Raw genomic sequence first — 113,017 nt, 5'->3', positions numbered from 1 at the left:
TGCGCCTCGCGCGCCTGAGCCGCGGCGAGCGCGTCCTCGTCCACTCGGCGGCGGGCGGGGTCGGCCTCGCCGCCGTGCGCATCGCGATGTCCCTGGGCGCCGAGGTGTACGCCACGGCCGGCACCGAGGAGCGGCGGGAGTTCCTGCTCCGCGAGGGGGTGCGGCAGGTGGCCGACTCCCGGACCACGGCCTTCGCCGACGACGTGCTGCGCTGGAGCGACGGCGCGGGGGTCGACGTCGTCCTGAACTCGCTGCCGGGCGACATGCTCCGCAAGAGCCTGCGCCTGCTCCGCCCCTTCGGCCGGTTCGTCGAGCTGGGCAAGACCGACGTCGCCGCGGACCACAGACTCGGCCTGGCGCCCTTCCACCGCGCGCTGTCGTTCCACGCGTTCGACTACGACCAGATGATGCGGCTCGACCCCGCACTCGTCCGCCGCTGCATGCTCGACGCCGTCGAGCTGTGCGAAGGGGGTACGTTCACACCGCTGCCCGTGGCCGAGGTGCCGGCCCGCGAGGTGGACGCCGCGTTCCGGGCCGTGACGCGCCGCGAGCACATCGGGAAGGTCGTGGTCAAGGTCGCCCGCGAGCCCGTGACGGTACCGGCGTCCTCGCTGCCGCGGCCCCCCGTCAGGCCGGACGGCACCTACCTGATCACCGGCGGGCTCGGCGGCCTCGGCCTCGTCGTGGCGCGGTGGCTCGCCGCACGCGGCGCCGACCACCTGGTGCTCGTCGGCCGCAGCGCGGGCACCACGGCCGAGGCCGAGCGGGTGATCGGCGAGCTGACCGCCCGCGGCGTCAAGGTACGCGTCGAACGGGCCGACGTCGCGGACCACGACCTGGTCCGTGACCTGTTCGCACGGGTGCGCCGCGAACTGCCGCCGCTGCGCGGCATCGTCCACGCCGCGGCCGACTTCGACGACGCACCGCTGTCGGACACCGACCCCCGGCGTCTGATCGCGGCGACCGCCCCGAAGGCCGACGGGGCCTGGCACCTGCACCAGGAGAGCCGGCGGGACGACCTCGACTTCTTCGTGCTCTTCTCCTCGCTCGCGGCGCAGCTCGGCGCCGCCGCCGCGGGCGCGTACACGACGGCCAACGAGTTCCTCAACGCCCTGGCCCGCCACCGCCGCGCGCTGGGACTGCCCGCCACCAGCGTGGGCTGGGGACTGATCGACGGCGTCGGGGTGACGGTCCGGCAGGGCGGCGCCGTCGGCGACGTCCTGCGCCGCAACGGCCACGTCGGCATGGCACCCGACCGCCTCCTGGCCGAGCTGGAGACACTGCTGCACACCCGGCCCGTGGAGGCGTCGGTGGCCGACCTCGACTGGCGCCGCTGGGCACGGGCCAACTCCCGCCTCGCGAGCCTGCCGCGCTACGAGGCGGTCGTACCGTCCGCCACCCTGGACGGCCCCGCGGAGACGTCCGTCCTGCGCCGCCTGCGCGAAGCCGCCCCCGAGGAACGCCTCCGCCTTCTCCCCGACGTCGTCGCGCCCCTGCTGCGCCAGGTGACCGGCCTGACCGACACCCAGCTGGCCGGTGACCAGGCCGTGGACATCGACTCCCTGTCGGGGGTCGAACTGCGCGTCCTGCTCCAGAACACGCTCGGCGTATCGGTCCCGGCCGTGCGGTTGCAGCGCAACCTGACCCTGACCGGCCTGGTCGGCCTGCTCGCGGACGAACTTGACCGGTGCCCGGCCGACGGTCTCCGCACCCTCGACACGATCGCGGTGCGCGAGTTCGCCTCGTCCGACGGGCTCACCGTGTACGGCCACCTCAGCCTGCCCCAGGGGCCCGGGCCGCACCCCGCCGTTGTGGTGTGCACGTCGGGGCCGGGCGGGGCCCTGGCCGACGACGGTTCGTACGCGCAGACCGGCGAACACGCGCCGTTGACCGCGGCCGGGTTCGCCGTGCTCACGGTCGACCAGCGCGGCGCTCCCGGACACGGACAGGACTTCGCCGCCCGCGCCGACATGGGCGGGGCCGACATCGACGACGTCGTGGCGGCGGCCCGGTACCTCGCGGCGCTCCCCGAGATCGACGCCACGCGCCTGAGCCTCGTGGGCACCAGCCGCGGCGCGTACGCGGCCCTCCTGGCCCTCGCCCGCGAACCGTCCCTGTGGCACCGCGCGGCCCTCCTGGTGGGCCTGTACGACCCGGCCCCTTTCGCCGCCGAGCATGCGGCCCGTGGCACGCTGCTGCCGGGGCGCCCGGGCATCGGCCCCGCCGAGATCCGGGCCCGCTTCGCCGACCCGCGCCGGCAGCCACTGCGCGTGCTCGACGCGGTCACCGCCCCGCTGCTCCTCGTCCACGGGGACGCCGACAAGGTCGTGCCCCTGACCCAGGCACGCGCCGTGGCGGACGCGGCGCGCGGCCTCGGTCTGCCCGCCCGCCTCGTCACCGTCGAGGGCATGGGCCACGACAACCACTACGCCGACGAGGCCTGGACGGACCTGTGGCCCCAGGTCGTCGGCTTCTTGGAGGAGGACAGCCCCTAGCCGCCGCGCGGCCCGGGACCGGTCCTCGGCGCGTCGACGGATCAGTACGATGTGGCCCGCCGCGGGGAGTTGCGCGTACACGTACGGGTACGGGTCCCGGGGCCGAAGGGAGCTGAGCATGGCGGACGGCGGACGTGGTCAACCCGCGTCGCGACACCGGCGGCGCGGGCAGGGCGAACTGGAACTGCTCGTCCTGACCTCGCTGCGCGAGGCCGGCGAGGCGGTGAGCGCCGCCTGGGTCAAGGACCGCCTCGGCGGCGACCTCGCGTACACGACCGTGATCACGATCCTCACCCGGCTGCTCGCCAAGGGTGCGGTGACCAGGGAGCGCGCGGGCCGCTCGTTCGTGTGGACCCCGGCCGCGGACGAGGCCGGGCTCGCCGCGCACAAGATGCGCAAGGTGCTCGACGGGGAGCAGGACCGCGAAGCGGTCCTCGCCAGCTTCGTCACGACCCTGTCGGCCGAGGACGAACGGGTGTTGCGGGACCTGCTGCGCGAGGCCGAGACGGGGCGGGAAGACTGACGCCTGATGGGGCTCTTCATTTTTCTGCCGCTGGTGCTGCCCCTGACGGCCTGGCCGGTGGCGCGCCTCGCCGAGCAGCGGCTGCACCCGCGCCTCGCCACGCGCCTGCTCACCGGCGTGGCCGTGGTGATGGCGACGTGCAGCACGGTCAGCCTGGGCCTGCTGATGGTGGTGGGCACGGCACAGCTGCCCGGCAACCCGCTGCCCGACGGCTGGTCGGATCCCGAGGTGCGCGAGGCCGTCCCGGGTGAGGAGGTCGTCGGCAAGGTGGCCATCCCCGTTCTCCTCGTGGTGGCCACGGGGTGCGGACGCACGCTGTGGCGGCACCGCCGGGTGCGACGGCGGGCCCACCGGGCACTGACCGGCGCCCCGGACACGACCGTCGTGGTCCTGGACGACGGCGTTCCGTACGCGTACGCGCTGCCCGGCGGGAGGGCCCGCGACCGGATCGTGGTGTCGCAGGGGCTGCTGTCCTGCCTCCAGGCGCCCCAGCGCCGGGCCCTGTTCGCCCACGAACGGGCCCACCTCGCCGCCCGGCACCACCGGCATCTGCTCGCCGTACAGCTGGCGGCCCGCGCGAACCCCTTCCTGCGCCCGCTGCGGACAGCCGTGTCCTACACCACCGAGCGGTGGGCCGACGAGGAGGCCGCCCAAGCGGTCGGCGACCGCAGGGCCGTGGCGCTCGCGATCGGCAAGGCCGCGCTGGTCTCCAGGGGCGCCCCGGCCCCGACCCTCGCCGGGCTGGCCGCCCCGGGGCCGGTCCCGCGCCGGGTCGCCGCCCTGCTGCGCCCGGCGCCCGCCGCCCGCAGCTGGCCCTCGGTCTTCACCTCCGTGGGGCTCGCCGCGTGGACGGCGGCGGTGGGGACGGTGGCCTCGGCCATGTCATCGGCGAACTCGACGGTGACGATGGTGCTGATCCTGCATGCGGCCACGCCCTTGTGAGGGGCGCGCGACCGGGGGAGGGCTGCGGCGCGCCGTGGCCGTAGCCGTGGGAGGCGTGGGCGTCATGGAAGGAGTGACTTCCGTACGACGCCCGGTGCTCGAGGAGGTGCCGCACCCAGCCTCCAGGTCACCCTTGTCCTCGCCGCCGGCCACGGCTGGCTCGGCCGGCACACCGAGCCCTGGTGGCTGCGCCGGACCGTTTCAGCGCCTGAGTTTCGGTGGTCCGGGGCGCGGTACCCCGTGCAGACGTCCGCCAGGGCGTACAAAGGTGCCGAGTCGAAGAAGGAGTACGTCGTGACCGATCGCAGGGACGAAACGCCAGGGGAGAGCCCGCACCCCGTGCCGAGGGACCTTCCCGACCAGCAGGCCGGAGGCGGGGACGAGCTGTCGGCGCCGGGGGACGAGCAGGAGCAGGAGGACAGCGAGGACGCGCCGAGTCCGGATGAGTCCGGGGCTCGGCGTCGAGGTGAGGAGGACTCCTCCACCGTGCATCCGGAGCACCCCGAGCCCGTGGAGCCGACGGACTGATCGCAGGGCCTGGTCGGCGGTGGCGCTGCCGGAGCACCGATCGCCGGGGGGCCGCGGAATGTCAGGTCCGCCGCCATGGTCGGCGCATCTGGCGCCACAGGCGGGCGCAGCGGCCCATGAGGTGCGGGCACGGCGGGGTCCGGGAGGTGAGGGGCACGCCCGTCTCCGCGGCCATGGCGCGGAAGAAGGCGCGTCCCTGCCGGGACTGCATCGTGGTGTGCCAGCGGTAGCCGGGCCCTTGCGTGAGGGCGGTGTGCAGGGCCTGCCGTCCAAGTCCCTGGCGTTGCCACCCCTCGTTGATCCAGATCTGCTGGATGCGGCCGGTGCGGCAGGCGTGGCAGAGGCGGAAGTCGACCTGGCCGACGAGGAGGCCCCGCTCGAGGTGCAGGGTGACGGTGGAGGGCGCGTGCGGGGTCGCGGGCGCGAGGGCCGTCACCCGGACCGCCTCGCCGTCCTGCGCGGGAGCGCCGTGGCCGAGGGCGAGCCACGCGCTCAGCGGGTTGGCACGCACGAACCATCCCTCCCAGGCTCCCCTTGGGCTACTGAGCCTCGGTATCGTGGCACACCTGCCCACACGCGGGCGGCGGAATCCCGGGAGCTGTCCCCCTTACGAGGAGCCGGGTCGCGCCTTGGGGCGCTACTCGATCTCGCGCATCATCTTCTCCATCGAGCCGACCGAGTGGCGGGTCCTGGCCAGCTCCTCGCGGGTCTCCTGGAGTTCGTCGAGCGAGCGCTTGTGCAACTCCACATTGTCCTCCAGCAACTGCGCGTACCGGTGCGTCAGTTGCTTGTATTCCTCCTCGCGGGCCGCGAGCGACCGTGCCCGCCAGGTGACGGCGAGCTGCCAGACGATCACGATCGCCAGGAGGAAGAACCCGGCGGCGCCCACGCCCCCGACCCACTCCGCCTCGGCGAGCGTCACCTGTCGTCCGTCCACGTCACGTCCTCCTTCACGAGGCGACCCGCCCTTCCGCCGCCGAGACGGCAGTCGTGCGCGCCGAGCGGGCCTTCACCCCTGTCGGCCCCTGTCAGCAACGCTGGCAGCGGGCCCGACGGGTGTCAAAGGCCGCTGACACTTCTCAGGGAAGGATCCGGGTCGTCTCAGGGGCGCGTAGGGGGCGGCCATCGCGAGAGGGGCGCCGTCAGGCCGGCTTCGGCTGCAAGTAGCGGGCCAGCAGGTCGTCGAGGGTGACGAGGCCGGTCAGGCGGCCGGAGTCGTCGCAGACCACGGCGAGTGAGGCACGCCGCTGGCGGAGCTGTTCGATCGCATGGGCGAGCGGGGTGTCCGCCGACAGCTCCGGCAGTGGACGGGCCAGCTCCCGCGCGCTGGTGCCGCGCCCCCGGGCCCGGGCGACCAGGGCGTCGCGCGCGTGCACGGAGCCGAGCGCCCGGGCGCCGTCGCGCACGAGCAGACGGGTGCGGTCGTGTTCCGCCGCGACGCGCAGCACGTCATCCGGTGTCGCCGTGCCGTCGACGGAGGTGATGGCGGCGGCCGGGGTCTGGAGGTCGCCCACCGGGGTCAGGGGCTCGGTGAGGGAGCGGGTGATCAGCTCGGAGTCGTCGCGGCTGATCAGGCCGAGGCGCTGGGACTCGGCGACGAGGTGGGTGAGCTGCTCGCGGTTGTGCACGGAGGTCAGCTCGTCGCGCGGCTCGACCCGGCACAGCCGCACCAGGGCGTTGCTCACCTTGTTCAGGACCCACAGGAGCGGGCGTACGGCCTTCACCGTCGTACGGAAGGCCGGGGTGAGCAGCATCGCGGAGCGCTCGGGGTGGGCGATCGCCCAGGACTTGGGCGCCATCTCGCCGATCACCATGTGCAGGAACACCACGACGACCATCGCGAGGGCGAAGGAGACGCCGTAGCTGACGCCGCTGGGCAGGCCGACGCGGTGCAGCAGCGGGTCGAGTTCATGGGAGATGGCCGGTTTGGACACGGAGCCGAGGCCCAGGGTGCACACGGTGATACCGAGCTGCGCGCCCGCCAGCATCAGGGACAGCTCGCGCATGCCGGCGAGCACGGCCTGCGCCCCGCGCCGGCCCTCGGCGGCGGCCTTCTCCACGCGGTGGCGGCGGGCGGCGACGAGCGCGAACTCGGCGGCGACGAAGAAGCCGCTGCCGATCAGCAGCAGGACGGTGACGAACAGCGCCATGGGGAAGCTCATGAGCGGGTCTCCTCGGGGCGCGTCCGCTCATCGGTCCCCGCGTCGGGGGCGGGCCGCAGCTCCAGGCGGACGCGCTCGGGGACGTGCCGGTCCAGGGCGCGGACGTCGACGGCCACGCGGGCGCCGTCCGGCAGTGCCACGGTGAGGCGGTCGCCGATGGCGGGGAAGCGTCCGAGCCGGTCGACGACGAGGCCGGCCACGGTGTCGTAGTCGTCCTCCTCGGGCAGGTGGATGCCGGTGGCCTCGGCGACCTCGTCGAGCCGCCGGCCCGCGTCCACGAGCCAGCCGTGGCCGTCGCGGACCGCCACCCGCACCACCTGGTCGCTCTCGTCGGCGATGTCACCGACGAGTTCCTCGGCGATGTCCTCGTACGTGACGATGCCCGCCACGCCGCCGTGCTCGTCGAGGACGACGGCGAACTCGTCGTCGCGCTCGCGCATCTGCCGTACGGCGTCGGGCAGTTCGAGGGTTTCCGGGAGCAGCAGGGCGGGGCGGGCGAGGGCGGCGGCGGTCGCGTCCGGAAGGTGGTCGGCGGAGGCCCGTGTCAGCTCGCGCACGCCCAGGACGCCGGTGACGTCGTCGGGGTGGTCGCCGAGCACCGGGTAGTTGGAGTGGCCGTGCCGGGCGATGAGCCGGACGGCTTCGGCCGTGCCGGCGTCTTTGCGGACGAAGACGGCGTCGACGCGCGGCACCAGGACCTCGCCGAGGGTGCGCTCGGAGAACTCCAGGGCGCGGTCGAGGAGCGCGGCGGTGTCCTCGGGCAGCTCGCCCCGCTCGTGGGACTCGCCGATGAGGTGGCCCAGCTCTTCGAGCGTGGCGCCGTGGTGCAGCTCCTCGACGGGCTCGATGCCCACGCGGCGCAGCAGCCGGTTCGCGGCTCCGTCGAAGATCCGCACCACGGGGCCGACGACCTTCAGATAGGCGAGCGTGGAGGCGGCGAGGGACTTGGCGAGGCGCTCGGGGACGGCGAGGGCGAGGTTCTTCGGCGCGAGTTCGCCGAGGACCATCTGCACGACCGTGGCGAGAACGAAGGCCAGGGCGACCGAGACGCCGGTGACGGCGCCTTCGGGGATGCCGATGCCGGTCAGGAGCGGCCTGAGCAGCGCGGACACCGACGGCTCGGCGAGGAAGCCGACCACCAGGCCGGTCACGGTGATGCCGAGTTGCGCGCCCGACAGCATGAAGGAGAGCCGCTCGAGCACCTTCAGGGCGCGGGCTGCGCGGCGGTCGCCCGCTTCGGCCTCACGGGCGAGCGCGAGCCGGTCCGCGGAGACGTACGCGAATTCCTGGGCGACGAAATACCCGGTGCCCGCCGTCAGGACGAGGACGGCGAGCAGACCGAGCGCGGCACTCATCGAGCACCATCCCGCCGGGTGCCGCGAGGGGCCGGGTCAGCCGGTGCGGACGCGCCGGCCGACGGGGGGCGGGATGGTCCGGGACTGTGCCCCGGGGGGTCCGTCGGTCTGGCGGACAAAGGGTGGCTCCTCGTGCTGGGTGTGTGCCGATGCAACGATTGTCATCGGGCACGAGTTCCCTCGCCACCGCCACCGCCCTGGCCGGCGTACGGGAACATGCGGGGACCGGCCCACGAGTGCCGCGCGCGGGCCGGTCCCGGTGGTGCGGGTCGGACCAGGGTCAGACGTTGACGCCGAAGTCCGACGCGATGCCGCGCAGGCCGCTGGCGTAGCCCTGGCCGACGGCGCGGAACTTCCACTCGGCGCCGTGGCGGTACAGCTCGCCGAAGACCATGGCGGTCTCGGTGGAGGCGTCCTCGGAGAGGTCGTAGCGGGCGATCTCCTGGTTGTCGGCCTGGTTCACGACGCGGATGAACGCGTTGCGGACCTGGCCGAAGCTCTGGCCGCGGTTCTCGGCGTCGTGGATGGAGACCGGGAACACGATCTTGGTGATCTCGGCCGGGACGCCGGCGAGGTTGACCTTGACGGCCTCGTCGTCGCCCTCGCCCTCGCCGGTGAGGTTGTCACCGGTGTGCTCGACCGAGCCGTCGGGGCTCGTGAGGTTGTTGTAGAAGATGAAGTGCTGGTCGGAGACCACCTTGCCGGAGTCGTCGCACAGCAGAGCCGATGCGTCGAGGTCGTAGTCGGTACCCGTCGTGGTCCGCACGTCCCAGCCGAGGCCGACCAGTACGGCGGTCAGGCCGGGTGCCTCCTTGCTCAGCGAAACGTTGCCACCCTTGGACAGGGAAACACCCACTGCTCATCCTCCATCGCTCGTCGCGGCGCGCTGGTGTGCGTCGTCCTCCGGCAAGGACGCTGGGAGGTCCCCTCGGGTTGCGTCGATCCACCACGGATCCGACTTCGTACGGTTACCCCGTGTCCTCGGGTCTGACCTCGGTCAGGCAGCCGAGGAGGAAGGGCATGACGCCGCGCTCGAGCAGGGCCATGTGCCAGGCGGCACGGGCCTGTTCGATGGTGCGGTCCGGGGTGAGGTGTCGACGTGGTGCGCGCCCTCGGGGCCGGGCGAGGTCGGGGAGGGCCGACCCCACCGCCACGGTCGCCGCGATCAGGCCCACGGTCATGAGCGCCTCCGGCAGGTACCGCTGGTCGGTGCAGGTGGCCAGGGCAAGGCCGGTGAGGAGGAGCACCTCGGCGGTGACGGCCGAGAGCACCGGTACGAGCGTGGAGAGAGCGGCGGCGCCCCTGTCCGTCCGGCACGCCGTACCGCCGACGGGTCCCGGCGTCCCGCGCCTGCGGGCCCTGTACCGGTCGGCCGCGGCCCGCGCGCGCAGATAGCGGGAGTACTCCTCGTCCGCCTTCGCCAGGATCGCGCGGCGAGCCGTGCGTGCTCGCGTACGGAGCTGCACGGCGGTGGGGACGTTGTCGCTGCGCCCGGCCGCGGCCCTGAACTCGCGGGACCGCAGGGCCTGTTCGAGGGTGCGCTCAAGGGCGGCGGAACTCTCCGACATGTCGGCGTGAGGCAATGGCTTCTTCCTTCGACGGTGCCCGCGTCCGGCCTGCGGCCCAGTCGCGCGCCGCAGCTTCTTCCGGAGGGAAATCGCAAAGGAATCTACATCAGTGTAGAAGTGGTGAAGGGGTGGATCGCCGGTAATTCACCGTGATGAAGGGTCTGTTGGCGAGGCGAACACGCCACCGCCAGAGCGGTGGCGGCCGCCCGTGCGCGCATCAGGCCCACGACACCTGCGCGGTGGCCGGTGTCGAGCGGGTGCCGTCCGGGGCCACGGCCACCAGGGCCAGGGTGGTGGCCGCCTCATCGCCCTCGCGGGTCAGGGACTTGACGTAGTGGACGTCGTCGTAGACCCGGCCGAGCGGCTCCGGAGTGCCGTCGCCGCGCAGCCGCCACACGTCGTAGTACCAGACACCCGTGTCCGCGAGGTCCCAGGCGAGGAAGGCCTCGGCCGTGGTGCGCGCCGCGTCCGGGTGGGCCTTCTCCACGGTGAAGCCGGTCGGCCGGGCGGGGGGCCGGGTACGGCCCGCGGGCAGCAGGGCCAGCTCTCCGAGGTTGAGCTGGTAGGCGTCCGTGGACGGCGGCGACACCCGCAGGTGCAGCGCGGCGACGGTCCGCCCCCGGAAGGCGTCGAGCGGCAGGGTGGCCGTGGTCCAGCCGGAGGCGGTCGCGGGACCGGCCGCGAGCCACGCCGTGCGGTCCGGCGCGTCCTCGAAGACGAGCCCCAGTTCGAGGCCGCTGTCCTGGCCGGGCCGCGCGGTGCGGAACACCAGGCGCGCGCTCTCGCCGCCCTCGACGCGCAGACTCGTCTTGAAGAGCCGCACGGTGGTGGCGCGGGCGGACCCGCGCGCCGCGGAGACAAGGAGTGAACTCCCGCCGTCGTACGCCGTCGACGGGTCGTAGTCGACGGTGGCCGGCGCGCCGTCGCCATCGCCGCGCGCCCACCACTGCCAGGTGGGCAGCACGTCCTGCGCCCCGGCGTTGTTCCACTCCCGGTCGGAGCGGCGTACGCCGTCGAGGAAGAACGCCCGGCCGTGGCCGGTGTTGAAGCGGGTGACGAACGGGAAGGAGCCGATCACCGACCGCTCCGCGATGTAGTGCGCGACGCCGTCCCACTTGCGGTGGTTGTCGGGGTCGCGGGGCCTGCCGTCGTCGGGCCAGGGGACGTACTCGGTCCTGCCGGTGCGGGTGGGGTCCTCGTTGGGGCCCGACCAGTAGCGGCGCTCGCGCACAAAGGTGTCCCGTTGCTTGTCCGGGTCGGTGCGGTCGGGGTTGTTCGCCCAGGCCATGTGCGTGCCGAAGAGGGCCCAACTGGTCTGCGCGCGACCGCCTTCGGGGAAGACGAGGCGGGTGTCGTAGGGCGGGTTGAAGCCGTACTTCTCGTTCTCGGTGCCGAGGTACACCACGTCGTGGACCTTCAGGCCGAGGCGCTTCGCGGTGGCGACGGACGCGGCCACCCGGGAGGCGTTCCAGGCGTAGTTGACGAAGACGCTGTGGTTGACGGGGGTGCCCTGGTGGCGCACCCAGGGGGCGTTGGCGTCGTTGAACTGGTTCTGGTAGGCGAGCTGGCCGCTGGTGGTGAGCGAGTCGTACCACTGGAGGTGGAACCCCGCCGGGGCCTTGGCCCGCAGATACTTCAGGAACGCCATCAGCCGCGTCGCGTCCGCGCGGGATATGGACGCCTCCTGGTTGATGAAGTAGCCGTCGAAGCCGAAGTAGCCGGCCATCTCCAGGAGCTTGTCGGCGACGGGGAACGAACCGTCGGACCGCTGCTCCAGATAGGCGGAGAACGATCCGTTGCGGGGCCAGAACCACCCGGCGAGCGACTTGACCCCGTTGCGGTGCGCGGCGTCGGTGTACGCCGGGTTGGGCAGGTTGATGAGCCCGTGCTCGGGATCGGTCGTGGACGAGCCCGCCACCGGCATGCCGTGCCAGGAGCTGTACAGGTCGCTGTACTGCCAGAACCTCAACAGCCTGCGCGCGTACTGGTCGTTGTGGCGGTAGGCCGTGAAGAAGGCGTTGTCGTAGTCGTAGGACATGTTCATGACCTGGGCCTCGGTGGCCAGGGCGGGGCGCGCCTGGGTCGCGGCGAAGGGCGCGATGCGGGAGGCGAGCGGCACCCGCGAGCGGAAGTACCGTGCGTACGGGTCCGACGCGGGCGACCAGGACTTGAGCCCGGCCGCGTTGTACCCGTGCATGTACGGCTGATGAGGGGCCCGGGCCCGGCCCTCCTCGGCGGCGGACGCGACTCCGGCGGCCCCGGCGAGCGACACCGCCCCGGCCAGGCCCACCGTCACCCCCGCGGCGCCGAGCATCTTCAGGAACGCGCGCCGCTCGACGGGGCTCGCCGCCGGTCTTGCTTCCATGGCTGTCTCTCCTCACGCCGCGGTGCTGACAACGCTGTCAAATGGGTGTGGCGTTCCTATCGCAGGTGGGCACGGCCGTCAATCAGGCGGTACGGAGGGACGGTTGGGGCGCAAGTCACGACGAGCCCCGGGGGCGACGCGAGGGCAGGCTCAGGGCGTCGGCGGCCAGTCCCACGGCTCGCTCGCGGATCCGTCGGCGGCGAGGCCGAACCGCAGAGAGGCCTCCTCCGGTGTGTCCCGCAGCCGCGCCAGGGCCATCAGGGGCGAGGCCGCGTCGTGGAGGCCGGTGTCGGCCGCCATGAGGTACAGCCGCTCGGCCCGTGGACGGTCGCCCGCCGCCTCGCGGATCTTGGCGAGGGACACCAGGTCCTCCCCGTCGGCCTCGGCGTCGACCGCCTGCCAGTACAGTTCCTCGGCGCCGGAGGTGTCCCCGGCCGCCTCCCGCATGCGGGCGAGGCTGCGCAGCGCGAAGACGTCCCCCGACTCCACGGCCCTGCGGAAGGACGACTCGGCCTTCTCGCGGTCGCCGGCCTGCTCCCACATGCACGCGCGCAGGAACCACACCTGGTCGTCACCCGCCGAAGCGGCCCGCAGGAAGAGCTGCTCCGCGCGGCGCGGCCGGCCCGAGCGGCCCAGCATGATGGCCACACTGGTCAGGGCCCAGGTGTCCCCGGCCTCGGCGAACCGGTCGAGCTGCCGGTCCGCCTCCTCCTGCTGTCCGGTCTCCTCCCACAGGCACACCAGTTGGTGGAGCGCTTCCGTGTGCCCGGCGTCGGCCGCGCGCCGGTAGAGGTCGGCGGCCCGGCGCGGCGAGCCCTCGCGGCACCGCGACTGCGCCATGAAGATCAGCACGTCGGTCCGCCCCGCCTGAAGGGCCCGCTCGTAGGAGGCCCAGGCCTTCTCGGGCTCGCCCGCCTCGTCCCACATGATCCCGGCGTAGGCGAGGGCGTCGGGGTCCCCCGCGGCCGCGGCCAGCAGGTAGAGCTTCTCGGCCTCCTCCCAGAACCAGGCCTCCTCCCACAGCGCCGCCAGGTGGAGGAGGCCGTCGGTGTTCCCGGCGTCGGCGGCGCGCTGGTAGAGCTTCTCGGCCGCCTCCATGTCGAGGTCGCCCTCCCGCATCTGCCCGACGCGGATCAGGGCGTACGACTCCCCGGCGTCGGCGGCGGCCTCGTACAGCCGCACGGCGTGGCCGTACCGGGCCCTGCGCCGTGCCGCGTCACCGAGGCGGAGCAGCCCTTCGGGGTGGGTGAGGTGCTCGCGTGCCGCGTGCCAGAAGGAGTCGGGCGGGCAGCGGAACCGGCGGGCGTGGCAGCCGTGGTGCTGGAGGTAGTCCGCGAGGCGGACCGTGCCGGGCAGCCTTCCCATGCCGGTCGGGTGGGGAACGTCCTGGAGGGGTCTTGTGGTGTGCCTGACCAGGGTGCGGGCACGGGCCAGGGCGTGGCCGAACCAGTCGGGGCGGGCGGCGGCGCGTTCGGCGTCGCTGAGGTAGCCGACGGCCGCCGCTTCGAGGAAGGCCAGGGGGAGGGGGCCGAGCCCGCCGAGCCGGTGAGCGTCCATCGCCGCGCTGAGCAGGGCGCTGCCGTACGGGCCGTGGGGGCCGGCGGCCTGTTCGTAGTGGCGGACCAGGTCCGGCCCCGCGGCGAGCACCTGGGTCAGTTCGGCGGCACCGGCCGCCACGGCCTCGGCGAGGGAGGCGTCGGCTGCCGCGGCGGCTCGGGCCGCGTCCAGGTCGTCCGCGAACGTGCGCGGCAGGTCCACCCGGTGGGCTTGGGCGAGCAGGGTCCGCGCGTGCCGGTGGGTGTCCCCGGAGTGCGACGCCGGGCGGGTGAGCGCCTCCGCGTGCTCGGGCCACAGCGTGGCGATGACGACGAGCGGCCCCTCGCCGTCGAGCCTGCGGAGCAGCGCGGCCGCCGCGGCCTCGCCTTGGGCGTCCATGAGGTAGTGCTGCGCCTCGTTGAGCCACAGGACGGTCCTCGGGGGCAGCGCGTCCGCCGCCAGGACAGCCAGCAGGCTGTCGGTGTCGGCGGGGAAGAGCAGGCCGAAGCCCTCCGGGACGACCTCGTGGAGGGCTTCGTAGGCGCTGCGGGTCTTGCCCGTGCAGGACGGCCCCTGCACCACCACCAGGGCCGGGCGGGCCTCGTCGGTGACGGCGGCGGAAAGCAGGCGCCGCAGCCGTACGTCGTGCTGCCGGGGGACGTAGCGAGGCAGGACGAAGCTGCTGTCGCCCGTGCCCCGGCCCGCGCCCGCATGACCGCCGGGCGGGACGGCCGGGTGGACGCCAGGGAGGGCCGGGTGGACGCCGGGGACGGCTGGGTGGGTGCCGGGGATGGCCGGGTGGACGCCCAGTCGGCCCGCCGGCCAGGCGCGCACGGGGCGGGGCCGGTCCGCCAGAGCCGCCTGGCGGGCCCGCAGCCCGTCACGCTCCAGCGCGGCCCGCGCGCGCTGACGCTCCGCTTCGAGGCGGGACCGCTCGTTCCGCTGCCCGCGCTCGGCCTCGAAGAGGGCGCGCCAGCGCTGCTCGTCGAGCAACTCGCCCACGGAGTCCGGGCCCTGGGCGTCGGCCCGAGTCGCGAGGAGCCCCCTGCGGGCCGCCTCCGCGCGGATCTCACCGAGGAGCGCGAGGAGCGGATCGACGCGCTGCGGGAGCTGCCGGCCGCCGAGCCACGCGCCCGGCGTCCCGTGCGACACCCCGGCGACCCGGGCGAGGCGGCGGTCCGACGGCTCGCCGCCCAGCCGGTGCCGTTTCAGCGCGCCGACGCGGCGCAACCGTGCGAACACGTCCTCCAAACCGGCCCGCCCCCGCCCGCCGTTCCCGTCGCATTCCGGCCGGACCGTCGCGAACAGTCAGCACCGGATGCCCGCAGCCTAGGCTCCCCGCCGGCGAGAGCGCAGCCCGGCCGGCCGATTTCGCGCGAAGGGCGGCCGGACACGCCTGCCGACGCGCAGTGTGCCTCCCGACCGAGCCCCGCGAGAGGGGCACCTACGGAAGGACCACCCGATGACGGCCACCCGACTCCTCGCGCTGCTGCTGGCCTTCTCCGCCGCGCTCCACCTCGGCGGCGCGGCGGCCTTCACCGCCTGGCGCGGCGGCACCCCTGTGGCGGACGCCCTGCTCATCGGCGGCGGCGTCACCGGCGGCGCCTGCGCGCTCTACGTCACGGCGGTGGCCGCGTACCGCTGACCGGGCGCGGGCGGTACGCGGCTCACTCGGCGACGGTGAACCGCAGTTCCGGCCGCTCCCAGGCGATCTTCGGCAGCAGCGGGGCGACGGTTCCCACGCGCTCCGCTCCCAGGCGGCGGTAGAACCTCTCGGCCGGGGGATGGGAGACGACCCGCACGCCGCTCACCCCGGCCGCCGCGGCCCGGCCCTTCATGTGCTCCACCAGGAGGCGCCCCACGCCCGACCCTTGCGCGGCGTCCGCCACGAACATCAGGTCCAGCTCCGGCGGGTCGAGGACCAGGGCGTAGAAGCCCAGCAGGTGCCCGGCCGGGTCGACGGCCGCGAAGACCTCGTGCCGGGCGAGGTAGTCAGCGGTGACCCGGTAGTCCGAGACCATCGGGGCGTACTGCCCTTGGTAGGCGCTGGAGTTCCGGACCAGGGCGGTCAGGGGCTCCGCGTCCTGCCCGACCGCGCGTCTGATTGTCGTCGCCTGCATGCCCGCAGTATAGGAGTGAAGGTGCGGGTTGAGTATTACAGGCGAGGTGTCGTCGGGCGATCTCTAGGCGCTGACCACCTCTCGTACCGCCGCGAGGAACTCCTCCGTGCGGGGGTGCGTGGGGTGGGCCGGGTGGGCGAGGTAGACCGTGGCGGCGGGCGCGTCGTCGACCGGGACGAAGCGCACCCCCGGATGGCTGTGGCTCTCCGCCGTGCCCGCGGCGCCGACGCCGAACGCGCCGCCCGTGGCGATGAGGTTCAGCCACTCGTCCACATTGCGCACCTCGACCGTGCGGTGCGGGCGCTGCGCCGGGGGCCAGAGGTCCACCGACGCGGTGCCGGTGTCCGGCCACAGGGCCAGCGGGAGGGCCGGCCCCGCGGTCAGCTCCGCCAGGCGCACCCGGTCACGGGCCGCGAGGGGGTGGTCGTCGGGCAGGGCGGCGACCCGGTCCTCGGTGTAGAGGGCCTCGGTGCGGATGCGCGGGTCGGCGGGGACGGTCCGCAGCACCGCCACATCGGTGTCGCCGGTGGCCAGGCCCGCGGTGCTGTTGTCCTGCCGGACGACTTCCAGCGGGGCGTGCGGCTGCCCGCGCCGCCACGAGCGCAGCAGCGGAACGGTCTGCTGCCCGAGGACCGCGCACGTGTAGCCGAGCCGCAGCGGCCGGTCGACGGCCCGGGTGTCGGCGAGGGCCGCGTCGAGGTGGGCGAGGATGGCGCGCCCGTGCCCGAGGAGGGTCGCCCCGGCCGGGGTGAGGTCGAGGCGCCGGGAGGAGCGGTCGACGAGGCGGACCCCCACGCGCGCCTCCAGCTGGGCGAGCGTGCGGGACAGGGCGGGCTGCGTCATGTGCAGCCGGGCGGCCGCCGCGGTGACGGTGCCCGCTTCCGCGATGGCGGCCAAGGCCTTGAGGTGACGCAGCTCCACATCCATGCCTGGGAAGCATAGTCGCTGCCCAGACGGCATTTCCGGGCGCGTGGCGGGATCCGTAGCGTCGGATGCGCCGGGTGGTTCACCCGGCTCCCCTCCTGGGGCACTCCCAGGGCCTCCCGGTGTCCGCCGGGGGGTTCGTCTTCGACACACCGGACGGTGAGCTGTGAGGATTCTTCTGGTCGGCGCGGGCGGCACGCTGGGCTCCGCGGTACACAAGGCGCTCGCGGAGCGCGGCCACGAGGTGATCGGCGTCGGCCGCACGAGCGGAGACCTGATCTGCGACGTCACCGACCCGATGGCCGTGGCCGGGCTGTACGCGCAGGCCGGCCCGCTGGACGCGGTGGCCGTCGCGGCGGGCGACGCCGTGTTCAAGCCGCTGGCCGAGCTGACCGCGGACGACTTCGCGGCGACGTTCCGCGGCAAGGCCGTCGGACAGCTGGAACTGGTCCGCCAGGGCGCCCGGCACGTGGCGCCGACCGGCTCGTTCACGCTGGTCAGCGGCGTCCTCACGGAGGAGCCGATCGTGGCGGGAGCCGCCGCGTCCGCGGCCAACGGCGCGGTCGAGGCGTTCGTACGGGCCGCGGCGATCGAGCTTCCGCCCCAGCGGATCAACGCGGTGAGCCCCACGGTGGCCGAGGAGTCCCTGCCCGCCTACGGCCCGTTCTTCGCGGGCATGGAGCCCGTCCCCGCGGCACGCGTCGCGACGGCGTACGTCCGCGCGGTCGAGGGCGCGCAGACCGGGCAGGTGTACCGGGTCCGCTAGGCCAGGGCGGGGCGTCCGTGAGGCGCCAGGAGTAGCGGACACGACCTGACCGCTACTCCTGGCACTGTGGGCACCGACCGAACGACGCGCCACCCCGAAGCGAGGACCGAGCAGTGACGTCACATGCGCACGGCCGTACCGGAGACCAGCGGCCGGAGGTGGCCCGGTGACCGTCCTCGACGCCCGCGCCCTGGGTCGCGCGACGCTCGCCCGGCAACTGCTCCTGGACCGCGCCGACCTGCCGGTCCTCGACGCCGTCGCGCACCTCGGCGGCCTCCAGGCGCAGGAGCCGCAGGAGCCGTTCATCGGGCTCTGGTCACGGCTTCGGGCCTTCGAGCCGGGGGCGCTCTCGGAACTGCTCGTCGAGCGGCGCGTGGTGCGCACGCACCTCATGCGCCGTACGGTTCACCTCGTCACCGCCGACGACGTCCTGGCCTGGCGGTCTCGGCACGACGCGATGCTGCGCCAGAAGGTGCTCGGGGTCTACCGCGCCGAGCTGGCCGGGGTGGACCTCGACGAACTCGCCGCGGCGGGCCGGGAGGTGATGGCCGACGGCACGCCCCGCACCATGGCCGAGCTGTCGCGGGCGGTCGCCGGCCGCTGGCCCGGCACACCGCCGCGCGCGCTCGGGGAGATGCTGATCGCCGCCCTCGTGCCGATGGCCCAACTGCCGCCGCGCGGGCTGTGGCGCACCCGGGCGGGCGTGCGCAACCTGCCCCTCGCCACCTGGCTGGGGCGCGAGATCGCCCCGCGACCCCCAGGGGCTTCCGATCCGGTCGGTCAGGCCCTGGTACGCCGCTACCTGGCCGCCTTCGGCCCGGCGGCCACGGCCGACCTGCGCGCCTGGAGCGGCCTCGCGGGGCTCCCGTCGGCCGTCACCGCCGTCCGCGACGAACTGGTCGCCTTCCGCGACGAGCGGGGCCGTGAGCTGCTGGACCTTCCCGACGCGCCGCGCCCGGACCCCGACACGCCCGCGCCGGTGCGGTTCCTGCCCGCGTTCGACAACGCGATCCTCGGCTATCAGGACCGCGGTCGGATCATCGACGACGAGCACCGCGGCCTGTCGGTCGCGGGGGCCCGCGTCGTCCTGCTCGACGGCCGGGTCGCGGCGACGTGGACCGTGGCGGACGACACCGTGACGGTCACCCCGCTGCGCCGCGTCTCGCGCGCCGAGCGCACCGCCGTCGCAGAGGAGGGGCGGGCCCTGTCGGCCTTCCTCTCGGACGGGGCGAGCGAGCGCGTGCGGATCGCGACGCCCTGAGCGTTCCTGGCCGTCGGCCCCCTGACGCGGGCGATCCCGGCGACGGGTCAGTACGCGCCGGCCGCGCCGGCCGGGCGGAAATCATGGTGCGGGCGCGGAGGCGGCTTGCTACCGTCCCCCGCATGAAGCGCGCTGAGATGACGACGACGCCGGAGAGTGTCCCGGCGCGCTGACAGACGTTTCGATCCGAAGCCCCGGGGTGAGTGCCCCGGGGCTTCGTCCTGTGGTCACCCGCCTCCCGTCCGCGAGGAGACCGCCATGCCCGACCACCGCCGACTCGGCCGCGAACTCGGCCTGTTCGACACCGACCCGCTCATCGGCGCGGGACTCCCGTACTGGCTTCCCGACGGCGCGGTCCTCCGGCACACCTTGGAGGAGTACATCCGCGACGCCGAGGCCCGCGCGGGCTACCGGCACGTGTACTCACCCGTGCTCGGCAAACGCGAGCTGTACGAGATCTCCGGACACTGGGCGCACTACAGCGACGACATGTTCCCGCCCATGGACCTCGGCGGCGAGCAGGTCGTGCTGCGGCCGAGCCTGTGCCCGCACCACGCGGTGATCTACCGGTCCCGCTCCCACAGCTACCGCGAACTGCCGCTGCGCCTGGCGGAACTCGGCGGCATGTACCGCTCCGAACTCTCCGGCGTGCTCGGCGGACTGACCCGGGTGCGCGCCATCCAGCTCAACGACGCGCACGTCTTCTGCACCCTGGACCAGGTCGCCGATGAGGCGCATGCGGCCCTGGGCATGATCCGCCGGGCGTACGAGGCACTCGGGATCACCCCGGCCCGCTTCCGCCTGTCCCTCCCGGGCGCCGGAGGCAAGTACGTGGCCGCTCCCGAGAAGCGGGAGCGTTCCACCGCCCTGCTGACCGACGTCCTCGACCGCTCCGGGCTCCGCTACGAGGCCGTGGAAGGGGAGGCCGCGTTCTACGGCCCCAAGATCGACGTCCAGGTCGCCGACAGCGCGGGCCGCGAGTCCACCCTGTCCACCGTGCAGGTCGACTTCCACCAGCCCGAGCGCTTCGACCTGCACTACGTCGGCGCGGACGGCGCCAAGCACCGCCCGGTCATGGTCCACCGCAGCATCATCGGCAGCGTGGAGCGGGCCGTCGCCCACCTCGTCGAGCAGCACGGCGGCGCCTTCCCCGCCTGGCTCGCCCCCACCCAGCTGGCGATCCTGCCGCTCACCGACGCCGAGGCGCCGAACGCCCGCGCGTTCGCCGGGCGTTGTGCCGCTCAGGGCCTGCGTGCCGAGGTCGCGGGGCCTGAGCAGGGCAGCCTCGGCGCCCGCGTCCGCCGTGCCCGCCTCGTCCCCTACCAGGCCGTCATCGGCCCCAGGGAAGCCGCCGACGGCCGCGTCGCCCTGCGCCTGCGCGACGGACGGCGGTTCGACCCGCTGCGGGAGAGCGACGTCCTCGCCCGTGTCGGCGCTGTCGTCCGGGCCCGCGGCACCGGCCTGTGGGACGAGGAAACCTCATGAGGCCGGGCGCGCGTCCCCGAGGGGCGCGGGAGGCGGGCTGTCGCCCGCCGCCCGGGCTCCCCTACAGTGCGTGCAGCCCGCACCCGCCCGTGCCGGCGCGCCACCACTGAACACAGGAGCAGCCCCGTGGCCACCCACGCCCGCCCCGGTCCGCCCCCGACGGGCCGCAGGATCCCCGAACTCGATCCCGGCGCCGTCCGGGAGTGGCGGGCCGGAGGAGGGGAACTCATCGACCTCTTCACCCGGGCGCGTGAACAGCTGGGCGGTGTCTGCGCGTTCAGGCTCGGCCCGCGTCCCACCGTCCTGGTCACCGAGCCCCAGGTCGTGCAGCACGTGCTCGCGCTCCACCCCGACCGGTACGTGAAGCGCTCGCACCGCGCCCGGCTCCTGATCGGCGACGGCGTCCTGGCCGCGACGGGCGAGGCGTGGCAGCGGCAACGGCGGCTGTTGCAGGCGCAGTTCACCGGCCGGGGCATGCGCCGTTACGAGGAGCGGATCGCCGGGGCCGCGCGGACCACCGCGGCCCGCTGGGCCGAATACGCCCGCACCGGTGAGGTCTTCGACGTCGCCGACGAGATGCGCCGCTTCGCCCTGGACACCATCTGGCGGTCCCTGACCGGGCATCCGCTCGATCCCGGCACGGAGCGTGAACTGGCCTCCGTGGCCACGGTGGTGGCCGCGCTGCCGAGCCTGCCCGCCGACGTGGCCGCCGCGCAGGGGGCCGTCGCCGCCGACCTCGCCCGCATCGACGCCGTGGCGAGCCGCGCCGTCGCCGCCGTCCGGGACGCCGGGCCGGGGCCCGAAGGGCCCGGCCTGCTGCACGTCCTGGTCGAAGCGTCCGCGACGCGCCCGGAGTACAGCGACCGGCTGATCCGCGACGAGCTGGTCACCCTCCTCGTCGCCGGTCACGAGACCACCGCCTCCACCCTGACCTGGCTCCACCTCCTGCTGGACCGCAACCCGCAGGCACGGGAGCAGGCCCTCGCCGCGGGCGCGCAGGGCTCTCCCCGGCGACGGGAGGCCGTCCAGGCACTGGTCCACGAGACGCTGCGCCTCTACCCGTCCGCCTGGATCCTGCCGCGCCACGCCACCCGGGACGACGTCCTCGCCGGGTACGAGGTGGAGGCCGGCACCGACCTCGTCGTCTGCCCCTACCTCACCCACCGGGACCCGGGGCTCTGGGAGAGCCCCGAGCGCTTCGATCCCGGGCGCTTCACGACTCCCGGACGGCGCCCCGCCCACCCGGGCGGCTACTACCCCTTCGGCCTGGGGGCCCGGGCCTGCCTCGGCCTCCAGTTCGCCCTCCGGGAGTCGACCGCCCTCCTCGAACACCTGCTGCCCGCGCACACCCCGCGCTTCCACTCCGTCCCGGACCGCGCCGCCTACAGCATCACCGTCCGCCCCGACGGGCCGACACCCGCGTCGCTGGGCGGACAGCACACGGCGGGCCCGCCGGGCTAATGGACCTGGCGCACCGCCACCGCGTTGTACTCGGTCGTCGGTGTGGGGGGTTCGGTGAAGCGCGAGTTGGGCAGATAGAGCCGTTTGCCGAAGGCGGCGACGGTGGTGGGGATGCGGAAACGGGGGTCGGTGATCCGCGCGAACGCCCGGCCGCGCAGGCCCGTGGCGTCCAGGTGGAACACGTCCACGGCGTTCTGGATCTGCTGGACGACGTAGAGCGTACGGCCGAGGAGGAGCGCGCCGTCGCCGTCGGGGAGCTTGCTGCCGCCGAGGTCGACGCGCCGGGCGTCGCCGCTGCGCACGTCGACGCGGTACAAACTGCCGCCGTGCGCGTGGACGTTGATGACGAGCAGCCCGCGCCCGTCCGGCGTGCGCTCCAGGCCGTTGGTGGTGAAGCCCTGGGCCGGGGCCTGGATCCACTCGCCCGCCAGCGGCAGCGTCACCACGTCACGGGCGGGCGGCAACTCGCCCTTGGGGCCGAGGGGCAGGCCGTACAGCTGCTGCTGGGTGGAGTCGGTGAACCAGGCGGCCCTCGGCGTGAGGACGACGTCGTTGACGACCGTGGCGGGTCTGCCGACCTCGTACGTGGCGAGAACACGGCCGCTGCGGCCCTCGACGACGCGCAGCTGGCGTGAGGCTCCGCCGGCGATGAAGAGGCGGCCGCGCCGGTCGCTCTTGAGGCCTACGCTCGCCGCGTCCGTACCCGTGCCGATGGTCTCGCCGCGCCCGGTGGCGAGGCTCGCGCGGTACAGGGACCCGCCGCCGAGCGAGCCGAACCAGGCGTACGGCCCCGGCCCGATGGCGATGCCCTCGGGCCGGAAGCCGTCCGGGAGCGGGAACTCCGTGGGCCAGGGGGCCCCTGCGGGCCGGGCGCCGGCCGCCGTCGCGAGCGGCCCGAGCGCGGTGAGCGTGCCCAGGGCGGCGCCGGCGCCGATGACCCTGCGACGTGAGATACCGGAGACGTGATCTGCCATGGCGTACGTCCTTCCGCGGTGGGGGTCGGCCGGCTGCGCGCGGCCGACGGTTTCACGGAACCACACCCGGCGCCGCGGCGGTCGGCGAAGGCGGGGCGGTCCCGCAGAATTCCGCCAGGAGCACATACCCGGCCGCGTCGCTGTCGCCTGCCCAGTCGGTGTTGAAGTTGGCCACCAGGCGGTGCCGGCCGTCCCGGGTGGTGTAGGCAAGGCTCTGCGAACCGGGCATGAAGCCGGTGTGGCCCCAGATCTCCTTGCCGCAGGGCAGCTCGGCGCGGAAGATCCCCAGGCCGTCGTCCTGGCCGTCGCCGAAGCCGGGGGAGGGCACGGTGGTCGTCATCTTCCTCAGCTGGGCCGCCGGGAGCAGCTTTCCGCGCATCAGGGCGGCGAGGAAGCGGTCGAGGTCCGCGGTGCTGGTGATGATTTCACCGGCGGACCAGCCCCAGGAGGGATTGAACTCGGTGATGTCGTGGACCTTGTGCTCGGGGTCGTCGGCGAACGTGGTGTACATGCGCCCGCTCGGCGCGGGAAGGGCAGAGCGCGTGCCGGGCAGGGTGGTGGCGCGCAGGCCGAGCGGTCTGAAGATCCGCCGCTCGGCCTCCGCCGCGTAGGGGTGGCCCGTGACGCGTTCGACGACCATCGCGGCGATGACGTACTCGGTGGTGGTGTAGCCCCAGCTCGTCCCGGGAGCGAACCTCGGCTCGTGCTTCATGGCGAGCGCCACGAGCTGCTCGGGCCTCCAGGTGTCGTAGCGGTGGGCCAGGTACTGCTTGCCCTGGAGGTGCAGGCCGGGGTCCTCGGTGTAGTCGTAGACGCCGCTGGTGTGGTTGAGGAGCTGCCGGAGGCTGATCGCGCGGCCGTCGTGCCCGTGGCCGCGGACCACGCCCGGCAGCCACCGCTCCACGGTGTCGGACAGGTCCAGCCTGCGCTCGGCCTCCAGTTGGAGCAGGACCGTCGCGATGAACGTCTTGGAGATGCTGCCCGCCCGGAACCGGTCGCCCGGCAGGGGGGTGCGCCGCGTGGTGAGGTCGGCGAGCCCCGCGGTGCCGTGCCATGTCCCGTGCGCGTCGTGCGCCTGCGCCAGGACGCCCGGGACTCCGCCCGCGACGGCGGCGTCCACGGCGGCACGCGTCTGTACGTGCCCCTCTTTTGGGACAGCGGGTGCCGCTCCCGCGGACGGGGCGGCGAGCCCGGTCGCCGCGACCATCGATGCCGCCGCCACCATCGCGGCCGACGTGATCCGTACCGTACGCATCGCCATGAGGACCTCCCTCTCGCCAGGAAGACTCATCCTTTCCGGGCGAGGGTTGGCTCCCCGGCGCGGCGCGGGTGGAGCAACCCGGCCGGGTGGAGGCCGACCGGCGCACAGGAAGAGGGCGCACGCGCCGGGCGCGGAGTGGAGACCGGGCCCGGCGGAAGGTGGTGACCTCAGCGGCCGGTCAGGTCTGCCGCTCCCGCGCCGGAGTTCCCGTCGCGGTGTTGCCCTCCGGCGAGACGGGGTGGGCCGAGGTGTCCAGCAGTCGCAGCGCGTCCGTGGCGGCCGGGGACAGGGCGGACGGGTGGAGGTCCGCCAGGGGGATCCATCGCGCGGCGTCGGTCGAGCCGTCGGTTTCCGTGGCCGTCCCGGCTCCCGGCTTCAGGGTGACGGCGTAGAACAGTCCCACGAGATGCCAGTCGACGCCCCCGCGGCGCACCGCGTACGAGCGGGCGTCGAGCAGCCGGGCGTCGAGGAGTTCACGCCCGGTCTCCTCCCGCAGCTCGCGCTCCAGTGCCCGCGCGGGCTGCTCGCCCGGGTCGATGCCGCCCCCGGGCACGTGCCAGAGCCCCGGGGCGAAGACCGGTGAGGTGTCGGAGAGGCGGGCCAGCAGTATGCGGCTGTCCTCGACCACGACGGCGTAGGCGGAAACCCGGGTCTGTACTTGAGAGTTCATAATGCGGAAACTCTAGTCCGGCCCGGATCGCACCCCGTGGCGGGCCCCGGCCCTGTGCGCGGGCAGCCGTCTCAGGGGCCGCGGCGCCGCTCCGCCGCCACGAGCGCGGCGGCAGCGTGGCGGCCAGTTCGCCGCGCGGCGGTGGCACCGCGGGCGTCGCCATCGGGCCATCCTCGCGCGATCCCTCCGCGCCGCACCCTGGACGCCGGCGCGTCCCCGCTGGCAGGAGCGGCGCGGAGGATGGCGCAAAGCGCCCCGGCGGCGGTGTGGTCCGCCGTGGTCTGTGCTTCGCTCGGCCCGGACGACCCGGCGACGACGGCGGGTCTTTGACGTACGGGCCCGCCGCACGGGCCCGGCCGGAGCCCGGACCCCACAGGGGAGGGACCTCCCGTGACCGCCGACCCCCCTTCGACGCCGTCGTCCCTGCCGTCCGCTGCCGCCGCCCGCCTGACGGCGTGGGCCGACGGACGCTCGGGCCGCCGCGCCCTGGCGGCCGCGTCGTGGCTGACCAGCCCGCTCGCCCTGGACGACTACCTGGGCCTGCTCGACCCGCTCTGGTCGGCGCGGCACCCGGCGGGCCGTGTCACCGCGGTGCTCCGCGAAGGCCCCGCGGCGGCCACCCTGGCGATCCGCCCGGGCCGGGGCTGGAACGGCCATCGGGCCGGGCAGTACCTGCCGGTCGGCGTCGAGATCGACGGCGTACGGCACTGGCGTACGTACTCGATCACCTCACCGCCCACCGACACGGTCACCCTCACGGTGAAGGCGCGCCCGGGCGGCCGGGTGTCCCCGCACCTGGTCCACCGGGCCGGGCCCGGCACCGTGCTGCGACTCGGCCCGGCCCAGGGGCAGTTCGTGATACCCCGGACACTGCCCGAGCGGATGCTGTTCGTGACGGCCGGCAGCGGCATCACGCCCGTCATGGGCATGCTGCGCACCCTCGCCCGCAGCCCCGGCCCCGCTCCCCGCACCGTGCTCCTGCACAGCGCACCCTGGCCGGAGGAGTGCCTCTTCCGGGCCGAACTCGCCGTCATGGAAGCCCAGGAGGCGTGGCTGACCACCCACCTGACCTTCACGCGCACCGACGGCCGGCTCACCCCGGACCGCATCGCCGACCTCTGCCCGGACTGGCGCGCGCGGGACGCCTGGGTGTGCGGCCCTCCCGGGCTGATCGAGGCGGCCGAGGGGAGCTGGGCGGCCGCGGGCGTACGGGAGCGGCTGCGGGTGGAGCGCTTCCGGCTCGCGCCGCTCCTGCCCCGGGGCGGTGACGCCGTCACCGCGCCGGTCCTGTTCGGCCGCAGCGGCGTACAGGCGGACGCGGGAGTCCGCGTGCCCCTCCTCGAAGTCGGGGAGGCGGCAGGCGTGGCGATGCCGTACGGGTGCCGTCGCGGCATCTGCTTCGGCTGCCTGGCCCCGCTCGCCGAGGGCCGGGTGCGCGACCTGAGGTCCGGCGACGTGCACGGCGAGCCGGGCGAGCCGATACAGACCTGCGTCAACGCGGCTGCGGGCCCCCTCGTCCTCGACCTCTGACACGTCGGGCTCGCCGAGGAGATCCGACCGGGGCGCGGCCCGAGCGGCCGCCCGACCAACGGAGACAACATGCCCACGACGGCCGCCCCCTTCAGCGGGCCCGCGGCGACGGACGCCGACCGCACCGAACAGCTGGGCCGCGAACTCGACCGGCTCCGCGCCGAGGTCGTCGCGACCCGCGGCGCGGACGACGCCCGGTACGTCCGTACGGTGATCGCCGTGCAGCGTGCCTGCGAGGCAGGTGGCAGGGCCGCGCTCGCCGTGTCCCTCTTCCCGCCCGCCTGGATCGCGGGCACGGCCCTGCTCGCGGTCGCGAAGACACTGGAGAACATGGAGCTGGGCCACAACATCCTGCACGGCCAGTGGGACTGGCTCGCGGACCCGGCGATCCACTCGACGACGTGGGAGTGGGACTTCGCCAGCCCCGCCGAGGCCTGGAAGCGCACCCACAACCACCTGCACCACACGTACACCAACGTCGTCGGCCGCGACCGCGACCTCGGGTACACGATCCTGCGCATGAGCCCCGACCAGCCCTGGCGACCGCACCACGTGCTTCAGCCGCTGTACGTCCTGCTGCTCGCGCCCGTCTTCGAGTGGGGGATCGCCCTGTACGACCTGGAGGCCGACGGCCTGGCGCGGGGACGCAAGAGCCCGCGCGCCTTCCTCCGCGACGCGGCGGGCCTGGCCCGCAAGGCGGTGCGCCAAGCGGCCAAGGACTACGTCCTGTTCCCGCTCCTCGCGGGCCCCTCCGCGCTGCCCTGCCTCCTGGGCACCCTCACCGCCAACACCACCCGCAACATCTGGGCGCACACCGTCATCTTCTGCGGGCACTTCCCCGGCGAGGTGCGGACCTTCACCGAGGAGCGACTGGACGGCGAGACCCGCGGCGCGTGGTACCTGCGGCAGATCCAGGGCTCCGCGAACATCGAGGGCGGCCCGCTCCTGCACGTCCTCACCGGCAACCTCAGCCACCAGATCGAGCACCACCTCTACCCGGACCTGCCCAGCAACCGCTACGCCGAACTCGCCCCGCGCGTACGCGAGATCTGCGCCCGCCACGGACTGCCGTACGTCACCGGGCCGCTGTGGCGCCAGTACGCGTCGATGTGGGGCCGCGTGCTGCGCCACGCCCTGCCGTCGTTTCGGGGGCCGGGGTGACGGGGGTGTTCAACCGGGTGCCGCCGGTCTCGTCACTGCGCGTCGAAGGCGGTGGCCATCAAGCGCAGCCCTTCCGCCTCGGCGGTGAGGTGCGGGACGACCAGCAGGTCCCAGCGTCCTGCGCCGGGGGCGAGCAGGCAGACGGTGGCCGGGGCGTGGGCGGCGGTGTGGCCGTGGAGGTGCAGCACCTGGCCCGCGCAGAGCATCCGGCCCGGGAAGGCGGACCACGTATCGGCGCGTACGGTGACGTGGACGATCCGCGCCCAGCTGTTCGGCAGCGCGCGCAGCAGGTGGGGCAGCTCGGCGACCAGGTCGTCGGTGTGGGGCCACCAGACCCCGTCGATGCTGCGGGGGCCGCCCCCGGCGGGGGCCAGGCGCAGCCGGGCGGCGGGGCGGGGGTCGGCGAGGGGCGCGGTCATGGTGATCTCCCTTGGGGGGACGGCGAGATGGGCTCTGCCCGCGGGCGTGCGCGGTGGGGCGCGGCAGGGGCGAGGACCGCTCGGCACGCGGGTGGGGGCGTGGCCGGGGCAGGGGCCGGGCGCGGTGGGGCGGGTGGCTCAGGTGTGGGCCGTCTCGTCGGCGTGGGTGCGTCGCGCCTGTGACCTGCTGTCGGTCAGCCAGGTGTGCGCGGCCGGGCCGGTCAGGCGCGTGCGCAGGGTGTCGACCGTCAGATGGAGGCGGATGCCCTCGCCGTCGTCGCCGGTGGGGTAGCTGCGGGGCTCGTCGCAGACGAGGCGCTCGCGCAGGACCCGCACCACCCGCAGGGCCGCTTCGGGGTCGTCGGAGACGATGCGGATCTGGACGCTGCCGTCGGCCATCGGGCGTCCGCCGTCGCCGCTCATGGTGTCCGCCCTTCGGTGGCGCCGGTGTGCCTCGGGCGCGGCTGCTCACGGTCTGTCACTGCGGGGTGCGAGGGCATCGGAGGTCGTGCGGTGATCACCGTCATGGTGCGACCCGTCCCCGAACCCGAAGCCGCCGAGCCCGGTGCTATGGACCGAGAGAGCGACCGGCAGGGGAGGCGGTCGAGAAACGCTCTCAGTTCCTTCGAGCCTACTCCCGCACAGGCCCCCTCCACGACTGCGGACCGGTGAGCTGGGGCGCTCATACGCACAGTGACCAGGAGTACGCTGGAACAACCGAGGTGTCCTCGGCGCTCAGCGGCCCCGCGCGGGCCCGCCCGGCGGACGGTGGCCACTGCTCCTGGGAGGTGTGCCATGAGTGACGACCCGGCCGCTCCGCCCGCACTGCCGACGGACGCCGGAGCCCCCTGGGGGCGTGGTGGCCGAGGTCGAGGAACCTCGCGGCTCAACTGCCAGGCGTGGTCCGCGCGTTGACGGACAAGCTCGGCACGGTCACCCGCATCGGCCTGGACACCGGGGCGTGGGACGGGCACCTCCACTCGGTGGCCGTGGACGGGCAGTTGGTCCGTATCGACCGGTCGGATGTCGACGACCACACCGTGCTCGTCACCCGCGGTCACCAGGACATCTTCTCCTCCCTGATGCTCCTGCCGCGGGCTGAGGAGCCGTCGACTACAGCTCGTCGAGGCGCCAGTGCTGGCCGGGGTCGCCGGTGTCGTCCTGCTGGACGATCTTCGCTCCGTCCGCGGTGGAGCCGGCCGCGACCGCCAGGACCTTGCCGCTGTGGACGCTGACGAGTTTCACGAAGCCCTCGCCGGCGTCGGTGACGCGCCACTGCTGGTTGGCGCCGCGGGTGGCGGGCCACTGGATGACGGGTGCGCCGGAGGCCGTGGATTCGCCGTGGACGTCGATGTGGTGCCCCGACAGGGAGTTGGCGAAGGTGGAGAGCCCGGGGGAGAGGGCGGCGAGACGCCACTGCTGGTTGGCCTTGCCGTGGCGCGGCCACTGGATGAGCTGCACACCTGGGGCGGTTGACTCGTCGGGCACGTCGAGGGCCTTGCCGCTGCGCCGGTTGACGACGAGGTACGTGCTTTGCAGGACGTCGGCGAAGCCGATGGGCCGCGGTGTCGTCCGGTGCAGGTCGAAGACGACGATCTCGTTGCGGCCGGCCTTCAGCCAGGGGGCCGGGCAGTACAGGCGCTGCTGCGGGCCGACGGACCAGTAGCGTCCCAGGTGGTGGCCGTTGACGAAGACCACGCCCTTGGTCCAGGCGGACAGGTCCAGGTAGGTGTCGCCGGTCTTGTCCAGGGTGAGGGTGGCGCGGAAGAAGAGCCCGCTTCTGTCGCGGTCGCTGATGGTGGGGCGCAGGGCGGCCACGAACTCCTCGTCGACGGGCAGGGAGTGGGTCTGCCACCGGGTGAGCGGGCCGTCGAGCGCACCGGCGCCGGACAGCGACACCTGGCCGGTGATGCCCTTGCGGTCGACGTAGTGCCCGAAGTTCACCCGGCCGAGGCCCTCCACGAGCACGTCGAGTGTCGGCGTCGCGCCGGCGTCGCCGAGCGCGAGGCCGCTGCCACTGGTGACCTTCAGCGGTTCGGCGTACGCGGGCCGGAGCGCGACGCGGCTGAAGCCGCCCTGGTAGGCGCCGTCGAGGAAGACCGTGGCGTAGTCGTGCACACCGGTGATGTGCAGGGTGGCTCCGCTGTACCCGGGCAGCGGGCGGCGGTAGAGGATGAAGCCGGAGTTCTGGCCGTAGGTCTCCATCGGCTGGGCGGTGACCGTCCGGGACGGGGGCAGCGCCGGGGGCAGGTTGTCCCACAGCGACGCGTACGCCTCGGGTGTGACCGGGCTCGGGGTGATGGTGGCGACGGGCTCCGGAAGCGGGGGCAGCGGTGCGTCCACGTAGCCGCCGATGAGGGTGCGGTACGCGGTGTAGCTCGCGGTCGGACGGCCCTGCTCGGTGATCGCCGCGCTGTAGTCGTAGCTGGTGATGTCCGGTGTGTAACCGCTGCCGTCGTCCGCGGAGTTGGCTCCCGACCAGTAGCCGAAGCTGGTGCCGCCGTGGATCATGTAGATGTTGAACGACAGCTTGGCCCGCATGAGGCCGTGCAGGACCGGGGACTTGTCCTTGCCGATGCCGCCGAAGCCGCTGTCGCCCCAGGCCGTGAACCACCCGGCCCACGACTCGCCGATGAACGCCGGCACCGCGGGGAAGGCGCGGCGGCAGTCGGCGACGGCCGCGGCGTCCCCGTCGGACAGGCCGATGGCACCGCCGGGCACGTGGGTGCGGTTGGCCTTGACCTGGGCCAGGCCGTCCTGGGTGTAGAACGGCCCGGGAACGCCCGCGTCCAGCCAGGCCCGACGGATCTCGTCGAGGTAGACGGCGTCGTCGCCGAACGAGCCGTACTCGTTCTCGATCTGCACCATGAGGACGGGGCCGCCGTTGTCGACGAGGAGGGGCCTGACGACCGGTGCGATCTTGTCGATGTAGCGACGGACCGCCGCCATGTAGTGCGGGTCGGCCGCCGCCCGTACGCGGATCCTGGCCTCGGGCTCCTTGAGCAGCCAGGCGGGCAGACCGCCGAGGTCCCACTCGGCGCACACGTAGGGCCCCGGGCGTAACAGCACCCACATGCCCTCGGCCTGGCACAGCCGGACGAAGGCGGCGAAGTCGCGCCGGTCGGTGGTGAGGTCGAAGACGCCGGGGCGCTCCTCCAGGTAGTTCCACATCAGGTACACGCCGATGGTGTTCAGGCCCATCGCCTTGGCCATCCGGATGCGGTGGCGCCAGTACGGCACGGGGATGCGGCACGGGTGCAGCTCGCCGCTGCGGATCTGGAAGGGCTCCTTGTCGAGCAGGAACTGGCTGCCGTCCGCGGAGAAGCCGAACGTGTGGCCCGCGGCGGCCGCGTGGCCGTCGGTGGCCCAGGTGGCGGCGAGGGGGGTGAGGGCGCTGATGATCAGGAAGTCGCGTCGATCCATGGGGCGCTCCAGGGTGTGAGGAGAAGTCTCTGGCCCGGCGAACGTGGAGTGACGTCAGCTGCCTGTCGGCAGTGTGGGATTACGGTAGAGCGTGTTCGAGTGTGTTGGAAGGGGTGCGGTAATGGTCGTTGCGGCGCCCCATCGGGTCCGTCAGCACCCGACGGTGCCCGCCAGTGCCCGTCAGTGTTCGTCAGCGTTCGTCAGCGTTCGTCAGATCCCGTCAGGGCGAGGTGAGTTGCTGGAGCCCGGGTCCTCCGGGTCGCGCTGCCGGGTCAGGACCACGTCGACTCCCGTGATGTGAAGCACGCGTTGGACCGACTGCGACGCCTTGATCACAGTGATGCGGCCGCCTGCGAGGCGGCAGTGCCGGTGGTGCCCGGTCAAGGCGTTGATCCCGGACGAGTCGATGAAGGCCACATCGGTCAGGTCCAGCTCCACGCGGCGGTGCAGCAGGGGCGCCAGGGCCGCCCGCAACGAGGGGGCGCTGGCGATGTCCAGATCTCCGTGTACGCGCACCAAGGCGGGGTCGAACCCCGAAACGATGTCCACGCGCAGGGACGAGGGAGAAGCGGCGGCCATGAGGGTGCCTTCCGGAGATGCACGGCTGTGGCGGTCACGGGCCATGCATACGGTAGTGATACCCGCCAGGCCCGAGCGTTTCCTTGCCGCATACGTACCGGAAAGGCGCAAGAGGAGGGGCTGGGCGGACGCGTGACCGCCCTGTGGTCGAACGGCCTTCCGGCCCTCCGAAGGGCGAGCGACGGGCAGTTGAGGCCGTCGGCAGGGGGAGCGGGCCCTTCGGCGCCCCTGTCGGTGTCCCCGCCGGTGCCTCTGCCGGCGCGCCGAAGTGCGGCCCGTGGCCGCGGGCGCCGCTCGGGGTTTCCCCCCGGGAAGCGCGCCCGCGGCCCTGCGTCAGATCCCGTCGTCCGGGCGCTTGTTGACCTTCAGATTCTTGGGGATGGCGGGCAGCAGCCGCTGCTTCGACGACACCTCGCGGATGGCGCGGGGGTCGGTGAACGTCTCCGGGCGGGCCGGGCGGAAGGTGAGGGCCGGGCCGCCCTCGCGCAGGTTGCCGCCCTTGGGGGCGAGCCCCTTGAGGGCGGGGAGGCGGTAGGAGGAGGCCTTGCGCAGGGCCTGCTCCAGGAACACCGCGGTCAGCTGCGCGGCCTGGGCGCGGGCGGCGGCCGGGGACGCGACATCGGCGGCCTGGCAGGGGCCGATCCCGCCGCCCTTGTCGGTGGGGGCCAGGTTGGTGTTGATCATCCGGTGGCCGGTCCCCGCGAGCAGGACGTCCGCCGCGACCCTGGTCGAGCCCGACTTCGCGAGCGCCTTCATCGTCGCCCGCCCGGCCTGCGCCTCGACGTCCTCGTCGCAGGCGCCACGGATGTTGAGGACGGGCACCTTGTGCGGCGCGGGCTCGGCGTTCTCGGCGGGCTCGACGGCGACGGCGCCGAAGAGCCCGGCGCGCTCGGCCGCCTTCGGGGACAGGACGTAGCCGCCGCCCCGGCTGTGTCCGACCAGGCCCACGCGCGAGGTGTCGATGCGCCCCTTGACCCCGGGGAGCTTCAGGCCGTGGCTCACGCCCTTGTTGAGGTCGGAGAGGAGCCGCAGATGAGCGCTGACCAGATCGGTGTAGCCCTTGGTGGGGTTCGTCTCGCCGCCCCACCAGATCTCCGGCGACACGACGTCGATGGACACGGCGACGAACCCCTTGCGGGTGAGCGCCTGCACGACGTGCGACAGGCCCACGTCCTGGCGCAGGTAGTCCGGCCCCAGGCCGCGCTCCGGCTTCCCGGGCTTGGCGCAGACCAGCGGCCAGTTGGTCTTCACCGGATTGCGGGCGACGACGTCGGACGCGTCCTTCGTGGTCACGCAGTTGTGGTGCGTGCCGTGCAGGACGACGACGACCGGGTGGGGCCCCTTGCCCTTGGGCATCCCGAGCACGCCGTGGACCTGGGACGGATTGCCCGCCGTCCTGCCGCCGGTGATCTTGAGGAGCCCCGGGGCGAGCCGGTAGCTGGTCAGGCTCGCCGCGCTGCTGGTGGTTCCCGCGGCGGTGGCTCGCTGCGGCGTCGCGGGCTTGCCGGGGGTCGCGGCCCGGGCGGCGGCGGTGCCGCAGGTGAGCGTCAGGGCGAAGGCGGCGGTGGCGGCCGTGAGGTGCGCTGTCCGTCGGATTGCGGTGGTCATGGCTGAGAGGACGGCGGAAAGGAGGGGCGCGTTCCCTTTGTGGCAGCTTGTAGCGGCTCGTGGCAGCGCCGCGCCGCCGCGTGGGGCGCCGCGGCGGCGCGGGCTCCCGCTTGACCATGAATAGAGGCAACTCTAAATTTAACTACCTCTCTAAGTACTCCATGAAGGAGCGTGCTCGGATGCGGCCGACCGAAGGCGGACTCCGTGAGCGGCACAAGGCGCAGCGGCGGAGCCGGATCCTCGAAGCCACGCGCGAACTCCTCCGGGACGGCCCGGAAGCGGTGATCAGCACCGAGCGGATCGCGGAGCGGGCGGAGGTCGCCCCGGCCACCGTGTACAACCTGATCGGACCGCGCGACAAGATCTGGGAGGCGCTCGCCGACGGCTTCACGGCCGAACTGGAGCACCGTCTGGCGGCGTTGGGCAGCGGCGGCCCGAGGGAGGTCGTCAGGGCGACCGTCGAGCTGTTCGTGGGCGACCCGGTCGTGTCGCGGCGCATGGTGCGCGAGTGGGAGACGAGCGGCCTCGTGTTCGCCCGCAGTCCGCTCGACCAGCTCCGCCGGGCGCTGGCGGACGCGCGGGACCAGGGCGTCCTGCGTGCCGACGTGGACACCGACGCGCTGGCCGCCGCCGTCGGCGCCTCGTGCGTGGGCGCGCTGCACCAGTGGGTCGCCGCCCTGATCGACGACGACCGGTTCCTCGCCCGCGCCCTGTTCGCCCTTGACGTCGTGCTCGCCGCGGCGGCCGCCGACCCCCATCGCGACCGGCTCCTCGCGCCGCTGCGGACCCGGGGTGCGGCATGACGGCCGGCGCCCTGCCGCGGCCCCTGAGCTTCACGGGCCACGGCGGGATCCGGCTCGCGGCCGGCGTGTGGGGCGAGGCGTCCGCGCCGCCCCTCGTCCTGCTGCACGGCGGCGGTCAGACGCGGCACGCCTGGGACAGGACCGGCCCCCGCCTCGCCGCGCTGGGGTGGCGGGTCATCGCCCCCGACCTGCGCGGGCACGGCACGAGCGACTGGTCGGCCGACGGCGCCTACGACCTCGACCTGTTCGCCGACGACGTCCGGGCACTCCTCGCCCAGATCGGCGGGCGGCCGGCGCTCGTCGGCGCCTCGCTCGGCGGCCTGAGCGCGCTGCTCGCCGCCGGAGAGGCCCCGAGGGCGGCGGTGCGCGCGCTGGTGCTCGTGGACGTCGCCCATCGGCCCGATCTCCGCGGGGCGCGCCGGATCGTGGAGTTCATGCGCGGCAGGCCGGACGGGTTCGCGAGCCTCGGCGATGCGGCCGACGCGGTGTCCGCCCACCTTCCGAACCGCCCGCGTCCGGACGACCCCGAAAGGCTGCGCAAGAACCTGCGGCGCCGCGGCGACCGCTGGGTCTGGCACTGGGACCCCCGGATACTCGACAGCTTCGAGGGCCGGATGGACCCGCCCGGCAGGGCCGAGCGGGTCCTCGCCGCCGCGCGCCGCGCCGCGGTGCCGATCCTGCTCGTGCGCGGCGGCGTCAGCGACGTGGTGCGCGAGGACATCGCCGAGGAGTTCCGCGTCGGGGTTCCGCTCGCCCGGCGCGTCGACGTGGCCGAGGCGGGGCACATGGTCGCCGGCGACCGGAACGAGCACTTCATCGACGCGATCATCCCGTTCCTGGAGGGACTGGAGGGACTGGAGGGACTGGAGGGACTGGAGGGACTTGAGGGACTTGAGGGCTTGGATGGGCCGGGGACGGCCCAGGGCATCCAGTGAGCCCGAGGAGGCCGCCACCTCCTCGGGATCAGGATCCGTCTACCGTGGAACCCGACCACCATCCTTGATCGACGACCCCCGTCCCGGACCGGTGCACCGTATGGAACCTCTGGCTGAACTGGACGCCCGCGTCACCGAGTGCGCGGCCTGCCCGCGCCTGGTCGCCTGGCGCGAGGAGATCGGGCGGGTGAAGCGGGCCGCGTTCCAGGACTGGACGTACTGGGCACGGCCGGTGCCCGGATTCGGGCCGCCGGACGCCTCACTGCTCGTCATCGGGCTCGCGCCCGCGGCGCACGGCGGCAACCGCACGGGCCGCATGTTCACCGGCGACCGCTCCGGGGACGTCCTGTACGGGGCGCTGTACGACCTGGGGCTCGCGTCGAGCCCCCTGGCGGTCTCCCTGGACGACGGGCTGACACTGCGCGGCGTACGCGTGACCTCACCGGTGCACTGCGCGCCGCCGGAGAACAAGCCGACGCCCGGGGAGCGCGACACCTGTCGGCCCTGGCTCGCGCAGGAGCTGCGGCTGCTCGCGCCACGGCTGCGGGCGGCGGTGATCCTCGGGGCGTTCGGATGGCAGGCGGCCCTGCCCGCCTTCGCGGAGGCGGGGTGGCAGGTGCCGAAGCCGCGCCCGCGGTTCGCGCACGGCGCCCGCGTCACCCTGGAGCGCGCCGCGCCGCTCGCGGACGGCCCGGGTCCGGTCACCCTGTACGGCTGCTTCCACGTCAGCCAGCGCAACACGTTCACCGGCCGGCTGACCCCGCAGATGCTCCGGGACGTCCTGCGGGCCGCGGCGGGCGAGGCGTGCGTGCCGCCGTACGCCCCGCCCGCCGCGCCCGGGCCGCAGGCGCCCAGCTGACCGGGGGTCAGGCGCCGACGTACGCCGCCAAGTGCTCCCCGGTGAGGGTGGAGCGGTCGGCGATCAGGTCGGCGGGCGTGCCCTCGAAGACGATCCGGCCGCCGTCGTGCCCGGCCCCGGGGCCGAGGTCGATGATCCAGTCGGCGTGCGCCATGACCGCCTGGTGGTGCTCGACGACGATGACGGTCTTGCCGGAGTCCACGAGCCGGTCGAGCAGGCCGAGCAACTGCTCGACGTCGGCGAGGTGCAGGCCCGCGGTCGGCTCGTCGAGGACGTACACGCCGCCCTTCTCCGCCATGTGCGTGGCGAGCTTGAGCCGCTGCCGCTCGCCGCCCGACAGCGTCGTGAGGGGCTGGCCGAGGCTGACGTAGCCGAGTCCGACGTCGACGAGCCGCTGGAGGACCTTGTGCGCGGCCGGGGTGCGGGCCTCGCCCGAGCCGAAGAATTCCTCGGCCTCGGTCACCGACATCGCGAGCACCTCGCTGATGTCACGGCCACCGAGGCGGTACTCCAGGACCGAGGCGTCGAACCGCCGCCCCTCGCACTCCTCGCAGGTCGTGGAGACGCCGGACATCATCGCCAGGTCGGTGTAGATCACCCCGGCGCCGTTGCAGTGCGGGCAGGCGCCCTCGGAGTTGGCGCTGAAGAGGCCCGGCTTCACGTCGTTGGCCTTGGCGAACGCCTTGCGGATCGGGTCGAGCAGGCCCGTGTACGTCGCCGGGTTGCTCCGCCGCGAGCCGCGGATCGGGCTCTGGTCGACCGACACCACGCCCTCGCCCGCGGGGATCGAGCCGTGCACGAGCGAACTCTTGCCGGACCCGGCGACGCCGGTGACGACGGTGAGCACCCCGAGCGGAATGTCGACATCAACGTCCCGCAGGTTGTGCGTGCTCGCGCCGCGGATCTCAAGGGCCCCGGTGGCCTTGCGCACCGACTCCTTGACGGCGGCCCGGTCGTCCAGATGGCGGCCTGTGACGGTGCCGCTGGCGCGCAGGCCCTCGACCGTGCCCTCGAAGCAGACGGTGCCGCCCTCCGTGCCGGCGCCCGGGCCGAGGTCCACGACGTGGTCGGCGATCGCGATCGTCTCCGGCTTGTGCTCCACGACGAGCACCGTGTTGCCCTTGTCCCGCAGCCGCAGGAGCAGCTTGTTCATCCGCTCGATGTCGTGCGGGTGCAGACCGATGGTCGGTTCGTCGAAGACGTACGTGGTGTCGGTGAGCGAGGACCCGAGGTGGCGGATCATCTTGACGCGCTGCGCCTCGCCGCCCGAGAGGGTGCCCGACGGCCGGTCGAGCGCGAGGTAGCCGAGGCCGATCTCCACGAACGAGTCGAGGCTCTGCTGCAACGCCGTGAGCAAGGGGGCCACGGACGGCTCCTTGAGGCCGCGGACCCAGGTCGCCAGGTCGCGGATCTCCATCGCGCACGCGTCGGCGATGGAGATCTTCTTGATCTTCGACGACCTGGCCCCCTCGCTCAGCCGGGTGCCGTCGCACTCGGGGCACGTGGTGAAGGTGACGGCCCGCTCCACGAAGGCGCGGATGTGGGGCTGCATCGCCTCCTTGTCCTTGGAGAGGAACGACTTCTGGACCTTCGGGATGAGCCCCTCGTAGGTGAGGTTGACCCCGTTGACCTTGACCTTCGTCGGCTCGCCGTAGAGGAAGTCCCGCATCTCCTTCTTGGTGAAGCTGCGGATCGGTTTGTGCGGGTCGAGGAAGCCCGACTGGGCGTAGAGCCCGACGGTCCACTGGCTGTCCGACTTCCAGCCGGGGATGGTGAACGCGCCCTCGGCGAGCGACTTGGAGTCGTCGTACAGCTGCGTGAGGTCGATGTCGGACACCGAGCCGCGGCCCTCGCAGCGCGTGCACATGCCGCCGGTGCGGTTGAAGGTGGCCTTCACGGTCTTCGTCTTGGCGGCGCCGCGGTCGACGGTGATGCCGCCGCTCGCCCGGACCGAGGCGACGTTGAAAGAGTAGGCGCTGGGCGGGCCGATGTGGGGCTTGCCCAGTCTGCTGAAGAGGATGCGCAGCATCGCGTGGGCGTCGGTGGCGGTGCCCACCGTGGAGCGGGGGTCGGAGCCCATCCGCTGCTGGTCCACGATGATCGCGGTGGTCAGGCCGTCCAGTACGTCGACCTCGGGCCGGGCGAGGGTCGGCATGAAGCCCTGCACGAAGGTGCTGTAGGTCTCGTTGATCATCCGCTGCGATTCGGCGGCGACCGTGTCGAACACCAGCGAACTCTTGCCGGAGCCGGAGACCCCGGTGAACACCGTGAGCCGCCGCTTCGGCAGCTCGACGCTGACGTCCTTGAGGTTGTTCTCGCGCGCGCCGTGCACGCGGATCAGGTCGTGGCTGTCGGCGACGTGCGGTGCGGGCGGCTGTGCGTGCGTCCTCGTGACCTTGCTCATTGTCTCTCCATCTGTCTCCCCGGGGCCGCCTGTGCGGCCCCGGGCCATGCCGCCCGGCTCGATCTGATCAGCGAAAACCCCCGCGGCGCTGGGCCGGGACCCTACCGCAGGGGCTTCAGGGGGCCTACTGCTTGCGGGGCTGGTTGAAGCGGAGCATGTTGCCCGCCGGGTCGCGGAAGGCGCAGTCGCGGACGCCGTACGGCTGGTCCATGGGCTCCTGGAGGACGTCGGCGCCCGCGGCCTGGACGCGTTCGAAGGTGGCGTCGACGTCATCGGTCGTGAAGATCACGCCGCGCAGCAGGCCCTTGGCGAGCAGCTCCGCCATGGTCTGCCGGTCGGCCGGGGCGGCGGTGGGGTCGGCGAGCGGCGGCTCCAGGACGATCTCCACGTCCTGGCCGGGGGACCCGACGGTCACCCACCGCATCCCCTCGAACCCCACGTCGTTGCGGACCTCCATGCCGAGGACGTCGCGGTAGAAGGCGAGCGCCTTGTCGTGGTCGTCGACTGCGATGAAGCACTGCGAGAGCTTGATGTCCATGCCTCGACGCTACGAGGCGCCGCTCGAATCCGCTTCTCTGATCCTGACCGGTTTCTGCACGGCCCGCGCACCGCTGTCCTCGCCTGCGTCTTGCGTGTGTGTTTGGTCGGCTTACGGCGCGTGCGTGCGGTCCGCGTCGTGCGTGTGTGTCAGGCCCGCGCCCCGCGTGCGTGCGGCTCGCTGGTCTTCTGGGCGGGTGCCTCGGTCGCGTCCTGTCGGCGGGCCTTGTCCGCTGCCTGGTCGCGTGGCGGCTCATCCGGTGTCCGGCCCCCGGCCGGCCCCCCGTTCCTCACCGGCCGTGTGTGGACCTTGGCGACGCACGCCGGGATCGTGGCGCTCGCCTCGTGGTCCCGGGCCCGGTACGCGCTCGGGGACTCCCCGACCAGCTCGGTGAAGCGTGAGCTGAACGACCCCAGCGACGTACAGCCGACGGCGAAGCACACCTCGGTGACGCTCATGTCGCCGCGCCGCAGCAAGGCCTTCGCCCGCTCGATGCGGCGGGTCATCAGGTAGTTGTACGGCGTCTCCCCGAAGGCGGCACGGAAGCTGCGCGAGAAGTGACCGGACGACATGAGGGCGACCTTCGCGAGCGCGGGGACGTCCAGCGGCCGCGCGTAGAAGCGGTCCATCACGTCCTTGGCGCGACGCAGCCGCACCAGGTCCTCCAGGTTCATGGCCACAGCATCGCACGGGGCCGCTGACCCACCGCCCTGACCTGCGCCTCCCCCGACGCACAGCGCTTCATCGCGGGGCGGATTCCCTACGCGCGCCTGCACGTCTTCCCCGCCGACGTGGCGAATTCGCACTTCCCCTTCCTGGAGAACCCGGCGGTCTTCAACGCGGTGGTGGAGACGTTCCTGTCCGAGGACCCGTGCGCCCGGACCTGACCCGCCCGCCGCGATCCGCGCGCCCGCGCCCACCACGAAGAACCGTACGGTCCGGAGTTTCCATGCCTCAGCCAGTCCCCATGCCTCAGCCCGTCACGGCCCCCGCGCCCGAGCCGCACGCCGCCGCGGAGTGGGTCGTCCCCATGGTCTCCGACATGCCCGGAGAGCCGGAGGGCACGTTCCTCTACCTCGGCATGCACGTCGGCGGGACGGTCACCAGCCTCCGCGAGGGAGCCAGAAGGCCCCTGGAGCCGAACGACCTGGTCTTCTGCGATCCGGCCCGGCGCCACCTGCTGCGGTTCGGCGACGACAGCCAGATGGTCTTCTTCCGGATACCCCGGTGCTACCTGGGCATCACCGAATCGGAACTGAACCAGGTGGTGGGAGTCCCCGTGCGCGGCAGCGAGGGGCTGGGGGCGCTGGTGTCGGACTTCCTGTCGGCGCTCGCCGCCGGGGCGGAGTTCCGCCGGTCCGCGATCGGGGACCGGCTCGCCCGCACGGCCGTCCACCTGCTCTCCGTCCTGGTCGTGGAACTCCTGGAGACGGACACGGCGGGCGACGCCGCCCCCACGTCCAAGGGCGGTCACGAGACGCTGGCCCGGATCCGCGTCTTCATCGAGGAGCACCTGACGGACCCGGACCTTTCCCCGGAGTCGATCGCTCGCGCCCACCACATCTCCGTCCGGTACCTGCACAAGCTCTTCCAGAACGACGGCACAACGGTGAGTCAGTGGGTGCGCCGCCGCAGACTCGAGTCCTGCCGGATCGAACTGGGCCGGTCCCACCGGAGGTTCACCATGGCCGCGGTGGCCCACCGCTGGGGCTTCAGCAGCCCCTCCCACTTCAGCCGCGCGTTCCGCGGCGCGTACGGCATGTCTCCCAGCGCATGGCAGGCCCTCGCCACCTCGGCCTTCGCCCCGACGGCGGTGTGAGGACGGCGTGCGCTGCCGTGGCAGCGGCGGTGCGCCGCGGTGCCATCGGTGCCGCCGCCGCGGCTCTACCGTGGGCGACCAGCTGCACGGATCTCCTTCGTGGACCACAGCGTGACGCCCCGCACGTGGCCTGACACCGAGAAGAGAGCTGCCCATGACCACCCCCCTGCCCACCGTCGTCCTCGTGCACGGCGCATTCGCCGACGCGGCGACCTGGATCGGCGTCATCTCGGAACTGCGGAGCCACGGCATCCCGGTGATGGCACCGCCGAACCCCCTGCGCGGCCTCGCGTCCGACGCCTCCTACGTCGCGTCCGTCGTCGCCCAGATCGACGGGCCCGTCGTCCTCGTCGGACACTCCTACGGCGGCGCGCTGATCACCGTGGCCGGCGCAGCGGAGAACGTCGTCGGGCTCGTCTACGTGGCCGCGTACGTACCCCACGAGGACGAGAGCGTGGGGGAGTTGCAGGGACGCTTCCCCGACTCGCTGCTGGCGGGCCACCTGAGAGAGTGGACCTATCCACTTGTCGATGGAGACTCCGCCGTCGAGGTCACCATCGACGAGGCGGCCTTCCCCTCCGTCTTCGCCGCGGACGTGGCCGTGGAGGTCGCGAGGGTCCTGGCCGCGGCCCAACGCCCCCTCGCCGCCGCGGCCCTGGCCGAGACGGCCTCCGCCGCGGCCTGGCTGACGAAGCCGTCCTGGGCCCTGGTGGCGGGGGCCGACCGGGCCGTCAACCCCGAGGTGCAGCGCTTCGGCGCGCGGCGGGCCGGAGCCGTGGTCGTCGAACTCCCCGAAACCTCGCACGCCGTCGCCCTGTCCGAACCCCGGCAGGTCGCCGATCTCATCAGCGACGCGGTACGCGCGACGAGCTGACCGACCCCGGCGGGAGCCGGTCAAGTGGTGGCTATGCTGCGGCGCATGGACATAGTGATCCCCCTCTTCGACGACTTCGAGCCGCTCGACGCGATCGGTCCCTACGAGATCCTCGCGTACGTGCCCGGCGCCACCGTGCGGTTCGTCACCGACGAACCCGGCCCGGTCCAGGACACGCTGGGCTCCCTTCCGGTCCACGTCGCGACCAGGTACTCCGAGGTGGAACACTGCGACGTCCTGCTCATCCCGGGCGGGGGCAGCTTCAAGACCATGATGAACGACCCCGCCTTCCTCGACTGGGTGCGCCGGATCCACACCCGCACCCGCTTCACCACCTCGGTCTGCACCGGCACCCTGGTGCTCGCCGCGGCCGGCCTCCTGGACGGCCTGACCGCCACCACCCACTGGGACGCGGCCGCACACCTCGAGACGTACGGCGCCGAGTACACCCCCGAGCGCGTGGTGCGGCACGACCGCGTGATCACCTCGGCCGGCGTCTCCTCCGGCATCGACATGGCCATCCAGCTGGCGGCGCTGCTCACCGACGAGGTGACCGCGCAGGCGATCCAGCTCTACACCGAGTACGACCCGCGACCGCCCTTCGACACCGGCTCGGTGGCCAAAGCCCCGGCCGAGGTCCTCGCACGGGCCCGCACCCTGCGCTAGCCGGACCGCCCGCGCCGCACCGTCACCGCGGGCGCTCGCGTCAGCCGGGCCAGGTGCCGGTCAGGCGCCGCATGGCGGTGGCGCCCGCGCGGTCCACGGCGGCCTTGGCCACCGCGAAGATCGCGCCCTGCAAGGCTGAGGCGAGCAGCACCTCGCTCCAGTCGCGGTGCTCGTCGGTGGCGTCCGGGGCGTCCTCGTCGCGGCCGACGACCTTCCACGCCTGCTTGAACAGCGCTCCGGCGACCATGCCGCTGACCGCGCCGAGGGCGAGACCGACCGGCTTGTAGGCGATCTTCGAGGCCTTCACGCGCTCATCCGTTCCGCCGCCGGTACGCCCACCACACCAGGACGGCCGCACCACCGGCCGCCAGCAGCGCGGTGCGGTGGTCGCGGGCCATCCGCGCGCCTTCGGCGGTCTTCTCGCGCACCGGCTCGGGAGCCTTCTCCTCCCACGCGCGTCCGGTCCTGGCCGCCTGGACGCGGGCCTGCTCGGCGGCTTGGGCGGCCTTGTCCTTGACGGGGTCGGGCAGCTTGTCCTGGGCCCGGGACGCGGCGTCGACGGCCTTGGTCCGCAGCTCCCTCGCCTTCACCGCGGCCTGCTCCTTGAGTTCGCCGGCCTTGGCCGCGGCCTGGTCCTTGACCTCGGTGGCCTTGTCGTGGGCGCGGGCCTTGACATCCGCCTTGGCCGCGAGCGCCTCCACCGTCCCGGCGAGCTGGTGGCGGGTCTGCTCGACCTGGTCGCGCAGCTCCTGCGGCGTCGGGGCCGGCTCGTCCTCGTGTGACTGGGTCATCGGTGCGCACTCTCCTTGATCTCGGCCACGTCGGCCTTCACGTTCTCGATGGTCTTCTCCGGTACCGGTGGCGCGGCCCGGGAGACCTCCTTCTTCCCCGTCATCGCCATCACACCCGCGACGACGCCGAGCACCCCGGTCACGATGAGGGCCGCGGCCCACACCGGCAGCGGCACCGCGAGCGCCGCGATCGCGGTGGCCACCAAGGCCTCGAGCATCAGGAACCCGACGAGGCCCGCGCCGCCGAAGAGGCCGCCGCCCTTGCCGTACCGCTTGCCCTTCTCCTTCATCTCCGCCTGGGCCAGGCGGAGTTCGCCCCGCACCAGCTCGGTCAGCTGTTGTGACGCGCGCTGCACCAGTTCGCCCACCGGTTCCGATCCCGGCGTGTGCGGGGCTGGTCCGCTGTGAGGCCGCGCACTCGACACAGCGATCACCTCCTGTCTGGAACTACCTTCCGGCCCGGGGCGCCGCGGCGTCCGGCCGCCCGGTTGGTGCGGGTACCCCGAACAGGCCGGATGCTGCCTACGAGATCCGGCGAAAGGGCGTGCGGGGGCCGATCAGGCGGCGTCCCTGCGCGCGCGCCGCTCGGCGTGCCGGCGGCGCCGGGGGGACTCGGCGCTGCTGTGCACAAGACGCAGGTGCCGGCCCCGCGCGTGGCGGGCCCTCGGCGAGCCGTCGAACAATCGCCCCTCAAGGCGATCCATGGCGTACAGCAGCACTGCCAGGCCCGGCAACAGCAGAATGGCGACGGCGATCACCACGTGGATCCCTCCCAGCCAGCGTCACGACTTCGGGTTCCCGTGGCACTGCCCGGCACCGGCCGACGCGTGTGAAGTTCTGGTGACCATCGGGCGCCCGAACCGTGGGCGCGAGGACCGTGCTCACCAGGGCCCCGCCCCGAGGTGCCGTCCGGTCTGCCCCGCACGGTGCCCTGACGGCCCTGCCTGTCCAGGGGGCGGGCGGCTACAAAAGTCGCAGGAGAGCGCTGTGCAGGAAGGGGTCCCGTGCGGGCACAGGAAGAACGTCCCGGAGACAAGTCCGCCGGCGCAGGAGGGGCGCGCCGCCCGGCGGCGGCCGCCCGTGGAGGGCCGGCGCGCGGGCCGATGCATCCCTCGCACGTCATGACGTTGCAGCGCCTGGCGGGCAACAGAGCTGTCGCACGCCTGCTGAAGGAGGAGCAGCACGCCCACGGGCCCGGATGCGGTCACGGAGGCGCGAAGGACGTTCCGACTGATGCCCTGTCGCTGATCAACGAGGCCATCAACTCCCCGACCAGCTCGATCCCGACCCCGTTGTACGCGCGGGCGGAGTCGTTCTACCAGAACGACTTCTCCGCCGCCCAGTTCCACGACGGCCCGGTGGCGCAGCGCGCCATCGAGGCGATGGGGGCCCGGGCCATGACGATCGGCGCCCATGTCTTCCTGCCACCGGGAGGGACCCGGGATCTGTCGCTCATCGGGCACGAGTTCAGCCACCTCGACAAGAACTTCAGGGGGGTGCCCGTGACGGGCACCGACCAGGGCGCGGGGATGCCGGTCACCGACCCACGCCAGTCCTCCGAACGGACGGCGGACATCGACGGTGACGCCTTCGAGGCGGGCCTGGAAACCGCCCCCTCCGTGACCGTGCAGAGAGCGGTGGTGGACGGGACGGAGCACACGGACCCGCACACGCGCCACCCGGGCCCCTCCGTCCCGCCGAACGCCGCCACGGTGCAGCGCGCGGCGCAGGACGATCTCATGGACCTCGACAGCGAGGAGGAGTTCGGCGATTCGGACCTGGAGGAGCTGGCCGGCCTCACGGACGCCGCCGCGCTGGCCTCCATCCGGAAAATGACGCCACTCGAACGAGGCAAGGAATTCAAGGCCGCGCTGCGTGCCCAATTCATCGCGTCCGGCAAATGGGCCGTTCGCTCCGGATCGGACGGCGAGTTCCAAGCGCGGACCATCGTCCAAGGACAGTCACCCCCCAAGGACTTCGAGGACCAGCCGGAGGCCCAGCGGCTTCGCTGGATCGCCACCGTCACCAAGCAGTACCTGCTGACACAGAAGCGCGAGCCGGAAAGGAGTGAATGCTTCAACCCCGTGGAAGTGCAGGCCGCGATCGACAAGAACGGCAATCTCGTCATCGCGGCCAACGACATGGCCTCGAACGCCCACTTGGCCTGGTTGCAGGGGCGCGGGATCCGGGACCTGCTGGGATACATGATCGCCACGGCGAAGCGCCCGGATCCGAAGCCGGACGCGGCGCAGGACGAGAAGGACAGGGGCGAGAGGATCAACGCGCACTTCGAGTCGGCGGACCGCATGCACAAGGAGGAGACGCTGGGGCAGGGGGGAGGCTCCGGCGGGTCCGGCGGCGGGATCGTCATCGCGCGCCAGGGCAACGAAGGACTGCACGCGGAGCTGCGCATCCTCGCGCACAACGGCGGCGTGACCCCCGAGCACCTCAGCGGCACGAAGCGGCCGTGCGCCACCTGCTTCACCAAGCTCTACCCGAACGGCTCTCCCAAGGATGCGGGGGGCAGGGACCGGGTGCGCCCCGGGGCGTTCTACTCCGAGTACTTCGCCAACAAGACGGTCGGTGAGTACAAGGACAGCGTCGACGTGTCGCCGAGAGAGCGAGCGGCGTCTCTCTTCGCGTTGATAGACGGACAGATCGAGCAGACCTATGTGACCCTCACCAAGGACGGCAACGTCCTTGCCGGGTACGGCTCGGAATCGGATCGCGAGGACTGACCCGGGCGGCGGCCCCGGCGGCGGAGGCCTCCAGGGCTTCGGTGAGCGGCCCCCGCGCCTCGGCCGCACCGCGACGACGCCGCAGCCGTGCGGCCGAGGCTCGGCAGAGCGCGCGTCGACACCGAAGGGACCCAGGTCGACGACCCGCGCGGCCAGGAGCGACGGGCCTGGACCTGACGCCCGTACGGACGCCGCTGACAGGGGGCGGGACGGCCTCCGGATGCGCGCCGCCCAGATCGCCCATAGCGTGACAAACACCCCCCCAACCCCATCAGAGGAGTGATCATGGGCGTGGACAAGGCCAAGGGCAAGGCCAAGGAAATGGTCGGCAAGGTCACCGGCAACGACCGCATGCAGACCGAGGGCAAGACCGACCAGGCCAAGGCCAAGATGCGGGAGGCCGCGGACGAGGCACGCGAGAGGGCCCAGGGCGTCCGGGACTCCCTGCGCGACCGCGACGACCGCTGACCACGCGCCGCGGAGCCGCCCCGCCCTCGTGGCGGGGCGGCTCCCGTGATTCTCCTGACCACACCGCCGTGCATGGTGGCCTGGACCCCGGGCATACGGGTCGCTGTGTGACCCAGGCAAGTCCGGTGACTAGGGAGGTTCTCCATGCTCATGGCCCACCCCGCGATTCTGCGCAACCTCGTCGAGCAGTACGAGACGCTGCGGATCCTGCACGCCCAGGACGGCAGCCCGCAGGTCCGCCAGCGCATGGACGACGTCGCGTACACGCTGTGCGTCTCCACCGGCACCCGTGACGTCGACGCGGCCCTCATCGCGGCCCGCCACCGGCTGCCGGGCGCCCGCCCCGAGGACGACTCCCTGCTCACCGCCTGACTCCCGGGCGGCGGACTTACCGGCCCCGGAGCCCCGGGGGTCCCGCAAGAGACCTGTGTGAGAAGACGCGTGCTGGCGACTCGTGCGGGACAGGGTTGGGGCAACAGCCCTGAGGCCCTTCGCCGCCCCGTGGCTGCGGTGGTGAAGGGCCGCGCCCGGCACCGGTCCGCCCTGGTCGGGCGGCATCCCCTCCACGTGGCGGCGCGTCAACCCGGCACTCGGGCCCGACCCCCGCCCGCGGCACCCGTCCCACGGGCCGAACGACGACGTCAGGCGCCGTGGAGATCCTCGGATAGTGGGATGAGCCCTCCGAACGGACAATGAGGGACGGCGAGCGACGCTAAGGTGTCGTTCTGGAAGATGGTCAGGCAGCGGCCACTTCGTGCTCCTCGCACGTCATCTGGAGAACAACGCACATGAGGCTGCCGCCCGCGCACCACACCCCCGCCACGACATCCACCGAGCCCCTCCGGCACGCGTCGCCCGACCGCGGCAGCGCGCCACGGGACTCGTACGCGGTGCTGGTCGTCGACGACCACCCGGACAACCTCTTCGCCATGGAGCAGGTCCTCATGCCCCTGGGGCGCCGCGTCCTGCGCGCCACCAGCGGAGAGCAGGCCCTGCGGACGGTGCTGCGCGACAACGTCGCCGTCGTGCTCCTGGACCTGCTCATGCCCGGCCTCGACGGCCTGGACGTGCTGGGCTATCTGCGCCGCCTCGACCAGACCCGGCAGCTACCCGTGATCTTGATCACCGGGGTGGGGCGCAGCGACGAACTGGCCGAGCGTGCCTTCCGCCTGGGAGCGGCCGGCTTCCTGATCAAACCGGTCAGCCCCTGGGCCCTGCGCACCCAAGTGGAAGCCCTCGCCACCCTCTACACGCGGATCCAGGAACATGAGGCCGGCTGACCGGCCGAGCCCGGATCGATCGGCGTCGGACAGGGGGTGTGCGGCCGTGCCGCGCCCTGGAGGGCCATCCGGCGAAGGTGTCCCGCTCCCCGACCGTATGCGGCGGGGAGCGGTAGACGGGCTCACTGCCGAACCCACGCAGGAGCGTAGTTGCCCGAGAGGCAAGCCGCTCGCACCGTGCGGGACTTCGTGACCGATTAGTCACACGCGCGGCGCGCGCGGCGCCGAAGTCCGCCTGGTCGAGGTCCATGGCGAGCACTCTTCTGGTCATACGAGGTGCCGCTGGCCGCGGTTCTCGATGTTGCGCCGCAGCCGGCGGATGACGCAGTCCCCGTGGCTCAGGACCGGCAGGCGCTCCAGGGTGTTGACGACGTTGTAGAAGGTCGGGAGCTGCTCCCACGACGACCTCACGAAGCGGACGCGGCCCACCGCCGTCGCCTGCCGCACGATGTCCACGCCGCCGACCGCGGGCGTGAGCACCGCGCCCATGCGGTCGGGGCCCGACCCGGCGTCCACGCCAGGGACGTATCCGAAGTTGAGTACGCCGTCCTGCGGGGCCGCGGGCTCGGGCCGCACCTCGGTGATCCGCTCGAACGTGAGCTGCGCGAAGGTGTGGCCGTCCCAGGACGCCGCGCAGCGGTGCGCGTCCCGCCCCTCGGGCCGGGAGGCCAGGTCGGCGAAGAGCTTGGCGTAGCCGAGTTCCTCCCTGCCCGTGATGATCGGGTCGGCCATGTTCTCCCAGACGACGGCGACGAAGGCACCCGTCACCCGGTCCTCGCGGCCTTCGAAGCGGACCGGGAGCTTGACCGCGAAGGTGTCGTAGCCGCGCCCGGCCAGCCAGGGCACATCGGTCAGCTCGGTGTACTCCACCGTCACGACGGGCTCGCCGTGCGGCGCGAAGCGGGGCGGAAGCAGCTCGGCGATGGCCTCGGCCGCCGTGGTGAAGCGGAGCGCGTACGACGTGACGGTGGCTTCGCCGCCCCTGGGCCCGCAGCCGGGGAGCACCTGGCGGGGGCCGGGCAGCGGTCCGAAGGCGACCGGCATGCGATAGGTGTAGTCGGGATCGAACTTCATCGCTCCGCCCCCTCAAGTGGACCGGCGACCGTGTCGCGCGCCGTCGGCCTCTTCCGCGACCGGCCCTCGAACCGGCCCTTGAGCAGCAGCGCCAGCAGGCTGATCACCACACCGACGACGACCACCGACCCCAACGCGGCACGCAGCCCCAGCAGGTCCGCCAGGACCCCGACGAGGACCGGCCCCACGAGGAAGCTCGCGTAACCGGCGATCGCCACGGTGGAACTCACCTCCCCGACCCGCTCGGGCCGCAGGTCCCCCGCCACGGAGAAACCGATCGGCGCGATGCCGGACAGCAGGATCCCGACGACGAAGAGCGCGGCCACCGCCTGCACCGGGCCCGGCGCGAGCAGCGACCACACCATGGCGGCCGCCAGCAGGAGCCCGCACGCGGCGATCGTCGCGAGGCGGTCGAAACGGCGCAGCGCGGCGGACGTCAGGACGCGGCCGACCCCCATCGCGCCGTGGAAGCTCGCGAGGCCGAACGAGCTGATGATCGCCAGATCGCTCACGGTGTCCCGGACGAACATCGCGGACCAGTTCTCCAGGATGCCCGAGCCGAGGAACGAGACCCCGACGATGCCGGCGACCAGGAGGACGTCGGCCCCGAGCAGGACGCGCCGGCCCGTGGGCCCGGCCTCGGGCGCGGCCGACGACCTCGCCTCGGGCAGGGCACGCCAGCGCGCCATCCACCACACGAAGAGAGCGAGGGCGACCGCGACGCCGAAGTAGCCGACGCGGAATCCGAGCGGACGGTAGAGGCCGAAGGACAGCGCCCCCGCCGCGGCGGACAGACTGAACGCCCCGTGCATGAAGGCGAGGACCTGCCGGCCCGACCGCTGCTCGATGGCGATCGCCACCGCGTTGATCGCGACGTCGAAGGACCCCTGGCAGCCGAGCAGGACGAGGACCAGCGGCACGAGCACCACGTACGACCCCGTGAACCCCACGCCCACGAGCGCGGCCGCCATGCCGGCCGCCCCCGCCATGAGCAGCCCCTTGGCGCCGAACCTGGCGATGAGCCGGCCGCCCATGAACATGGCGGGCAGCGCCCCGGCGAACCCGACGGTGAGACACACGCCCAGCTCCAGCGGGGATATGTCCAGGGCGCGCACGAGATCGGGGAGCGACGCCTGCCAACTGCCGAGCGTGAAGCCGAACATGCAGAACAAGGCCGCGCACAGGCGGATCATCCTGGTCTCCTTCTCACCCGTCCGAGGTGTCCCACCAGCCCAAGGAGGCCGAAAGGCCGGCCGACATGCTCGTCGCGAAGTCGATGACGCTGCCCTTGACGATCCCGCCGCCGTCGTCCGCCGCCCGCAACAGCGCGCCCGCCATCTCCCGCGCCCGCAGCGGAGCGAAGCCGAACGTCTTGGGCTGGTCCCGCAGGAGGTGACGCATCGGCGGGATGTCGTGCCACGCGATGCTCACGTCCTCGTGACCGAACGCGAGCGCCTCGATGAGCGTGAGCGGACCCGCCTCGAAACGGGAGGCGAACACGCAGATCTCCAGGGCGGGGCTCGCCAGGATCCGGAACGGCAGCAGCGGCTCGAAGTGCTCGACGAAGGTGTAGCTGCCCGGCGGCAGCTCCCGCAGCAGCTCGCGCAGCGACGCCACGTACTCAAACGCCGCGACCTCCTGGGGCGCGAGCAGCACCAGGTGCCAGTCCTCGGCGTCCTCGCGCTCGCGCAGGAAGGCGGCGAACGCGGGAATCACCACGTCGAAGCCCTTCTGCGGCACGCACCGCCCCCAGGAGAACACGAGCCGCTTGCCACCCGGCACCGGCCCCAGGCCAGGCGCGGCGGCGGGCTCCGCCAGTGCGCCGAACCGGCGCGAGCGCATGTAGACGGCGTTCTGGAACGGGACCAGGTCCTGCTCGCGCCGGTCGTACTCGGTGAGCAGCACGTCGCGGTAGTAGGTGCCGACGAAGCCGATCCTGTCCCGGGTCGCGGCCCGCATCAGGGCGAAACCCTCGTCCTCGTACGACGTCCTGTTACGCGAGTTGGCGTCGAGGAAGACACGGCCGAGGGTGTGCGTCATGTAGATCAACTGCACATTGGGCCACGCCGCCAGATGGGACCTGAGCGTGGCGAACATCGTGCCGTGCGCGAGGACGGTCACCCGGCCGCGGACCTCGGCGAGCCGGCGGATCTCCGCCGCCGCGCTGTGGCACATCGAGCGCCAGCGGTCGACGTCGTCGAGCGACCAGACGCTCTTGAGGCAGGAGTTGTCCTCCACGTCGAACCACCGGAAGTCCCCGCGGTACCTGCCGCAGGCGGTGGCGACGTCGGCCACGATGTCGCTCGCGTAGTCGCCGGACGCCGGATCGAGGTGCGGGCTCAGGGCGTGCAGCGACCAGTCGTCGTGCCGCAGCTCCGGGGTCGAGGCCACGATCTCGTCGATCGCCTCGAAGAACCAGTGGACGACACAGCCGATGCCGCACTTGAGCGAGGACAGGCCGTCGATGGAGACGACGACGAGCGCGGCCCGGGGCACCTCCTCCGCGCCGCCGTGCGCCGGACCGCCTCCGGCCGGTGCCTCGATCAGGCTCGGCCCGTCGTGCGCCCGTACCGCCATAACCGCCTCCGTCTCCTGAGGGCGCTCGCGCCCGTCAGCTCATCCAGTTGCCGCCGTCGACGTTGAGGGTCTGGGCGACGACGTAGTCCGCGTGGTGCGAGGCAAGGAACACGCCGGCGCCCACGAGGTCCTCGGCCTGCCCGATGCGTCCGAACGGCACGGCCTCGCCGACCAGCCGCTTCTTCTCGCCGAGCGGCCTGTTCTCGTACTTGGCGAACAGCGCGTCGACGTTGTCCCAGGAGGTGTCGACGACGCCCGGCGATATGCCGTTGACGTTGATGCCGTGCCGGATCAGCGCGAGGCCCGCCGACTGCGTGAGGCTGATGACCGCGGCCTTGCTCGCGCAGTACACCGCCACGAGCGGCTCGCCCCTGCGCCCGGCCTGGGACGCGATGTTGATGACCTTTCCGCGTACGCCGCGGTCGACCATGTCCTTGGCGACCGCCTGGAGGGTGAAGAGCAGGCCCTTCACGTTGATGTCGAAGACCCGGTCGTACTCGGCCTCGGTGATCTCCAGGAGCGGCTGCATGTCGAAGACGCCCGCGTTGTTGACGAGGATGTCGATCCGGCCGAAGCGGGCGCCGACCCGCTCCACCATGGCGCGCGCCGACGCCGTGTCCGCGACGTCGCAGGGGAACGCCGCGGCCCGCTCGCCCAGCTCCGCCGCGGTCTTCTCGGCCGCCGCCGCGTCGACATCCGCGACGGCGACGAGCGCGCCTTCCTCGACGTACCGCCGCGCGATCGCCTTGCCGATGCCTCGGGCCGCGCCGGTGACGACCGCCACCTTGTCGTTGAGGACCTTGCTTTCCACGACACACCTCCATGGGTTCAGTACTCGGGAAGTAAGGCCCCGTCCGGGTGCTGCGGGCCGAAGCAGTAGTCCATGTCGCGCTCCCCGAGGGGCGCGCCGTCCTCGTCGGGAAGGCCGGTCAGCTCGACCTGGCCCAGGGCCGCCCGGGCGATCGTGTCCGCGTCGCGGAAGAACTCGCCCCAGGGCCCGGGACGGCCGATGCCGACCTGCATGAACCAGCGCGTGGACTCCGTCGGGATGCCGAGCACGTACATCCGGCGCTCCACCGAGCCGTCGGCGGCGATGGGGTGGTAGGGCGCTGTGGTGACGTCGACGCCGCCCGTGCGGAACGACGGATCGCCCGCGCACACGTGCGGCCGCCAGGCACCGCTGGCCCGCTGCTTCTCGGCCAGCGGGCCCGCGTCGCCGTCGAGGCCGGGCTGCCGGACACGGGCGTCGATGACGTCCGAGCAGAAGACGCTGTAGTCGGCGACCAGCGGCGAATGGCCGACGAACCCGTCGTCGTGGGCCGTGAACCGGGCCTGGGGCCCGAGGACTTCGAGCAGACCGCCGCGCATCAGCGCGATGAGCTGGCAGGACCGGACGGCGGACGGTCCCGTCGAGAGGAAGGCGAGCATCGGGCCGACACACTCCACGAAGTCCTTGTGGGAGGCGGCCGTCAGCCCGCCGAAGTCCACGGCGGCCCGCACCGTCGGCCGTACGTCCCGGATAACCTCCATGGCGGCCTTCAGGGCGCCGTCGACCTCACCGAGCCGCGCCTGTTCCACGTCGTCCGCGAGGAGCCGCCCCAGCTCGTCGCGGAACTCGCCCTGGCCGGCGAAGGCGCGTCCCGTGAAGGGGTGGGCGAGGTCCTCCAGGGACAGGGACTCGTCGCAGCCGAGGCCGGCCGCGGCCTGCCGGAGCCGGGGCAACACCTCGGGACCGGCGGACTCCAGGCCTGCCAGGTGCCGCTCCAGGTCCGCGAAGGCGTCCGGGCCGAGGCGCCGCCGCCAGAAGGCGAGGTTCACCTCGGCCTCCAGCCAGGGCACGACGTCCGCACGGAAGTCGAGCGGCCCCGCGGCCCGCAGGCGGGCGATCCGCTCGGGCGTGAAGAGGCGGGGCACGTACCTGAAGTCGAACGGCCGCTGCGCGGCCCCGCGCGCCGGGATGGGCAGGGCGCTCCGCGACCCGGCCACGATGAGGTCGGGCTCGTCCCCGCTCGGCAGGTACACGCAGTCACGCCCCCGCCCGACGAAGCGGCCGCCGCGCCCGACCGTCAGCATGGCGACGACGTCGTGGAAGCTGAGGCCGAGCCCGCGGATGCCGATCACGCTGCCGGGGAGCACCCCCAGGCGCCCGGTGCCGTCCGAGGAACGTGCGGGCGCGCGGCGCCGCTGCCGTGCCACCGCGGTGCGTCCCGCGGGCGCGGGCCGGTCGGGCTGCTCGCGCGGATGGCCGCTGCACACGGCGACCTGGTCGCAGGTGAGCCGCCGGTCCCCGACGCGGAGTGCGAACCGCCCGTCGTGCTCCTCGATGGCGCTGACGAGGCCGGGAACACGCACCAGGCGCACATCGGGCGGCAGGTTCGTCTCCACCACGTCGAGGACGAAGCGCAGGTAGCGCCCGTAGAGGCTGCGGGGCGCGTACGCGTCGGGCCCGGGGTAGCGGGCGTCCACGCGCTGCCACCACTGGGCGAACGTCGGCCCGGCGCCGGGGCGCCACGCGCCGTCGTCGGCGGGGCCGGAGAACATCGTGACCTCGCCGCAGCGGTTGTTCATCGACAGCCACCGCGGCTGGCCCGAGCGCCAGACCCGGCCGGAACCGACCTCGTCCGCGTCGATGGCGTAGATCGTGAGGGGGCGCGCGGGCCGCTTGCCGAGCAGCCGTGCTCCCAGGCGTTCGAGGATGGAGATGCCCCGCGGGCCGGTGCCCACCACGGCGACCGCGTAACCGCCGCCGGGGCCGGCCGGTGCGGGGGCCGGGCCGTCGGCCGGTGCGTGGTCGGTCGTGAACGGTGCCGGAACGGGATGCCGGTTGTGCACCGGCACGCGCACGCTGACTCCAGGCACCGGAATCCCCCCTCGGGAAAGTGAGCAGTCATCGGCCCGGTGGCGCGTTCAGCATTCTGGGCGGGCTCGGGGGCGGGCAAGGAAGCCCGTTTCACCGTGGCAACTCGCCGAAGTCGTGGTTCTCCGGCGAGCGCCCGGCGGCGGAGGGGAGGGATCCGGTCAGGACCTGTCGCCGCCCGAGCGGCCGAACAGCTCGATCTCGGCGATGGCCACCTGCTTCTTCGCGGACGCGGCGTGCGCCGACTCGATGGTGAAGCGGACCCGGGTGACCTCGCCGACGCGGAAGGACCGGCGCTGGCCGCCCGCACCCGGGTCCAGAGTGAGGTCGCGGGTCTCGGTCCCCCCGTCCTTCTTGGTGATGCTCGCCTTGACGCGGTGCGGCAGGGCCGACTTGCCGAGCTGGTCGGCGCGCGTCGACATGCCCGGCGTGATGATGACGTCCAGGAGGCGGGTCGGCCGGGTGAAGCTCACCTCGATCCACTCGCCCTGGCCCGACTCCGCGACCCCCGGGCCCCACCAGGTGTTGTTGAGCTTGTCGAAGGCCAGCTTCGGCCCGTGTCCCTCGAAGGAGCGCGAGGCGCGGATCCCGTCCGGCTCGACCGGGGCGCGCTTGGCGAAGTGGTCACGCGTGGCCGAGACGCCGTCGGGGATGTTCACCACGCCGAGGACGAGCAGGGGCAGGACGACGGCCGCGGTGATCCAGGTGCCGACGCGGTCGAACACGCGGCTCAGCCGGGGGCGGTCGCCCGCCCAGGGGGTCTCGTGCCCGCCGGGCCCGAAGAGGCGGCGCCACCAGGGCTGGTGCACGGGCGGGCCGTCGCCGCGCTCGCCGCGTTCGGTGAGCGGCATCGCGCAGCGGGCGCAGAAGTGGCGGTCGGGGTGGTTCGGCGTGGAGCACCAGGGGCAGGGCGCGCCGTGCCCCGTCCCTTGCCGCGGGCCGGGGACACGGACGCGGGGCCGTTCGGTGTCGGGCCGGCCCGGCAGGACAGGAGCCACGGAGGGCGAGGCCACGGCGGGCCTCGCCTCCGGCTCGGAGACGGGGACGACCAGGGAACGGGCCCGGTCGTTCAGGGCGTCGGCGGGGACCGGGCCGTGCGGGGCCGCGGCCGCCGGGGTGTTGGGGGTGGTGTCCGTCAGGTTCGGATCGCCGGGCGGGTAGGGCGCCGCTTGGCCGATGCCGCCTCCGGGGCCACTGCTGGAGGCGGAGGCGGAGGCGGAGGCCGGGCCGGGAGCGGCGCCGGACGCCGTCGGCGCCGCGCTGCGTGCCCCCGCCCGGTCCCAGCTCAGGACCGCACCGCAGGCATCGCAGAACGACTGCCCGGGTTCCACGCGGGAGTCGCACTCGGCGCAGTTCTGGGTGGTCATCGTTCGAAGGTCCTTTCAGCGGCCGCCACGGCGACGGTGTAGGGCATGTGTGCGGGACGGGCGGCGGCCACGAGCACGTCCAGGCGGTGGATGTCCGCCGGGGTGGGATCGGGCAGCCGAAGGGTGACGTGCAGATGGGGGCGGGGGCTGCCGGGCACGGGGCCGCGGGGGCGCGCGCTCCACGCGGCGCCCCCGCTCTCCGTGATCTCCGGCACCGTGCCGAAGGCGAGCCGGACCGCCTCCGACAGGCCGCGCAGCGTGCCCCGTACGCGGTGCAGGCTCGCGGCGGCCGCCACGGCGGCGCGCAGCCGGGCCTCGGGTTCGATGCCGTCGGTCTCCGCCCCGACCCAGGTGCCGAGCCACTGGGCGAAGTCGAGCGGCGTGAGCGCGGGGTCGAAGTACGAGTCCAGGCAGTCGAGGACGTTGAGGACGGGCGCCAGGACCTCGTCGAGGCCCGCGACGAAGCGCTGGGCGAGGTCGTCGTCGGCGAAGACCGCGGGCAGCATCGTGCCGATCGGCGCGGAGGAGCCGAGCCCGTCGACGGAGCCTCTCATCGGCGGCCTCCCGGGTACGCCGGACACGTCGCGCGCGTCATGGGGTGTCTCCGATCACGCGGACGCGGTGGTCGAAGGAGAACACCAGGGCGGACCGCTCCAGGTCGATGCGGTTGGTCGGCTCGCCGCGCTTGCCGGTCAGCGGGTCCGCGGGATGCAGGACGACCTCGTCGACCAGCTCGACGCCGGGCACCCGTTGCAGCACGGCGAAGACCTCCCCGGCCTGCACCGGTCGGCCGAAGGACCAGCCGCGGCCGTCCGCGCCCCCGCAGAGCGGGTCGAGGTGCTCGTACAGGGCGTCGTGGGCCGCGCGGCGCACCTGGTCGGTCTCCACCCCGCGAAAGGCGTGGACCGTGGCCACCACGGTGACGCCCTGGTAGTAGGGCGGGCCCACGGCCAGCCGGGTCCCGATGAGGCGGCGCTCGTCGAGATGGCGGGTGATGCGGTCGAGCAGCGCGTCGTCGGGCACGAGCTGCTCGAAGCGCAGCCGGCCGCCGGGGTCGGGCACCGCCTGCGGCACCACGAGGACGCGCACCGCGTACGCCCCGTGCGCGTCCGGGTCGCCCTCGAGACAGGTGATGCGGGCGGTCTCCGGGGCGGCGCGCCGGGCGAGTTCCTCGTAGTCGCGCAGCGTCACGGCGCGCTCCTGGGCGCGGAGCGTGATCGGCGCCCGGAGCTTGGCCTCCTCGACCGTCTCGCCGTCGACCCCGCCGCGCGCGGCCTCCGCGTTCACGACCTCGGTGACGTACGGGATGGAGGTGCGCAGGACGCGGATCGCGCCGCGGGCCACGTTGCCGGCCCGGCCGCCGCCGGTGCGGTAGCGGCGGGCCCGGATGACGGCTCCCTGGGGGGCGACGAGGCCGTACTGGCGCAGGGAGCCGTCGGGTTCGCGGACCGCGGGGCCGAAGGCGATGTCACCGGTGGCCGCGTCGAGGGTGATGTGCCGGTCGTCGGGCCGGGACTCGGCGAAGTGCGGTACGACCCGCCAGTCCTGCCAGGCGTCGTGTTCGGCGGTCTGGAGCAGCACCGGCGGGTCGTCGCCGACGACCGGCGCGTGGGCGAGCCGCAGCCGCTGCCCGGGAAGTCCGGTGGCCTCGCCGAGGGCCTCGTCGTTCACCGTCTCGGCGTGGACGACGCGGGTGGTGCCGCCGACCGTGCAGGCCTCGGCGGCGCGCACCGTCGGCGAGCTGGCGTAGAAGGGCTGGTCGGGCAGGGGTTCGGTGACGCGGCAGCGCAGCCAGCCGCCCTCGTGCCCTGCGTTGCGGGACAGGACGTGGCCGCCGGGCACGTGCAGGACGAGGTCGCCGGGCCGGTTGAGGCCGCCGGTGCCGTCGCGGTGGACCTCGCACGGCTGCCAGCCGTCCGCGGTCCACGCCTCCCACACGAGCGGCGGCTGACGGGGGTCGACACCGACGCCGTCGACCCGGCTGTCCAGTTCCAGCGCGACCGCGCAGTGCGGGACGGCCGACGTCAGACCGAACAGCAGGCAGTCCCCGGGGCGCGGCGCCTCGGTGAAGCACAGCACGTCGTTGCCCTCGGCGAGGTCGGCGCTCCGGTCGGCGACGGGCTCCCCGCGGCGCTGCACCACCAGGCGCGCGAGCGCGGAGGGGACGATGCGCAGCTCCCGCTCGGTGGCGAAGACGACCGCGTCCTCGTGCTCCGTGCGCAGGGTGGTCACCTCGGTGCCGACCGGCACCGCCACCGCCTCCTCCCGGGGCGCGGAGAGCCAGAACGTGACGTCCGTACGCGCTGCGGTCGGCGGGAAGAGCGTGATGCCGACGAGGTCGAGGAAGGCCAGGTGGTTCTTCTCCGGCACCCGGTTGAGGCGGTAGACGATCTGGTCGGCCATGTGCGCGACCGTCTCGACGAGGGTGACGCCGGGGTCGGAGACGTTGTGGTCGGTCCACTCCGGGGCGCGCTGCTGGATGTAGCGCTTGGCGTCGTCGACGAACTGCTGGAAGCGGCGGTCGTCGAGGTTGGGGGAGTGCAGGGGCATCAGCGGTCGCTTTCGGGGGAGCCGCCGGGGCCGTCGGACGTCTCCGCGGCCCTTGGCTCCTCGTGGGAGGGAATGACGTAGAAGGGGAAGACGAGGCTGCGCGGGTTGTTCGTGCCGCGGATCGCGTACCGGACGTCGATGTAGAGCACGCTCTGGTCGGCGCCCGGGCTGACCGTCACGTCCTGGACCTCGATGCGTGGCTCCCAGCGGTCCAGGCTCAGATGCACCTCGTGCTGGATGCGGCCCGCGGTCTGCTCGTTGACCGGGGCGAACACCAGGTCGTGGATGGCGCAGCCGAACTCCGGGCGCATCGGCCGCTCGCCCGGAGCGGTGGCGAGGACGAGCCGGATGGCCTCCTCGATCTCGCGCTCCCCGCTGACCAGGGCGATGCCTCCGGTGGGACCGATGCGCAGCGGGAACGCCCAGCCGGAGCCGACGAATTGTTCGGCCATCGATAGGTCACCGCTCTCTTCTGCCGCTCACGCGGTACGGGTTCGGGTGGGTCATCAGAACGGCAGCGGCTTCCCGTTGATGCGGAGGACGCCGGTCAACGCGAGGTTGGCGCCGGTCAGGCTCGTCATGGCCGCCGAGGTGAGCGACGCCGGGCCGACGGAGTTGATGGACGCCGCGCCCACCGCGCTGATGCTCACCGCGCCCGCCGCCTTGACGTTGAACAGCCCCGAGGTGACGCTGAACGCTCCGGTCGGCGCGTTCACGTTGACGGCGGCCGCGGCCCGCACGTCGAGCGTCCCGCCGCTCTGGATGGACACGTTGCGCTTGGCACTCAGGGTGAGGTCCGTGCCCGCCCTGACGGACACGGAGCGGCTGCCCTTGATGGTGACCGAGCCCTTGCTGTCCACGGTGATCTCGGTCTTGGCCCGGTCCAGGTGCACGGTCAGCTTGTCGTCGCCCGTGGCGACCCGCACGCCCCGGTGGCTGCCCACGCGCTGGCTGAGCAGGTCCACGCGGTTGCCGGTGCGGTCGGAGATGGTGTGACGGCTGGCCTGGTTGCGCGCCCCGGAGTACAGCGGGGCCTTGTTGCGCGTCGGCTTGTCCTTGCCGTTGTAGAGCCCGCCGATCACGAAGGGGTGGTCGAGCGCGCCCCGGTCGAAGCCGACGAGGACCTCGTCGCCCACGTCCAGCGGGAAGATCCCGCCGCCGCGCTTGCCGCCGAAGTGCACGCAGCGCGTCCAGTCGCTGACGTACGTGTCGTCGAGCCACGGGAACTTCAGCTTCACACGGGCCTGTTCGTCCTTCACGTCGACGTCCGTGACGATGGCGTTCGCCACGCCGGGAAGCCGCGGCTGGCTCTGCGTGCCGCCCGAGGTCAGCCCGTACAGGGAGCGCCACTGGCGGCCGCTGACGGTCACCCAGGACTCGTAGCGCTGCCCGTTGCCGAACACGTGCCGCACGGAGGTCGTCGTGTACTTGCCCTGGAAGGGCCAGCCGACGTCGGAGAGCGCCACGGGCACACCGGGGCGCAGCTCGGGGTTTCCGTGGACGACGACCTCAAGCTCGGAGAAGGAGGACGACACATCGTCGAAGAGGGCGTCGGCGGCCTGCTTGACCTCGGGCCGCTTGTCGTAGGGCATGGAGGTCCGCACGAGCTTGGTCTTCTTGAAGGCGGCCGCGGCCTTCCGCGGCGAGGTGCCGATGGAGAAGACGGGGCTGCTGGCGCGGCGCGACGTCTCCACGATCTCGCGCGCGGTGGCGACGTCGTAGCCGCGCACCTCCACCTCGGCCACCTGGTCGGCGGCGGTCACGGAGGTGCGCAGCCGCAGGATGTCGACCCCCGACTTCAGGACGAGAGGATCCTTGTCGCTCTTCGGCGAGGGCGCGGCCGACGAGGGCTTAGGCTTGACGAAGTTGAACTTCCCTTCGGCGTCGAGGGACATCACCATCTCGTTCTCGTCCGCGAGGCGGGCGATGAAGTCCCAGTCGGTGACGTTGGCCTGGCTGATGAACTCGTAGTTCGCGCCGGAGGACTCGATGGTGCCGACAGGCACGCCCGCGAGTCCGGCCAGCGTCCTGACGATCGAGGACGCGGTCTCGTTCGTGTACGCGACCACGCGGCGCCGCCGCAGGAAGCGGTGCCCGAGGTCGTAGCCGCGGATGACGGTGAAGGAACCGGTGCCGTCGTAGTCGGCCTCCAGGGCGGTGACCTCGCCGGTGAGCAGCGGGTTGCCGACTCCCTGCCCGTCGGCCACCGGGGTCAGCTCCACCGCGGTGCCGAACTGGACGTTCAGCTCCTTGAGGAGCAGCCGGTACGGGTCGCGGAAGGTGAGGCGGAACGCCGCGGGCGCCCCGGCCCCCTGGTCGACCCAGCCGTCGACGAACATCGGCTCGTACTTGGCGGGAAGCTCGTCGCCGCCGAGCTTCACCTTCATGATGCTGGAGAACGCGGTGTGGGCCATCAGCGGGTCACCTCCTGCACGGCGGGCAGCACGAGTTCGGTACCCGACGTGAGCACGGACGGGTCGTCGATCCCGTTGGCCTCGGCGATGGCCCGCCACACCGTCGCGTCGCCGTATTCGCGCCAGGCGAGGGACTGGAGCGAGTCACCGGCGACGACCCGGTGCACGCGCTGCGCGGTGAGTGCGCCGGAGGTCGGGTTCTGCCCCAGGGGGTCACCGGGGATCTCGTGCAGCCGCAGCTGGCAGGTGGCCCGGATCGGCACCCCCGAGGTGCCGAAGAGGGTGTACGAGGCATCGGCGGAGCTGACGTACGCCGTGAACCGGGCCGTGGCGAACGACCCCCACTGGAAGCGCACCCACGGTGGCGACGGCTGGTCGGCCTTCTTGCTCTTGGCGGTCACCACACAGCAGTCGAGCAGCGCCTCCACCTTCTTCAGGACCGTCTCGCTCGACGGCTTGTCGGACGAGTCGAGGAAGATCTCCACGCTCATCTCACGCGGCGACGCCCCCATGAACTCCGGCTTCGCGCCGTCCCGGTTGCTTGCCGCCGGGGTCACCGTCCAGGTGGCGCGGCGGCCGATGGTCAGCTGCGCCGGGTTGAAGTCGAAGTCGAAGGTTTTGATCAGGCCTCCCGGCAGGGCGCTGATGCCGATGGGGGGCTCGTGAATGGCGAGGCTGGCGCGCACCAGGCTCTGTCCTGTGTTCTTGCTCTTGGGCATGGGGGTCTCCCGCTCCTCTCCGGTCGCCGCCGCCGCTCAGTCCGTGAACCCGTGGTGGGTGATCTCCAGGACCTCCGTGGCGACGGCCGGACTCGCGGGATCGAGGCGGGGGCCCTGCCAGCTGACCGGCAGCACGTCGATCAGCCCCCAGCGCGCGACCTCCGAGCCGTCCGCGCGCAGGGCCGCGATCTCGGCGGTGGGCCGCTTGATCCCGGTCTGCACCGACGAGATCCACTTGGCGACCTTCGCGGTGTCCGGGGTGAGCGGACGGGTCAGCCGGATGGTGGAGAACGTGACGCGGGACGGCAGTTGCCACACGAAGCCGTTGTTGCCGCCCTCCTGCCGGTGCTCGACCTCCACCTGCGAGGACAGGCCGTCGCAGCCGTTGAAGTAGCCGAGGCTCTCGCCGTCGATGGAGAGACGGAACCACATCGTGGAGCCCGGGTCCTGGCGGGGCATCGTGCGGGGGCCTTTCTGTCGTCGCTGCTGGGGTGCGCGGAACGGGCGGGGCTCAGCGATGGTCGTCACGGAGCCTGCCGATCCGCTCCCGGTCCATGCGGAGTTCGGTACGGATCAGCCGGGTGATGCGGCCGACCATCCGGTGCACCAGTTCGTCGATCTGGAAGTCCGACAGGTCCTTGGGGTCGAAGGTCTCCTGGGGGACCCGCGTGTAGCCGGGCGGCGCCGGTTCGGCCGGGGTCGGAGCCGGGCTTGGGCTCGGGCTCGGGGTGTACGGGGGCAGCGGGTCGTCGGGACGCTCCGTCCTGTGCGGCCCGACGCGGCCCAGGGTGTCGGCGACCGTGGCGGCCGAGGAGGCGGCGAGGGTACGGACCGCGGAGAAGGGACTCCGCTGGACCGCCAGCTCCCCGGCTCCGGGCGCCGGGGGCACGGAGGCTACGGGCGCGCCGAGGCCGGGGCGGGGGGCCTTTCCGGGCGCGGTGCTGCGCTGTACTGCGGCTCCGGGCGAAGGGGCTGAGGTGGGTGGGGCGGTGGGGCCAGGGGTGCTCTTCGCCGGGCGCTGCACGGGGGGTGATGCCTTCGGGGAGGCCGCTGCCTGTACTGAGGGCTCCGAGGCGGGTGTCGCCTTGGATGAGGCCGCGACAGCGCGGCTCGGTCCGGCAGGCCGGCTCGGCGTACCGCGTGCCTCTCCCGGAGTGCCAGGTGCCGACGAACGTACGCCGGACGCCCCCAGGTTCCCCGGCCCGACGGCTCGCTGCACCGGCTGCGGGCTGTCGACGGAAGGGGTGCGACGGACCGGGCCGCGCGCTACCTCGCCGGTCATGCCGCTGGTGGGTGCTACCGGCAGGTCGGCCGATGCGGAACCCTCGCTCGCACCACCACGTGTCGTGCGCGTCGGAGCGACTTCGCGGCGCGCCACGGACAGAACGCGACGCTGAACCGCCGTCGACACGGTCGGTGCCGAGGTGAGGGGGCGAGGCGAGGAGGTGACAGGGGACACGGGCGCCACATGAGCACGGCGAACCGGGGCCGGGGCGGAGACCGAAGGCTCGGGCGCGGGCGACCTCTCGTCATGTGGCCGGTCGTTCCCGGTGACAGTCGACGAGGGCACGGCAGGTGACCCGCCGGACGCCTCTCCGGACGGGCCGGAAGCCACTACCCCTGCGGATGCTGTTGACGATGACCCGGCAGAGGAGGGCGGAGTGGACACCGCACGGCTCGGCAAGGAGCCGGAGCCCGCCCGCTGCCCCTTGGACGAGGGACGCGCGCGCCGTTTCGTCTGCACAACGGGGCTGTGCGAGACAGAGCCTTGTGCGGCAGAACCCTGCCTGGCAGGCGGCCCAGAGCGCGCGGGCGGCACCGTGGAGGCCGCGGGCCCCGGCTGGTTGCCCGGGCCCACGGGTTCGGCGCCCCCGGGGGCCCGGCTCGGCCCCGGGGATCCGCCGGTCCCCATGGACCGACGGGATCCACCAGGACCACCCGGACCGCTGGGAGCACCGGGTCCCAACGCCCTCACTACGGGCCCCGCCGAGGACACGGGCGGTGCGGCGGACGCCTCAGACGGCGAAGGCGCCCCGGACGAGGAAGGCCGCATAGGCCGTGCTGACGGCGACGGAGAAGACGAAGGCGAAGAGGACCGCAACGAAGGCGGTGAAGGTGCCTGCGACGAGGACGATGAAGAGGTCCGCGCCGGGGACGGCAAAGGAGGCTGCGCCGGAGTCGGCGAGGGTGAGGGTGCCTGCGCCGGGGATGGCGAAGAGGTCTGTGGCGATGCGAGTAGAGGCGGCTGCGCCGGAGTTGGTGAGGGTGAGGGTGCCTGTGCCGGGGACGGTGAAGTGGTTCGCGGCGATGCTGGCAAAGAGGACTGTGCCGGGGTCGGCGAAGGCGGCTGCGTCGGGGATGGTGAAGAGGTCTGTGGCGATGCCAGTAGTGGCGGCTGCGCTGGTGTCGGCGAGGGTGAGGGTGCCTGCGTCGGGGACGGTGAGGCGGTCCGCGGCGAAGCCGACAAAGAGGATTGCGGCGGGGTCGGCGAAGGCGGCCGCGTCGGGGATGGTGAAGAGGTCTGTGGCGATGCCAGTAGTGGCGGCTGCGCTGGAGTCGGCGAGGGCGAAGGTGCCTGCGTCGGGGATGGTGAAGAGGACTGCGGCGATGCTGGCAAAGAGGGTTGCGGCGGAGTTGGCGAGGGTGAGGGTGCCTGCGTCGGGGACGGTGAGGCGGTCCGCGGCGAAGCCGACAAAGAGGATTGCGGCGGGGTCGGCGAAGGCGGCCCCGCCGGAGACGGCGAAGAGGACTGCGGCGATGCCAGTAGTGGCGGCTGCGCTGGAGTCGGCGAGGGTGAGGGTGCCTGCGCCGGGGATGGCGAAGTGGTCTGTGGCGATGCCAGTAGTGGCGGCTGCGCCGGAGTTGGGGAGGGTGAGGGTGCCTGCGTCGGGGACGGTGAGGCGGTCCGCGGCGAAGCCGACAAAGAGGATTGCGGCGGGGTCGGCGAAGGCGGCCCCGCCGGAGGCGGCGAAGAGGACTGCGGCGAAGCCAGCAAAGTCGGCCGCGCCGGAGTTGGCGAGGGCGAGGGCGGCCCCGACGAAGACGGCGAAGAGGGCCGCGCCGGAGACGGAGACGACGAAGGCAAAGGCGCGCGAGGCGATGCCGACAAAGAGGGCCGCAGTGAAAGCGACGGAGGCGAAGGCGCCCGCGACGAAGACGGCGAAGGCGCCCGCGACGAAGACGGCAACGGCGCCCGCGACGAAGACGGCGAAGGCGTGTGCGGGGATGCCGGCGAAGAGGGGCGCGGCGGAGGCGGTGAAGGTGTGCGCGGCGATGCTGGCGAAGAGGGGCGCGGCGGAGGCGGCGAAGGCGCGGGTGTCCGCGGCGGAGGCGGCGTCGGCGAGCCCGGCTCCGCCTCGCGCAGCGGAGCGACAGGCACCCCCCGCCCCACCGGCTCCCGCTGCGCAACCGTCCAGGACACCGCGCTCACGGCCCCTTCGAGCCCCGTGACCGGCCGCGCCGGATCAGTCAGCGGCGCCGAGGAGAGCAGGCCGCCGCCGGCGCCGTCCAGGACCCTGGTGCGGGACGACGCCACCGTGAAGGAGGGGTCCTGCCACGTCGGCAGCCGCCTGCCGAACGCGGCGTCGGCGACCCCGGCCACCTCCCCACCGACGGCACGCTGAATCGGCGGCAGCCCCGACCAGGCGGCAGCCCGTGACACCTCACCGGTGTCGGCGGAACCCGCCACCGGGCCCTCACCGGGGCCCTGCCCCGCAGGCCGGCCCGGGCCACCGGGCGGCCCGCCTTCGCTGCCGCCCCCGCGCACCCGCACCCGCACCCGCGCCCGCGCGCCACGCAACCGGTCCAAGAACCCCACCGTTCAGCCCTCCGCCCCGGCGAGTGCCACGAAGGACGCGATCTGGTGCGCGTAACGGCGGCGGTCGTGGTGTTCGAGGTCCAGGATCGTCTCCAGGTTCCAGTGGAAGTGGTAGGCGACGTACGCGATCTCCTCGTGCAGTCGGTCGGTCGCGTACGTCACGATTCCCCCAGGCGGCTCCCGCCGAGTTCCACCTCGAACGGCTCGGAGCAGTGCGGGCACTGAACCGCGGCGCGGGTGTGGCCCTCGGCGTTGATCTGACGGTAGAAGTCCTGGAGGAACGCGAGGTCGGAGGCGAACATGTTCTCCACCGTCCCGTCGTGCACCGTCGCGAGAGTGCCCAGGCGCGTGATGACGCGCCCGAGCAGCACCACCGACAGGTACGCCGGGTTCTCCTGGACGCGGACGTCGCGCAGCGGGACCAGTTCGTCCCGTGCCGTCGACAGGCGCATCACCCCGTCCCGGTGTACGGCCCCCGCCTCGTCGACGTATCCGCGCGGCAGTTGGAAGGGGAACTCGGTGCGCAGCTCCCGAGGCGCGGTCCCGGGGGAAGCGGCGGCGGGAGACGAGGACGGGGACCCCGCTCCCGCCGCCGCGCTCTGAGGAGCCGGCGCCGCCGCGGGGGCCGTGCCCCGGCCCGGCGCACCGACAGCCGTGCGTCGCATTACTCGATGACCAGTTCTTCGAAGACGATGGTCACGGTCTCGGTCAGCGCGGAGGCCTCGCCCGCCTTGAGGGTGCTCGCGTCGATCTTGCTGCACCAGGCGTTGCGCAGGTTGTACCGCTTCACCGGGTTGTCCTCGTAGTCCATCATGATGATCGAGGCGTTCTTGCGGGCGGTGCTCATCCGGCCGTTGATCGAGTCGTTGATCCACTGGGTGAACGAGGCCGACTGGGTCATGCCGCGCACCACCGTGCACTGACCGTTCTTCTGCACGCCCGGCAGCAGGTTGGTGTCGATCTGCCCCTGCGCGGTGTTCTGCTGGCTGACGATGACGTCCTGCTCGATGGTGAGGCCGCTGACCTCCGAGAGGTACTCGACCATCACCCCGTCGATCTGCAGACCGAAGTTGTGTGAGGTGAGGGAGTCACCCTGCATGAGACTCATGGATTCGCTGTCCTTCTAGGCTTGGTGGTGTGCGAGCGGGCGGGCCGGGACCGGCCGGGGCGGCTACTCCTCCAACTCCCCGCTCCCGCTGGAGAACTGGGAAAGCCGGAAGATCACGAACTCCGCCGGCTTGACCGGCGCGACGCCGATCTCGCACACGACGCGGCCCAGGTCGACCGACTCCGGCGGGTTGGTCTCCTCGTCGCACTTCACGTAGTACGCCTCGTCGGGTCGGCGGCCGAAGAGGGCGCCGCTGCGCCACTCGTTGACCAGGAACGCCGAGATATTGCGCCGGATGCGGGCCCACAGGGCGTGGTCGTTCGGCTCGAACACCACCCACTGGGTGCCGATGAGGATCGATTCCTCCAGGTAGTTGAAGTACCGGCGGATGTTCAGGTAGCGCCACTCGGGGTCGGACGACAGGGTGCGGGCACCCCAGACGCGCACGCCACGGCCGGGGAAGGCGCGGATGCAGTTGACGCCGATCGGGTTGAGCAGGTCCTGCTCGCCGCGCGTGATCTGGAGTTCCAGGTCGACCGCGCCGCGCACGACCTCGTTGGCGGGCGCCTTGTGCACGCCGCGCTCGGCGTCGTTGCGGGCCCAGATGCCGGCGACGTGCCCGCTGGGCGGCATCAGGCGGACCCGGCCCGTGGCCGGGTCGAAGGTCTTCAGCCAGGGGTAGTAAAGCGCCGCGTACTTGGAGTCGTAGCCCGCCGTCTCCTGGCGCCACACCCGGATCTGACGGGCATTCAGGCTCGGCGGCGGGTCGATGACCGCGACCCGGTCGCCCATCAGCTCGCAGTGGGCGATGAGCCCGAGCTGTACGGCCTTGACGGCCTCCAGGTCGATCGTGCCCCGCTGGTAGGCGGCCATGAGGTCGGGCACCGCGACCATGGAGATCTCGTCGATGGCCTCAAGGCCGCCGAAGCCCGTACGGTCCGCGGAGTCACCGAGGTACTGGGCCGGACCGGGGTGCGCGGTCGCGGCCTGCTCGACGGGGGCGGGCGGGGGCGCGGGCGCCGGGGGCAGGGCCAGGGTGACGGTCTGGTTCTCGGGGCGGGCGAGCTGCGCCGCCGCTGCCGCCTCCGTCACGGTGATGAGCTTGGAGCGCTCCTTCACCTGGGTGACGACGTAGGCCCGGTTGCCCTTCTTGGCGCTGACGTCGAACGTCTCGACCGGCTTGTCGCCGTCCTTGACGATGAGCTTGAAGCGCTCGGCCGGGCCCTCGCCCTCGGGGTCGGCGACCTCCACCGTCAGCGGGCCGTGCGCGCCCCGGGCCGTGGCCACCACCGAGAACGTACCGAGCTGCCTCGGCTCGGCGGCGGGCAGGGCCGCGGCAGCCGCGGGCCCGGCCACCTCCGCGGCGGCCTCGCCGTCATCGGCGGAGCCGCCGACGCGCACCACGTACGCGGCGGAACCCCCGTTGTTGAAGAAGCCGTACACGGAGTGGGCCAGGTAGTACCCGTCGGTGAAGTCGCCGAAGGAGGTGACGTACTGGGTCCAGTTCGTCACCAGGGTCGGCTCGTTCAGCGGTCCGGTCGGCGCGAGGCCGACGAAGGCCGCGACGGAGGTGCCCACCCCCTCGATCGGGCGCGAACCACTGGCCACCTCCTCGACGTAGACGCCGGGCGACAGGTAGGACGGCATGCTCTGCTCTCCTCCGGGGTACGAGACGGGACGACTTCACCCTGACGGGCGCGTGCCGCCGCCAAAACGTCCCCGGGTGCCGGTCGCCGGGCAACGCCCCTGCCCTCAAGGGCACCCCGCGCGGCCCCCGGCCGCCGTGCCGGACCGGCCGGTGACGCCGCGGAGCCAGGCGGTGGGTAAGTGGGAGGGGACAGGGGCACCCACCTCCGCCCCTGCGGGCAACAGGGTCTGCCCGGCCGCCTCCTGACGGCGGTGGCGGACCCTCCTAGCGTCGAGGCGTGAGCCTTTGGACCTCTTTGGAACCTGCCTCAGCGACCGTCGACCCCGGAGACAGCACCACAGTGCGGCTGCGGGTGCGCAACACCGGTGACATCGTCGACGAGTACCGCTTCGAACCGGTGGGTGACCTCGCCCCCTGGACCACGGTCGAGCCGCGGACACTGCGGCTCTACCCCGGGACGACCGGCGCGGTGGAGCTGACGTTCGCGCCGCCCCGCACGCCCGACGCCACCGCCGGACCGAACCCGTACGCCGTACGGGTCACGCCGACGGAACATCCGGACGCCGTCGTCGTCCCCGAGGGCAACCTGACCATCACCCCCTTCACCGAGGTGCGCGCCGAACTGGTGCCGCCGACGGTGAAGGGGCGGTTCCGGGCCCGGCCGAAGCTCGCGGTGGACAACCTCGGCAACACCAAGGTCACCGCCTCGCTCAACGGCAGTGACACCGGCGACCGGCTCTCGTACGACATCCAGCCGGGCAACGTGCAGATCGAGCCGGGCCGGGCCGCGTTCGTGAAGGTGACGCTGCGGCCCCGGCAGATCACCTGGTTCGGCTCCAAGGGGGAGCAGCCGTACTCACTCGCGGTGCGGCGCTCCGGGACCGAACCGACGGAGGTGGACGGCACCTTCGTGCAGCGCGGCGTCCTGCCGGGCTGGCTGGCCACCACCTTCGGCCTTCTCCTCGCCCTGGCCGTCACCTTCGTGATGATCTGGATGGCCTACCAGCCGCAGGTCAAGAGCGTGGCGCGGGAGAAGCCCGCGGAAGCGGGCAAGATCAAGCCGGTCGCTCCCCCCGCCCCCGCCAAGAGCCCGCCCGCAGGAGGGGACGAGGAGAAGGACGACGAACCCGCGGCCGAGCCCGAGGGCGGCTCGTCGCAGAAGCCCGAGGGCGGAGGCGGCGGCGAGGACGGCGGCGGGGGAGAGGACTCCGGCGAGGAGGAGCCCGAGGAGCAGACCGCTGCCGACGCGGTGCGCGAGCTGGCCGCGGACGGCGAGGGCCGGCACGTCTGCTATCGCGCCTACGTACAGGACGAGGGCTGGCAGGCCCCGGTGTGCGACGGCGACGAGGCCGGCACGGTGGGCCAGGACAAGCCGATCCGGTCCCTCAACATCGCGGTGTCCGGCACGGGCGGCGTCAACGCCACCGCCGCCTACGTGACCGAGCACTGGCGCGCGGGGGACGACTGGAAGAACGCGGGGGACGGGGAGGACCTGTACATCGGGGACGAGGAGTCGAACTACCCCATGGAGGGCTTCAGCATCAGCGTCCCCGACGGCTCCGTGTGCTTCGAGGCCTACGCGAAGGACACGGAGTGGATCCAGGAGGTGTGCACCCCGGAGGGCAAGGACTTCTACGCGGGCGCGCCGATGGAGGAGGACCGCCAGCTGGAGGGCATCCGCCTCAGGGTCTGAACCCCCGGCCCGCCACGCACGGCTGAGGGGGCGGGCGGCTGCCGCCCGCCCCCTCACCAGCTCGCTTCGCCCGGCACCAGGCGCCCCGCCTTGCGGTACTCGCGGCGGGCGCCCTCCCGCAGGTCCACCGCCCCCACGGGCTCGTCCCGGCCGGCGGCGAGATAGGCGGCGGTGACCACCGCGCTGCGGATGGCGCCGCCCGCCAGCTCGAACTCCCGGGCGAGGGAGCCGACGTCGATCCCCTCGGCGCGGGGCACGTGCGACAGACCGTGCCGCCACAGCGCGAGCCGCTGTCCCGCGTCCGGGAAGGGGAAGTCGACCACCAGGTCCAGACGGCGGGTGAACGCGTCGTCGATGTTGGCCCGCAGATTGGTGGTGAGCAGGGCGATGCCGTCGAAGGACTCCAGGCGCTGCAACAGGTAGGCGCTCTCCATGTTGGCGTACCGGTCATGGGAGTCCTTGACCTCCGAGCGCCGGCCGAAGACCGCGTCGGCCTCGTCGAAGAGGAGCACGGCGTCCGTGCGGTCGGCCTCCGTGAAGATCCGTTCGAGGTTCTTCTCGGTCTCGCCGACGTACTTGTCCACGATCGAGGACAGCTGGACCACGTACAGGTCGACCCCGAGGTCGGCGGCGATCACCTCCGCGGACAGCGTCTTGCCGGTGCCGGACTCGCCCGCGAAGAGACCGAGCACGCCGCGCCCACGGCCGCCGCCCGCGCTCAGCCGCCAGTCGCCGAGGACCCGGTCGCGGTGCCGGGCGCGCAGGGAGAGTTCCCGCAGCTCGGCGAGGGGCCCGTCGGGCAGGACCAGGTCCCCCCAGTCCACCGCGGGCCGGATCCGCCGGGCGTGCCGTTCGAGCCCCGACGCGGACTGCTGCCGCGCGGCGAGCCGCACATGGGCGGCGCCGAGCGGCGTCCCGTCGAAGGCGGCGAGCGCCGCGGCGGCGCGGGCGGCCCGGGCGATGCGCTCACCCCCGAGGTGGTACGGGGCCACGGTGCCGGCCAGGTCGAAGCCGTCGGCGTCCGGGCCGAGCGCGGTCCGCCACGCGGCGGTGCCCCCTGCCGCGTGCCGGGGCGCCTGGAGCACCAGCGGGTCGTGCGCGGACCATAGCGGGTCGTAGGGCAGGGGGTCGGCGAGCAGCACGGTCACGTCGGTGGCCGCGGTCAACTCGGCCACCATCGGGCCGGGGTGCTCCGGCAGGCCGCACACGACGACCGCCCGGCCGCTGAGCCGGGCCTCCCGCAGCAGCTCGGGGACGCCGTCCGCGGAGCCGGAGAAGCACAGCGCGTCGAGGCCCGCCGCGCGCAGGGCACGGGCGAGGGTGGCCAGGGCGTCACCCTGGCGGTGCTCCCACAGGTAGGCGGTGACAGGGCCGTCCCCGAGCCGGGCGCCGAGACGGCGGACGAAGGACTCGTCGTGCTCCGGCGCGGGCAGCGGATCGGGCAGGGCGCGCACACGGCCGAGGAGCGCGGCGTCCGGCGTGTCGTCACCCAGCAGATGCGCGACGAGCCGGTCCGGGACGCGCAGCGCGCGGGTGAGCAGCGGGCGGTCGGCGTCCTCGACGGCCAGCAGGCCAAGGGCCCGCAGCGGCGCCGACGGATGGAACCGGGCCCGGGCCTCCGGCAGATGCGGCGGCAGCCCGCATAGGTCGAGGGCGAGGCCCACGGTGGCGCGGCGGCGGCTCACGTCGTCGTTGAGGTAGCCGTACAGCGGCTCGAAGGAGCGGTCGAGTTCGGGCGCGAGGGCGATGAGCAGCACGGCGGTGTCCAGCTCGGTGAGCCGCAGCCGCGCGGCCGTGCGGGCCAGCCGGTCACCGGCGTCGTCCGGCCGCGGCGCCGGCCCTTCACCACGTACGTCGTTCTCGGGTGCGGTGGTCTCCGGGGCGCGCAGCAGCCGGCTCACGGCCTCCGGGGACACGTACAGGCCGCGCAGCGGGTCGTGTGCGGTGGGGTCGTCGGCGGAGCGGTGCTCGACCAGGGCCGCGACCGATCGCCGCAGCGCGGCGAGCCTGTCGAGGAGGGAGCGCGCCGGGTCCGGCCCGCCGGGCTGCGCGGGCCCACCGGCCGCGGGAGACGAGGTGTCCAGGGCCGAGGTGCTCATGGCTGCTCCGTGCGGCTCCCCGCCGCCTGCTCGTGTGCGGCGCGGGCCGCCGCCACCTGGTGGGGCCGGTGGGCGCGCTCCGCCGACCGGGGCGGGCCGCCGTCCATCCCGCCCACGCGGACCGCCGCGCCCTCCGTGACCGGGGGACCCGCGTCGTAGTCGGGGTACGCCGGGAAGGGCACCGTGACCGCGAGGTCCACGGAGGGCTTGAGTTCGCCGCCGAGCGCGGACCAGATGTCGGCGAGGGAGCGGGCCTCCGACGGGAAGCCGCCCACCGCCACCGGCACCGCGAGACCGAGGCGCCCGAGCGCTTCCGGCAGCTCGTCGGCGGAGAGAAGTTCGTGAGGGAGCAGCGTCGCCAGGACCGCGGACAGCAGCCGGTGTTCGTCCTGTGGCGTCTTCGTCCAGGCCGTCACCAGGTAGGAGAGGCGGAACCAGCGCGGAGGCCTGCGGTGGCGCACCACCACGGCCCGCTCGTCCCGCAGCCCCGTGCGGCCGCGCTGCCGCCGGGACACGTCCTCCCGGATGTCGTACAAGTACGCGTTGACCACGGGGGCGTTGCGCCGGGCCGCCCAGTCGCGGGTGGGCACGTCGAAGGACACGTCGATGCCGGAACCGGCGAGCGCCCCGCCGCCGATGAGGCCCTTGAGGACCTCGTCCACCTCATGAATCACTCTCGCGCTCCCGCCCGGCGTCCGCGCCGTGCCGACTCTTTGGGCCCGGCCACCGATCGTTCCCCCCGCGCCCTCCCGAGCGCAGGCACGGCGGGGACGGCGGCGGGGCAGCGCGGCTGCCCCAAGGGGCGGACGCCGTGGCCCGGCCGGTCAGATGTAGCCCTCCCGCAGGGCGTAGGCCACCGCGTGCGCCCGGTTGCGCAGGTGCAGGCGCGTGGTGAGGCCGTGCATCACGTTCTTGACGGTGCGTTCGGAGTACGACAGCTTGAGGGCGATCTCCGAGGTGTCGAAGCCCTCGGCGACGAGACGCACGACGTCCACCTCGCGCTGGGCCAGGCCCAGGAAGCCCCCCGGCTGGTCGGCGCAGCCCCGGTGCAGGCGTCCCACCTGGCCGATGAGACGTCCCAGCAAGTCGGAGGGTAAATCGCCGCCACCCTTGGCGGCGGTGAGGACGGCCTGCACCAGACGGCGGGCGGTGGCCTCGCGGCGCCAGACGATGGCGCCCACACCGCACTCGATGACGTCCAGGAGTTCGTGCTCGCGGACCGTGCCCACCACGAGCACGGCACGCACGCCGTCGCTGCGCACGGTGCGCCGAAGGCGGGTGAGCGCGCCCTCGTCGAGCGTGTCCTCGATGAGCAGGGCGACCGTGGCGGGCGCCGGGTCCTCGCACAGCTCGACCTCCGGGTACCGGCGCAGCTGGCTGAGGACTCCCTCGCGGCTGATCGGATCGGGAGCGGTGACGGTGAGCCGGACCCGGTTCGGCTTCGGCGCGGCGGCGACGGGGCCCGGGGGCGAGCTGGACAAGGGGGTTCCTCACTTCTGCGGCTGCGGCGATGCGCGCCTCGCGGAGCACGGCGAAAGGGCGCGTCTAGAAGGGCAGGACGCACCGGCGCTTCCGCGGGGCCGGGGCTGCCCGCGTCGGCTGGGGGCGAGCCGGAGGGGTCGCCCGCCGGCTCGCCCCCGGCCGGGGGCCGTGACCGGTCCCGGGAGGGCCGGGCGCCGCCGGTGCCCGGTGGGCCGGCGGCGCCCGGTGGGGGTCAGGAGCAGGGCTTGTAGAAGTGCTTCCAGCCCTTGCTGGGCATGGACGGCGGCTCGGCCGGGGTGCCCCAGGCGCCGTACTTCTGCTCGTGCTCCGCGTTGTACTTGCCCGGGCCGCTGCTCGCCTTGGTCAGCCGCACGTTGCGCTCCCAGACACCGTCACCGGCGTTGCTGAGGATCGCCAGGTCCGGGTAGGCGTCGCCGCCGTAGTTGGCGATCCGGAGCTGCTTGGCCTCGCCGGCGTCGCCGATGTCCAGGTGGCGGGTGCGGGTGGAGCTGAGGTTCGACCGCTTGAGCGGTCCGGGACGGTAGTCCGCGACGCGGGCCGTCGCGGGGTCGTCCACGCCGGACGGCTTGACGATGTTGACGACCAGGTCCAGCTTGCCGTCGTTCTGGAAGTCGGCGACCGCGGCGGTCGCGACCTCTCCGGTCCGCTTGCCGACGAGCTTGCTGACGGTCTGCGCGCTGCCGAACGTGCCGTCGGCCTTGCCCCACTGGATCGTCATCTTGGTGCCGGTGTGACCGGGGTTGCTGATCTTGTCCGGGCGGCCGTCGCCGTCGAGGTCGCCGACCAGCGTCGTGGCGTCGGACAGACACGCGGCCGCCGCCCGAGCGGCCTGGCCCGACCGTTCCGCGCCGCCCGAGCCCGACGACCCGGCCGCGCTGGCCTCGTAACCGGCGACCGTCAGGGTCAGGGCGACAGCCGCGACGGGCGCGGCGATCAGACGTGAGCGCTTGCGAAACATCTACGAACTCCTCATGTCATTGCTGCTCTACCGTGCTCCAGAACCAGGCCTCGCACCGCGTCCCGTGCGGCGACGAGGCCCGACGCGGGACGTGGAGATCCGTCCGCCGAGCACGGATCGAGCATGCGCGGTCACCCGCCCCGGGCGCCAGGAATGCCGGGGAGTTGGGGACACTGGAACACCGAAACGGCCTCTGAACAGGTGAAACGTAAGCCGCCTGGAACGCGGGGATGGGACGCGCGAAGCCGCGTGAGCGAGGCGTGCGGGCCACCTCGCCGTTCTGGGGCCGCCGCCCTAGGCGGCACGCGAGCGGCCGGTGTGCTGCGTGGCGGAGGACGTCCGGGGATCGACGACGCCTGGTGAATGGCGGCGCCCTATGGATGAATGGCGCCTCACGTCAGGTGCTGGTCCTCGTCGCGCCCGGGTGCCCGCGGAGCGGATCGCGGCGCCTGCTCGCCACCCGCGGCGCCCGTCCGCCGCCCGGCGTCGCCGGCCTCCCGTGACCGCCGCTCACGGCACTGCCGTCAGCGCGTCGCCCACACCAGGACGCCCCCGACGACGAACAGCAGGAACACAGCCGCGTTGGTCCGCTTGTACGCGACGATGATGGCCGTGAACTCGCGGAGCGTCGCGTTGGGCCAGAAGTACGTGGCGGTGGGCGAGCCCACCACCTGCCCGCGGATCCCCATCCGCCGGGCGGTGAGGGCGGCTCGGAAGGCGTGGTAGTTGTTCGTGACGATGACGCAGCGGTAGCCGGGGCTCGCCTTCTCCATGATCGCCTTGCTGAACCGCAGGTTCTCCTCCGTGGTCGTCGACTTGTCCTCCCGCTCGATCAGCTCCTCGGGGAAGCCGCGGTCCGTCAGATAGGCGGCCATGGCGTGGGACTCCGGCAGGTCCTCGTCAGGGCCCTGCCCGCCCGAGGTGATCACGGTGGGGGAGTTGCCGCGCTTGGTGAGCCGCGCGTGCACCTCCCGGGCCCGGTCGAGCCGGCCGGCCAGCAGGGGCGGCACGGTGGACCCGCCGATCAGACCCGAGCCGAGCACCACCACGAAGTCGGCCTTGCGGCGCACGTAGAGGCGGCCGTAGAGGAAGGAGTAGCCGACGAAGCACAGGAACAGGAACGAGAGGTAGCAGGTCAGCCCGAGTGCCGTCGCGCCCGCGCCGAGCAGCGGCGGTGTCCGCACCACCGCCGCCGTGATCAGCAGGGCGATGACCGCGAGGACCGCCACCGCGGCCATCAGCGAGAACAGGTTGGTGAGACTGCGGCCCTCCTTGCGCACCATCTGGAGGCCGTTGAGGAACAGCAGACACGTGAGCAGGAGGATGCCGAGCGCCCCGACCGCCAGGACCGAGCCGGCGACGACCGTCCCCGAGGTCGAACCGGATCTGATCAGCTCGGCGATCCACGCGACGAGGGCGCTGAGCGCGGTCAGGCCCAGCAGCACGGCGTTGCTGAACTTCCGGCGTTCACGCAGCACCCGCCAGCAGAGGACGAGGAAGAGCAGCGCCGCCGGCGCGTATACCCACACGCGCACAGCGTAGGCGGGCCCGGCACGGGTCGGCGGCCGCCCCCCACGACACCGCCCGCACGGGCCCCGGGTCGCGGGCCGGATGTCGTAGGTTGCCGCCTTTGTCCGTCGTACGGTCTCCGGGAACGTGTGCGCCGAGACGCACAGGGAACGCGGTGTTACGCGACGGACGGGGTGCGGCCGGGGCCACCGGGGACACCGGGTACACAGCCCCGGCCGCGCGGGCGAAGGAGGCGGCCATGGCGACGGACGACCGGGCGGACACGCGGACCGGCACGATCACGACCTCCGTACCGGCGCGCCTGGACCGGCTCCCGTGGTCGCGCTGGCACTGGACGGTCGTCATCGGGCTCGGCACCGTGTGGATCCTGGACGGCCTGGAGGTCACGGTCGTCGGCAGCATCGCGAGCCGTCTGTCGGAGGAGGGCAGCGGGCTGCCCGTCAGCGCGGCGCAGGTGACAGGCATCGCCGCGGCCCTGTATGTGGCGGGCGCCTGCTCGGGCGCCCTGTTCTTCGGCTGGCTCACCGACCGCTACGGCCGCAAGAAGCTCTTCCTGATCACCCTCGCCGTCTACCTGGCGGCGACCGCGCTGACCGCGGTGTCCTTCTCCAGCTGGTGGTTCTTCGCGTTCCGCTTCCTCACCGGCTTCGGCATCGGCGGCGAGTACGCGGCCATCAACTCCGCTGTCGACGAGCTGATCCCCTCGCGCTACCGGGGCCGCGTCGACCTCATCATCAACGGCAGCTTCTGGCTGGGCGCGGTGGGCGGCGCCCTCCTGTCGGTGCTCGCGCTCGACACCGACCTCTTCGCGATGAACGTCGGCTGGCGGCTGACGTTCGCCCTCGGCGTGGTCCTCGGCCTGGTCATCCTGCTGGTGCGGCGGAACGTCCCGGAGAGCCCGCGCTGGCTGTTCCTGCACGGCCGCGCCGAGGAGGCGGAGGAACTGGTCACCGGCGTGGAGGAGAGGATCGCGGCCGAGAAGGGCGGCCCGCTCCCGGAGCCGGAGGGTGAGATCACGGTCCATCCGCGCGCCGGCATCGGCTTCGGCGTCATCGCCCGCACCGTGCTCTCGACCTACCGCAAGCGCGCGACCCTCGGCCTGTCCCTCTTCATCGGCCAGGCCTTCCTCTACAACGCGATCACCTTCGGCTTCGGCACGATCCTCACCACGTTCTACGACGTGCCGAGCGGCTCCACGGGCTACTACTTCGCCGTGATGGCGGTCGGCAACTTCCTCGGGCCGCTCCTGCTCGGCCGTCTCTTCGACACCCTCGGCCGCCGGATCATGATCTCCGGTACGTATCTGCTCTCCGGCCTTCTGCTCTTCGTCACGGCCTGGCTCTTCGACGGCGGACACCTCACCGCGAAGACCCTCACGGCCTGCTGGTGCGTGGTGCTCTTCTTCGCCTCCGCCGGGGCCAGTTCGGCCTATCTGACCGTGAGCGAGATCTTCCCCATGGAGACCCGCGCCATGGCCATCGCCTTCTTCTACGCCATCGGCACGGCGGCGGGCGGCATCAGCGGCCCCCTCCTCTTCGCGAAGCTGACCGAGTCCGGCGTCGTCGGCGACACGGTGCTCGCCTTCCAGGTCGGCGCGGCCCTGATGACCCTGGCAGGGCTGGTCGCCGCCGCCCTGGCCGTCAACGCCGAACGCCGTTCCCTGGAGGACATCGCGGCCCCCCTGTCCACCGCGACACCCCCGGGCACCCCGAGCTGACCGCCGCCGGGGCGGATGGCCGGGGGCGGGGTGGGGGAGAACCCCTGGCGGGCGCCGGACGGCGGCGCCGGCCACAGCGGAGCGTCGCTCGCGGCGACCCCCGTGTCCGTCCCCCGCGTTCTCGGAGAGTGACCTTTGCGCACCTTGACCTTCGTCATCGGTACGGGCCGCAGCGGCTCGACCGCGCTGTCCCGCATGCTCAACTCGCATCCGGACGTCCTCAGCCTCAACGAGTTCGTGGCCTCCGTGGGCGGCGCCGCCTTCCCCGAAGGGAAAGTGACCGGCGAGGAGTTCTGGCAGACGCTGTTCCGGCCCGCCCCGCACTTCGAGCGGATGATCCGCAGCGGGGTGCCGCTGCCGGAGTTCCTCTACACGCGCCGCCCCGGCCGGTACGCGTCGGAGACCACCGGCATCCCCGCGCTCTCCCTCATGGTCCTGCCCCACCTCACCGACGACCCGGACGGGCTCCTCGACGAACTGGGCGCGGCGGTGGTCACCTGGCCCGAGCGCACCGCGGCCGACCACCACGAGGCGCTGTTCGACCTGCTCCGCGCGCGGTTCGGGCGCACCGCCGTCGTGGAGCGCTCCGGCTACTCCACCGGCCGGGCCCCGCAGCTGCGGGCCGCCTTCCCGCACGCGCGGTTCGTGCACCTGTTCCGCGACGGCCCGGACTGCGCCCTGTCCATGAGCCGCCACCCCGGCTACCGCGCGATTTCCCTGATGCGTGAGATCAAGGCGCGGACAGGCGTGAAGGACCTCGCCGACCTGACCGACGCCCACGTACGCGCGCTGCCCGCGGACCTCTCGCCCCTGCTCGCGGACCGCTTCGACCCCGCCCTCGTACGCGACCGGCACATCCCCTTGCGGACGTTCGGCAGCCTCTGGTCGGAACTCGTCACCGAGGCAACGGAGTTCCTGCGCCGGCTCCCCGCCGGTCAGAGCGCCACGCTCGCCTACGAGGACCTCCTCGACGCACCCCGCGAGGAACTGACCCGCCTGGCCGCGTTCATCGGCGTCGAACCGCTCCCGCGGTGGCTGGACGGCGCCTGCGCCCTGCTCGACCACAAGCGGCGGGGCTCCGCCCGGAGCCTTACGGACGCGGAGCTGGACGAGCTGAGGGCGAGCTGCGCCGCGGGCACACGCGCCCTGGGAGGGCACCGCGGCAGGTGACGGAGACACGCGATCGCCTTTTGCAGGGCGGTTCTCGGCCAGTGCCGGGTGATCCCGTTGCCCCGCTCCCGCCCTCGTGTGACGTTCGGCTGGCACGTCCAGCCGAACCAAACCAAGGAGCACCAGAGATGACCCTCCAGCGGACCCGCCTGATACCCGCCGTCGCGACCCTGGTCGTCGGCGGCGTACTGGCCACCGGCACGGCCTCCGTCGCGAACGCGGCGGACACCACGACCGCGCACCGCACGACGACGGCACAGGGGGTCCTGCTCGGCTCCCTGCCGCCCGAGGGACAGGAGCAGCTGCGCCAGATCGCCGCCGCCATCTGGCCCGACCAGGCCGCGGGCTGGGACATGAACACCGACGTCGCCGACGTGCTCTCCCAGGCCACCGGCGAGATCCTGCGCTGCTCCGAGGCCTTCGCCCTCGTCCCCAGACCCCCGGCGTTCCTCCCGGGCCTGAGCTACCTGCGGAACTACTGGAAGCAACTGCGCGACTATTTCCTCGTGGTCAAGGAGAACCGCACGTACCGCGTCTGCGTGGTGAACGCCGCCCGCAACTACCGCACCGCGATGGAGCTGGCCTCCATGGGCATCTGATCCGCCCGGACCCGGCCGGCCCGACGCACGGAGCCACCGCGAAGTAGCGTACGGCTCAGACGTCCCCTGGGGCGCGCACAGGCGCCCCAGGGGACAGACCATGATCAAGTGACACTGCTCAGGGGGTTTCTGATGACGGATCGTACGGAGTCCATCGAGTCGATGGAGCAGCTCGCCACCGTGTGGCGCGCCATGGCGCTCGACCTCGACGCGGACGCCGATGTGCGGGACCTGCCGGGCATCGCCGTGCGCTGGGCCGACAGCCGGTTCGTGTTCTGGAACTGCGTCACGCTGACCGAGGTCGACGCGGACACGGCGCTCGTCGAGGAGCGCCTGAGCCAGGTGGCGGACCTCATGCGCGCGAAGGAACGCCCCGGATACCTGTGGCTCTTCGAGGACCTGCTCGCTGACGAGGCGCGCGCGGAGGTGCGGAAGGCGGCGGACAAGGCGGGACTTGAGTACGCCTTCCCCGGCACCGGCATGGCCGGGGACTTCCTGCCCATCCCCGAGCCGTCCCATCCGGACCTGACGTTCGTACGCGTGACCACGGACGAACAGGTGCAGGCGTACGCGGATCTGAACGCGCGCGCCTACGGGTTCACCCTGGAGGACGGCCGCGCCGGCCTCGTCGGGTCCACGCTGTGGACGAGCGAGGTGCACGCCTACCTCGGCCTGCGGGACGGCGTGCCGGTGACGTGCGCGGCGACGATGGCGGCGGAAGGGCGGCTCTTCGTGGCGCTCGTGGCCACGGACCCGGCGTGGGAGCGCCGGGGCTACGGCGAGGCGGTGACGCGCAAGGCCCTGCACGAGGGCGCCCGTGCCACCGGCCTGACCCGCGCCGTCCTGCACGCCACCGAGGCGGGGGCGCCCGTGTATCCGCGTATCGGCTTCAGGCCGAACTCGCCGATCCACTTCTACGGACTGAAGGGCTGACCTGCGCACAGCCCCGCTCGCGCACCCGGCTGACCGCCGCCGATGAGCAGCGGCCGGCCGGGTGAGCGCGCGGGCGGTCGGTTAACCCTTAGGGCAGAACTCCGCCTCGAAGACGTCCTCGTAGGGCTTGCCGTCCTCCAGCCAGTCGCCGTTGAGGTGGAAGGTCAGGGTGTGCTTGCCGTCGGCCGTCGTCGCCGTGCTGGTGAGCGAGCCCCAGACGATGCCGTCGTGGCCGTAGACCTTCACCCCGCACGACAGGGTGCGGACGATCAGTCCGGCGCCGTAGTCGAAGAAGGTGCCCGTCTTGACGGTGTCAAGGAGTTCCCGCTGCTGGGCGGCGGGCAGCAGATCACCCTTCAAGAGCGCGCTGTAGTAGCGGTTGAGGTCCCCCGTGGTGCTGATGATCTCGCCGGTCGCGCCCGACCACGCCGGGTTGTACTCCGTGGCGTCGTAGATCTCCGGACCGGGGTCGGTCGCGTACAGCTTGGAGTAACCGACCGCGTGCGGGGCCGGCATCTTCGGGTCGGTGCCGGGGAAGGTGGTCTCGCGCAGCTTCAGGCGCTTGATGATGCGCCGCTCGGCCTCGTGCGCGTAGGTGCGACCCGTGACCTTCTCGATGACCATGCCCGCGATCACGAAGTTGGTGTTGGAGTAGTTCCAGCTCGTGCCGGGCTCGAAGTCGGGCTTGTACGTGAGCGCCAGGTCTACGATCTGCTGCGGCGTCCAGGCGTCGTAGCGGTGGGCGAGGAAGCCCGGCCCGTTCATGTGCTTCCGCCACTCCGGCGTGGAGACCATGTCGTGCACGCCGCTGGTGTGGTTCAGGAGCTGACGGATCGTCACCTTGGTGCCGTCGTAGCCGTTGCCCTTGAGCAGGCCCGGCAGCCAGCGCTCGACCGAGTCGTCGAGGCTGAGCCTGCCCTCGGCCTCAAGCTGGAGCAGGACCACGGAGATGAAGGACTTGGTGTTGCTGCCCGCGCGCAGGTGGTCCGCCGCGGTGCGCCCCCGCTTCGTCGCGGTGTCGGCGTACCCCGCGGATCCGAACCACTTGCCCCGCGGCCCGCTCACCTCGGCGGCCACCCCCGGCATCCCGGCCCGCTCCAGCGCGTCGAGGGCGCGCTGGGTGGCCTCGTGCCTGCCGCCCTGCTCGGCCGCGCTCCCGGTGCCGGCGGCGCAGGTGAAGGCCACCGCCGCGCTGATCGCCACGGCCGCGCCCCGCAGGAAGGCCCGCTTCTTCCGCATCCCGCGCTCGGACATGCGTATCCCCCATGAGTCAATGATGATCATTTGACGGAGGAAGTGTACGGGTGTGCGAGGGCGCTCGCCGCTATGGCTGGTCTTCGCCGTCGGGTGGTGCCGTGCGGTCGTCGACGACGATGACGACGGGCTTGTCGTCCGGGTGCGGTGTGGTGGCCAGGGAGCGCACGGTGGTGGCGACGCGCTCGTACAAGTGGTGCGCGATGGCCGCGGTTCCGGGGTCGACGCCTGGGGCGTGCTGGGTACCGCGCAGGCGCGTGAGGGTGGCGACGAGGCTGAGGCCCGACACGTCCACGGTCACGGTGCCGTGCTCCTCCTCGACCGCCCCGGGGATGTGGAAGTGGCGGTCCTGCCCGGCGTGCTCCACGAGGAACGCCCAGGTGTCCCGGTGCACCTGAAGCCGGGCGGCGGAGATGCCCGCGGCCCTGCGGAGGAGGTCCGTGTGATCGGTTTCGCGCTCGCTCCGGTCGCTGCCGCCGTAGGCGTCGCCCTCCACCGAGACGGGCGCTTCCGGCACGGGCCGCGGCCTTTCCGCAGCGGGCCCGGCGCGGTCGAGGCCGTCGCGGACCACGGCCCTGATCTCGGCGAGCCCGGTGGTGATGGCGGCGTTGGCGTCCTGTCTGGCCTGGTCGACGGCGTGCTGCTGGCTGTCGACGCGCTGCCGCAACTCGCCGATTTCACGCAGGATTTGCTGAAGCTGGAGGCTGTGGTCGGGCCCCTTGCTGAAGAACGCCATGTACCCCCCTGTGCCTGATGGAAAGGGCAAGCGTCGCGAGGGCCGGTCCCCTCGACAAGCATGCGATCCGGCCAGGGGTGGCGGCGGTTCTCGTTCGTTCGGGTGCGCGGTGCCGGGTTCGCCTGTGGGGAGGGGGGTTTTGCGGTTGGCTGAGGTGGTCTTGACCGTTGCGGTGAGGAGGTTCGGACCGGTGGATGCGGAGTCGGATCGTCGGTTGGCGGCGTTGGCGCCGGAGATCTCCGGGGTGACCGCCTCGCTGATGCGCTCGGTGGCCGGTCTTGAGCCGCCGGAGCGGGTCCCGGCCGAGGCGTGGCGGGTGTCGGGGCGGGTCTTGGAGGAGCACGGCGTGGACGGCTTGCGCCTGTTGCTGATGTGCTTGACGGGGTGGGCCGTGGCGCAGACCGAGCGGGTGGCGATGTTGCAGGGCCGGTCGCTGGACGCCGTCCTGGACGAGCTGGACGTGGCGCGGTACGAGGTCCTCGACGAGGACTGAGCGGGGCTTGTGCCGCCTCCGCCCGCTTGATGATCGCGCTCGGCTCGGCAGGGTTCGGCAGGGCTCGGCTCGGCAGGCGAGGGCTGACGCGGCGGGCCACGGCCCGCAACGGCACTGCTCCGAGGTGGAGTTCCGGCCCCGGCCGCCCGGGCGGTATTCGGCTCAACTCATGCCTGTATCCGGCCGTTTCAGCCCTACGAGGTGTCTTCGTCACGCGGCGGCACATGCTGGGAGCAACAGCGGTACCCGAGAGGTGGGTGCCGCGTCCGTGTGCAGGGGGGATCACGATGACCCGGCGAAGCCGTGTGCTCAGACGGGCCGCAGCGGGAGGAGCCGTTCTCGCGGCCGTGGTGCTGGGGGCACCGCCCGCGCCGGCGGGGGAGGCGCGGGCGCAGCAGCCCGGGTTCCTGGAGCCTTCCGACATGCCGCCGGACCCGTTCTCGGACTGGTACTGGTCCTCGGGGCCCGACGCGGGGCTGCCTGGCTCGCCGCACTGCGTGGACCGCTCCTTCGCGTTCCCGGACAACGACCTCTGGCAGGCCACCTACAGCACACCCGAGACCGCGGCCGCCGAGCAAGTGGTACTCGTCCTGCCCGGCGAGACCGAGGCCGCCGCCTTCGCGGAGAGCCTCGACGCGACGCTCTCCCGCTGTGAGGCCACCATGGAGGAGGAGAACCCCGGCAAAGACGTGACGTACCGGGACCACGGGCGGATCGACGTCGAGGAGGGCGCCCACGTCCACGGCGCCGGATTCCAGAGCCGGTACGGATACCGGAACTTCCTGGTCGCGGTGGGCCGTGACGGTGACACGGTCACCCTCGTCTCCTGGGAGAGCAACTGGGGCTCCCCGCCCGTGGACGCCTTCAAGGAGACCACTCGTACGGCTGTGAACAAGCTGCGATGACACGGGGGTTCGCGGTCAGGGCGTATGCCTCTCCCTGAAGGGAACCCACCCACCGGGAAGCCCTCCGGCCCCGGCTCGGCGTGCCCGTTCCGCGCGCGTTCGGCCTCGCCGGTGCGGAGTGCCGGTGGAGCGGGAGGCCCTGCCCGGAGGTGGGGCCTCCCGCTCGCCCTCGGCTCAGAAGGTCACGCCGAGTTGCCGAACTCGCCCTGCCGCGTTGCCGCACCAGGGAACCCGTTTGCGTTGCTTACGTGGCTCACGAGTTCGGGCACTGCTTCCAGGCGAGCCTGTACACGCTGCTGACCTTGGCGTCGGTCGAGTCCATGGTCATGAAGCTGGTCCTGCCGCGGTCCGATTCTCCGAGCAGGACCCGCAGCTCGGTGTTGACGTTGAGGTTCCGCTTGGCGCCGCACGGCGCCCAGTCCAGGTCCTCCCACGGTTTCGAGTCGGTCGCTTGCCAGTTGTCGGCGTACGGGCCGCGCCATCGGTGACTCTCGGACGTGGTGTCGGACGAGCCCTGGAAGTAGTACGACGCCTTCTCCATACCGGTGACGCCGGGCTGGAGCGAGGCGTATCCGCGGTAGTCGACGCTGGCGATCGCGTAGGTGAAGTCCACCGGGGCATGCACGATGAGGCTGAGCTGGTAGTTCTTGCGGTAGTCGACGGGATCGGACTGCTCTCCCGCGCTGGCGAGGTAGTCGCTGTAGGTGACGGTGAAGGCCGAGTTGTCCGGCGCGGCGGCGACGGCGACCGTCCCTCCGGGACAACCTGATCCGTTGACTGTGTCGACCTCGACCCGGATCTTTTCGGCGGGCGGTTGGGGAGTCGTGGGGACGTCCTGGGACGTGCTGGGTGGAGCCAGAGCCATGGCGAACAACGCTGTCAGCGCGCCGCTCGCGAGAAGTCCACCGGCCATGGTTTTCCTATCGCGTTGATGGAGCCTGGATCCTGAAAGTGACGTGAGCGGTTTCAGGAGAGGGGGCACGTACCCACAAGGAATTCAGGGGGTCGTGCCAAGCGGGCGGGCATGGGGGACGAGCGGGCCGCCCGCTGACTGAGGGCCTCAGGCGACAGGAATGGTACGAACCAACGATGCGGCTGCCTAGGGGAAGTTCGGCCACGTACGCGGGGCCTGGGGCACGCCTGCCCCAAACCACGCTCAACGACGTTGGCTCAGCCGTCTCATCGCGTATGTGTACCTGATGCGAGGGGCAGCGGCTCGGTCCAGCCGTGGGGGCGGTCGCGCGATGCTTACAGTACGCAGGTGATCACCGACCGGAACGCGCTGTTCGACGGAGACGGGGAGGCCTCCGCCTCCCGGAAGGCCACCGCCCACGGGCAGTTCACCGCCCACGGGGAGTTCACCGCCGAACCGCTCACCGCGCGTTGCCGCCGCCTCGTGGACCGGGCCCAGCACGCGTGCGTGGGGATCAGCCCGTTCAACTCGTACTTCAAGCGCGCCCGCGTCGCGGAGCTGTGCCAGTGGGTGCTGCCCCGCTTCGAACGGGTGCACTTCCACCTTCCCGACGTTCCTTCGCAGTACACCCTCACCGCGACGGGGATGCCGCAGGACAAGGCCAGAAGGCGGGCGTACGAGAACGGTCTGAAGATGCGCAACCGCATCCGCGACGGCCTCCTCCACGCCACGGGCCGCGCGGACCCCGGGGAGTTCCTGCTCGACTGGGAGCACCTGGCGGCGAACGCGGCGTTTCAGCGCCTGTACCGGCAGGCCCAGCGCTGCTTCGAGACCGCCCCGGTCTTCCGCGGCATGTGCCTGAGCGCCTCCCGCGACGTCCTCGCCCGCCGCATGCATGGCGGCGAGCCGACCGAGGCACAGCTCCATGAGGCGGTGCGGTACTTCCTCGCCGACATTCCGCTGCTCATCGACACCCCGCAGATCACAGGGGCGGAGACATCGGTGTACGTCTACCACCGCGCGACCCCGTTCGTCGAAGCCCTCTTCGAGCACCGCCTTCTCTGGTCGCCCAGCCCTCAGCAGGGATACCTCGTCCTGCGCCCGGCGGAGGGTGGCGAAGGGGGCCGGCGACCCGAGGGAGGTCCCTGAGGCTGCCGGTGGACGCTCACCGCCCTCCACGTGGGCGTCAACCCTCGATCGGTCACCGTGCGGCGCGCGCCCGGGTGGTGGTCGGCTCACCGGGGGCGCGGGACGCCGCGACGCGCCTCAGCTCCCCCGGCCCGGCGGCCGCAAGCCGTCGACGCCCGGGCAGCGGTCGGGTACGCATGAGGGGGTCGCGCCGACCGGAGCGATCGCCGCACCCAGTGAACCGGCAGTTCACTCCGTGAACGACCAGTGGGGGGACCACATGGCCATCATCGTCACCTTCGACATCCCTGGCGTCGGGCAGGAACTCTACGACGCCTGCATCGACCGCCTCACCGACGGCGGCGAGTTCACTTCGCTCGCCGACATCCCCGCGCCGGGGCTGATCTCCCACGTGGCAGGACCGATCGACGGCGGCTGGCGGGTCGTGGACGTATGGGAGTCCGAGGAAGCGCTCGAGAACTTCTCGAAGATCCTCCAGCCGATCCTCGCCGACCTGGGCCACGCCGACGGCGAGCCGCAGATCATCCCGGCCCACAACGTCGTCACCAGCTGACCGCGCCCACGACTCCCGACGCACCACGGCTCCATCGCAGCCCGGCGCCCACGCGCCGGGCTGTTCGCGCGCACGGCTCCCGCCGCTCACAGCGATTGTCAGTGGCACCTCCTACGGTTCGAGCAGTGGGACCCGCCGGAACGGCCGTGGGTCCGCATTGGGGAGGGGTCTGCCATGTCTGGGTCCGCCATGTCCGGTGCGCCGGAGTCGACGACGTATCTGGAGCTGTCGCAGGACGACGGGGGCGCGCACAAGTTCTACGAGGTGACGGTCGCGGGCCTGCTCGTCACGGTGCGGTACGGCAGGATCGGCGCCGCCGGGCAGGTACAGAGCACGACGTTCGCGACAGCGGAGAAGGCACGCGCGGCCGCCGCGAAGAAGGTGGGGGAGAAGGTCCGCAAGGGGTACGCCCCCGCGATCCCCGGTCAGCGCGCCCCACGCCCGGTGACCCGCCGACAGGTGACCTCCGCTCCGTCCACGGCGCGGTCCGTGGCCCCCGTGCTGTGGCGGTTCCGCACCGGTTCCTCGGCGTTCGGCATCCACGTCGACGACGAGCACTGCTGGATCGGCAACCAGTCGGGTGACGTCTACACCCTGGACCACGACGGCGGCGTCCTGGCCAGGTTCAGCCTGCCGGACGGCGTGAAGTGCCTGGTCGCCGACGACTTCTGGATCTATGCGGGCTGCGACGACGGCAGGGTCTACGACCTGTCGTCGAAGCTCCCGTTCGCCGCGTACGACATCGCGGCGGACGTCGACATCTTCTGGCTCGACATCCACGAGGGCCTGTTGAACGTGTCGGACCGCGACGGCCGGCTCACGGTCATCGACCACGAGGACGAGCACCAGTGGGCCCGCCGCAGCCAGGGCGAGCACGCCTGGATGGTCCGCGCCGACGACCGTGCCGTCTACCACGGCCACTCCCGGGGCGTCACCGCCTACGCGCCCGACGGGGGTGGCGAGCTGTGGCACACCTCCACCCGTGGCGGAGTCCTGTTCGGCTGGCAGGAGGACGAAGCCGTGTACGCGGGGACCGCGCACCGCACCGTGCAGCGCCTCACGAAGGCCACCGGCGCGATCGAGGCCACGTACGCCTGTGACAGCGCGGTGTACTCGTGCGCGACGTCGCCCGGCGGCCGGTTCGTCTTCGCCGGTGACGCGGCGTCGTCCGCGTACTGCTTCGACCAGGACGGCACCCGGCTGTGGAAGCTCGGCACGGGCGGCGGTTCGGCCCTCTCGATGCAGTACCACGACGAGCGGCTGTACTTGGTGACCACGGACGGCTCGCTGGTGTGCGTGGACGCGAGCGACGCGGCCGTCTCCGCCGCGCAGCAGGGCACGGTGCCGGTCGCGCGGGACGTCAAACTCGCCGCCGCCGTGCCCACTTACGCGCCGGACACGGCCGTGGGCGCGGTGACCACCGTCGCCCACGCCCCTGCCGGAGCGGTCGTCGTCGAATGCGTCCAGGAGGGCGGCCGCGTGCGCGTGCACGTGGTGTCCGAGGGCTACGACCCCTCCTGGCGAGTCCAGTTCCCGCGCGCGATACGGGAGCCCGGCGCGCGCTACGCCGTGGAGGCCCTGCACGCGGCGGCGGGCGGGTTCTACCGGGTGCGCGGGGAGATCCGGCGGCTGCTGTGACCGGCCGGGGCGCGGCACGGCCGCCCGGGGCGACGGTCCCGCCGCGCCCGTGGGCCGCTGCCTCGGCGCCGTCAGTCGGCCGCCTTGCCCGGCTGGTCGTGGGTCGAGCAGTGGATGCCGCCTCCGCCGGAGGCGATGGTGTCGATGCGGACGGGCACGACGTCCCGCTTGGGGAAGTGGTCCTGGAGGATGCCGCGAGCGCGGTCGTCGGCCTTCCGGTCCCCGAACTTCGGCATGAACACGGCGTCGTTGGCGATGTAGAAGTTGGCGTACGTCGACACGAAGTCGTCGCCCTCTCCCGTGATCCTGTCGAGGTCGGGCTGCGGCAGGTCGACGATCTCGAAGCGCCGCCCCCGGGCGTCGGTCGCCTTGCTGAGCACCGACCGCGCCTGGTCGGCCGAGCGTGACCAGGAGTCGGCGGGAGTGCCGGGGAACGCCTGGTCCAGGAGGACGACGCCGGGCGCGGTGAACCGCACGAGGCTGTCCACGTGGGCGTCCGTGATGTCCTCGCCGCGCACGCCCGCCAGCCAGATCACCTTCTCCAGGCCCAGGGTCTCGATCAGCTCCGCCTCGACCTGGTCGCGGGTCTTGCCGCGGTTGCGGTTGTCGTTGACGATCGAACTCTCGGTGATGAGCAAGGTACCTTCGCCGTCGGTCTCGAAGGAACCGCCCTCGGAGACGAGCGGCGCCTTGACGCGGGGGATGTCGTACTCACGCAGGAGCGTGCGCCCCACCTGGGCGTCATGGGTGTGTTCCTGCTTGTCGCCCCAGCCGTTGAAGTTGAAGTCGACGCCGACGGTTTCGCCGTCCTCCTCCACGAAGACCGGGACGGTGTCGCGGGCCCACAGGTCGTCGACGGCGAGCGGGATGACCTCGACCTGCGAGCCGCACGCGCGCTGCGCCGCTTTCCGCCGGCCGGGCCGGGCCATCATCACGACCGGCTCGTACTCCCCGATGGCACGCGCGATGCGGGCGATGTCCTCGCGTACGTAGGGAAGGTCCTCCTCCCAGACGGAGGCGAGCGCGGGCCACGCCATGAACGTACGCGCGTGGCTCTCCCACTCCGCGCCGAAGCGGCGGCGACCGGTGTCCGTGGCCTTGGCCCGCTCGGTGCCGGTGCCGGTGCCGGTGCCGGTGCCGGTGCCGGTGCCGGACCCGGTCCGCGCGGACTCGTCGGAGCCGCAGGCCGTGGTGGTGCCGAGGCCCAGCGCGCCGCCGATCGCGGCGAAGGCGCGCAGGGCCGCGCGGCGGGAAGTCGAGAGGTGGGACACGGGGCGCTCCGATTCATGGACCGACGAGCTGTCCGGCGGTGGGGGCGGGCAGCTATGTCTCCACTGTGATCCTGACTGGATTTTCAGTCAAGTTCCTGGATAGCATGTCCTATTTTAGTGGGATTTACGCGTCTCAGGCTGAGGTCTGGCGGTCAGGCCTGAGCGACACAGCTCTGCATTTATTGAAAAATAAGTCAGGATCGTGATTCTCGGAATTGTGATCCTTGGCGCGGACGAGGGCGCGATGTCATCGGTACGGCGACGGGCCAGCGTGCGAAAGCGGTCGCGCAACCCGTGCGGCGAGCGGTGACAAGTGTCCGGATAGGGTCCATGGTCATGGCGTCACGCAGTACTCAGATCCTGGAAGCGGCCGCGCGGGTGATCGCCCGGCGCGGAGTGCGCGGGCTGCGCGTGGAGGAACTCGCGGCCGAGGCGGGGGTCTCCACCGGCCTGATCTACTACCACTTCAAGGACCGCACGGGCATCCTGCGGCACACGCTGGAGTTCATCAACGAGCGTGCCGAGCGGTACACCGACGCGCGCGCCGCGGGTGGCGGCCCGCTCAGCCCCCGGGAGGAGCTGGACGAGGCTCTTCTCCTCGAGTTCCAGGACACCCCGGAGGTGCGGGAGAACAGCACCGCCTGGGGCGAGCTGCGGGCGAGCGCCGTCTTCGACCCCGCCCTGCGCGAGGACCTGGCGCGGGCGACCCTGGTCTGGGTGCAGGACGTGGCCGGGCTGCTCGGGCGGGTGCGGCCGACGGCGCCCGCGGCCGCCCTCGCCGCCGCCGCGGAGCGCCTCACCGCCCTCCTGGAAGGCCTGAGCATGCGCTGGCTGAGCGGTGGCCTGTCCCTCGACCACGCGCGCGGCCTCGTCCGGGAAGCCGTCGAGGCGGAACTGGCCCGGCTGGGCCAGGCGTGAGGCCGCTCGAACGGTGTCGGCCGTGAAGGTGCCCCCCGGGCCGATTCGCCTGCTCCACGCCGCTCACGGGTCCCGCAGAGGCGGGCCGGATTCATAGATTCCCGCGCATTTCCGCTCCTGACGCAGGAGTTGGGTGCGGATTTCGTCGTCCCCTCAGGTCGTGGCAGCGGATATCGTGATCGTACGACCCTTGCCCAAAGCTGGTGCCGAGAAAGAGGCGACGTGACCGACGAACAACTGCCGTCCGTACTCCCGGAGACGGCGCGCACCCGCCACCGGCGCCTGCGTGAGCAGGGGAGCCGCGACCGCGCCCTGCTCGACGCCGTACTGGAGGCCGGGTTCCTCTGCCATCTGGGCGTTGTCGTCGACGGAGTCCCGATGGTCGTGCCGACTGTCTACGGCAGTGACGGCCGGCACCTCTACTTCCATGGCTCCGTCGCCAGCCGCAGCCTCGTCGCTTCGCCCGAGGCGGCGGTGTGCGTGACGGTCACGCACCTGGACGGCCTGGTGCTCGCCCGCTCGGTGTTCGAGCACGGGGTCAACTACCGCAGCGCGATGATCTACGGCGTCCCGCGTCTCGTCACGGACCCGGAGGAGAAGCTGACAGGCCTCCGCCTCCTGACCGAGCAGGCCGCGCCGGGCCAGTGGGACTACGCCCGGCGGCCGAACCGCAAGGAACTGGCGGCGACCGCACTGCTCGCGCTCTCGCTGGAGGAGGCGTCGGTCAAGACGAGCACCGGCGCGCCCGACGACGGGGACGGGCCCGACGCCGCGCTCGGCATCTGGGCGGGCGTGCTGCCGCTGGACTCCACGTGGGGCGAGCCGGAAGCCGACCCTCTCCTGCCCGAGGGCATCGCGCCCCCCGCGCACATAGCGTCCCGCGGCAACACCCGGGCGGGATAACCGAGAGCCCTCGGGTGCCCCCTCCCCGGGAGCAGCCGGGCCGCCGCCCCCGGCTGCTCCCGTCGCGCGTCGGCTCAGCCCGTCACAGCTCGTGGGCCGCGGGAATGACGACGTACACGTACGCCGCCGCGCTGAGGATCTCCTCGGCGTCGTCGACCGGAGGCTCGATCTTCTCCATGATCCACTTCTTGACGCGCTTCCCGTCGGCCCCGGTGGACTCGACCTCGCGGTCCCAGCCGCGGGTGAAGACCGCGCCCGCCCCGCCGAGGTCGATGTCGGTGACGTAGGGGCCGGGGGCGAAGTCGACGAGCGGTAGGCCGAGGAGGTCGGCGGCGGCGTTGTGGCCCGCCGTCTTCCCCATCGGGACCGCGTGCTGGCAGCTCTGCACGGTGACGTGGCCGGCGTCGAGACGTGCGGCGGCGGTGTCGCCCGCCGCGAACACGTCTGAGGAGACCCGCAGATGGGCGTCCACTTCAAGGCGGCCGAGCCGGTCGCGGGAACCCTCGATCCGCGTGGTGAGTGGGTCGGCCCGCAGCCCGGCGGTCCAGATCACCGCGTCCGCCTCGGTCCAGGTGCCGTCCGAGAACTGCGCGGAGCCTTCCTTCACCGCGGTCACGGTGGTGCCGAGGCGTCGCTCCACCCCCAGTTCGTCGAGGGCCGCCTCGATCGCCGGGCGGGGCCCTCCGCCCAGTTCCGGGCCGACGACGCCGTTCCGGTCGACGAGGATCACCCGGCCCCGCCCGGCCAGCTCCGTGGCGACCTCAAGGCCGGTGAACCCGGCGCCCACGACCACCGCGGTGAAGCCGCTCCGGCCGTGCAGGTGCTCCTTGAGGGCGACGGCCCCGTCCAAGGTGTCGACGTCGAAGACGCGGTCCGCCCCGGGAATCCGCGGGCGGATCAGCCGACTGCCGCTCGCCAGGACCAGGCGGTCGTACGTGAGCACGTCACCGTCGGCGGTGACGACCCGGTGGCCCGCGGTGTCGATCTCCGTCACCGTGGTCTGGACGTGCTCGACTCCCACGGGCTCCAGGATCCGCTTCAGCGGCACCACCGCCCGCTCCGGCTCGGCCTCGTACATCCGCGGCCGCAGCACCAGGTCCGTGTGGGGTGACACGAGGGTGATCCGCAGGTCGGCGTCGCCGCGCACCCGGGCAGCCGACGCGGCGCTCCACACACCCGCGAAGCCGCCGCCGACGATCACGATGTGATGCATTGTCTCTCCTTGGTCGGGTTTCCTCGATGGGTCCGCCAGGGAGACAAGACAGGGGCGTCAGGTGTGACAGGCGTGCGCGAGTTTCTCCGGGTTGGCCACGCGCCAGACCGTCGAGATCCGGCCGTCGACGACGTCGAAGCAGTCGATCCAGCGGAGCACGCCGTCGTGGTACGTCGCCAGGGCCTGCTCGCCGCCGACCTCGATCGGCTCGATTTCGATGCCGGGCAACTGGCGTGCCAGGTGGACGGACAGGTTGGCGATGGTGCCCGCCCCGCGCACCGGCCTGCGCGACGCGACGACCTTGCCCCCGCCGTCGGCGACGTACACGGCGTCGGGGTGCAACAGCCTCACCAGCTCCGCGAGATCGCCTGCCCGCGAGGCCGCGCGGAAGGCGGTGAGCACCCGCTCGCGCTCCGGCCGGGGCGCCCGCGGACGCTCCCGGACCGTCGCCAGGCGCCGCCGGGCCCGCGAGGCCAACTGGCGGCTGGCCGCGGGCGACCGGTCGAGGACCTCCGCGATCCGGCCGAACGGTACGTCGAAGACGTCGTGCAGCACCAACGCCACCCGCTCCGCCGGTTCGAGCCGCTCCATCATCAGGAGCATGGCGGTTTCGACCGACTCGTCGATCAGTACGGCCTCGGCCGCGTCCGGGCCGGTCAGGAGCGGCTCCGGCAGCCACGGGCCGACGTAGCTCTCTCTGCGTACGCGTGCCGACTTCAGTACGTTGTACGCCGTGCGCGCGGCGACCGTCACCAACCAGGCGCGCAGGTCCCGCACTTCGGAGAGGTCGGAAGCCGCGGCGCGCAGCCACACGTCCTGGGTGACGTCCTCGGCGTCGGCGACCGAGCCGAGCACGCGGTAGGCCACGCCGAACACGGCGGGCTGGTGCGCTCTCCAGTCGGCCTCGGCGAGGGTGCTGCCCAAGAGTGCCTCCCGCACGGCCGCCGCGGCGGCCGGTCCGATGCCGGTGGCCTCACGGGCCTGGTGACCGAGGCGCCGCGCTCCTGCGGATCTCCTCGACATCACCTCTGGGGAAGAACTGTACCCGAGCGCGGGCAACGAAAAATCCTGGAATACGGGCAGCCCGGAGTGTCCGCTCCCCAGGCGTGCACATTGGTATTCGGCAAGGAAAGAAGAGCCCGCTCGTATATTGATGTGGATCTTTGTCTTCGGTGTGCTGAAAATCGTCACCGATGACATTCGGCCGTGCAATGGAGCTGTCCGATGCGTGGGTATCGAGCCGCGCCGGGCGCGGTGCCCTAAAGGGCAATTCCGCAGGCCCTGGTGCTGTTCCGTCCGCCGACGAGGCCCGCGCGGGCGCGGTTCGGAGCCGTCGGACCCTCGGGTTCAGCCGCCTCGGGAGGTGCCGGTTCCGGCGGTACGGGGGACTGCCGGAACCGGCCCTTCAAATGGCCCGCGTCAGCAGATCGCGCAGGTCGTACAGGTGCGGAAGCAGGAGCCCTCGCCCGAAATGGCGCCCGCGGCGCTCTCGGATCCGACGTCCTGGAGGGCGGTCTCGGTCAGGTCGATGTCGAAGAGGTCCTGCGTCATGTGCTCAGACATGGCAATTCCTTCCTTGGGAACCTGTTCAATCGCCACCCTTCGGCGGCAGAATCGGAATCTAGGTACGGATAGCGGACGGAGTCAAGGGGTACCGGGGGAGGCGTTTCGCGGTTAGTGTGGCGGCATTCCGGCGGGGGGAGGAATCGGGAGTTCCTCAGTCCGTTTCATGGTGCACCAAGTAAGGGGGCGTGGCAGAGATGCGGCGTGGCCAGAGCGCGGAACCGGTGTTTCGCTGCGCGGACGGAGTGCTGCTGAGGGCGCCGCTCCTCGCCCGGCCCAGGGTCCGCGCGACCTGGCGGGGCAGTGCGGCGGCCCGGCCGGGGGAGGCCGGCGCGGAACCTGGCCGGGGCAGTGCGGCGGCCCGGCCGGGGGAGACCGGCGCGGAACCTGGCCGGGGCAGCGCCGCGGCCCGATCGGGGGAGACCGGTGCGGAGCCCGGTGAACTCCGTGCGCACCTCGTGGAGCTGCTCGCCGACGCACGGTTCCGGGAGGCCCTCGAAGTCTCCAGCCCTTCGCTCGCCCGCACGGTCGACGCCGTCCTCGCGGACGCGCCCGTCACCGCGTCCGATCTGCGCAAGGCCCACCGGGCCGTGACCCGTTACCTGCTCAGGGCCGCCTCGCGCCCCACCCCCTTCGGCCTGCTCGCGGGCGTCCTGTGGGGCACCTTCGGCGAGGCCACCAAGGGGGAGCTGACCGGCGCGGGGCGCAGAGCGGCACGGCCCGACGCCGGCTGGCTCGCCCGGCTGATCGCCGAGTGGGAGCGCGACCCGGCCGTGCACCTGGGGCTGAGCGTGGTGGTGAACGGGCTGTGCTTCGTGCGCGGCGACCGCCTGGTCCTGCCCTTCGCCCCGGCAGGGCCGGGCGCGGGCCCCGCCGCCCCCGGACCCGACGGCCCGTCAGGAGGGGCTGCCCGCCCCACGTCCCGGACGCTCCGCAGCACCCCGGTCGTGCGCGCCGTGGTCGAGGCCGCCGCCCGGCCCGTCCGCTGCGACGACCTGGTCCGGGAGGTCGAAGCGCGCTTCCCCGGCGCGCCCGAGGGCGCCGTGGCCGGGCTCGTCGCCCAGCTGATCGGGGCGGAGGTCCTGCTGACGGAGCTGCGCCCGCCGCTGGACGCCCCCGACCCCCTCGCCCACGTCGAGGCGCTGCTCCCGGCCGCCACGCCCGCCGCCCGGTGGGCAGCCGCACTGCGTGAGTCCCTGAACGAGTACCGGCGTACGCCGCTGGGAGAGGGAACGGCGGCCTGGCGCACGGCACTTGAGCGCGCCGCCGCAGGGCCCGACACGGCCGCGAGCACCGCACCCGCAGGGCCCGGCAAGGCCGTCGGCGCCGCGCCCGCAGGCCCCTCCGCCGTCCCGGCACACGCCGTCCAGGTCGACCTGCGCCTGGAGGGCACCGTCGTCCTCTCGCGCTCGGTGGCCGAGGAACTGGAGCGCGCCGCCGCCGCGCTGTGGCGCCTCTCGCCGCCGGGGCCGGGCCGGCTGACCGCGTACCACCAGGATTTCGTGGAGCGCTACGGCCTCGGCCGGTACGTGCCCGTCAAGGAACTCCTCGACCCCGACATCGGCCTCGGCGCCCCGGCCGGGTACCGGCTGCCCCCGAGCCACCGCCCCGACCCGGGACCCGTACCCCTCGGAGCCGCACGCCGGCGCCTGCTCCTGCGACTCGCGGCCGAGGCGCAGGCGCGCGGGGAGCGCGAGGTCGTCCTGGACGAGGGGTGGCTGCGCGCCTTCGAGGCGGCCGACCGGGACGAGACCGCCGACGCCGTGGCCCCGCCCGCCCTCGAACTCGTCGTGCAGATCGCGGCGGAGTCGGCCGCAGCGGTGGACCGGGGTGACTTCACCCTCGTGCTCGGCGGCGCGGCCACCGCGTCCGGTGGCCTCATGGGCCGCTTCGCCCACCTCTTCCCGCCCGCGCAGAGCGAGGCGATCCGGCACACCGTGCGGACCGCGCGCGAGACCACCGGGCGGCTGCCCGTCCAGGTCCACCACCAGGCGGCGCACCACCGGCACGCCAACGTCGCGCAGGTGCCGACGTGGTTGGACGGGCGCCTGGTGGTCGGCGTCCACCCCGGCCCCGCCGCCCCCGGCGTCACCGACCTCACGCTCGACGACATCGCCGTCGGCGCCGACTCCGAGGGCTTCCGGATCGTGTCCGCCGCGCTGGGGCGCGAGCTGACCCCGTCGGCCCTCCACGTGCTCAACCGCGAACTGACCGCGCCCAACGCGGTGCGGTTCCTCATCGAGGCCGCCGCGTTCGCCCGCAGGCAGTGGCGGCTGTGGGAGTGGGACGCCGCCGAGGACCTGCCGTTCCTGCCGGCCGTGCGCACCGGCCGCACCGTCCTCAGCCCGGCCCGCTGGCGCCTCGACGCGACCGGCCTGCCCCTCGACGAGTGGCGCGCCCTGTGGCACGTGCCCGACCACGTCCAGCTCACCATCGGCGACCACCGCATCCCCCTCAACCTCGCCGTCCCGGCGCACCGGGAGATCCTGCGCCGCGAGTGCGAGCGGACGGGCGCGGCCGTGCTCCACGAGCCGCCCCTGGGCCAGGACACCGACGGCGGGTGGCTCCTGGGACCCGGCGGCGCCCACGAGGCGGAGGCCGTGGTGACGCTGACGCCCTGCCGGCCCCGGGCGGCCAGGCCACCCGCGCGCACCGCGCGACCGGTGGTACGGCACGGCACCGGCGAGATCCCGCCCGGCGGCCCCTGGCTGTACGCGACGCTCTACACCTCAGCCGAGCGCCAGGACGAGCTGCTGACCGGGCCGCTGCGCCGCTTCCTGACCGAGCTGGGCTCCCCGCCCGCCGGGCCGCCGCACGGCGTCGACCGCTGGTTCTTCATCCGGTACGCCGACCCTGACCCCCACCTGCGGCTGCGCCTGCACGGCGACCCCGCGCCGCTCAACGGCGTCATCCTGCCCCGCCTCCACGAGCTGGCCGGCCGGCTGGCCGCCGCAGGCCTCGCCCGGGGGCTGCGGCTCGGCAGCTACGCCCCCGAGACCGAGCGCTACGGCGGCCCGGCGCTGCTCGCCGCCGCGGAGGAGGTCTTCCACGCCGACAGCCGACTGGTCCTGGAGCGGCTCGCGACCCCCACGGACGACCGGATCCTGTCCACCGCGTACGACGTGACCGAGCTGGTACGGGCCTTCCACCGCGGCTACGGCGGCGACTGGCGGCACTGGCTCACCGGGACGTACCCCAAGCGGGAGCAGCACCACAAGGCCTTCGCGGCCCGCAGGCGGGCGGCGCTCGCCAGGATCACCCCGGACGGCACGCCGGACCCGGCGGCGCACCCGTACCACGCGGCGCCGGAACGCTACGGGCGGCTGGTGCGCGCGGAGGAGGAGCGGAACGCCCTGAGCGTCTCCCCGGGCGCGGTCCTCGCCTCCCTCGTCCACATGCACTGCAACCGGCGCCTGGGCACGGACCGCACGGCCGAGGCACAGACCTTGGCGGTCGCCCGCGGCGCCGTCCAGGCGCACCTGGACCGGGAAAGGGCCGGAGCATGACCGAGCACCTCGTCGCGCGGCTCGCGGAGCGCCTGGCCGACCCGGCCGCCCTGGCCGCACGCGTGACCGCAGCCGAAACCCCCGAGCTGGCCGAGACCCGCTCCCTGTGGCACGCCCAGTCCCTCGCGGACGGCCACGCCGGAGTGGGGCTGCTCTTCGCGGCCCTGGCCCACGGCGAGCCCGAGTACGCCAAGGCCGCGCACGCCCATCTGTCGGCGGCGGTCACCGGCGTGACCCGGCCCGCACGGGAGGGGCTGTACGGGGGGCTGCCCGCGGTCGCCTTCGCCGCCCGCGCCGCGGTCACCCGGCCCGGCGCGTACGCGGGGCTCCTCGCCAAGCTGGACGGCCAGGTCGCCCTGCTGGCACGGCGCCTCGTGGCGGAGGACGCGCCCCGGGTGGCGGCCGGCACGGGCGGGGCCAGGATGGCCGGGTACGACGTGGTCGCCGGGCTCTCCGGCATCGGCCGACTGCTCCTGGCCGCCGGGCCCGAGCACCGGGACACCACCGAGCTGGTCCTCGCCCACCTCGTCGCGCTGACCCGCCCCGTCACCGAGCCGGGCGGCAGGACCGTGCCCGGCTGGTGGACCGGCGACCCGGTCCTGCTCAGCGAGCCGGACGGTGTCCCCGGCGGGCACTTCAACGCCGGCCTCGCCCACGGCATCCCCGGCCCGCTGGCCCTGCTGTCCCTCGCCCACCGCGCGGGCGTGCGCGTGCCGGGCCAGGAGCAGGCCATCCGCACCATCGCCGGGTGGCTGCTGGCCCGCCGCAGCCCCGACGGCACCGGCTGGCCCAACATCGTGCCGCTGGACGCGGAGCTGGTGGCCGCCTCCGGTGCCCGCGCCGAGCTGGCCGAGGCCCGCACCGGCTGGTGCTACGGCACGCCCGGCGTCGCCCGCGCCCTCCAACTGGCCGCCCTCGCGCTGAAGGAGCCGGACTGGAACCGCCAGGCGGTGGACGCGGTCGCCGCCGCCTGCGACCGGGGCACGGCCGGGACCCGCGCCTTCGGCGACCCCACGCTCTGCCACGGCCTCGCGGGGTTCACGACGATCGTGACGCTGATGGCCCGCGAGCCCGGGGGAGCGGACCTCGCCGCGCGCCTACCGGAGCTGACCGAGGCCCTGGCGCGGGCGGCCGATCCGGCCCACCCCTTCCTCTGGCCCGCGGCCGCGCCCGGCAGCCCCGACCTCGTGCACCGCCCCGGCTTCCTCGACGGCGCGGCGGGCGCCGCCCTCGCCCTGCGCTTCGCGACGGACCCGGACGCGCCCCACGGCGAACTCCCCTGGCAGGCCGCGCTCCTGCTGTGCTGACTCGGCCACGAGCGGCGGCCGGGCAGGGCACGCCCGGCCGCCGTTTTCCCTACCGGTGCGGCGCTAGTTCCACGGATCGCTGAACGAACGGCCGGGCACCGGCTTCGCGATGAGCGCGACCGGGATGAAGAAGTTGACCTGGCCGATCGCGAACATCAATGTGGCGAGCGCCTTGGGCTCGTAGTGCCCCGCCGCCTCCGCGTACAGCGCGTCGGAGACCCGCTCACCGTGCGCGGACGGCTGGAGCGCCGCCTCCGTGAGGGCGAGCGCCGCCCGCTCGGCGGCGGTGAAGTACGGCGAGTCCTGCCAGGACGCCACCGACGTGATCCGCTCCTCCGTCTCCCCGGCCTTGCGCAGGAAGCCGGTGTGCAGCACGGTCAGGTAGGTGCTACCCACGATCTGGCCCGCGCGCAGCTGCACCAGGCTGATCGTGGAGCGCGGCACCGAGCCGTTGCCGGTGACCTTGAACAGCGCGGCCGACACCGCCGCCAACTCGGGCACCAGCTCGGCGGGGTCGTCGGCCATGCGCGGCGTCATCGGGACCTCTGCCGTGATCGAACGTGTTTCCATCGCCATCTCCTCAAGCCGTCTCACGTGTTCATCTCGTGCGGTCACTGCCATGACGGATGGCGGCAGAGGAATGTGACCGGGAGCGGAAGAACTTTTCGTGCGGCTCGCTGAGGCCCCCCGCCTCCGGCCCGGAGATGCCGTGCCCCAGGTACGCCCTGCCTCTGCGCGAAGGCAGGGCGTACGGAAAGCGAGGGGCAGGTCCGCGGATCGTCCGCGTATGGGGCTCTGCCTACCCCTGCCGGGACACGGCGACGGATGCCGTGCACCAAGGATTCCAGCGCCCATCGGGTTGTCCGGCAGCCCGTTCTCGTGCCGCCGGACAAAAACGCGGCGGTCGCGACCCCCTCGGCGGAGCCAAGGGGATCAGCCGGTGCGCGTCGCGTCCACGGCGGGCTTGCCGAACATGCCGCACAGCGCCGCGGACTGCAACGCCTTGGACGCCTCGGACAGCTCGGGAAAGGCCTCGGGGAACTCGGCGAACGCCTCCGTGGACACCAGGAGGCCGGCGGTGCGCTTGCCGGTGGAATCGGTGAGGTGGGTACTGAAGTAGCCGGGGATGCCCCCGTCGTGGGCCCACACCGTGCCGCAATCGGTGGTGGCGGTCTGGATGCCGAGGCCGTAGCCGGGCCCGTCCGGCCGGTCGGGGGAGACCGGCACGGTGGTGCGCAACTGCGCCAGCTGCGCGGGAGGCAGCAGCTCGCCGGACATCAACGCGGTGGAGAACCGGCCCCAGTCGCGGACGCTGGACACCACCGCCCCGGCCGTCCCGCCCCACGAGGGGCTGTTGGCGGAGACGTCCACGTGACCCGCGCGGGGCGCCCCGGCGTACTCCCGGAACTCGCTCGGCACTCCAGGCGGCATGTGCGCCGCGTCGGGTTCGTAGCCGCGGGCGTGCCGGCCGCGCCAGGTGCCGTCCTCGGCGTAGTACGTGTGCTTCAGGCCGAGCGGCCGGGCGATCCGGTCACGGACCAGCTCGGCCGGGCTCCGCCCGGTGGCCTTCTCCAGGACGGCGCCGACCGCGGCGTAGTTCGTGTTGCTGTACGACCACTTGGCGCCCGGCGCGGACGGCGGATCGTGCCGTACGCCCACGGACAGGAGCTGCTCCGAGGTCCACCGCCTCTGGTCCCTGCCCAGGATGGAGGGCAGGAGCGCGGCGTCCTCGGTGTAGTCGTACAGACCGCTGGTGTGATTGAGCAGCATGCGCAGCGTGATCGCGTGCCCGCCGGGCACCTGGCCCGGCAGCCACTTCTCCACCGGGTCGTCGAGCGCGAGCCTGCCCTCGGCGGTCAGTTGCAGCACGAGGGTGGCCATCATGGTCTTGGTGTTGGACCCCATCCGGAACTCGTCGCCCGGCCGCATCCGGTGCTCCTTGCGGGCCCAGGGCGCCTGCTCGACGACTTCGATCGGCCGGCCGCTGCCGTCATCGACCCGCACCACCACCCCGGGCGCCCCGGCAGCCACCACCTTGCGTGCCAGCCGCACAAGGCGCTCGCGCTGCTCCGCATCGGCGCTCTTCCCGGCGCCGGGCCCGTCGTACGCCGACGGGGCCGCTGCGGGCCGTGCCACCGCCTGCCCCGGTTGCTGAAGCCCGACGCCTAAACCGGCCACCGCGAGGACGGACGCCACCGCCACCAGGTGGAGGCGGCTCCTGCGCTGAACCCGCCGCCGTGCGGAGCGCGTTCGGGAGTATCTGCGTGCCTGGGGAGGATGAGACCTGGTCGTCATGCCGCCACCCTCGTGCACGGACGGCCTCCCGGTCACTGGCGCACGCCACACACTTGAGGGTGGGGCTTACCCCCGTACAGCGCGCCGGGCGGCGCCCAGGAGCCCAGGGCCGATGCCCTTCGCCTCCCGCCCCGGCCTCACTCCCGGCGCGCCTCGGGCGTCACCACCAGGACGACCTTGCCCCGGGGGTGCCCCTGCTTCAGGTGGCGGACGGCGGCCGGGGCTTGGGCCAGGGGGAAGGTGCTGTCGACGACCGGGGTGAGGGCGCCGCTCTCGATCAGGGACGTGAGGGCCAGCAGGTCGGCGCGGCGTACGACTGCCCACAGGCCGAGGAGGCGGTGCCGTGTGAAGCGTGTAAGCAGCGCCATCCGCACTTGGGTGCCCATGTCGCCGAACCAGCGGCTTCCGCCCTCGCCGCCGACGCGCACGAGAGTGCCATGCGGGGTGAGGGCGCGGCGCAGCTGGGGCAGGGGGCGGTTGCCGGCGGCATCGAGGACGACGTCGTAGCGGTGGGGGCCGTCGGTGATCTGCCGGCGGGTGTAGTCGATGACGGCCGAGGCCCCCAGGGAGCGCACGAACTCGGCCGCGCCCCTTCCGCAGACACCCACGACGTCCGCGCCGTGGGCCACGGCGAGCTGGACGGCGAAGCTGCCCACTCCGCCCGAGGCGCCGATGACCAGCACCTTCTGGCCCGCCCGCAGCCGGGCCTTGGCGTGCAGGGCTCGCAGGGCGGTGACGGCGGAGACCGGGACGGCGGCGGCCTGCTCGAAGGTGACGTTCTCGGGCTTCGGGGCGATCCGGTCGGGCTTGGCGAGCGCGTACTCGGCGAAGGAGCCGTCGAGGTGCCCGTACACGGCGTCGCCGGGCTCGACACCCGGCACCTTCGCGCCGACCGCCTCGACGCGTCCGGCGCCGTCCCAGCCCCGTACGGGGTTCCTGGGCCTGCGCAGTCCGAAGGCCGGGCGGACCATCAGGGGCAGCCCGGTCATCACGTGCCACACGTCCGGGCCGACACCGGCGGCGTGCACGCGTACCAGCACCTCGCCCTCGGCGGGGGAGGGGCGGTCGATGTCCCGTAGGCGCAGCGTGTCCGGGGACCCGTAGACGTCCTGCACGACGGCCTTCACTGCGGCTCCCCCTCCCGTCGACGTGGGCGGGCATGACGGCTCGTACGGGCTCCGGCGGCTCGTCGGCGGCGCGCGCCCGGAGGTCATGACCCGGCCCCGTGGGCCTCGCGACGGCCTCTCAAGCATCGCGCGAACCACGGCCCCTGCCTAGCCAGTTGACCCCGGCGGCCCGCCGCCGCACCGGCCGGGTCATGAACCGGCCACCCACCCATTGACATGATCATGAAGCATGACGAGCCTGGCGTTCGCGCACAAACGTGCCGGACAACTGCAAGGGGGGCTCATGAGACGAAGAACCCGTGCGAGATCGATCCTCGCCGCCGGTGCCCTGCTCGTCGGTGGCATGGCCGCCGCGCCGCACGCCCAGGCGAGCGGCCCGGCAAGGGCCACGGCCGACGACGACGCGGCGGCCGTGAAGGTCTACCAGGCCGAAATCAGCAAGAAGCAGATCCCGATCGTGCTCAAGGCGGGCCAGGACGCGCACGAACTCGCCGGGCAGGTGCCCGAGCGCGGCACCGGCCGCGTCGAGCTGTACCTGACCGAGGCCCAGGCGAAGTCCGTCGAACGCCAAGGCGTCGACCTCGAAGAGCACAAGATCTCCGCGGCCACCGAGAAGCGGCTCGCGGCCGCGGGTGACGGCGTCTACCGGCCCTACAGCGGCAAGGGCGGGCTCCAGGAGGAGATCGTCAGGACCGCGCAGGCCCATCCGGGCCTCACCAAGGTCGTCTCCCTCGGCAAGACCCTCCAGGGCAAGGACATCCTCGCGCTCAAGCTCTCCAAGGGCGCGGCGAAGTCCAAGGACGGCTCCAAGCCCGCCACGCTGTACATGTCCAACCAGCACGCGCGCGAGTGGATCACCCCCGAGATGACCCGCCGCCTGATGCACCACTACCTCGACAACTACGGCAAGGACAAGCGCGTCACCAAGCTCGTGAACTCCACCGAGCTGTGGTTCGTGCTCTCCGCCAACCCCGACGGCTACGACTACACGCACGCGGCCGGCGGCGACCGCCAGTGGCGCAAGAACCTGCGCGACATCGACGGCGACGGCCGGATCGCCGCGGGTGACGGCGTCGACCTCAACCGCAACTTCGCCTACAAGTGGGGCTACGACAACGAGGGTTCGTCCCCGAGGGCCTCCTCGGAGACCTACCGCGGCACCGGCCCGATGTCCGAGCCCGAGACGAAGGCGATCGACCGCTTCCAGAAGCGCATCGGCTTCACGTACGGGATCAACTACCACTCGGCGGCCGAACTGATCCTCTACGGAGTGGGCTGGCAGGTCGCCACGCCCACGCCCGACGACGTGCTCTACAAGGCCCTCGCCGGCACCCCCGAGAAGCCCGCGGTGCCCGGCTACCACCCGCAGGTCTCCTCCGAGCTGTACACCACCAACGGCGAGGCCGACGGGCACGCCGGGAACGTCAACGGCATCGCGATGTTCACGCCGGAGATGTCCACCTGCCAGACCGCCTCGAACATCGACCCCGATGACGCCTGGAAGCCCCAGGACTGCGCGTCCGTCTTCACCTTCCCCGACGACGAGAAGCTGATCCAGCAGGAGTTCGCGAAGAACGTGCCCTTCGCGCTCGCCGTCGCCGAGTCCGCGCTGCGCCCCGACCGTCCGGTCTCCGTCACCGGGATCGACGCCCCCGACTTCACCCCCGACTCCTTCACCACCTCCTACGCGCGCGGCGGTGACCAGGAAGTCGCCGTCACCGCCCGCAGGTCGGTACGCGACAAGGAGCTGCGCTACCGCGTCAACGACGGCCGCACGCAGCGCGAGGACCTTGCGCGGTGGAAGGGCGGCGAGACCTACGGCGGCGAGGACAACCTGTACTTCGACCAGTACCGCGCCGAGGTCGAGGGCGCGCGCGTGGGCGACAAGGTCGAGGTGTGGTTCACCGGCCGCACCAAGAAGGCCCGCACCAGCAGCGAGCACTTCACCTACACCGTCGCCGGACGCCCCAAGGCGAGCACCCTCGTCGTCGCGGAGGAGGGCGCGAGCGCCACGCAGACCCAGAAGTACGTCGACGCCGTCAAGGCCGGCGGCCGCACGGCCGCCGTCTGGGACGTCGCCAAGCAGGGCGTCCCGCACCCGCTGGGCGTCCTGTCGCACTTCCGCGCGGTCGTGCACTACACCGGCGACCCCGTGCCCGGCGCGCCCACCCAGCTCGCCCTGCGCGCCTACCTCAACGAGGGCGGCAAGCTGATCGAGTCCGGCGAGCGGGCCGGCGGCAACGTCGACCTCGGCGACGCGCTCACCGACGACTTCGCCCAGTACTACCTCGGCGCCTACGAACGCCTGCCCGCGGCCGGAGCCCAGCGCTTCACCGGCAGCGGCGCCCTCGCCGGAGCCGAGGGGCCCCTCGCGGCCGCCGAAGGCAACCCCTTGGACAAGGCGGGCCGCTTCACCGTCACGTCCGACAACCTGCCCGCGCGGCAGTTCCCGCAGTTCAAGAGCGCGGCGGCGGGCGCCTACCCCGGCCTGAGCAACCCCTACGCCCCGTACGCGGGCCAGGGCATGGCCTCCGCGACCCACGCCGACCGGGACTACAAGCGCCTCACCCGCACCATCGACCTCACCGGCGTCACGGCCGCCGACCAGCCGGAGCTGCGCCTGGCCCTGAACTGGAACCTGGAGTCCGGATTCGACCACGGCCTGCTCGAAGCCCACACCCCGGGCGCCGACGACTGGACCACCCTCGCGGACCGCAACGGTGGCTCGTCCACCGCCGTGCCCACCCAGTGCTCGGCGGGCTTCTTCATCACCGCCCACCCGTTCCTGCGCCACTACCTCACCCGCGGCGCGGCCGGCTGCACGGCCGAGGGCACCAGCGGCGCCTGGAACAGCTTCACCGGCTCCTCCGGCGGCTGGAAGCAGACCGCCTTCGACCTCAGCGCCTACGCGGGCAAGAAGGTCGAGGTCTCCCTCAGCTCGGTCACCGACCCCTCGGACGGCGGCCGCGGCCTCTTCGCCGACAACGCCCAGCTCGTCGTCGGCGGCACCGCGACCGAGACCGAGGGATTCGAGACCTCGCTCGGCACCTGGTCCGTCGCCCCGCCCCCGGCGGGCAGCGCCAACATCACCGGCGACTGGGCCCGCACCGGCGAGCTGTACCGGCCCTACGCCGCGGTCACCGCACGCGACAGCGTCCTGCTCGGCTTCGGCTTCGAACACGTCACCGAAGCACGCGACAGGGCCGCCCTCATGAAGGCAGCCCTGAACCACCTGCGCCGCTAGACACCACACAGCTCATCGCCTGACGTCGGCCTCCGGGACCCCCGCGGTCCCGGAGGCCGACCGCGTCGAGAGACCGCGGCCCGCCCCTGGAGGAAATAACCGAAGAGCGAGACCACTTACCAGTACGACGGCGATGACAGCGATGGCAGCGATAACGGTGTTGACAGTGTTGACGGTGGGGTGGGCCGTGGTCCACCGCAGTGAGGGAGCGGGAGCCGATGAGCCTTCGTCAGTTCGAGTACGCCCTGGCAGTGGCGGAGGAGGGCTCGGTGACGGCGGCGGCGGAGCTGTTGCGCGTCGCCCAGCCGTCGGTGTCCCAGCAGATCCGCGGTCTGGAACGGGAACTCGGCGTGACGCTGTTCACCCGCACGCCGACCGGCCTCGTACCCACCATGGTCGGCCGCGCGTTCCTGCGGGAGGCGGAGGTCGCGGTGAGCGCGGCACGGCGGGCCCGGGCCACGGCCCGGGCCGGCGGCGACGAACTGGTGGGCGAGCTGGCGGTCGCGGCGCAGATGGGCCTGGGCACGCGGCAGCTGCCCGGCGCGCTGAGCGCGCTGCGCCTGCGCTTCCCGCGCCTTGAGGTCACCGTCTTCGAGGAGCCGAACCCCGCCGAGCTGGAGCGCCTCGCACGCGGTGGCGTGCTGGACCTGGCCCTGATGGCCGGGCCGTGCGAGGAGGGCCTGTACGACGGCCACCACCTCGGCGACGAGGAGTTCGTCGTGGTCCTCGCCGCCGGGCACCCGCAGCTCGCCGCCGACCGGGTCGAGCTGCGGGACCTGGAGCGGGAGCCGTGGGTGCGCTTCGAGCACAACAGCACGCTCGACTGCGTGCTGAGGGACGTACTGCGGGAGAACGGCCTGAGCCCGACCACGGTCGCCCGCGTGTCCCAGACGGCGACGGCAGTGCGCTGGGCCGCCCATGGCCTGGGGGTGACGCTCGTGCCCGCCTCCGCGGTGACCCACGGCCACGAGCACCTCGCGCGCCCGGTCTTCCCGGTCGTGTCCCAGCCCGTCGTCGCCTCCGTGCGGCCCGGCGAGGGCCCGGCCGAGACGGCCCTGCTCGACCTCCTGCGGCAGCAGACCTGGCACAAGTCCGCGTTCTTCTCACCCGTCCTGACGGGCGGAGAGGGCCGGCGGGAGAGCGTGGTCGCCCAGCGGTAGGTAAAGTACAGCCGACTTTACTCGCCATTTACTCTCACATGGCCGATATCGGCAGGAGTCCGACCATGCCCCACTCCATACGCCTGGGTCGCACCGCGGTGCTGGCCGCCGCCTCGCTGTTCGCGATCCCCGCCCTCGCCGGCTGCGGTGGCGGGTCCGACGACGGGGGCAAGGGCGAGCGCACGGCCACCGCGACCCCGTCCACCACGGGCAAGCCCACCGCGGGGGCCACCGGGGGAACCGCCGGGGGGAAGTCCGCCCTGCCCGCGGCCCTCACCGGTCAGAGCCTGGCCTGGCGCACCTGCCCCGCGCCGTCCGCCGCCCAGGGCACCGCCGACGCACCCGGCGAGGACTGGGAGTGCGCCTCCATGAAGGCGCCGCTCGACTACGCCGAGCCCAAGGGCGAGACCGTCGACGTGGCCCTCATCCGCAAGAAGGCCACCGACGCCCACCAGCGCATCGGCTCCCTCGTCTACAACTTCGGCGGCCCGGGCGCCTCCGGCGTCGCCACCCTCCCGCAGGCCGCCGAGGACTACACCGAGCTGAACACCTCGTACGACCTGGTGAGCTTCGACCCGCGCGGCGTCGGCAACACCACGGCCGTCAAGTGCCTGGACGACAAGACCCTCGACACCGACCCGGGCAGCGGCGACGCGCTCAAGGACGTCAAGCGGCTCACCCGGGCCTGCGTGAAGAACTCCGCCAAGGTCCTCCCGCACGTCGGCACCGCCACCACCGCGCGCGACATGGACCTGATGCGCCAGGTGCTCGGCGACAAGAAGCTGAACTACTTCGGCATCTCGTACGGCACCGAACTCGGCGGCGTCTACGCGCACCTGTTCCCCAAGAACGTCGGCCGCACCGTCTTCGACGCCGTCGTCGACCCGAGCAAGGACCCCGTGCGGTCGGGCCTCGCCCAGGCAAAGTCCTTCCAGAAGGCGCTGGAGTCCGCCATGGCCTACTGCGCCGAGGAGTACGGCGAGAACTGCCCGACCGGTGAGGACGCCGCCGAGGGCAACCGCCGCGTCAGCGCCCTGCTGGCCAAGCTCGACAAGAAGCCCGCGCGCACCGACAGCGGCCGCAAGCTCACCAAGGACCTCGCCCTGACCGGCATCGGCGCCACCCTGTACGTGGGGAAGGAGGGCTGGGACGCCCTGGCACAGAGCCTGGGCGAGACCATGCAGGACGGCACCGGCAACAACCTGCTGATGCTCGCCGACTCCTACAACGGCCGTGACGACAAGGGCCGCTACAGCAACATGCACGCCGCCAACACCGCGATCACCTGCGCCGACACCCGCAGCCGCCACACCCGGGCCGACGTGGACGCCAACCGCCCCGCGTTCGAGAAGGCCTCGCCGGTCTTCGGCCCGTCCATGGTGGAGGGCCTCCTCGGCTGCTCGCAGTGGCCGGTGCGCGGCGCGGCGGACAAGCCCGAGGTGGCCGCGCCCGGCGCCGCCCCGATCGTGGTCGTCGGCAACACCGGCGACCCGGCCACGCCCGTCGAGGGCGCCCGGCGCATGGCGCAGCGGCTGGGCAAGGACGTGGGAGTCACCCTGACCGTCGACGGCGAGGGCCACGGCACCTACGGCGAGAACCGCTGCGCCACCAAGGCGATCGACAAGTTCCTGATCGACGGCAAGGTCCCGGCCGACGGAACCGTCTGCAAGTAGCCCCAGCCGGCCCGGTGCCGCGGGCTCAGGTCTCCTGACCGCTCAGCGGGCGGCGCGCAGCGAGGCGTCCAGCGTGCTCATGAGCCGCGCGACCCGGCTCTTGCCGGCCGGCGCGAGGGGGTAGCGGCCGAGGACATCGATCAGGACCGGAGTCGCGCGCCGCCGCGCCTGCTCGAGCAGGCGGTGACCGGCGTCGGGATCGTCGCCCGCGGTCAGTTCGGCGACGCGCGCCGCACACGCGGTGGCACGCAGAATGTGGCCCACCTGCGTGGCCTTCGCGAGCGGATGGAGGTACGCGGCGGCCGCTGCGTCCCCCGCCGCGCGGGCGGCGAGACGCGCGACCTCGTCGGCCGCCTCCTTCGCCGCGCGGTGCGCTTCCAAGGAGGCGACCCGCTGCACCTTGGTCCTGCGCGCGCCGTTCACGAACTCCCACGCGGCGTCGACGGCCGCGCGGGGCCGGGGGTCACCGGGGTGGGCGTCCTCGTACCGGGGGAGGACGCCCTGGGCGCTCTCCACCGCGAAGCGCGCCACGACGCGCAGTTCCTCCATGGTCAACTCGAAGTCACCGGCTGCGCTCGTCACGCCGGCGATCCTCCCACGGGGGAGACCCCCTCCGCTGTGCCACCCCGACCGGGGCAACCGCTCCTTGAGCATGGTGAAGCAATACACTACGTCTTGCTTCACCACACTCGATCGGGAGGCCGAAGCCGTGCTGCCGTCCGTCACCCTGACGACACCCCAGGCCCTGGCCGGTGAATTCCTCACCCGCCCGCAGGCCGCCCACGTGCTGCGGCTGTCCCCGAACACCGTCGGCAAGCTCCTGGCCAGCGGGTTCCTGCCCGATCTCGCCGCGGCCCGGGTGCACGCCCTGGCCCGCGCCCCGCAGATCGGCGTGACCCGCGGGGAACTGCCGGTGCTGCGCACCGGTCCCGCCGGGCCGCCGCCGCACGCGGACGACGACCGGGAGTTCATCGGGGACGCCCCGCACCTGACGGACGAGCAGTTCCTCCAGGCCTCCCGCCAGTGGTGGCGGTGCGAGCCGGACAAGGTCACCGCCGCCGGAGTCCTGGCCGTGGCGGTGGCCGGCTGGGTGACCGGCGTCCTGGCCGTGCGCGGCCGCGGCGGCACCCTGCACGGAGGGCGGGATGTACGGCACTCGTTCGAGGCGAGCGTCGCCGGGCGCGTCACGGCGCTCGACGACCCCGGCGGCTTCCGCGTCCTGACCGACGACCCCGCCCTGGCCGGGCTGACCCGTACGCTGTTGGGCGCCCGCGTCCAGGAGGCGAGATCGGGCGGCCCGATCGCCTACCTGAAGGCCCCCCTGCACCCCCACGGAGAGATGGCATGAGCGACTTCGACGCGATCGACGCGCTGCTCGCCGCGGCGGCCGAACCCGCCCCGCTGCCGCCCGCCGAGCAACGCCGCGCGCTGCGCGAGGCGTTGGGCCTGTCCCGTGCGCAGGTCGCTCGCGCGCTCGCGGTGAGCCCGTCCACCGTCGGCGGCTGGGAGGCGGGCCGCGACCCCAGCGGCGACGTCCGCGGCCGGTACGCGTACTTCTTGAGCCAGGCCGAGGACAAGGTCCGGGCCCGGCTGAGCGCCGCCGAAACCGCCGAACAGCCCGCCGAAGCCGTGGAGCAGGCCGCCGAAGCCGCGGAGCAGGACGCCAAGGCCGTGGAGCAGCCCGCCGAAGCCGCCCCCGCCCAGGAGGAGCGAGCCGAGGAGGAGCGGGCCGAGGAGGAGCCGGCCCAGGGCGAGTTGGCTGACCCGCAGCCGTGCGTCCTGTGCGGGCAGCCCGCCCGCCACCAGGTCGAGGGCTATCCGCAGCATCTGGACGCCGCCGAATGCGCCGCGTCCGCCCCGGCCCCGGCGGCCCCCGCGGCCCCGGCGGCCACGCGCACCGTCCGCAGCCCGGGCCGCGGTGTGAAGGTCGTCCCCGTCGGCCGCCGCGCCCAGGCCGCCGGCGACTCCCCGGACCTCATCGGCACGGCCGTGGCCGAGACCCTCGCGCAGCATCGCGGCGACGTCGAAGCGTCCACCGCCGCCCTGATCAAGCGCGCCATCCCGGACGCGATGGCGCTCCTCGACCACACCCGCACCGGCGGCCGCTACGACATCGTCGCCCACCCCTGGATGCCCGACATCCTGCGCAAGCAGAGCGCGCGCGGCACCGACCAGGTCTGGGAGGCGCGCCCCAAGTGGACCCGCCCCGAACTCCCCGCCGGGCAGCACGAAGTGACCGCCCTCGACATCAACGGCGCGTACCTGTCCGCGCTCAAGACCCACCTGCCGATCGGCCAGCTGGAACACTCCACGGGCGCCCTCCACGACCGGCGCCGGGCCGGAGTCCACCTGATCACCCCGCCCGCCTGGGACCATGACCACGTACTCCCCAACCCCCTCGGCAGCCGTGACGAGCCAGGCCCCCTCTGGGTGACCGAACCGACCCTGCGCCTGCTGCTGCGCCTCTCCGGACCGAAGTACGGCCTGTGCGACCCGCCCGAGATCCACGAGTCGTTCACCTCCGGCGCCACGGAAGGCCTCCTCGAGAAGTTCCGCGTCGCTCTGAAGGACGCCAGGGACCGGGCGATCGCCGAGGACGACGAGGTGACTCTGGAGTACGTCAAGGCCATGTACTCCAAGTTCGTCTCCACACTGGGGGAGTCGAACTACAACCGGGAGCTGTACCGGTCCGACTGGATGCACCTCATCCGCTCCCAGGCCTTCGCCAACCTCTGGATGAAGGCCTTCAAGGCCTACGACGAGGGCCTGATGGTGGTCCGCGCGATGGGCACCGACGAACTCCACGTCATCGGCGACTGGCGTGCCGTCTTCGACGAGGGCCGGGGCGTGGCGCAGGTGAAGGTCAAGGACGCCTACACCCTCGGCGAGGGCACGGCCCTGGCCGCGCCCTGACCCTCCGGCGGGGCGCCCGGCCCCGCGGTCGGCGGCGGACTACTCAGGCCGTCCGGGCCCGGCCTGCTCTGACGTCCCGGGCGTCCCGGGTGCCCCCGGCGTCCCCGGAGCCCGGGGACTCTGGCCGGGCGCCTTGGCGGCGGCCGGATCGGAGGCCCTGGCGGCCTCCTTCTCGGCCCGTTCCTTCTCCGCGAGGGCCTTCTTGGCCTCCTCGTCCTGCCGGGCCTCGCCCCGGCCGCGCTCACGCTTGCCCATGACCAGTCCTTTTCGTACGCGAAGACGACGGCGCGCAGCCGCGCCCTCCCTGCCATGTGCCCACATCCGGCCCGCCCAGGCCAGTGCAGAGGTCCGTCCGGTGGGAACGCCGTGGGGCGGTGACCGGCCCGGGCGGCGGCCCCTGTACGGGAGACCGGGCCGAGGTCCGGATCTTTGTATCTTCTGCTAATGCGGCGGCCTGCCGCAATTCGTAGAGACTGCCAAGAAGCAGCCGTGGCGTACCCCGAGGACGGGGGCCCTGGCCACAGGCATGTCGAGACGCAGGGGAGTGCGGCGCGATGAGCGTGCAACAGTACGACGAGATCGGCGAGGCGTTCGAAGGATTCAAGGGCCTGCCGCTGGCACGGTACGGAGAGGTGCCCAGCTTCCTCGGGATGGTCGGGGACGTACGGGGCAAGTCGGTCCTGGACCTGGCCTCCGGGACCGGCTTCTACAGCAGGGAGTTCAAGCGGCGCGGCGCCTCGGACGTCTTCGGGGTCGACATCTCCGGCGAAATGGTCGCCGTGGCGCGGGCGTTCGAGGAGCGCGACCCCCTCGGCGTGCGCTACGAGGTGGGTGACGTCGCCGAACTGCGGCCCCTCGAGCGGCGCTTCGACATCGCCCTGGGGGTGCAGCTGCTCAACTACGCGCCGGACATCGCCGCCATGGAGCGCATGTGCCGCAACGTGCGCCGGAGCCTTCAGCCCGGCGGCGAGTTCTTCGTCCTCGCCCAGAACCCCGACTACCGCTTCGACGGACCCTCCCTGGCCAAGTACGGCTTCCTCTGCGAGCTGACCGGCGAGGAGATCGAGACCGGACCGCGCATACGGCTCACGGCGCTGCTCGACCCGCCCATCTCGTTCGTCGGCACCTGCCCCCGCCGCGAGGTCTACGAACAGTCCCTGCGGGCGGCCGGATTCAGCGAGCTGACCTGGGTCCCGGTGGAGGTGTCCGAGGCGGGCTCGCGCGCGTTCGGGGCGGACTTCTGGGCGGACTGCCTCGCCAACCCCCCGCTGGAGATGCTGCGCTGCCGCGCCTGACCACCGGACCTCTCCTCGCTCAGGGTTCAGACGCGTTCCAGTGGGCACTCAGTGACACGACCGAGACGGCAAACAAATCCGCATAGTTCTCCTGAAGTCACCATCTGTAAGCGTTCCGGTGGTGGCCGACGGAGAACCGGCGGAGGGTTGAGACCAGGGCCCTCTCGTGGACACCGACCGACGGGAGATGCCGATGAGTTCGGAGACGCACCCACAGCCGCTGCCTCGCACGCAGTCGCTGGGCCTTAAACCCGCGCAGCCGCGGGCCGCCGCGCGGACGCCGACCGGGGCAGCCCGCCTCACGCGCCTGTTCACGCTCCCCGGCGTCTACGCGCCGCAGTACGACACCGACCTCCTGACCCGCGCCCTGCGCCGCGAGGCCATCGACGAGGACACCGCCGTCCTGGACCTGGGCACCGGCTCGGGGGCGCTCGCCGTCGCGGCGGCCTCCCTCGGCGCCCAGGTCACCGCCGTCGACATATCGCGGCGCGCCGTACTGACCACCCGGTGGAACGCCTTGCGCAACGGGCTGCGCGTCACCGTCCGCCGCGGCGACCTGACCGACGCGCTCCCCGACGACTGCTGCGACCTCCTCATCAGCAACCCGCCCTACGTCCCCAGCCCCTCGCCGGGCCTGCCCCGGCGCGGCGCGGCGCGCGCGTGGGAGGCGGGCACCGAAGGCCGCGCCCTGGTCAACCGCGTCTGCGACGCCGCCCCCCGCGTGCTGCGCCCCGGCGGCGCCCTGCTGATGGTGCACTCCGGGCTGTGCGGCGTCACACCCACGCTCGACCGGCTCGCCCGCCTCGGCATGCCCGCCGAGATCGTCGACCGGGCGTACGTCCCCTTCGGCCCGGTCCTGAGGTCCCGCAAGGCCTGGCTGCGCCGGGCCGGACTCCTCTCCGCCACCGAGACCCAGGAAGAGCTGGTGGTCATCCGTGCCGAACTCCGCTGACCGTCCCCGTCGCGTCACCGCGGGCCGCGAGGGTCCGCTCCTGGTGGAGGGGCCGGTGGAAGTGGTCGGCGACGACGGCACCGTCCGCGCGTCGGACCGCTTCGAGGTCGCGATCTGCACCTGCCGTCGCAGCCGCACCGCCCCCTGGTGCGACACCAGCCACCGCCGCCGGACCCGGCCGGACGCGGGGCGCGCCACCGCCCCCACCGCCAAGGACGCCGAAGCAGGAGCCGCCGCCATGACCACCACCCGCGCCGAGCCGTCGCACCCCCGCGCTCCCGAGGCACCCTCCGACGCCCGCGAGGCAGCGGAGCCCCGCCGGCACAGCCCCGGCCTCCCGGCTGCCCGCGGCGAGGTGTCCGAGGGTGTCATCACCGCCCTGCGCTGCGGCGGCGCCGTGCCCCAGGCGGCG

The 113,017-nt window shown here is 73.0% G+C and carries 103 protein-coding genes and 2 pseudogenes (2 of these 105 only partly in view); 46 read left to right on the top strand and 59 right to left on the bottom strand.

All coding sequences use genetic code 11. The features are described from left to right. The 4 genes from AC07GB_RS14755 to AC07GB_RS14740 form a co-directional block, all read left to right on the top strand. Positions 1–2,495, top strand: the 3' portion of a protein-coding gene (locus tag AC07GB_RS14755; protein ID WP_478845238.1) for an SDR family NAD(P)-dependent oxidoreductase. It extends 4,615 nt beyond the left edge of the window; only the last 2,495 of its 7,110 coding nucleotides appear in the window; the start codon falls outside the window, past its left edge; the stop codon is at positions 2,493–2,495. A gap of 118 nt (positions 2,496–2,613) precedes the next feature. Beyond that, positions 2,614–3,018 (top strand): BlaI/MecI/CopY family transcriptional regulator, encoded by a 405-nt coding sequence (locus tag AC07GB_RS14750; protein ID WP_478845236.1) that lies wholly within the window; start codon positions 2,614–2,616, stop codon positions 3,016–3,018. A 6-nt stretch (positions 3,019–3,024) separates the two neighbouring features. Then, entirely contained in the window at positions 3,025–3,960 is a 936-nt protein-coding gene (locus AC07GB_RS14745; RefSeq protein WP_478845234.1) for a M56 family metallopeptidase, read from the top strand. Positions 3,961–4,254: 294 nt separating this feature from the next. Further along, positions 4,255–4,488, top strand: coding sequence for a hypothetical protein (locus AC07GB_RS14740; protein WP_478845232.1), 234 nt, complete (start codon positions 4,255–4,257; stop codon positions 4,486–4,488). 61 nt (positions 4,489–4,549) lie between these two features. Here AC07GB_RS14740 and AC07GB_RS14735 read toward each other — a convergent pair whose 3' ends face one another. The 8 genes from AC07GB_RS14735 to AC07GB_RS14700 form a co-directional block, all read right to left on the bottom strand. Beyond that, on the bottom strand, positions 4,550–4,999 hold the full coding sequence (locus tag AC07GB_RS14735) for a GNAT family N-acetyltransferase (RefSeq protein ID WP_478845230.1): 450 nt from the start codon (positions 4,997–4,999) through the stop codon (positions 4,550–4,552). Positions 5,000–5,125: 126 nt separating this feature from the next. Continuing rightward, a complete protein-coding gene (locus AC07GB_RS14730; protein ID WP_478845228.1) occupies positions 5,126–5,425 on the bottom strand; it encodes a hypothetical protein in 300 nt (99 codons plus the stop codon). A 205-nt stretch (positions 5,426–5,630) separates the two neighbouring features. Next, positions 5,631–6,650, bottom strand: coding sequence for a hemolysin family protein (locus tag AC07GB_RS14725; protein ID WP_478845226.1), 1,020 nt, complete (start codon positions 6,648–6,650; stop codon positions 5,631–5,633). Continuing rightward, positions 6,647–8,005: a hemolysin family protein gene (locus tag AC07GB_RS14720; protein ID WP_478845224.1), complete on the bottom strand. Its 1,359-nt coding sequence runs from the start codon at positions 8,003–8,005 to the stop codon at positions 6,647–6,649. The genes AC07GB_RS14725 and AC07GB_RS14720 overlap by 4 nt, the downstream gene beginning before the upstream one ends. A gap of 280 nt (positions 8,006–8,285) precedes the next feature. Continuing rightward, positions 8,286–8,861 (bottom strand): TerD family protein, encoded by a 576-nt coding sequence (locus AC07GB_RS14715; protein WP_478845222.1) that lies wholly within the window; start codon positions 8,859–8,861, stop codon positions 8,286–8,288. Between the two features lie 112 nt (positions 8,862–8,973). Continuing rightward, the gene (locus AC07GB_RS14710; protein ID WP_478845220.1) at positions 8,974–9,588 is read right to left on the bottom strand and encodes a hypothetical protein; all 615 of its coding nucleotides are present in this window, start codon (positions 9,586–9,588) and stop codon (positions 8,974–8,976) included. A gap of 202 nt (positions 9,589–9,790) precedes the next feature. Continuing rightward, positions 9,791–11,938, bottom strand: coding sequence for an endo-beta-N-acetylglucosaminidase (locus AC07GB_RS14705; RefSeq protein WP_478845218.1), 2,148 nt, complete (start codon positions 11,936–11,938; stop codon positions 9,791–9,793). Positions 11,939–12,088: 150 nt separating this feature from the next. Further along, complete coding sequence (locus tag AC07GB_RS14700; RefSeq protein WP_478845216.1) at positions 12,089–14,716, bottom strand: tetratricopeptide repeat protein; 2,628 nt, start codon at positions 14,714–14,716, stop codon at positions 12,089–12,091. 220 nt (positions 14,717–14,936) lie between these two features. Between AC07GB_RS14700 and AC07GB_RS14695 the strand changes: the two genes are divergently transcribed. Continuing rightward, a complete protein-coding gene (locus tag AC07GB_RS14695) occupies positions 14,937–15,119 on the top strand; it encodes a hypothetical protein (RefSeq protein WP_478845214.1) in 183 nt (60 codons plus the stop codon). 22 nt (positions 15,120–15,141) lie between these two features. On the opposite strand, the gene AC07GB_RS14690 is transcribed toward AC07GB_RS14695, so the two are convergent. Both AC07GB_RS14690 and AC07GB_RS14685 read right to left on the bottom strand, forming a co-directional pair. After that, positions 15,142–15,594: a GNAT family N-acetyltransferase gene (locus AC07GB_RS14690; RefSeq protein WP_478845212.1), complete on the bottom strand. Its 453-nt coding sequence runs from the start codon at positions 15,592–15,594 to the stop codon at positions 15,142–15,144. A gap of 63 nt (positions 15,595–15,657) precedes the next feature. After that, the gene (locus AC07GB_RS14685; RefSeq protein WP_478845210.1) at positions 15,658–16,521 is read right to left on the bottom strand and encodes a LysR family transcriptional regulator; all 864 of its coding nucleotides are present in this window, start codon (positions 16,519–16,521) and stop codon (positions 15,658–15,660) included. 163 nt (positions 16,522–16,684) lie between these two features. On the opposite strand from AC07GB_RS14685, the gene AC07GB_RS14680 reads away from it, so the two are divergent. From AC07GB_RS14680 to AC07GB_RS14665, 4 genes are all read left to right on the top strand, one after another. Beyond that, positions 16,685–17,284, top strand: a complete 600-nt coding sequence (locus AC07GB_RS14680; RefSeq protein WP_478845208.1) for a short chain dehydrogenase — start codon at positions 16,685–16,687, stop codon at positions 17,282–17,284. A 166-nt stretch (positions 17,285–17,450) separates the two neighbouring features. Then, entirely contained in the window at positions 17,451–18,545 is a 1,095-nt protein-coding gene (locus AC07GB_RS14675; RefSeq protein ID WP_478845206.1) for a winged helix DNA-binding domain-containing protein, read from the top strand. Positions 18,546–18,701: 156 nt separating this feature from the next. After that, entirely contained in the window at positions 18,702–20,030 is a 1,329-nt protein-coding gene (thrS, locus tag AC07GB_RS14670) for a threonine--tRNA ligase (protein ID WP_478845204.1), read from the top strand. Between the two features lie 126 nt (positions 20,031–20,156). After that, positions 20,157–21,491 carry a cytochrome P450 gene (locus tag AC07GB_RS14665; protein ID WP_478845202.1) on the top strand — a complete coding sequence of 445 codons (1,335 nt, stop codon included), beginning with the start codon at positions 20,157–20,159 and terminating at the stop codon, positions 21,489–21,491. Here AC07GB_RS14665 and AC07GB_RS14660 read toward each other — a convergent pair. From AC07GB_RS14660 to AC07GB_RS14650, 3 genes are all read right to left on the bottom strand, one after another. Continuing rightward, on the bottom strand, positions 21,488–22,465 hold the full coding sequence (locus AC07GB_RS14660; RefSeq protein ID WP_478845200.1) for an SMP-30/gluconolactonase/LRE family protein: 978 nt from the start codon (positions 22,463–22,465) through the stop codon (positions 21,488–21,490). The genes AC07GB_RS14665 and AC07GB_RS14660 overlap by 4 nt on opposite strands. Before the next feature lie 52 nt (positions 22,466–22,517). After that, complete coding sequence (locus AC07GB_RS14655) at positions 22,518–23,726, bottom strand: serine hydrolase domain-containing protein (protein ID WP_478845198.1); 1,209 nt, start codon at positions 23,724–23,726, stop codon at positions 22,518–22,520. 178 nt (positions 23,727–23,904) lie between these two features. Continuing rightward, positions 23,905–24,396, bottom strand: a complete 492-nt coding sequence (locus AC07GB_RS14650) for an NUDIX hydrolase (RefSeq protein WP_478845196.1) — start codon at positions 24,394–24,396, stop codon at positions 23,905–23,907. A gap of 447 nt (positions 24,397–24,843) precedes the next feature. Here AC07GB_RS14650 and AC07GB_RS14645 point away from each other — a divergent pair, with 447 nt between their 5' ends. Next, positions 24,844–25,926, top strand: coding sequence for a ferredoxin reductase (locus AC07GB_RS14645; RefSeq protein ID WP_478845374.1), 1,083 nt, complete (start codon positions 24,844–24,846; stop codon positions 25,924–25,926). A gap of 69 nt (positions 25,927–25,995) precedes the next feature. Continuing rightward, positions 25,996–27,087, top strand: a complete 1,092-nt coding sequence (locus tag AC07GB_RS14640) for a fatty acid desaturase family protein (RefSeq protein WP_478845194.1) — start codon at positions 25,996–25,998, stop codon at positions 27,085–27,087. Between the two features lie 32 nt (positions 27,088–27,119). On the opposite strand, the gene AC07GB_RS14635 is transcribed toward AC07GB_RS14640, so the two are convergent. Further along, on the bottom strand, positions 27,120–27,506 hold the full coding sequence (locus tag AC07GB_RS14635) for a DUF5994 family protein (RefSeq protein WP_478845192.1): 387 nt from the start codon (positions 27,504–27,506) through the stop codon (positions 27,120–27,122). Positions 27,507–27,644: 138 nt separating this feature from the next. Beyond that, the gene (locus AC07GB_RS14630) at positions 27,645–27,929 is read right to left on the bottom strand and encodes a hypothetical protein (protein WP_478845190.1); all 285 of its coding nucleotides are present in this window, start codon (positions 27,927–27,929) and stop codon (positions 27,645–27,647) included. Between the two features lie 425 nt (positions 27,930–28,354). Between AC07GB_RS14630 and AC07GB_RS14625 the strand changes: the two are divergent. Then, a pseudogene (locus AC07GB_RS14625) lies at positions 28,355–28,555 on the top strand (DUF5994 family protein); the annotation flags it as partial. Positions 28,556–28,619: 64 nt separating this feature from the next. Here the strand turns inward: AC07GB_RS14625 and AC07GB_RS14620 are convergent. The 3 genes from AC07GB_RS14620 to AC07GB_RS14610 form a co-directional block, all read right to left on the bottom strand. Next, positions 28,620–30,929: a beta-galactosidase gene (locus AC07GB_RS14620; protein WP_478845188.1), complete on the bottom strand. Its 2,310-nt coding sequence runs from the start codon at positions 30,927–30,929 to the stop codon at positions 28,620–28,622. A 210-nt stretch (positions 30,930–31,139) separates the two neighbouring features. After that, entirely contained in the window at positions 31,140–31,508 is a 369-nt protein-coding gene (locus tag AC07GB_RS14615; protein WP_478845186.1) for an STAS domain-containing protein, read from the bottom strand. Between the two features lie 333 nt (positions 31,509–31,841). Further along, positions 31,842–33,116: a dienelactone hydrolase family protein gene (locus AC07GB_RS14610; RefSeq protein ID WP_478845184.1), complete on the bottom strand. Its 1,275-nt coding sequence runs from the start codon at positions 33,114–33,116 to the stop codon at positions 31,842–31,844. A gap of 179 nt (positions 33,117–33,295) precedes the next feature. Between AC07GB_RS14610 and AC07GB_RS14605 the strand changes: the two genes are divergently transcribed. The 3 genes from AC07GB_RS14605 to AC07GB_RS14595 all read left to right on the top strand — a co-directional run bounded on the left by AC07GB_RS14605 (position 33,296) and on the right by AC07GB_RS14595 (position 35,713). After that, positions 33,296–33,919, top strand: a complete 624-nt coding sequence (locus AC07GB_RS14605) for a TetR/AcrR family transcriptional regulator (RefSeq protein ID WP_478845182.1) — start codon at positions 33,296–33,298, stop codon at positions 33,917–33,919. Then, positions 33,916–34,854, top strand: coding sequence for an alpha/beta fold hydrolase (locus AC07GB_RS14600; protein WP_478845180.1), 939 nt, complete (start codon positions 33,916–33,918; stop codon positions 34,852–34,854). Before AC07GB_RS14605 ends, AC07GB_RS14600 begins: the two co-directional genes overlap by 4 nt. Before the next feature lie 100 nt (positions 34,855–34,954). Beyond that, entirely contained in the window at positions 34,955–35,713 is a 759-nt protein-coding gene (locus AC07GB_RS14595; RefSeq protein ID WP_478845178.1) for a uracil-DNA glycosylase, read from the top strand. A 7-nt stretch (positions 35,714–35,720) separates the two neighbouring features. Here AC07GB_RS14595 and AC07GB_RS14590 read toward each other — a convergent pair whose 3' ends face one another. The 3 genes from AC07GB_RS14590 to AC07GB_RS14580 form a co-directional block, all read right to left on the bottom strand. Further along, positions 35,721–38,117, bottom strand: a complete 2,397-nt coding sequence (locus tag AC07GB_RS14590; protein ID WP_478845176.1) for an ATP-binding cassette domain-containing protein — start codon at positions 38,115–38,117, stop codon at positions 35,721–35,723. 124 nt (positions 38,118–38,241) lie between these two features. Then, positions 38,242–38,655: a VOC family protein gene (locus AC07GB_RS14585; RefSeq protein ID WP_478845174.1), complete on the bottom strand. Its 414-nt coding sequence runs from the start codon at positions 38,653–38,655 to the stop codon at positions 38,242–38,244. Between the two features lie 149 nt (positions 38,656–38,804). Continuing rightward, positions 38,805–39,329: a helix-turn-helix transcriptional regulator gene (locus AC07GB_RS14580; protein ID WP_478845172.1), complete on the bottom strand. Its 525-nt coding sequence runs from the start codon at positions 39,327–39,329 to the stop codon at positions 38,805–38,807. A 293-nt stretch (positions 39,330–39,622) separates the two neighbouring features. Between AC07GB_RS14580 and AC07GB_RS14575 the strand changes: the two genes are divergently transcribed. The 3 genes from AC07GB_RS14575 to AC07GB_RS14565 all read left to right on the top strand — a co-directional run bounded on the left by AC07GB_RS14575 (position 39,623) and on the right by AC07GB_RS14565 (position 42,014). After that, positions 39,623–40,474 carry a helix-turn-helix domain-containing protein gene (locus AC07GB_RS14575; protein ID WP_478845170.1) on the top strand — a complete coding sequence of 284 codons (852 nt, stop codon included), beginning with the start codon at positions 39,623–39,625 and terminating at the stop codon, positions 40,472–40,474. A 154-nt stretch (positions 40,475–40,628) separates the two neighbouring features. Further along, positions 40,629–41,348 carry an alpha/beta fold hydrolase gene (locus AC07GB_RS14570; protein ID WP_478845168.1) on the top strand — a complete coding sequence of 240 codons (720 nt, stop codon included), beginning with the start codon at positions 40,629–40,631 and terminating at the stop codon, positions 41,346–41,348. A 45-nt stretch (positions 41,349–41,393) separates the two neighbouring features. After that, the gene (locus AC07GB_RS14565) at positions 41,394–42,014 is read left to right on the top strand and encodes a DJ-1/PfpI family protein (RefSeq protein ID WP_478845166.1); all 621 of its coding nucleotides are present in this window, start codon (positions 41,394–41,396) and stop codon (positions 42,012–42,014) included. A 40-nt stretch (positions 42,015–42,054) separates the two neighbouring features. Here the strand turns inward: AC07GB_RS14565 and AC07GB_RS14560 are convergent, their stop codons facing one another. The 4 genes from AC07GB_RS14560 to AC07GB_RS14545 all read right to left on the bottom strand — a co-directional run bounded on the left by AC07GB_RS14560 (position 42,055) and on the right by AC07GB_RS14545 (position 43,566). Beyond that, positions 42,055–42,321, bottom strand: coding sequence for a DUF4235 domain-containing protein (locus tag AC07GB_RS14560; RefSeq protein WP_478845164.1), 267 nt, complete (start codon positions 42,319–42,321; stop codon positions 42,055–42,057). Between the two features lie 4 nt (positions 42,322–42,325). Next, positions 42,326–42,805 carry a DUF3618 domain-containing protein gene (locus tag AC07GB_RS14555; RefSeq protein ID WP_478845162.1) on the bottom strand — a complete coding sequence of 160 codons (480 nt, stop codon included), beginning with the start codon at positions 42,803–42,805 and terminating at the stop codon, positions 42,326–42,328. After that, positions 42,802–43,173, bottom strand: a complete 372-nt coding sequence (locus AC07GB_RS14550; RefSeq protein ID WP_478845161.1) for a phage holin family protein — start codon at positions 43,171–43,173, stop codon at positions 42,802–42,804. Before AC07GB_RS14550 ends, AC07GB_RS14555 begins: the two co-directional genes overlap by 4 nt. Before the next feature lie 189 nt (positions 43,174–43,362). Further along, entirely contained in the window at positions 43,363–43,566 is a 204-nt protein-coding gene (locus tag AC07GB_RS14545; RefSeq protein ID WP_478845159.1) for a hypothetical protein, read from the bottom strand. A gap of 360 nt (positions 43,567–43,926) precedes the next feature. Between AC07GB_RS14545 and AC07GB_RS14540 the strand changes: the two genes are divergently transcribed. The 4 genes from AC07GB_RS14540 (at position 43,927) to AC07GB_RS14525 (ending at position 47,291) form a co-directional block, all read left to right on the top strand. After that, positions 43,927–45,543: an eCIS core domain-containing protein gene (locus AC07GB_RS14540; RefSeq protein WP_478845157.1), complete on the top strand. Its 1,617-nt coding sequence runs from the start codon at positions 43,927–43,929 to the stop codon at positions 45,541–45,543. 285 nt (positions 45,544–45,828) lie between these two features. After that, on the top strand, positions 45,829–46,011 hold the full coding sequence (locus AC07GB_RS14535) for a CsbD family protein (protein ID WP_478845155.1): 183 nt from the start codon (positions 45,829–45,831) through the stop codon (positions 46,009–46,011). A 144-nt stretch (positions 46,012–46,155) separates the two neighbouring features. After that, positions 46,156–46,383: a DUF5133 domain-containing protein gene (locus AC07GB_RS14530; protein WP_478845153.1), complete on the top strand. Its 228-nt coding sequence runs from the start codon at positions 46,156–46,158 to the stop codon at positions 46,381–46,383. Between the two features lie 416 nt (positions 46,384–46,799). Next, complete coding sequence (locus AC07GB_RS14525; RefSeq protein ID WP_478845151.1) at positions 46,800–47,291, top strand: response regulator; 492 nt, start codon at positions 46,800–46,802, stop codon at positions 47,289–47,291. A 267-nt stretch (positions 47,292–47,558) separates the two neighbouring features. On the opposite strand, the gene AC07GB_RS14520 is transcribed toward AC07GB_RS14525, so the two are convergent. From AC07GB_RS14520 to AC07GB_RS14460, 13 genes are all read right to left on the bottom strand, one after another. Further along, positions 47,559–48,365: an acetoacetate decarboxylase family protein gene (locus tag AC07GB_RS14520; protein ID WP_478845149.1), complete on the bottom strand. Its 807-nt coding sequence runs from the start codon at positions 48,363–48,365 to the stop codon at positions 47,559–47,561. Next, on the bottom strand, positions 48,362–49,558 hold the full coding sequence (locus AC07GB_RS14515) for an MFS transporter (RefSeq protein ID WP_478845147.1): 1,197 nt from the start codon (positions 49,556–49,558) through the stop codon (positions 48,362–48,364). The genes AC07GB_RS14520 and AC07GB_RS14515 overlap by 4 nt, the downstream gene beginning before the upstream one ends. A 13-nt stretch (positions 49,559–49,571) precedes the next feature. Continuing rightward, the gene (locus AC07GB_RS14510) at positions 49,572–50,942 is read right to left on the bottom strand and encodes a glycosyltransferase family protein (protein WP_478845145.1); all 1,371 of its coding nucleotides are present in this window, start codon (positions 50,940–50,942) and stop codon (positions 49,572–49,574) included. 34 nt (positions 50,943–50,976) lie between these two features. Continuing rightward, on the bottom strand, positions 50,977–51,753 hold the full coding sequence (locus AC07GB_RS14505; RefSeq protein WP_478845143.1) for an L-iditol 2-dehydrogenase: 777 nt from the start codon (positions 51,751–51,753) through the stop codon (positions 50,977–50,979). Positions 51,754–51,770: 17 nt separating this feature from the next. After that, entirely contained in the window at positions 51,771–53,801 is a 2,031-nt protein-coding gene (locus AC07GB_RS14500) for an FAD/NAD(P)-binding protein (protein ID WP_478845141.1), read from the bottom strand. Positions 53,802–53,960: 159 nt separating this feature from the next. Then, positions 53,961–55,166 (bottom strand): NADase-type glycan-binding domain-containing protein, encoded by a 1,206-nt coding sequence (locus AC07GB_RS14495; RefSeq protein WP_478845139.1) that lies wholly within the window; start codon positions 55,164–55,166, stop codon positions 53,961–53,963. Further along, positions 55,163–55,720: a phage tail protein gene (locus AC07GB_RS14490; RefSeq protein WP_478845137.1), complete on the bottom strand. Its 558-nt coding sequence runs from the start codon at positions 55,718–55,720 to the stop codon at positions 55,163–55,165. Before AC07GB_RS14490 ends, AC07GB_RS14495 begins: the two co-directional genes overlap by 4 nt. A 37-nt stretch (positions 55,721–55,757) precedes the next feature. Beyond that, positions 55,758–57,716 carry a putative baseplate assembly protein gene (locus AC07GB_RS14485; protein ID WP_478845135.1) on the bottom strand — a complete coding sequence of 653 codons (1,959 nt, stop codon included), beginning with the start codon at positions 57,714–57,716 and terminating at the stop codon, positions 55,758–55,760. Next, a complete protein-coding gene (locus tag AC07GB_RS14480) occupies positions 57,716–58,168 on the bottom strand; it encodes a GPW/gp25 family protein (protein ID WP_478845133.1) in 453 nt (150 codons plus the stop codon). The genes AC07GB_RS14485 and AC07GB_RS14480 overlap by 1 nt, the downstream gene beginning before the upstream one ends. Before the next feature lie 54 nt (positions 58,169–58,222). Continuing rightward, entirely contained in the window at positions 58,223–60,130 is a 1,908-nt protein-coding gene (locus AC07GB_RS14475) for a VgrG-related protein (RefSeq protein ID WP_478845131.1), read from the bottom strand. Then, on the bottom strand, positions 60,130–60,849 hold the full coding sequence (locus AC07GB_RS14470) for a CIS tube protein (RefSeq protein WP_478845129.1): 720 nt from the start codon (positions 60,847–60,849) through the stop codon (positions 60,130–60,132). The genes AC07GB_RS14475 and AC07GB_RS14470 overlap by 1 nt, the downstream gene beginning before the upstream one ends. Before the next feature lie 36 nt (positions 60,850–60,885). After that, positions 60,886–61,308: a phage tail protein gene (locus AC07GB_RS14465; RefSeq protein ID WP_478845127.1), complete on the bottom strand. Its 423-nt coding sequence runs from the start codon at positions 61,306–61,308 to the stop codon at positions 60,886–60,888. A 52-nt stretch (positions 61,309–61,360) separates the two neighbouring features. Next, positions 61,361–61,738, bottom strand: a complete 378-nt coding sequence (locus AC07GB_RS14460) for a hypothetical protein (protein ID WP_478845125.1) — start codon at positions 61,736–61,738, stop codon at positions 61,361–61,363. Between the two features lie 1,169 nt (positions 61,739–62,907). On the opposite strand from AC07GB_RS14460, the gene AC07GB_RS14455 reads away from it, so the two are divergent. Further along, positions 62,908–64,299, top strand: a complete 1,392-nt coding sequence (locus tag AC07GB_RS14455; protein WP_478845123.1) for a hypothetical protein — start codon at positions 62,908–62,910, stop codon at positions 64,297–64,299. Positions 64,300–64,669: 370 nt separating this feature from the next. Here AC07GB_RS14455 and AC07GB_RS14450 read toward each other — a convergent pair whose 3' ends face one another. The 4 genes from AC07GB_RS14450 to AC07GB_RS14435 all read right to left on the bottom strand — a co-directional run bounded on the left by AC07GB_RS14450 (position 64,670) and on the right by AC07GB_RS14435 (position 67,421). After that, positions 64,670–64,828 carry a DUF6760 family protein gene (locus AC07GB_RS14450; RefSeq protein ID WP_478845121.1) on the bottom strand — a complete coding sequence of 53 codons (159 nt, stop codon included), beginning with the start codon at positions 64,826–64,828 and terminating at the stop codon, positions 64,670–64,672. Then, complete coding sequence (locus AC07GB_RS14445) at positions 64,825–65,331, bottom strand: hypothetical protein (RefSeq protein WP_478845119.1); 507 nt, start codon at positions 65,329–65,331, stop codon at positions 64,825–64,827. The genes AC07GB_RS14450 and AC07GB_RS14445 overlap by 4 nt, the downstream gene beginning before the upstream one ends. Continuing rightward, positions 65,331–65,774: a phage tail protein gene (locus tag AC07GB_RS14440; protein ID WP_478845117.1), complete on the bottom strand. Its 444-nt coding sequence runs from the start codon at positions 65,772–65,774 to the stop codon at positions 65,331–65,333. Before AC07GB_RS14440 ends, AC07GB_RS14445 begins: the two co-directional genes overlap by 1 nt. Before the next feature lie 63 nt (positions 65,775–65,837). Then, a complete protein-coding gene (locus AC07GB_RS14435) occupies positions 65,838–67,421 on the bottom strand; it encodes a phage tail sheath subtilisin-like domain-containing protein (RefSeq protein ID WP_478845115.1) in 1,584 nt (527 codons plus the stop codon). 278 nt (positions 67,422–67,699) lie between these two features. Here AC07GB_RS14435 and AC07GB_RS14430 point away from each other — a divergent pair, with 278 nt between their 5' ends. After that, positions 67,700–69,115, top strand: a complete 1,416-nt coding sequence (locus AC07GB_RS14430; protein WP_478845113.1) for a hydrolase — start codon at positions 67,700–67,702, stop codon at positions 69,113–69,115. A 53-nt stretch (positions 69,116–69,168) separates the two neighbouring features. On the opposite strand, the gene AC07GB_RS14425 is transcribed toward AC07GB_RS14430, so the two are convergent. The 5 genes from AC07GB_RS14425 to AC07GB_RS14405 all read right to left on the bottom strand — a co-directional run bounded on the left by AC07GB_RS14425 (position 69,169) and on the right by AC07GB_RS14405 (position 75,204). Continuing rightward, on the bottom strand, positions 69,169–71,214 hold the full coding sequence (locus AC07GB_RS14425; RefSeq protein WP_478845111.1) for an ATP-binding protein: 2,046 nt from the start codon (positions 71,212–71,214) through the stop codon (positions 69,169–69,171). Further along, the gene (locus AC07GB_RS14420) at positions 71,211–71,888 is read right to left on the bottom strand and encodes a Pvc16 family protein (protein ID WP_478845109.1); all 678 of its coding nucleotides are present in this window, start codon (positions 71,886–71,888) and stop codon (positions 71,211–71,213) included. The genes AC07GB_RS14425 and AC07GB_RS14420 overlap by 4 nt, the downstream gene beginning before the upstream one ends. A 150-nt stretch (positions 71,889–72,038) precedes the next feature. Continuing rightward, positions 72,039–72,695 (bottom strand): helix-turn-helix transcriptional regulator, encoded by a 657-nt coding sequence (locus AC07GB_RS14415; RefSeq protein ID WP_478845107.1) that lies wholly within the window; start codon positions 72,693–72,695, stop codon positions 72,039–72,041. 233 nt (positions 72,696–72,928) lie between these two features. Further along, positions 72,929–73,675, bottom strand: coding sequence for an FG-GAP repeat domain-containing protein (locus tag AC07GB_RS14410; protein WP_478845105.1), 747 nt, complete (start codon positions 73,673–73,675; stop codon positions 72,929–72,931). A 524-nt stretch (positions 73,676–74,199) separates the two neighbouring features. Next, positions 74,200–75,204, bottom strand: coding sequence for a YdcF family protein (locus AC07GB_RS14405; RefSeq protein ID WP_478845103.1), 1,005 nt, complete (start codon positions 75,202–75,204; stop codon positions 74,200–74,202). A 239-nt stretch (positions 75,205–75,443) separates the two neighbouring features. Between AC07GB_RS14405 and AC07GB_RS14400 the strand changes: the two genes are divergently transcribed. The 4 genes from AC07GB_RS14400 to AC07GB_RS14385 all read left to right on the top strand — a co-directional run bounded on the left by AC07GB_RS14400 (position 75,444) and on the right by AC07GB_RS14385 (position 79,624). Continuing rightward, entirely contained in the window at positions 75,444–76,922 is a 1,479-nt protein-coding gene (locus AC07GB_RS14400; RefSeq protein WP_478845101.1) for an MFS transporter, read from the top strand. Positions 76,923–77,057: 135 nt separating this feature from the next. After that, positions 77,058–78,092, top strand: coding sequence for a sulfotransferase family protein (locus tag AC07GB_RS14395; RefSeq protein WP_478845099.1), 1,035 nt, complete (start codon positions 77,058–77,060; stop codon positions 78,090–78,092). A gap of 128 nt (positions 78,093–78,220) precedes the next feature. Then, the gene (locus tag AC07GB_RS14390) at positions 78,221–78,691 is read left to right on the top strand and encodes a hypothetical protein (RefSeq protein WP_478845097.1); all 471 of its coding nucleotides are present in this window, start codon (positions 78,221–78,223) and stop codon (positions 78,689–78,691) included. Positions 78,692–78,823: 132 nt separating this feature from the next. Further along, positions 78,824–79,624, top strand: a complete 801-nt coding sequence (locus AC07GB_RS14385; RefSeq protein ID WP_478845095.1) for a GNAT family N-acetyltransferase — start codon at positions 78,824–78,826, stop codon at positions 79,622–79,624. An 81-nt stretch (positions 79,625–79,705) separates the two neighbouring features. On the opposite strand, the gene AC07GB_RS14380 is transcribed toward AC07GB_RS14385, so the two are convergent. Continuing rightward, complete coding sequence (locus AC07GB_RS14380) at positions 79,706–80,878, bottom strand: serine hydrolase domain-containing protein (protein WP_478845093.1); 1,173 nt, start codon at positions 80,876–80,878, stop codon at positions 79,706–79,708. A 70-nt stretch (positions 80,879–80,948) separates the two neighbouring features. Continuing rightward, positions 80,949–81,614: a hypothetical protein gene (locus AC07GB_RS14375; protein WP_478845091.1), complete on the bottom strand. Its 666-nt coding sequence runs from the start codon at positions 81,612–81,614 to the stop codon at positions 80,949–80,951. A gap of 190 nt (positions 81,615–81,804) precedes the next feature. Here AC07GB_RS14375 and AC07GB_RS14370 point away from each other — a divergent pair, with 190 nt between their 5' ends. Together AC07GB_RS14370 and AC07GB_RS14365 are read left to right on the top strand one after the other, a co-directional pair. Further along, entirely contained in the window at positions 81,805–82,107 is a 303-nt protein-coding gene (locus tag AC07GB_RS14370) for a hypothetical protein (RefSeq protein WP_478845089.1), read from the top strand. A gap of 347 nt (positions 82,108–82,454) precedes the next feature. Then, positions 82,455–83,012 carry a hypothetical protein gene (locus tag AC07GB_RS14365; protein ID WP_478845087.1) on the top strand — a complete coding sequence of 186 codons (558 nt, stop codon included), beginning with the start codon at positions 82,455–82,457 and terminating at the stop codon, positions 83,010–83,012. Between the two features lie 253 nt (positions 83,013–83,265). Here the strand turns inward: AC07GB_RS14365 and AC07GB_RS14360 are convergent, their stop codons facing one another. After that, positions 83,266–83,925: a DUF4360 domain-containing protein gene (locus AC07GB_RS14360; protein ID WP_478845085.1), complete on the bottom strand. Its 660-nt coding sequence runs from the start codon at positions 83,923–83,925 to the stop codon at positions 83,266–83,268. Between the two features lie 348 nt (positions 83,926–84,273). Here AC07GB_RS14360 and AC07GB_RS14355 point away from each other — a divergent pair, with 348 nt between their 5' ends. From AC07GB_RS14355 to AC07GB_RS14345, 3 genes are all read left to right on the top strand, one after another. Continuing rightward, complete coding sequence (locus AC07GB_RS14355; protein ID WP_478845083.1) at positions 84,274–85,074, top strand: tRNA-dependent cyclodipeptide synthase; 801 nt, start codon at positions 84,274–84,276, stop codon at positions 85,072–85,074. 259 nt (positions 85,075–85,333) lie between these two features. Next, positions 85,334–85,627, top strand: a complete 294-nt coding sequence (locus AC07GB_RS14350) for a hypothetical protein (RefSeq protein WP_478845081.1) — start codon at positions 85,334–85,336, stop codon at positions 85,625–85,627. A 174-nt stretch (positions 85,628–85,801) separates the two neighbouring features. Further along, on the top strand, positions 85,802–87,265 hold the full coding sequence (locus AC07GB_RS14345; RefSeq protein ID WP_478845079.1) for a WGR domain-containing protein: 1,464 nt from the start codon (positions 85,802–85,804) through the stop codon (positions 87,263–87,265). Between the two features lie 71 nt (positions 87,266–87,336). Here AC07GB_RS14345 and AC07GB_RS14340 read toward each other — a convergent pair whose 3' ends face one another. After that, on the bottom strand, positions 87,337–88,536 hold the full coding sequence (locus AC07GB_RS14340) for an agmatine deiminase family protein (RefSeq protein WP_478845077.1): 1,200 nt from the start codon (positions 88,534–88,536) through the stop codon (positions 87,337–87,339). A gap of 336 nt (positions 88,537–88,872) precedes the next feature. Here AC07GB_RS14340 and AC07GB_RS14335 point away from each other — a divergent pair, with 336 nt between their 5' ends. Together AC07GB_RS14335 and AC07GB_RS14330 are read left to right on the top strand one after the other, a co-directional pair. Then, positions 88,873–89,454, top strand: a complete 582-nt coding sequence (locus tag AC07GB_RS14335) for a TetR/AcrR family transcriptional regulator (protein ID WP_478845075.1) — start codon at positions 88,873–88,875, stop codon at positions 89,452–89,454. A gap of 222 nt (positions 89,455–89,676) precedes the next feature. Beyond that, the gene (locus AC07GB_RS14330; protein WP_478845073.1) at positions 89,677–90,357 is read left to right on the top strand and encodes a pyridoxamine 5'-phosphate oxidase family protein; all 681 of its coding nucleotides are present in this window, start codon (positions 89,677–89,679) and stop codon (positions 90,355–90,357) included. An 82-nt stretch (positions 90,358–90,439) separates the two neighbouring features. Here AC07GB_RS14330 and AC07GB_RS14325 read toward each other — a convergent pair whose 3' ends face one another. The 3 genes from AC07GB_RS14325 to AC07GB_RS14315 all read right to left on the bottom strand — a co-directional run bounded on the left by AC07GB_RS14325 (position 90,440) and on the right by AC07GB_RS14315 (position 93,133). Beyond that, positions 90,440–91,570, bottom strand: coding sequence for an NAD(P)/FAD-dependent oxidoreductase (locus AC07GB_RS14325; protein WP_478845071.1), 1,131 nt, complete (start codon positions 91,568–91,570; stop codon positions 90,440–90,442). Between the two features lie 57 nt (positions 91,571–91,627). Next, the gene (sigJ, locus tag AC07GB_RS14320; RefSeq protein WP_478845069.1) at positions 91,628–92,593 is read right to left on the bottom strand and encodes an RNA polymerase sigma factor SigJ; all 966 of its coding nucleotides are present in this window, start codon (positions 92,591–92,593) and stop codon (positions 91,628–91,630) included. Between the two features lie 396 nt (positions 92,594–92,989). After that, complete coding sequence (locus AC07GB_RS14315; RefSeq protein WP_478845067.1) at positions 92,990–93,133, bottom strand: hypothetical protein; 144 nt, start codon at positions 93,131–93,133, stop codon at positions 92,990–92,992. Between the two features lie 458 nt (positions 93,134–93,591). On the opposite strand from AC07GB_RS14315, the gene AC07GB_RS14310 reads away from it, so the two are divergent. Both AC07GB_RS14310 and AC07GB_RS14305 read left to right on the top strand, forming a co-directional pair. Then, positions 93,592–96,639: a lantibiotic dehydratase gene (locus AC07GB_RS14310; RefSeq protein ID WP_478845065.1), complete on the top strand. Its 3,048-nt coding sequence runs from the start codon at positions 93,592–93,594 to the stop codon at positions 96,637–96,639. Continuing rightward, positions 96,636–97,946 carry a lanthionine synthetase C family protein gene (locus tag AC07GB_RS14305; protein WP_478845063.1) on the top strand — a complete coding sequence of 437 codons (1,311 nt, stop codon included), beginning with the start codon at positions 96,636–96,638 and terminating at the stop codon, positions 97,944–97,946. Before AC07GB_RS14310 ends, AC07GB_RS14305 begins: the two co-directional genes overlap by 4 nt. A gap of 63 nt (positions 97,947–98,009) precedes the next feature. Here the strand turns inward: AC07GB_RS14305 and AC07GB_RS14300 are convergent, their stop codons facing one another. From AC07GB_RS14300 to AC07GB_RS14290, 3 genes are all read right to left on the bottom strand, one after another. After that, entirely contained in the window at positions 98,010–98,516 is a 507-nt protein-coding gene (locus AC07GB_RS14300; RefSeq protein ID WP_478845061.1) for a carboxymuconolactone decarboxylase family protein, read from the bottom strand. Positions 98,517–98,879: 363 nt separating this feature from the next. Next, positions 98,880–100,148: a serine hydrolase domain-containing protein gene (locus AC07GB_RS14295; RefSeq protein WP_478845059.1), complete on the bottom strand. Its 1,269-nt coding sequence runs from the start codon at positions 100,146–100,148 to the stop codon at positions 98,880–98,882. Positions 100,149–100,378: 230 nt separating this feature from the next. After that, the gene (locus AC07GB_RS14290; protein ID WP_478845057.1) at positions 100,379–101,368 is read right to left on the bottom strand and encodes an NAD(P)-dependent alcohol dehydrogenase; all 990 of its coding nucleotides are present in this window, start codon (positions 101,366–101,368) and stop codon (positions 100,379–100,381) included. Between the two features lie 283 nt (positions 101,369–101,651). Between AC07GB_RS14290 and AC07GB_RS14285 the strand changes: the two genes are divergently transcribed. The 3 genes from AC07GB_RS14285 (at position 101,652) to AC07GB_RS14275 (ending at position 107,445) form a co-directional block, all read left to right on the top strand. Further along, entirely contained in the window at positions 101,652–104,612 is a 2,961-nt protein-coding gene (locus AC07GB_RS14285) for a M14 family metallopeptidase (RefSeq protein ID WP_478845055.1), read from the top strand. Positions 104,613–104,830: 218 nt separating this feature from the next. Then, a complete protein-coding gene (locus AC07GB_RS14280; protein ID WP_478845053.1) occupies positions 104,831–105,772 on the top strand; it encodes a LysR family transcriptional regulator in 942 nt (313 codons plus the stop codon). A 65-nt stretch (positions 105,773–105,837) separates the two neighbouring features. Then, the gene (locus tag AC07GB_RS14275; protein WP_478845051.1) at positions 105,838–107,445 is read left to right on the top strand and encodes an alpha/beta hydrolase; all 1,608 of its coding nucleotides are present in this window, start codon (positions 105,838–105,840) and stop codon (positions 107,443–107,445) included. Between the two features lie 42 nt (positions 107,446–107,487). Here AC07GB_RS14275 and AC07GB_RS14270 read toward each other — a convergent pair whose 3' ends face one another. Then, the gene (locus AC07GB_RS14270; RefSeq protein ID WP_478845050.1) at positions 107,488–108,027 is read right to left on the bottom strand and encodes a putative immunity protein; all 540 of its coding nucleotides are present in this window, start codon (positions 108,025–108,027) and stop codon (positions 107,488–107,490) included. Positions 108,028–108,154: 127 nt separating this feature from the next. Between AC07GB_RS14270 and AC07GB_RS14265 the strand changes: the two genes are divergently transcribed. Together AC07GB_RS14265 and AC07GB_RS14260 are read left to right on the top strand one after the other, a co-directional pair. Further along, positions 108,155–108,793, top strand: coding sequence for a helix-turn-helix domain-containing protein (locus AC07GB_RS14265; RefSeq protein ID WP_478845048.1), 639 nt, complete (start codon positions 108,155–108,157; stop codon positions 108,791–108,793). Further along, positions 108,790–110,358 carry a helix-turn-helix domain-containing protein gene (locus tag AC07GB_RS14260; protein WP_478845046.1) on the top strand — a complete coding sequence of 523 codons (1,569 nt, stop codon included), beginning with the start codon at positions 108,790–108,792 and terminating at the stop codon, positions 110,356–110,358. Before AC07GB_RS14265 ends, AC07GB_RS14260 begins: the two co-directional genes overlap by 4 nt. Before the next feature lie 39 nt (positions 110,359–110,397). On the opposite strand, the gene AC07GB_RS14255 is transcribed toward AC07GB_RS14260, so the two are convergent. After that, positions 110,398–110,613 (bottom strand): hypothetical protein, encoded by a 216-nt coding sequence (locus AC07GB_RS14255; RefSeq protein ID WP_478845044.1) that lies wholly within the window; start codon positions 110,611–110,613, stop codon positions 110,398–110,400. 299 nt (positions 110,614–110,912) lie between these two features. On the opposite strand from AC07GB_RS14255, the gene AC07GB_RS14250 reads away from it, so the two are divergent. The 4 genes and pseudogenes from AC07GB_RS14250 to AC07GB_RS14235 form a co-directional block, all read left to right on the top strand. Beyond that, positions 110,913–111,653 (top strand): class I SAM-dependent methyltransferase, encoded by a 741-nt coding sequence (locus AC07GB_RS14250; RefSeq protein WP_478845042.1) that lies wholly within the window; start codon positions 110,913–110,915, stop codon positions 111,651–111,653. 193 nt (positions 111,654–111,846) lie between these two features. After that, positions 111,847–112,605: a HemK2/MTQ2 family protein methyltransferase gene (locus AC07GB_RS14245; RefSeq protein ID WP_478845040.1), complete on the top strand. Its 759-nt coding sequence runs from the start codon at positions 111,847–111,849 to the stop codon at positions 112,603–112,605. Then, positions 112,589–112,759 (top strand): annotated as a pseudogene (locus AC07GB_RS14240) (CDGSH iron-sulfur domain-containing protein); the annotation flags it as partial. The gene AC07GB_RS14245 and the pseudogene AC07GB_RS14240, both read left to right, overlap by 17 nt. 84 nt (positions 112,760–112,843) lie before the next feature. Then, positions 112,844–113,017: the 5' end (the start) of an iron-containing redox enzyme family protein gene (locus tag AC07GB_RS14235; protein ID WP_478845372.1), read on the top strand. It continues 915 nt past the right edge of the window; 174 of the gene's 1,089 nt are visible here — the first part of the coding sequence; it begins with the start codon at positions 112,844–112,846; its stop codon lies beyond the right edge, outside the window.

It is taken from the genome of Streptomyces sp. NPDC045778, assembly GCF_056431945.1.
Note: the sequence above shows the minus strand (reverse complement) of the source record. Positions and strands in the feature narration are given on the sequence as shown.

Coding starts and splice junctions, on each gene's coding strand:
- AC07GB_RS14750 (WP_478845236.1), top strand. CDS start 2,614: ATGGCGGACGGCGGACGTGGTCAACCCGCGTCGCGACACCGGCGGCGC.
- AC07GB_RS14745 (WP_478845234.1), top strand. CDS start 3,025: ATGGGGCTCTTCATTTTTCTGCCGCTGGTGCTGCCCCTGACGGCCTGG.
- AC07GB_RS14725 (WP_478845226.1), bottom strand. CDS start 6,650: ATGAGCTTCCCCATGGCGCTGTTCGTCACCGTCCTGCTGCTGATCGGC.
- AC07GB_RS14720 (WP_478845224.1), bottom strand. CDS start 8,005: ATGAGTGCCGCGCTCGGTCTGCTCGCCGTCCTCGTCCTGACGGCGGGC.
- AC07GB_RS14705 (WP_478845218.1), bottom strand. CDS start 11,938: ATGGAAGCAAGACCGGCGGCGAGCCCCGTCGAGCGGCGCGCGTTCCTG.
- AC07GB_RS14695 (WP_478845214.1), top strand. CDS start 14,937: ATGACGGCCACCCGACTCCTCGCGCTGCTGCTGGCCTTCTCCGCCGCG.
- AC07GB_RS14690 (WP_478845212.1), bottom strand. CDS start 15,594: ATGCAGGCGACGACAATCAGACGCGCGGTCGGGCAGGACGCGGAGCCC.
- AC07GB_RS14685 (WP_478845210.1), bottom strand. CDS start 16,521: ATGGATGTGGAGCTGCGTCACCTCAAGGCCTTGGCCGCCATCGCGGAA.
- AC07GB_RS14660 (WP_478845200.1), bottom strand. CDS start 22,465: ATGGCAGATCACGTCTCCGGTATCTCACGTCGCAGGGTCATCGGCGCC.
- AC07GB_RS14655 (WP_478845198.1), bottom strand. CDS start 23,726: ATGGCGATGCGTACGGTACGGATCACGTCGGCCGCGATGGTGGCGGCG.
- AC07GB_RS14650 (WP_478845196.1), bottom strand. CDS start 24,396: ATGAACTCTCAAGTACAGACCCGGGTTTCCGCCTACGCCGTCGTGGTC.
- AC07GB_RS14640 (WP_478845194.1), top strand. CDS start 25,996: ATGCCCACGACGGCCGCCCCCTTCAGCGGGCCCGCGGCGACGGACGCC.
- AC07GB_RS14635 (WP_478845192.1), bottom strand. CDS start 27,506: ATGACCGCGCCCCTCGCCGACCCCCGCCCCGCCGCCCGGCTGCGCCTG.
- AC07GB_RS14630 (WP_478845190.1), bottom strand. CDS start 27,929: ATGAGCGGCGACGGCGGACGCCCGATGGCCGACGGCAGCGTCCAGATC.
- AC07GB_RS14620 (WP_478845188.1), bottom strand. CDS start 30,929: ATGGATCGACGCGACTTCCTGATCATCAGCGCCCTCACCCCCCTCGCC.
- AC07GB_RS14615 (WP_478845186.1), bottom strand. CDS start 31,508: ATGGCCGCCGCTTCTCCCTCGTCCCTGCGCGTGGACATCGTTTCGGGG.
- AC07GB_RS14610 (WP_478845184.1), bottom strand. CDS start 33,116: ATGACCACCGCAATCCGACGGACAGCGCACCTCACGGCCGCCACCGCC.
- AC07GB_RS14605 (WP_478845182.1), top strand. CDS start 33,296: ATGCGGCCGACCGAAGGCGGACTCCGTGAGCGGCACAAGGCGCAGCGG.
- AC07GB_RS14600 (WP_478845180.1), top strand. CDS start 33,916: ATGACGGCCGGCGCCCTGCCGCGGCCCCTGAGCTTCACGGGCCACGGC.
- AC07GB_RS14595 (WP_478845178.1), top strand. CDS start 34,955: ATGGAACCTCTGGCTGAACTGGACGCCCGCGTCACCGAGTGCGCGGCC.
- AC07GB_RS14590 (WP_478845176.1), bottom strand. CDS start 38,117: ATGAGCAAGGTCACGAGGACGCACGCACAGCCGCCCGCACCGCACGTC.
- AC07GB_RS14585 (WP_478845174.1), bottom strand. CDS start 38,655: ATGGACATCAAGCTCTCGCAGTGCTTCATCGCAGTCGACGACCACGAC.
- AC07GB_RS14580 (WP_478845172.1), bottom strand. CDS start 39,329: ATGAACCTGGAGGACCTGGTGCGGCTGCGTCGCGCCAAGGACGTGATG.
- AC07GB_RS14575 (WP_478845170.1), top strand. CDS start 39,623: ATGCCTCAGCCCGTCACGGCCCCCGCGCCCGAGCCGCACGCCGCCGCG.
- AC07GB_RS14570 (WP_478845168.1), top strand. CDS start 40,629: ATGACCACCCCCCTGCCCACCGTCGTCCTCGTGCACGGCGCATTCGCC.
- AC07GB_RS14565 (WP_478845166.1), top strand. CDS start 41,394: ATGGACATAGTGATCCCCCTCTTCGACGACTTCGAGCCGCTCGACGCG.
- AC07GB_RS14555 (WP_478845162.1), bottom strand. CDS start 42,805: ATGACCCAGTCACACGAGGACGAGCCGGCCCCGACGCCGCAGGAGCTG.
- AC07GB_RS14540 (WP_478845157.1), top strand. CDS start 43,927: ATGACGTTGCAGCGCCTGGCGGGCAACAGAGCTGTCGCACGCCTGCTG.
- AC07GB_RS14535 (WP_478845155.1), top strand. CDS start 45,829: ATGGGCGTGGACAAGGCCAAGGGCAAGGCCAAGGAAATGGTCGGCAAG.
- AC07GB_RS14530 (WP_478845153.1), top strand. CDS start 46,156: ATGCTCATGGCCCACCCCGCGATTCTGCGCAACCTCGTCGAGCAGTAC.
- AC07GB_RS14525 (WP_478845151.1), top strand. CDS start 46,800: ATGAGGCTGCCGCCCGCGCACCACACCCCCGCCACGACATCCACCGAG.
- AC07GB_RS14520 (WP_478845149.1), bottom strand. CDS start 48,365: ATGAAGTTCGATCCCGACTACACCTATCGCATGCCGGTCGCCTTCGGA.
- AC07GB_RS14515 (WP_478845147.1), bottom strand. CDS start 49,558: ATGATCCGCCTGTGCGCGGCCTTGTTCTGCATGTTCGGCTTCACGCTC.
- AC07GB_RS14510 (WP_478845145.1), bottom strand. CDS start 50,942: ATGGCGGTACGGGCGCACGACGGGCCGAGCCTGATCGAGGCACCGGCC.
- AC07GB_RS14495 (WP_478845139.1), bottom strand. CDS start 55,166: ATGACCACCCAGAACTGCGCCGAGTGCGACTCCCGCGTGGAACCCGGG.
- AC07GB_RS14490 (WP_478845137.1), bottom strand. CDS start 55,720: ATGAGAGGCTCCGTCGACGGGCTCGGCTCCTCCGCGCCGATCGGCACG.
- AC07GB_RS14485 (WP_478845135.1), bottom strand. CDS start 57,716: ATGCCCCTGCACTCCCCCAACCTCGACGACCGCCGCTTCCAGCAGTTC.
- AC07GB_RS14480 (WP_478845133.1), bottom strand. CDS start 58,168: ATGGCCGAACAATTCGTCGGCTCCGGCTGGGCGTTCCCGCTGCGCATC.
- AC07GB_RS14475 (WP_478845131.1), bottom strand. CDS start 60,130: ATGGCCCACACCGCGTTCTCCAGCATCATGAAGGTGAAGCTCGGCGGC.
- AC07GB_RS14470 (WP_478845129.1), bottom strand. CDS start 60,849: ATGCCCAAGAGCAAGAACACAGGACAGAGCCTGGTGCGCGCCAGCCTC.
- AC07GB_RS14465 (WP_478845127.1), bottom strand. CDS start 61,308: ATGCCCCGCCAGGACCCGGGCTCCACGATGTGGTTCCGTCTCTCCATC.
- AC07GB_RS14445 (WP_478845119.1), bottom strand. CDS start 65,331: ATGCGACGCACGGCTGTCGGTGCGCCGGGCCGGGGCACGGCCCCCGCG.
- AC07GB_RS14440 (WP_478845117.1), bottom strand. CDS start 65,774: ATGAGTCTCATGCAGGGTGACTCCCTCACCTCACACAACTTCGGTCTG.
- AC07GB_RS14435 (WP_478845115.1), bottom strand. CDS start 67,421: ATGCCGTCCTACCTGTCGCCCGGCGTCTACGTCGAGGAGGTGGCCAGT.
- AC07GB_RS14425 (WP_478845111.1), bottom strand. CDS start 71,214: ATGAGCACCTCGGCCCTGGACACCTCGTCTCCCGCGGCCGGTGGGCCC.
- AC07GB_RS14410 (WP_478845105.1), bottom strand. CDS start 73,675: ATGTTTCGCAAGCGCTCACGTCTGATCGCCGCGCCCGTCGCGGCTGTC.
- AC07GB_RS14400 (WP_478845101.1), top strand. CDS start 75,444: ATGGCGACGGACGACCGGGCGGACACGCGGACCGGCACGATCACGACC.
- AC07GB_RS14390 (WP_478845097.1), top strand. CDS start 78,221: ATGACCCTCCAGCGGACCCGCCTGATACCCGCCGTCGCGACCCTGGTC.
- AC07GB_RS14385 (WP_478845095.1), top strand. CDS start 78,824: ATGACGGATCGTACGGAGTCCATCGAGTCGATGGAGCAGCTCGCCACC.
- AC07GB_RS14380 (WP_478845093.1), bottom strand. CDS start 80,878: ATGTCCGAGCGCGGGATGCGGAAGAAGCGGGCCTTCCTGCGGGGCGCG.
- AC07GB_RS14375 (WP_478845091.1), bottom strand. CDS start 81,614: ATGGCGTTCTTCAGCAAGGGGCCCGACCACAGCCTCCAGCTTCAGCAA.
- AC07GB_RS14360 (WP_478845085.1), bottom strand. CDS start 83,925: ATGGCCGGTGGACTTCTCGCGAGCGGCGCGCTGACAGCGTTGTTCGCC.
- AC07GB_RS14350 (WP_478845081.1), top strand. CDS start 85,334: ATGGCCATCATCGTCACCTTCGACATCCCTGGCGTCGGGCAGGAACTC.
- AC07GB_RS14345 (WP_478845079.1), top strand. CDS start 85,802: ATGTCTGGGTCCGCCATGTCCGGTGCGCCGGAGTCGACGACGTATCTG.
- AC07GB_RS14335 (WP_478845075.1), top strand. CDS start 88,873: ATGGCGTCACGCAGTACTCAGATCCTGGAAGCGGCCGCGCGGGTGATC.
- AC07GB_RS14325 (WP_478845071.1), bottom strand. CDS start 91,570: ATGCATCACATCGTGATCGTCGGCGGCGGCTTCGCGGGTGTGTGGAGC.
- sigJ (WP_478845069.1), bottom strand. CDS start 92,593: ATGTCGAGGAGATCCGCAGGAGCGCGGCGCCTCGGTCACCAGGCCCGT.
- AC07GB_RS14315 (WP_478845067.1), bottom strand. CDS start 93,133: ATGTCTGAGCACATGACGCAGGACCTCTTCGACATCGACCTGACCGAG.
- AC07GB_RS14305 (WP_478845063.1), top strand. CDS start 96,636: ATGACCGAGCACCTCGTCGCGCGGCTCGCGGAGCGCCTGGCCGACCCG.
- AC07GB_RS14300 (WP_478845061.1), bottom strand. CDS start 98,516: ATGGAAACACGTTCGATCACGGCAGAGGTCCCGATGACGCCGCGCATG.
- AC07GB_RS14285 (WP_478845055.1), top strand. CDS start 101,652: ATGAGACGAAGAACCCGTGCGAGATCGATCCTCGCCGCCGGTGCCCTG.
- AC07GB_RS14280 (WP_478845053.1), top strand. CDS start 104,831: ATGAGCCTTCGTCAGTTCGAGTACGCCCTGGCAGTGGCGGAGGAGGGC.
- AC07GB_RS14275 (WP_478845051.1), top strand. CDS start 105,838: ATGCCCCACTCCATACGCCTGGGTCGCACCGCGGTGCTGGCCGCCGCC.
- AC07GB_RS14260 (WP_478845046.1), top strand. CDS start 108,790: ATGAGCGACTTCGACGCGATCGACGCGCTGCTCGCCGCGGCGGCCGAA.
- AC07GB_RS14255 (WP_478845044.1), bottom strand. CDS start 110,613: ATGGGCAAGCGTGAGCGCGGCCGGGGCGAGGCCCGGCAGGACGAGGAG.
- AC07GB_RS14250 (WP_478845042.1), top strand. CDS start 110,913: ATGAGCGTGCAACAGTACGACGAGATCGGCGAGGCGTTCGAAGGATTC.
- AC07GB_RS14245 (WP_478845040.1), top strand. CDS start 111,847: ATGAGTTCGGAGACGCACCCACAGCCGCTGCCTCGCACGCAGTCGCTG.